This window comes from Paraburkholderia sp. (genome assembly GCF_024281035.1).
Taxonomy (GTDB): domain Bacteria; phylum Pseudomonadota; class Gammaproteobacteria; order Burkholderiales; family Burkholderiaceae; genus Paraburkholderia.
On sequence record NZ_JAMXLH010000048.1, the window covers coordinates 1 to 115343 of the forward strand.

Consider the following 115343-nt stretch of genomic DNA (forward strand, 5'->3'; position numbering starts at 1 on the left):
GCGGCGGGCGCGGTGCTGGTCGCCAACGGCTTCGATGCCGCGCGGCTGTTGCCGGGTCTGCCGTTGCAGCCGAAGAAGGGGCATCTGCTCATCACCGACCGCTATCCCGGCACCGTGCGTCACCAGATCCTCGAACTCGGCTATATCAAGAGCGCGCACAACGCGAGCGGCACCTCGGTCGCGTTCAACGTGCAACCGCGCCCGACCGGGCAGCTGCTGATCGGCTCGTCGCGCCAGTTCGACACGGTCGATCCGGCGATCGATTCCGCCGTGCTTGCGCGCATGCTGGCGCGCGCCGCGCACTTTCTGCCGGGGCTGCGTGACCTCAACGCGATTCGCGCGTGGACGGGTTTTCGCCCGGCTTCGAGCGACGGCCTGCCGCTGATCGGACCGGCTGGCCCGTTCGCCGCGGACCTACATCCTGCGACCTGGGTCGCGGCCGGGCACGAAGGGCTCGGTGTGACGACGGCTCTTGCTACGGCCAGGCTCATCGCCGCCCAGATGAGCTACGGCACGACGCCGATCGACGCTTCCCCGTATCTGCCCGCGCGCTGTGCGCCACAGGAGGCCGCCCATGGCTGAGGCGCTTTTGGCGGTGACGGTGGACGGGCAAACGGTGCAAGTTGCGCCGGGCAGTTCCGTGGTGGCCGCTGTCGCGCAGGCGGCGCGAGTCGCGAAGACGGGCGTGATCACGCGCCGTTCGGTGAGTGGCGAGTTGCGCGGTCCGCTGTGCGGCATGGGCGTGTGCCAGGAGTGCCGCGTGACGATCGACGGCGTGCGGCATCGCCTCGCGTGCCAGACGCTCTGCGCAGAAGGCATGACGGTGTGCACCGGAAGGACCGAATCATGAATTTCGACATCCTTGTCGTCGGCGCCGGACCGGCCGGACTGAACGCGGCGTTGACCGCGGCGCAGGCCGGTGCGCGTGTCGGTCTCGTCGACGATAACGCGCTCGCGGGCGGACAGGTCTGGCGTCAGGGCCCGCACCATCGCGCCAGCGCTCCCGCACGCACGGTGCTCGACCGCATCGACACGCTTGTGCGGCGCGGCGCGCTCACGCAGCTGGCGGGCACACGCATCGTGCAGGCGCTGCCTGAACGGAAACTGCTCGCCGAAGACGCGCACGATGCGCGCGTGCTCGGTTATGACCGGCTCATCATCGCAAGCGGGGCGCGCGAGCGCTTCCTGCCTTATCCCGGCTGGACGCTGCCCGGCGTGACCGGAGCGGGCGGCTTGCAGGCGCTCGTGAAGGGCGGCATGGATGTGCGCGGCGAGCGCATCGTGATCGCGGGCAGCGGGCCGCTGCTGCTGGCGGCTGCAATCACCGCGCGCGCGCAGGGCGCCAGCGTTGTCGCGCTGGTCGAGCAGGCGGGCGCGGCTTCCGTACGTCGCTTCGCGGCGCAACTGGTCCACACGCCAGCGAAGCTCGGCCAGGCGCTGCGCATGCGTTTCGATCTGCGTGCGACGCCGTACTGGTGCGGCTCGTACGTGATCGAGGCGTGCGGCGAAACCCGGCTCACGCACGTGCGCGTGCAGCGCGGCAACGAAGAGGTCAGCGTGGAGTGCGATCGTCTCGCATGCGCGTACGGGCTCGTGCCGAATACGTCGCTGGGGGCCGAACTCGGTTGCCGGATCGACGATCAGCCGCTCGCCGGTGTGCGCGATAGCGTGATCGTCGTCGATGACTGGCAGGCGACGTCGGTCGAGCACGTGTATGCGGCCGGCGAGTGCACGGGCGTCGGGGGCATGGAGCTGTCGGCCGTGGAAGGGTGTATCGCGGCGCATGCCGCACTGGGGGAGCGCGCGCGCGCGCAGGCGCGCTTTGCCGAGCGCGAGCGTTACCGGCGTTTCGCCGCGCGTCTGTCTGAGGCTTTTGCGCTCGACGCGCGTCTACGCGATCTCGCGTCCCCGCAGACGACGTTCTGCCGCTGCGAAGACGTGGCATTCGGCGACGTCGCGCAGCATCGCTCGTGGCGCGATGCAAAACTTCATACCCGTTGCGGCATGGGACCGTGCCAGGGCAAGATATGCGGCACCGCCGCATCGTTCTGTTTCGGCTGGACGCAGGGCATACCGCGTCCGCCGCTCGCGCCGGCCCGGATCGGCACGCTGCTGGCGGCCCAGACCGAGGACTGAGCGCGACGCGCGGCGTATGCGTCGGTGGGGAAATGCGGGCTCGGCTCGTTGAGGCAAGCGGCACAATAAACGGCCGGTGCGCCCGCGTTTCGCCATCCCTTTCCATTCGTCGCCGCGTTCCTCACCGCGTTCTTCACCGCGGTCTACACTCATGGCCGATCAGGCGTTGCTCGTCGTCGCTGAAAACACCACGCTCGCGCAGATGGTGGCGCACTATGCGCTGCTGGAGCCCGTGTTCGACACCATGCCCGACGTGGCGTTCTTTGTAAAAGACCGGGAAGCCCGCTACGTGTTCGCGAACACGACGCTCGCAGCGCGCTGCGGCTTCAGGGACAAGCGTTCGCTGCTCGGCAAGACGGCTGCAGAGGTGTTTCCCTTGCGTTTCGGCGCGCTCTACACGGCGCAGGACGAGGCCATCATGCGCCAGGACAGCAAGCTCATCGACCAGCTCGAACTGCATCTCTATCCGGGGCGCCAGCCCGGCTGGTGCCTGACCACGAAGGTTCCGCTGCACGACGCGCAAGGCAACGTGCTGGGCCTCGCGGGCATTTCGCGCGACCTGCAGGCCGCGAAGGGCACGCATCATGCGTATCAGCGCCTCGCCATCGCCGCGCGCCACATCCAGGACAACTACGCGCAACCGCTCAAGGTGTCCCATCTCGCCGCGCTCACGCATCTGTCCGTGGCGCAGATCGAGCGTTATTTCCACAAGGTGTTTCATCTCACGCCGCGCCAGATGCTGCTGAAGACGCGGCTCGACGTGGCCTCCGATCTGCTCGCGGGCGAACTGAGCATCACGGATATCGCCACACGTTGCGGCTACAACGATCACAGCGCGTTCACGCGCCAGTTCAAGGCCACGGTCGGCATCACGCCGAGCCAGTATCGCGCGTTGCGGCATCCACGGGCGCGAGGCGGCAAGCCCGCCGATATCGCCGACGCCTGAGTTTTTTCTTTTCGTTCCGTCCGGCGTGCCTATGCGCAAAGCGGCCCATGACGGGCCGCTTCACTTATGGTTCAACGGGACGAACTAGTCTTGCAGACCTTTGGACCACTCGCGATACCAGTTGCGGAACAGGGCATATTGGCTTTCTGCATAGTTGCGCTGCGCGTCGCTGAGCACGTCCGTTTCGTTGAAATGGAGCGTGTACTCCTTGTCGCCATTCAGCACCATCAGATACTTGTAGAACAGGACCAGGTCCGTGCCTTCGTCGAACGACGACAAGACCGCGAGCGCCGTATCCAGTTCCATCGCGAGGCGCCGGGCCGTGACATCGCCGGCAGCCGCCTTCTTGCTCAACTTCACCAGTTGCAGCACTTCGCGCGGCAGTGCGTTGCCGATGCCGGTAATCGCACCCGTCGCACCGCAGTTCACGAAGCCATGGACGACCTGGGTATCGACGCCCGCCATCAGAATCACGTTGTCGTCTTGCGACGTAATGTTCTCGGCCGCGTAGCGCATGTCCGCGGCTCCGCCGAATTCCTTGAAGCCAACCAGATTGGGGAACTGGCGACGGAGTTCGAAGAACAGATCCGCGCGCGTGGCAAAGCCGTAGTAGGGGCTGTTGTAAATGACGGCGGGCAGCGCCGGTGCGGCCGCGAGAATCGCGGAGAAATGCGCCTTCTGCGCAGCAGGCGATGAACCGCGCGAGAGCACGCGCGGGATGACCATCAAGCCTTGCGCGCCGACTTTCGCAGCATGGGCCGCGTGCGAAACCGCTTCCTTCGAGTTCACCGCACCGGTGCCGACGACCGTCGGCACGCCCGCCGCCACGAGGCGCGCGACGCCTTCCTGGCGCTCGGACTCGGTGAGGAGCGGCCAGTCGCCCATCGAACCGCAATACACAACCGCGCTCATGCCGAGATCCACGAGTTCCCGTCCTTTGGCCACGAGAGCGTCGAAGTCCGGCTTGCGCGCGGCGGTGCAGGGGGTCATGAGTGCCGGGATCGTACCTTCGAAGATATTGGAAGACATCACGCGTTCCTGAATAGTCTGAAGAATTGGGAATTAAGGCCAATCACAGGCGCATCGGTGCAGTGATGCAGGGGAAGCGGCCGCGATGTGCCGATACTAATCCTCGCGTATATTTTATACAATCTATTTTTTTGGGGACTGCCGGAGCGGGCCTTTGCGGCGGCCTGCCGGCAAACACGGCGGCGATTGTGGATTGTCTTCGGCAGACGCGAACGCCAGGGTCGCCCACGCTTCGCATGGGGCAGACCTCGTCGTGGCGTAGAGATAAGCGAGGGTGTGGCGGGGCGTTAGAAGAGGCCGATATGGCCTTGGAGTCTCACGCCGAAAGACGTCGCCGCGACGCGATGAACTGCTTGAGCTCTTCGCAGGCGTTGTCGATGTGACGTTTCAGTAGCGCGGCGGCGCCCCGAATGTCGCCTGTTTTGCACAGCCGTACCAGTTCGTCGTGTTCTTCTTCGGCGCGTCTGGTGCTTTGCGCACTGAGGGAGAGCTGGAGGCGCGTGTAGCGGTCCGTTTGCTGCAGAAGCGAGTTGACGATCGCCAACGTGCGGGGCTGATCCGCCTTCGACATCAGGATCGCATGCAGACGGGTGTTCAGTTCACCCCATCGCGCCTGGTGCTGGGCATGCAATTCGCGTCGATATTCGGCGATGATGCCGTCCATTTCATCGAAATCCGCTGGCGTGAGCTTTGGTACGGATTTCTTCAGAAGACGCGGTTCGAGCAAACCGCGCAACTCGAATAGCTCGGCGATTTCGGAAATCGAAAGTTCCGACACCACAGCGCCCTTGTGAGGCACGCTCTTGACGAGCCCTTCGCCTTCCAGCTGGACGAGCGCCTCACGAATCGGAATACGGCTGATGCCCATTTCCACTGCGAGCGCGTCCTGTTTGAGCTGAAATCCCTCCGGATACTCGCCGGACATGATCCTCCGGCGCAACTCGTCGGCAGCCGCATCGGCGACCGTGATACTCCGAAGTTTGGACGATCCGCCTGCCATCGACATAGGACACACTCAATTCGTGCTGTTGAGAATTTCGGGTCGGCCCGAAGCGATCGTTGCAAACGTCGATCGCGTTGGAAATGTATAAATTATATCCCGGCCGTTTGCGGATATCGGCGACCCTCCGCTCGACACTTTCATCGACAGGGTTGCAACCGCTTTGGCGGGGAAGACTGCGGGAAGACCGCGGCTTCAGTGCGGTGCGTCGCCCGCGGGAGGCACGTCGCCGCCGGATTTCCGTGATTTTTCGTTCGTGTCGTCGTCGTTGCTGCGGGCCCAGAAAAAGCGATCCGGCAACCAGGCGCCCATGCCGGGCCGAAACGCGCGGCGCACGGCCTGATACACATACTCCTGGGCCTCGCGCACGGCTTCGGGCGGCTCCTGGCCGTTTGCCAGCAGCGCGGCGATGGCCGCGCCGAGCGTGTCGGTCAGGCCCAGCATCGGCTGCGTCGCACGGTCCCACAGATCCTGGCGCAACTGGCCGTCCTCGCAGAACAGCGTGTTGACCAGGCGATGCGTGCCCGTCTCCATCGAAAGGATGTATTCGCAACCAGTTGAGAGCAGATGCGCGATTGCCGCATCGACGCTGGGCGCTTCGGCGTCGCCGTCGGGCTGCGCGAGCGCGAGCAGCGTCGCGGCATCAGCGACGAGCAGCGTGGTTTGCGGCGCGAGCAGATCGGCAATGGCTTCGCGCAGTTCGTCGGCGGCGAGCACGTGTTCGTCGTCGAGCGTGAAGTCGGGGGCGAGGATGAGCGGGATGTCGTCGTAGTCGGCCACCACTTCGGCGATGGCGCTCACCACTTCCGCGCGCGTAGCCGCGCCCACCTTGAAGGCCGCGACGGGCATGTCCTCCAGCAGCATGCGGGCCTGGGTCGCGACGACTTCGGGGTCGAGCCCGGTGACTTCGTCGCAGCCCGCCGAATCGCGCACGGTATAGCCGGTGAGCACGCTCACGCCGTGGCAGCCCATGCTGGCGAGCGTGAGCAGGTCGGCTTGCAGGCCGCCCCCGCCGGTCGGATCGGAAAGGCCGAAGGTGAGGACGATGGGAGGCGTGTCGCTGGGCATGTGCGTGACGAGTGTGGAGTAGCGTGGCGCGGGAGCGCGCCGCGTCTCCAATTATGCGCATTATCGGCGCGTCCGGGGACGGATGAAGTTAGCGGCATGCGGGTTTTTGTGCGGCGCGGCGCCGCGCGCCCCGCAACTGATGCAAGACGATTACAGCAACCGGGTTGCTAGGCACAAAATCGGCAACACGGTACCATCATGGCTCTTGTCTCCCGACCATTTCTTTTGGACTTTTCGACGCGGCATAAGAATGGAATATAGAAGCTGGATGTGCCTGATCTGCGGCTGGATCTACGACGAAGCAGCCGGTTTGCCAGAGGAAGGCATCGCGCCCGGCACGCGCTGGGAGGATGTTCCGATCAACTGGACCTGTCCTGAGTGCGGTGCGCGCAAGGAGGATTTCGAGATGGTCCAGATCTGACGACGTGTACATAGGGCGCGCTGCTGGCGCGCCCTATGTACACACGTCTTTTGAGATAGCCGCTCAGATAGCCTGATCGCCGGCTGTCGCGCTGGCGTAAAGCCTCTCTTCGTCCGATTGCGAGCCGGGCTGTCCGGCATCCGGCGTGCTGCGCCGGGAGGCGGCACGCAGGCCGCCCTGGCCATCCTGGCCGCCGCATCGGTCCGCAATCGCTTTCGGCGCTGTCCTATGAACCTTCGTTCAACGTCCGTCGCCCGTTTCGAAGCCTTGCCCAATCCGCGCGGTGCGCATGTGCCGCTCGCGCGTGCCGCGCTCGCCGAGGCGCAGCGCGCGTTCGACACGCACGGCGACGTCCGCGGTGACGTCACTACGCCGCTGCTCCATGCCGGGCGTGCGTTGCGTGAAGCCGGATGGCTCGCAGCGGCACGTTTCGCCGACACGCTCCTGCTCGCGTCGCCTTTCGCGCTTTCGGCGCTCGGCGGGACAGCCGCGCCGCATGGCCAGCCGTCGCGCCACGCGGCGGCAGACGAGGGAGATGAAGCGGTGCGCACGCTTTTTCACGACGCGATCGCCGACTTGATGAGCGCGCTCGAGCGTCACAATCTGCGCGAGCTGTCGTGCTCACCGGCGCTCTATGCGCGGCAGCAGGCGCTTTTCGAACTCGTTGCCGAGCATACGCCGGGTGTGTCGCTCGCTTACGACGATGTCGCGCTGCTTGGCCGGCCCATCGCGTCCGCAACGCTGCGCGCGCAGCCCGCGCACAAGCTCGCACAGATCCGCGCGCGTTACGAGGCGGCGCTGCTGCCCGCGCTCAAGATGCGGCTCGCCAATGGCGGCCGTGCGGTGGCGGCGCTGGCCAACGCGGCGTTCGACGAGATGGACGCCTGTTTCGCCGAACTCGCCAGCCCCGACCCCTACGATTACTGGCGTCTCGCGGCGGCATGCGCGCGCGCGTTGCGGCTCGGCGCGACCTTGTGGGGCGACGACGAAATGCGGCGCTTCTACGCGCGCTGCAATCTACTGCTCGCGGATCAGTCGCATGGGCTGCGCGTCGCGCCACAATCGCTCGTGCGCACGACGCTCGCGCTTTTGTGGCGCGACTACGCGCTTTTCGGCGCGGCGGCCGAAGACACCGTCGACGTCGAACTACTGCACGATTACGGCCTGACTGTGGACTGGCATGTTGCCGGTACGCAGGCATCCGAGGCGCTCTGGGAGGCGGAAACCGCGCAGGCCGACGCCACGGCGTCGCGTGTCGCGCACACGCGCGAACTCGGCGTGCTCGCGCTCAACGCGAATGCGTACGAGGATTTCCTGCAGACGGCCGACGCTTCGATGGTCGCGCTGGCGGACCATGCCCGTGCGTGGTCCGGGCACGCGCAAAGCGATGCCGCCGAAGCGCTGCTCGCTGGCGACGCGGCATACCAGCTTGGCGCGGCGGCCTGGGCGCTGGGTCTTGGGCATGTCGGGCTGCTTGCCGACGCGCTCGGCCTCGCGTGGCGGCGCACCGCGCACGCGGCGGCAAGCGGGGCTGCAACCGGGGCGGCAACCGGGGCGACAACCGGCGCTGCGAGCGGGACGGGCGAGCCGTCGCGGGCGGCCAGCGCGATTTCGGCACCGGATAGCGCGGTGCTCGAGCAGGCGAGCGAAACGTTGCGCGCGATGCTGCACAAGATCGCGGCAGGCATCGCGCAACCGGATGCGACAGCTGCTGTGCGCGCGCTCGGCGCGGCAATCACGGGCGCGCGGGCGGCAGCCGGCCCTGTTGCTGCACCAGGCAATCCGCAACACTAGCGGGCACATTCGCGCACATCCGGGCGCACGCGGGCATCGAGCTTGCAGACAAGACGCATTGCCCGCCGCCTTCTCGCGCCCTTTCATCGTAGATCCGACGAAATGCTCCGATCGGCGCCATCGCCGTCCCAGGCGATTCGGGCGCGGTGCGCCTGCGTGTTAGAGTGAGCACCCAGCGGTAAGCATTGTGGCGGCAGGGCGCAGGGCGCCGGCACCTTCCAGGCGCGCCGGGCGGTCCCGCACACGGCGGCTCGAGGCACCCCAAGACACCCCGGCACGCCACCGCCATTCCGCATCGTCTTTGCTAGAATTCAAACCATGTCCAAGAGTAACGATCGCATCAATTTGACCAACCAGTTCCTGATCGCCATGCCCAACATGGCGGACCCCACGTTTTCAGGAACGGTGGTCTATCTTTGCGATCATTCCGAGCGCGGCGCGCTCGGTCTCGTCATCAACCGTCCCACGGACATCGATCTGCAGGCCCTCTTTTCCCGCATCGACCTCAAGCTCGAAATCGAGCCGCTCCTGCACGTACCCGTCTATTTCGGCGGCCCCGTGCAGACCGAGCGCGGCTTCGTGCTGCACGCGCCCGAGGAGGGCACGAGCTACACATCGTCGATGTCGGTGCCGGGCGGCCTCGAAATGACCACGTCGAAGGATGTGCTCGAAGCCGTCGCGAACGGCAAGGGCCCGGAGCGTTTCTTGCTGACGCTCGGCCACGCCGGATGGGGCGCCGGTCAGCTCGAAGACGAAATCTCGCGCAACGGCTGGCTCACGGTCGAGGCCGATCCGAAGATCGTCTTCGACGTGCCCGCCGAAGAGCGCTTCGATGCGGCGCTCGCGCTGCTCGGCATCTCGTCGTCGATGCTTTCGGGCGAAGCGGGTCACGCATGAGCGTGGCTACCGGGCGTGGCGCTGCTGAAGCCACCCTGCTCGCATTCGACTACGGCGAAAAACGCATCGGCGTCGCGCTCGGCAACGCACTCACGCATAGCGCCCGTGCGCTCACCGTGATTCAAAACCGCAGCCGCGACTATCGTTTCGAAGCCGTCGGCGCGCTGCTGCGCGAGTGGCAGCCCGATCTGCTCGTCGTCGGCTTGCCGTCACACCCCGACGGCACGCCGCACGCCATGACGCAGCAGGCCAAACGCTTCGGCAATCAACTGAACGGACGCTTCAATCTGCCGGTGGTGTGGGTGGACGAGCGCTATTCGTCTGTCGATGCCGAGGCGCGTCTGCGCGAACGCGGCGAAGGCAAGAACCAGCTCGACGCCGAAGCGGCCTGCGTGATCCTCCAGCAATACCTCGACGAACTCTCCGCTCCCACGCCATGAGCTCCAGCGACACGCTTGACGCCGAGGCGCTCTATCGCGCCGTCCTCGACCAGATCCGCGCTGCGTATCCCGCGGATGCATTCAGCGCGCCCGATGGCGTCGCGCTCGCGGGCATTCATAGCGGCGGGGCGTGGATCGCGGCGCGGCTTGCACGCGATCTCGGCGCGAGCGGATGGGGCGTCGTCAACGTCGCGCTTCATCGCGACGACTACGCCAAAAAAGGCCTGCACAGCCAGGCGAGCCCGACTTCGTTGCCGTTCGAAGTGGAGGGCCGCCGCATCGTGCTGGTCGACGACGTGCTGTACACGGGCCGCACCGTGCGTGCGGCGCTCAACGAACTGTACGACTACGGCCGCCCCGCCTCGGTCGAGCTGGCGGTGCTGGCCGACCGCGGCGGCCGTGAACTGCCGGTGGCGGCGCGCTTCGCAGGCGGCGCCGCGGAGGTGGCCGCCGACGCGACGCTCGTGCTCGAACGCGACGCCGACGGCCGTTTCGCGTTTCACGTCACGCCGGCGGGCGGCGCCTGATGGTGCACGATGGTGACTGATGGTGTCAGTTCGATCCGCGCGTCGCGTGCGTGTTGCGACGGCATCGACGTCGCACGCATTCCGTTCGACCCCGGCCCTGCATGCAAAGGACCTTAGCGATGAATTCCCAGTCCACTCCAGAATCCGCCGATAACGAACCCTTTCGCTACGGCTTCCTGAAGGGCAATCCGCAACTCACGAAGAACGGCGAACTCAAGCATCTGCTGACGATCGAGGGCCTGCCGCGCAGGATCGTCACGCACATTCTCGATACCGCCGAGCAGTTCGTGAGCGTGACCGACCGCGATGTGAAGAAGGTGCCGCTTCTGCGCGGCAAGTCGGTGTTCAATCTGTTCTTCGAGAACTCGACGCGCACGCGCACGACCTTCGAAATCGCGGCTAAACGCCTTTCGGCGGACGTGCTGAACCTGAACATCAATGCATCGTCGACGAGCAAGGGCGAAACGCTGCTCGACACGATCGGCAATCTCTCCGCGATGCACGCCGACATGTTCGTCGTGCGCCATGCGTCGAGCGGCGCGCCGTATCTGATCGCCGAGCATTGCGCGCCGCATGTGCATGTGATCAACGCGGGCGACGGCCGTCACGCGCATCCCACGCAGGGGCTGCTCGACATGTACACGATCCGCCACTACAAACGCGATTTCACGAACCTGCGCGTGGCGATCGTCGGCGACATCCTGCACTCGCGCGTCGCGCGCTCGGACATTCATGCGCTCACGACGCTCGGCGTGCCCGAAGTGCGCGCGATCGGGCCGCGCACGCTGTTGCCCGGCGGGCTCGAACAAATGGGCGTACGTGTCTTTCACAACCTCGACGAGGGGCTGAAGGACGTCGACGTCATCATCATGCTGCGCCTGCAGAACGAACGCATGAGCGGTGCGCTTTTGCCTTCGGCGCAGGAGTATTTCAAAAGCTGGGGCCTCACGCCCGAGCGGCTCGCGCTGGCCCGTCCCGATGCGATCGTGATGCATCCGGGGCCGATGAACCGCGGCGTCGAGATCGACTCGCAGGTCGCGGACGGTCCGCAATCGGTGATCCTCGATCAGGTGAGCTTCGGCATTGCGGTGCGCATGGCCGTGATGAGCATCGTTGCGGGCACAAGCGAGTGAACCGGTCAATCAACAAGGGCAGCGCATGAAGATCCATATTCAGGGCGGGACGCTGATCGACCCCGCGGCCGGTACCGAAACGAAGCAGGACGTGTATATCGCGCACGGCAAGATCGTCGCGCTGGGTGCGGCTCCGGAAGGCTTTGAGGCGGACAGAACCCTCGATGCGAAAGGGCACTATGTTGCGCCTGGCTTCGTCGATCTGTGCGCGCGTCTGCGCGAGCCCGGCTACGAACACAAGGCGACACTCGAATCGGAAATGGCCGCGGCGCTCGCGGGCGGCGTGACGAGCCTCGTGTGCATGCCCGACACCGATCCCGTGCTCGACGAAGCGGGTCTGATCGAGATGCTCAAGTATCGCGCGGGCAAGCTCGAACGCGCGCGCGTCCATCCGCTTGGCGCGCTCACCGTGGGGCTGAAGGGCCAGGTGATCACGGAGATGGTGTCGCTTACCGAAGCCGGTTGCATCGGATTCACGCAAGCCGATCAGCCTATCGCCGACACGCAGGTTTTGTTGCGCGCGCTCCAGTATGCGAGCACGTATGGCTACGCGGCGTGGCTGCGTCCGCAGGATGCGTATCTCTCGAAGGGCGGCGTGGCGGCGAGCGGCGCGGTGGCGTCGCGGCTTGGCCTCGCAGGCGTGCCCGTCAGCGCGGAGACGATCGCGCTGCATACGCTCTTCGAACTGATGCGCGTGACGGGCGCGCGCGTGCATGTCATGCATCTCTCGTCGGCGGCGGGCGTCGAGCTCGTGCGTGCGGCGAAGGCCGAAGGACTGCCGGTGACCTGCGATGTGAGCGCGAACCACGTGCATCTGATCGACATGGACATCGGCTATTTCGATGCGCAGTTCCGGGTCGACCCGCCGCTGCGTCAGCAGCGCGACCGCGAAGCGATTCGCGCGGGACTTGCCGACGGCACAATCGATGCAATCTGTTCGGACCACACGCCCGTGGACGACGACGAAAAGCTCCTGCCGTTCGCCGAGGCGACGCCGGGCGCGACCGGCCTCGAACTCTTGCTTTCGCTTACGGTGAAGTGGGCGCAGGAGGCGCGCGTGCCGCTCGCGCAGGCGCTTGCGCGCATCACGTCGGCGCCCGCGGCAGCCATGAAGCTTGACGCCGGCCGTATTGAAGTGGGCGCGGATGCGGATCTCTGCGTATTCGATGCCCACGCGCACTGGCACGTCGCGCCGCGCGCGCTCAAGAGCCAGGGGCACAACACGCCGTTTCTCGGTTACGAACTGCCCGCTGTCGTGCGCGCTACGCTCGTCGCCGGGCGAATCGGTTTCGAGCGCACCTGAATCCGTCTGCGACACATCCCTCGACACGCACCTCAATCGATATCGTTTTCGTCTGATTCGCCATGAGTCTCTTCGTTCGCAAGGCCCGATTGCTCGTCCATCTGCTGCGTGGCGCGTTGACTGTCGCACTGCGCTTTCCGCGTGCAAGCGCCGACGAACGCCACGCCATGAACCGCGCGTGGTCGCTCAAGATGCTCGCGCTGTGCGGCATGAAGCTCGTCGTCCACAACGACGCGGCCCGCATCGATGCGGGCGCGCTCGTGGTGAGCAACCACATTTCGTGGATCGACATCTACGTCATCAACGCGTGGCGGCCGACGCCGTTCGTCTCGAAGGCCGAGATCCGCAACTGGCCGCTGATCGGCTGGTTTGCGAAGAATCTCGATACCGTGTTCGTCGAACGCGAGAAGCGCAGCGACGCGCGGCGCATCATGCACGAACTGGCGGCCCGGCTCGAACGCGGCGAACTGATGTGTGTGTTCCCCGAAGGCACGACATCGGACGGGGGCGCGCTCAAACCGTTTCATACGAACATGTTTCAGGCGGCGGTGTCGGCGGGCAGGCCGGTGCAGCCGCTCTGCATCTTTTACGAGGATGCGCAGGGGCGGCAGTCGCTCGCGCCTGCGTATATCGACGACGTATCGCTCAAGGCGTCGCTCGATGCGATCTTGAATGACGGGCCGCTGACCGCGCACGTCTATGTGGGCGAGGCGATTCCGCCGCAGGACGACCGGCGCAAGCTGGCTGCGCAGGCGGAGGCGGCGGTGGGGCTGGCGTTGGAGACAATGCGTGCGGAGCCGTCGGCGCATCCGCATAGCGCGGCGCAGGCGACTTGACGCCGGAAGGCGTGCGCCTGCGCGAATTCGGGTGATCTAGCCGTTCGTCGCGCGGCAACTCTCGCACGGGACCTGCGTGAGGATGCGCTCGTGCGGATCGTCGACGAGATGGATTGCCGAAAGCTGCTCACCCCAAACGCAGCCAGAGTCGAGACCGATCAGGTTCTTGCGCAAGGTGAGGCCAAGCGCGGCCCAATGGCCGAAGACTACCGTGATGTTTTCGGTTTTGCGCCCGGGCACGTCGAACCACGGCATGAAACCCGGCGGCGCGGAATCGATACCGCCGCTAGACGAGAAGTCCATTACGCCGTCGCGATCGCAAAAGCGCATGCGCGTGAGCGCACTGCACGTCACGCGCAGGCGATCGATGCCTTTCAGGTCCTTTGACCAGCGATTCGGCTCGTTGCCGTAGAGGCCTGCGAGCGTCTCGCGCCAGCTGTCGCGGCGTAACGCTTTTTCAAGTTCGCGCGCGAGTTCCATCGTGAGGTCGACGTCCCACTGCGGCAATACTCCCGCATGCACCATCAGCATGCCGTTCTCGTAGTGCGCGATTGGGCGGTGGCGCACCCAGTGCAGCAAGTCTTCCGCGTCGGGCGCGTTCAGGATGTCGTCGATGGTGTCGCCCTTTTTCGACTTGCGAATGCCCGCCGACACCGAAAGCAGATGCAGATCGTGATTGCCTAGCACGGCTACGCTACGCTCGCCTAGATCGATGACTTCGCGCAGCGTCTCAAGAGACGCAGGCCCGCGATTGATCAGGTCGCCCGCGAACCAGAGCGGCGTGTCGGGGGACGGTGCAGCTTTGGACAGCAGTTCGCGAAATGGTGAGAGGCAGCCCTGGAGGTCGCCGAAAGCGAGGGGGGGCGGAAGCGGATCGTGCTTGATCATTGAAGCGAAAACGGGTGCGAATTGGGCTTAGGGCGGTGTGGTGGAGCGCCAGAGGATCGGGTGACGGTATCACAGGAGAACGATGGGGGTGTGATGAACGTCGGGTGAATCGTTTGCGTAAGGCTATTTTGACATAATGTAGCCTCCGCCTGATTTCAGGTTGGGTGGGGTCGGGCGGAAATTATCAAGCTGTTTCTGGATGTTAGGGCTATGGCGTTCGCTCGACCGCCCCGTATAATTGCCGTTAATAAATCAGAGTCAGAGTATGCGGTTTGGATTAACCTCGGTATTGTCTCGCGAATAGTCCATTTTTCAGCATTCGTCTGAGCGTCCGGCGACGGGGGGAGCGCTGGACGTGTCCGCGTATTCGCGCCAACAAAGGGAGTTCCATGATCCTCATAACGGGAGGTGCCGGCTTTATCGGCGCCAATTTTGTGCTTGACTGGTTGCGTCAATCCGACGAAGCCGTTTTGAACGTGGACAAGTTGACCTACGCGGGCAATCTGGGAACGTTGCAATCGCTGCGGGGCAATCCGAAGCACGTGTTTGCGCGCCAGGATATTTGCGACACTGCGGCGCTGGACGCACTTTTTACGGAACACCGGCCGCGCGCTGTTCTGCATTTCGCGGCGGAAAGCCATGTCGATCGCTCAATTCATGGCCCGGCGGATTTTGTTCAGACCAATGTGGTTGGTACTTTTGCGCTGCTAGAAGCCGCGCGCAAGTACTGGAATGGCCTTCCTGAGGGTGAAAAGACCGCATTCCGTTTCCTGCACGTCTCGACGGACGAAGTTTTCGGCTCGCTTTCGCCGACGGACCCCCAATTCTCCGAAACGACTCCCTATGCGCCGAACAGTCCGTATTCGGCAACCAAGGCCGGTTCGGACCACCTCGTGCGCGCGTATCACCATACGTATGGGTTGCCGACGCTCACCACGAACTGTTCGAACAACTACGGTCCGTATCAGTTTCCAGAAAAGCTCATTCCGCTGATGATTGCCAACGCGCTTGCCGGCAAGCCGCTGCCCGTGTATGGCGATGGCCAGAACGTGCGTGACTGGCTCTATGTGGGGGACCATTGCAGCGCGATTCGCGAAGTCCTCGCGCGCGGAAAGGTGGGCGAGACGTACAACGTGGGCGGCTGGAACGAAAAGAAGAACCTCGAAGTCGTGCATACGCTGTGCGACCTGCTCGACGGACTGCGTCCGAAGGCTGAGGGCTCGTACCGAGAGCAGATTAGCTATGTGAAGGACCGCCCCGGCCACGATCGCCGCTACGCGATCGACGCGCGCAAGCTCGAGCGCGAACTGGGTTGGAAGCCGGCGGAGACGTTCGAAACGGGCATGGCGAAGACCGTGCGCTGGTATCTCGACAACCAGGCGTGGGTCGACGAAGTGGCTTCCGGCGATTACCGAAAGTGGGTTGAGACCAACTACGCGCAGCGCGCGTAAAGGTACCGTCATGGCGCGCAAGGGCATTATTCTCGCTGGCGGGTCCGGAACCCGTCTATATCCTATAACCCACGTCGTATCGAAGCAGTTGTTGCCGGTCTACGACAAGCCGATGATCTACTATCCGCTGTCCACGCTGATGGTGGCGGGTATTCGTGACGTCCTGATCATCTCCACGCCGCAAGACACGCCGCGCTTCGAGGCAATGCTCGGCGACGGCAGTCAGTGGGGCATGAACATCCAGTATGCGGTGCAGCCGTCGCCCGATGGTTTGGCACAAGCTTTCATCATTGGCCGCGATTTCGTGGGCAACGATACGTCGGCGCTGATTCTCGGCGACAACATTTTTTACGGACACGACCTCGCGAAATCACTTGAGCGCGCCAACGGGCAGAAAGATGGCGCAACCGTGTTCGCGTATCACGTGCACGATCCGGAACGCTACGGCGTGGTGGAGTTCGACAAGCAGTTCCGGGCCCTGTCGATTGAAGAAAAGCCGGCGAAACCGCGTTCCAACTACGCGGTCACAGGCCTGTACTTCTACGACAAGCAGGTCTGCGATATCGCGGCGGATATCAAGCCTTCGCCGCGCGGCGAACTCGAGATCACCGATGTCAATTCGCGCTATCTCGCGAACGGCGCGCTCAATGTGGAGATCATGGGGCGCGGTTATGCGTGGCTCGATACCGGCACCCACGATTCGCTGATCGAGGCGGCAACGTTCATTGCCACGCTGCAAAAGCGGCAGGGACTGGTGGTCGCGTGCCCCGAGGAGATTGCGTTCCGGCAGCGCTGGATCAGCCCGGGGCAGCTTGAGACGTTGGCCGCTCCGCTGTTGAAAAACGCCTATGGGCGCTATCTGCAAAATCTACTTTCGGACCCCTTGGCATGGCCATCAATGTAATTGCGACCGCTTTGCCGGACGTGAAGATCATCGAGCCCAAAGTGTTCGGTGACGAGCGAGGCTACTTTTACGAAAGCTTCAATGCGCGTGACTTTGCGAGCGAAACGGGCGCTCGTGCAGAGTTTGTCCAGGACAACCATTCGCGCTCAGTGAAGGGCGTGCTGCGCGGCTTGCATTACCAGATTCAGCACCCGCAGGGAAAGCTGGTGCGCGTGGTGAGCGGCGAAGTGTGGGACGTCGTGGTGGACATCCGCCGCAGTTCGCCGGGCTTCGGCAAGTGGGTGGGCGTGTACCTGTCCGCCGACAACAAGCGCCAACTGTGGGTGCCTCCCGGATTCGCACACGGTTTCTGCGTGACCTCGGAAAGCGCGGAGTTTCTTTACAAGACAACCGACTACTGGTTTCCCGAGCACGAGCGTAGCCTGCTGTGGAACGACCCGGCGCTCGGGATCGAATGGCCGCTCGACGGCGCGCCTCAGGTTGCCGCGAAAGATGCGGCAGGGCGGCCGCTCGCCGAAGCAGAGGTATTCGCGTGAGGATTATGCTGACTGGCCGCAACGGGCAGGTCGGATGGGAGCTTCGTCGTGCGCTGGCGCCGCTTGGCGAGGTGGTCGCGTTTGATCGCAACGAAGCCGATCTGGCGAAACCGGAGACGCTGGCGCAGCTGGTCGCTTCGGTGCGCCCGCACGTGATCGTCAATGCAGCGGCCTATACGTCCGTTGACAATGCGCAGACCGACGCGGCACTCGCACATCGGGTGAACGCTGAAGCGGTCGGCGTGCTGGCAGAGGCCGCACGCGAGCAGAACGCGCTGATGATCCACTACTCGACCGATTACGTGTTTGACGGATCGTCGAGCACGCCGTACGTCGAGACTGATCCGGTGGCGCCGTTGAACGTTTACGGTGCGAGCAAGCTGGCCGGTGAGCGGGCAATTGAAAACGCGGCCGGAGACTGGCTCACGCTGCGGACCACGTGGGTGTACGGGCCGCGCGGCCGCAACTTCTTGCGAACCATGTTGCGCGTGGCCGGCGAGCGCGAGAGCCTGCGCGTGGTGGCGGATCAGCATGGTGCACCGACCTCGGCGCGCATGATCGCGGATCTGACGGCCCATGTGGTGGCGCAGGCGCAGCGTGAGCGCAATGCCGGCGAATTCGAGTCTGGCTTGTTCCACATGACCGCCGCGGGTCAGACGACATGGCACGAATTCGCAAGGGCGATCATCGAGGGCGCGCGCGCGTCCGGGAAGATGGCGATCAAGGCGACCTCGATCGAGCCGATATCGTCGGACGAATATCCGACGCCGGCGCGCCGTCCGCTGTACTCCATCCTCGACAACGATAGGTTCGACCGGCGCTTCGGGCTCGGTCGCCTCGATTGGCGCGAAGGGCTCGCGCTGGCTCTGGGCGATCTTCTGGAGCAGTAAGCGCGTTCGGTATCGAAAATAGGAACAGGTATGGAATCACCAAATCGACTCCTGCATCCGCTAGCAGTCGTGTACTCGCTCACGGAGAACTGGCATCTCATCGTGGAGTTCGTCAAACGCGAGGTTGCTGGCCGCTACAAGGGTTCGTTTCTCGGACTCTTTTGGTCGTTCATTACGCCGTTGTTGATGTTGAGCATCTACACGTTTGTGTTTGGCTTCGTGTTCAAGTCGAGATGGCGGGCTGGCTCCACCGATCACATTGAATTTGCCGTTGTCATGTTCGTCGGCGTGCTTACGCACACCTTGCTCTCAGAGTGTTTGACTCGTGCGCCGATGCTTGTTGTCGGCAATCCGAACTACGTCAAGAAGGTGGTCTTTCCGCTGCAGACGCTGCCGTGGATTGCGATTGGAACAGCCCTGTTCCATATGCTGGTGGCGTCGGTGATCCTGTTAGTCGCGATCCTGCTTTGGCAAGGTCATATTCCCTGGACGGTGATTTTCGTGCCGGTGATCCTGCTGCCCTTTGTCGTCCTGACAGCGGGTCTCGTCTGGTTCCTGGCGTCCTTCGGGGTGTTCATGCGCGACCTGGGACAGGTGATGGGTATCGTGTCGTCCTTGCTCATGTTCATGGCCCCCGTCTTTTATCCGCTCTCGTCGGTGCCGCAGCGTCTGCAAGCGATCATCATGCTGAACCCGCTCACTTTCGTCATCGATCAGATTCGCACAGTTGCCATTTGGGGCGGTCAGGTCAACTGGGCCGGTTGGCTTTTGTACTCGGCGATTGCATACGTGGTCGCATCGCTCGGCCTTCTCTGGTTTGAAAAAACGCGCAAAGGGTTCGCCGATGTCCTCTAATGCTGCTCAGCCAACCGCAGTAGAGGTCAAGGGCCTCAGCAAGCGATACGAGATTTATTCGGACCCGCAAGATCGTCTCAAGCAGATGATCTTTCCGCGTGTGTCGCGATTGTTCGGCAGACAGCCGAAAGAGTATTTCCGTGAATTCTGGGCGCTTCGCAAGGTCGACCTGACGATCGAGCGCGGGGAGACCGTTGCGATCATCGGACAGAACGGTTCCGGCAAATCGACATTTCTCCAGCTTGTCTGCGGCACGCTTTTCCCGACAGAAGGGCAGGTGACGCGTAATGGTCGTGTCGCTGCACTACTTGAACTTGGCGCCGGTTTTAACCCCGAGTTCACCGGCGAAGAGAATGTTTATCTAAGCGGCATGCTTTATGGGCTCACCGAAAAGCAACTGAAAGAGCGCTACGACTCCATTATCGAGTTTGCGGAGATTGGCGATTTTGTGTCGCAGCCGGTGAAGACTTATTCGAGCGGCATGTACGTCCGACTGGCATTCGCCATTGCGGCACACGTCGACGCGGATGTCCTGGTGGTCGATGAAGCACTGTCGGTCGGCGACGTGCGTTTTACGCAGAAGTGCATGCGGTTCTTGCGCGGATTTCAGAAGACAGGAACGCTGCTGTTCGTGAGCCACGATGTCGGCGCGGTAACGAGCCTGTGCTCCCGCGCTGTCTGGCTCGATCATGGTTCGGTGCGCATGGATGGATCGGCCAAAGAAGTGGTCGAGGCTTATCTGGCCGAGCAGCATGTGCTCGATCGCAAGGCTCAGGGCGTAGCCGTGACCGCGGCGAAGTCCGAGCGGGCCCGGGCCAAAATGAAAGCACTTGATGTGGTCGATCCGCGGCTCGATCAATTGAGGCCAGCGAACTCGATCAAGGTGTTTGAATTCGATCCGGAGGCGCACGAGAGCGCATTCGGTGCAGGTGGTGCCTCGATCGTCGACGTTTCACTGATCGACGAAGACAGCCGGCAGACCCAACTCATGCAGGGTGGGGAACTGGTTACCCTGCAATTGAAAGTCGCTGTCCACAAGCAGATGGCGGGATTGATATTTGGTTTCTACGTGAAGGATAGGTTGGGACAACGCCTGTTCGGCGACAATTCGCACCTGAGTTACGAAGACGTCATTGAAGGAAGTGAGGGTGAAGTGTTCATTGCCTCATTCCGGTTCCGCATGCCGATTCTGCCGGTTGGCGCGTACTCCATTGACGCAGCCGTTGCATCCGGCACCCAGGACGATCACACACAACAGCATTGGCTACACGACGCGTTGCAGTTCCGTACAGTCGACAGCACAATGCGTCACGGCTTAATCGGCATCCCTATGCTGAGCATTAGCGTCGAAAAAGAGAGGTCACTGGCGTGATCGAGTTCACCGGCGAACGGTATGTCCCGACCGAAGAAGGGGACATGCGCTATGAACATTTGCACCGGTACGGTTGGGCCGCGCAGACCGTCAAGGGTTTGCATGTGCTGGACATTGCCTGTGGCGAAGGGTACGGCTCGGCAATTCTGGCCAAATACGCTAAGGATGTGACGGGCGTAGACATTTCGCATGAGGCGGTCGAGCATGCAGTCGCGCGCTACGGTGATGTCAGGAATCTCTCGTTCAGGCAGGGAAGCGCAACGGCGATTCCGCTGGCTGACGCGAGCGTGGATGCGGTCGTCTCGTTCGAGACGCTCGAACACCTGACGCAGCACGATGAAATGCTTGCGGAGATTCACCGCGTACTAAAGCCGGGTGGTTTTCTTATCCTGTCGTCGCCCAACAAGCAGGTGTACTCGGACGATCGTAACTTCAAGAACGAGTTTCACGTCCGGGAGCTGTATTTTGCCGAACTCGACGCGCTGGTGAAACGCTATTTCAGCGGCGTCACGTACTATGGCCAGCGCCTTGCTACGAGTTCGGTGATACTCCCGGAAGACCGCCAGGACGCAGCGTATTCCGCACTGACGCTCGATCAGGCCGGCGTAACGGTGCGGACACCGAAACTCGACGCGATCATGTATTTTCTGGCCGTCTGCTCGAAGGATGCTGAGCACGGACAGCCCAGGCTGGAGGCATCGGTCTTCTTTGAAGAGGGCAGCGATCTCTATAGCCGGCAAGAGGAACTCGCGGCGTGGGCGAATCGCCAGAACCGCGAAATCGACGCGCGCGACAAGGAAATCCGCCGGTTGCAAGCCGAATTTGATGACCGGACGGCTTGGGCCTTGTCGCTCGACGAGGAGCTTCAGCGGCTGAAATCGACCAGGAAAGGTGACAGCTCGGCTGTTCTTGAGCGGTATGACGCAATTCGCCACGTGCAAGACGAACTCCATGCGGAACTCGGCTATGTTCAGGGCGAACTGGCAAGGCTCCAGGCATCCACTTCATGGAAGATCACGCGCCCGTTGCGCGGCTTGATGCGGCTCGTCCGAGGCGATTTTTCGCCGATACTGCGGCCGCTTCGCCCCCATGCCAAACGCTGGGCGCGGGAGGCTTACAAGTCGCTGCCTCTCAATCACCGGCAAAAGAACACACTTGCAAGTGCGTTATTTCGCGTTGCCGGGCCGCTGTTCGAAGGCGTGGTGTTTTACGAAACATGGAAGCGCCAACGCGCGCCGTTGCCCCAGATTCTAGGGCGCCCGAAAATCAAGCCGGAAGAGTTCGACTCGATCCTCGCTGCCTTGAAGCTGCCGGTGGTGGAGAATCCACTGGTCTCGGTTGTCATACCGGCTTACGGTAATTTGCCGTACACGCTTGCGTGCGTTCGGTCAATCGTCGAGCATATGCCGGCGGTTCCGATCGAAGTTATCGTTGCGGAAGACGCGTCGGGAGACACGGACATTCTGCGCATGCAAGAGATCCCGGGTCTTCGCTTTGTGTCGAATCCGAAGAATCTGGGTTTCATCCGTTCGTGCAATTACGCCGCGACGCACGCTCGTGGCGATTTCGTCTACTTCCTGAACAACGATACGGAAGTTATGCCCGGCTGGCTCGACTCGATGGTCGCGCTGTTCGACACGCGTCCGGATTGCGGCATGGTCGGCTCCAAGCTTGTCTATCCCGATGGCCGTCTGCAGGAAGCGGGCGGAATCATGTGGAAGGACGGCTCCGCGTGGAATTTCGGACGTCTCGACGACCCGTCCAGGAGCGCCTACAACTACGTCAAGGAAATCGACTATTCATCGGGCGCGTCGTTGTTGCTTCGAAGGGAGCTATGGAACGAACTGGGAGGATTCGACGAGCACTATGTGCCGGCCTACTGCGAAGATTCCGATCTGGCATTCAAGGTCCGTCAGGCGGGTAAGAAGGTCTACTACCAGCCGGAATCGGTCATTGTCCACTACGAAGGGGTCTCGAACGGAACGGACACGGGCTCGGGCATCAAGGCCTACCAGGTCGAGAATCAGAAGAAGTTTCGCGAACGTTGGCACGAGGTACTCAACGCGCAGCACTTCGACAACGGCACGCACCTGAGCGCGGCGCGTGATCGCACGCGCAACCGCAAGACCGTTCTGATCGTCGACCACTATGTTCCGCAGCCCGATCGCGATGCGGGTTCGCGTTCGCTTATCTGCTTCATTCGCGTGTTCCTCGAGATGGGGCTCAACGTCAAGTTCTGGCCGCAGAATCTCTGGTACGACGAAGTCTATGTGAAGCCGCTGCAGCAAATGGGTGTCGAGATCTTTTACGGCCCGCAGTTCATCGACGGCTTTGAAGAATGGATCAAGAATACCGATCAGACCATCGACTTCGCATTTTTGAATCGTCCACATATCAGCGAGTCGTTCATCGAGCCGTTGCGCAAGTACGCACCGGCTGCCAGGTTGCTCTACTACGGCCACGACCTGCACTTCGAGCGTACCTTGAAGCAGGCGGAGGTATCGGGCGAGCAGAAATTGCTGCGCCAGGCTGAGCGCGAGCGTCAGCTCGAGCTGAAAGTCTGGAACGCGGTCGATCGGGTGTATTACCCGTCGGCAACGGAAGCCGATACCGTCAACAAGATGGCGCCCGACGTGGCGGCGCGTGTGTTGCCGCCTTACTTTTTCGAGCCGCGTCCGGATAGCGAGAACGAGGAAACGTTGCATGAGCGCAGCCAGATTGTGTTCGTTGCCGGATTTGGTCATCCGCCCAACGTTGACGCAGCGAAGTGGCTCGTGAACGAAATCATGCCGCGCATTAGTGCCGAACTGCCGCATATTCAGCTTTCGTTGGTCGGCTCCAATCCGACCGACGAGGTGAAGGCGCTGGCCGGACCTCAGGTGGTGGTGACCGGGTATGTGACCGACGAGCGGCTGGCCGAACTGTATGAGCTCGCCCGCGTGGCCGTGGTGCCGTTGCGCTTTGGCGCGGGCGTAAAGAACAAGGTTGTTGAGGCAATGAATTTTGGCACGCCGCTAGTGACGACTCCCGTCGGCATTCAGGGACTGGCGGGTCTCGAAGACATTCTGCCTGTGACCGACGACCCGTCTGTGTTTGCCTCCAGCGTGATCGAACTGGTGCGCAATGACGCGAACTGGTTCCGTGTTGCAGAGGCGGGGCGCGCTTACGTTGCCGCGAACTTCTCGAGCGCGGCAATTCGTGAGGTGTTTGCGCAGGATCTGGATTTCAACCATTGATTTATCGCTTATGACGACCTCTTACGTACCGGGAACGGTGCGCGCGCGCGCGCCGCTGCGACTTGGACTTGCTGGCGGCGGCACGGACGTTTCGCCGTATTCCGACGATTTCGGCGGGCTGGTGCTGAACGCCACCATTGACAAGTTCGCGTACGCGACGATTACGCCTCGCCAGGACGGCATCGTCGAGCTGGTGGCCGCGGACAACTCCGTGCACTGGTTGGGTGCGGCTGCGGCCTCGCTCGATCTGGTCAAGGGGCTGGAGCTGCACGTCGGCGTGTACAACCGTATCGTTCGTGACTACAACGCGGGAGTGCCACTGTCCGTCCATGTGACGACGCACTCCGAAGCGCCGCCTGGATCGGGGCTGGGCTCGTCGTCGACGATGGTGGTGGCGTTGGTCCACGCCTTCGTTGAGTACCTGCAGATTCCGCTCGGCGAATATGACATCGCGCAACTTGCTTACGATATCGAACGCGTGGATCTTGCGTTTGCCGGTGGCAAGCAGGACCAGTACGCGGCCACGTTTGGCGGCTTCAATTTCATGGAGTTCTACAAGGACCGGGTGATCGTCAACCCGCTGCGCGTGAAGCATTCGGTGCGCGCGGAACTGGAGTCCTCGTTGGTGTTGTTTTACACGGGTGTGTCCCGCGAGTCCGCGCGGATCATTCAGCAGCAAACAGATAGCGTGAGGAGCGGCAACTCGACGTCGCTCGACGCATTGCACCGTGTGAAGGAAGAAGCGGTAAAAATGAAAGAAGCCATCCTCAAGGGTGACTTCGACAGTTTCGCTGAGTCGATGCGTCTCTCGTGGATCTCGAAGAAGCTGATGGCGACCAGCATTAGCAACGCGAGCATTGACGCAATTTACGACGCGGCAATTGCGGCTGGCGCACGTGCGGGTAAAGTGTCCGGGGCCGGTGGCGGCGGTTTCATGATGTTCATCGTTGACCCGACAAAGCGACCCGACGTGATTCGCGCCCTTGCACAATTCAACGGTCAGGTATTTACCTGCAATTTCACAGAACACGGTACGTATTCCTGGAGGACCTAATGAAAGATACGATCCGGAATGAAATATCGAAGGCGATCGACCTCTTTACTGCGATACACGCCGACGAAGTCCTGCTGGATAAGGTTGCCGGTTTCGCACAGAAGATCGTCGACACGTTCAAATCCGGCAACAAGGTGTTGATCGCCGGCAATGGCGGTAGCGCCGCCGATGCGCAGCACATTGCGGGCGAATTTGTCAGCCGCTTTAACTTCGACCGCCCCGGTTTGCCCGCGTTTGCGTTGACCACCGACACTTCGGCATTGACCGCCATCGGCAACGACTACGGCTACGAGAAAGTGTTTGCGCGCCAGGTCCAGTCCGGCGGCGTCAAGGGCGACTTATTCTGGGGCATCTCGACGTCGGGTAAGTCGCCGAACGTCCTGCTCGCCATGGAAGAGGCCCGCAAGAAGGGTATGTACGTTGCAGGCTTCACCGGCGCAAGCGGGAATGCGATGCTCGAGTTGAGTGACGTGTGCATTGAAGTGCCGTCGCGGTCGACGCCGAAGATTCAGGAAGGTCATATCCTGCTGGCGCACATCATTTGTGGTCTGGTTGAATCGAGCATGTTTAGCCCGGCATGATTCCCGCAATTGTTCTCGCTGGCGGACTCGGTACGCGCCTTCGTTCCGTTGTGCCTGATCTGCCTAAGCCGATGGCTGCAGTGGCGGGTAAGCCGTTTCTGTGGTGGGTTCTGCGCCGTCTCGAGCAGCAGGGTATTGCGGATGTCTACTTGTCCGTTGGCTACAAGCGCGACGTGATTGAGGACTACTTCGGTGACACCTTCGGGGCACTGAAGGTGCACTACGTCATCGAAGATGAGCCGCTCGGTACGGGCGGAGCCATTGCTCGGGCGATCGCTCAGATTGGTGGCGACGAAGCGTTCGTGCTCAACGGCGACACGATGACCATTGTCGATTTCGACGACCTGCGCGCCGCGGGCGCATCGGGTGAGGCCGACGTCGTCATGGCGGTGGCGCAACTCGACGACGTGGCCCGCTACGGTGCGGTTGATTTCGAAGCCGCTGTGCCGCGTCGGGTTACCGCATTCCGCGAGAAGGGGCAGACTGGTGCGGGCTACATCAACGCTGGGGTCTATCTGGTCAAGCGCGCTTCGTTCATGGGCTATGTGAATCAGGAGCGTTTCTCGTTCGAGCAGGATTTTTTGCATGCTCATCTTGCCGAACTTCAGGTGCACGCGGTTCCGGCCGTTAGCCAGTTGATCGATATTGGTGTGCCGGAAGATTACGCGCTGGCGCAGACGCTCGTACCGCAGATGGTGGCTTGAGACGATGGCAGCACTGAAACGCGCGCTGTTTCTCGATCGCGATGGGGTTATCAATGTCGATATTGGTTACCTGCATCGCGCAGAGGACTGCGTGTTCGTACCGGGAATTTTCGAGCTTGTGCGGGAGGCGCGTAAGGCGGGCTACGACGTGTTCGTCGTGACCAACCAGGCTGGGATCGCGCGCGGCTACTATAGCGAAGAGACGTTTGCGGTTTTCACGAAGTGGATGCTTGAGCAGTTCGCTGCGCAGGGCGCGCCGATCACGCAGGTGTATTACTGTCCGCATCATCCTACCGCGGGGATTGGCGAGTATGGCGTCGTGTGTGAGTGCAGGAAGCCGGCGCCGGGGATGTTCTTGAGGGCGGCGCGCGAGCACGGGGTGAATCTATTCGAGTCGTTAATGGTTGGCGACTCGCTTACCGACATGGAAGCGGCTCGGGCTGCCGGCGTGGCGACCCGCTACCTCGTTTCAAATACGGTCGGTGGTGAAGTGGATGAATACTTTGTGCGTGGTGAAACTCTTCGGGAGATAGCAAAAAAGGTGACCTTTTTTCCGAAGGCACCGTGACTTGACCTTCTGTGCTGCTTGGCTCGCACAATTGGCAGTCGAATCTCGCATTCCCTTTTGCTACTTCGACCGGCCTGCGGTAACGTGGAGCGCGTGCTTTGAGCGTGCAAGAGGGTGCGGAACTCGTCGGTTGCCCTCATCGATGCACGTGTGCGTTTGATATCGGGGATGGAAGGTTGATGTTGGCATATAGGTGTGCTTTCGTGCGCCACACAACGAGTCGGAGGGGCTGCGGAGCATTGCCGCTGAAGTCAAGTTCTAGCGATCGGGTAGCTAGTGTAAGATTTTGGCCTGCGGCCAAAATCTTACCGAGGGAAAATGATTAGCAAGAGAACATCCTTTCGCTGAGCAAGGAGATTGCCACCCGTTTTCGGCCGACTAGACCCGTCAAGTTCTCGAGCATGCGTAAAGCATTTCCTCTCAGGATTCGACACCACACTTGACGGACGAAAAGCAGGTTATATAGCGATGGTTTTTTTGGCTCCACGATCCCTTAAGTTGCCATGTTTAAAACAGCGCTTTGTGTCCAAGTCAGATAAAAGCGCAGCACCCGTTTGCTCATCTGCGCAGCCCTCAACTCGCTGTACGCAACAATTTTTAGACTGCCAGGATCTTGCCGTCTACTCTCTGACTCATGATGACTGAAACTCGTCGCCCGCTGGCCAGCCTCGATGTAATTATCGTTGCCGTTGTTGGCCTTGTTTTCTTGGCAGGCTTCGTCGCCTATATGTGGAAGCTGCACCCGTTGGCAGCATTCATGGACACGCTGAGGTACCTCGGCTACTACGACGATTCAATCTCCGGCCGGCATTCGATTTGGTTGACGTGGAATCAAGGGCAGCACCGGGGCCTCTTAATGCAAGCCCTTGTCTACCTGAATGCGCGATTCTTTCATTTCAGCATTTTCGGCTGCACGATGCTCAGTGGCGCGTTCATAGGGCTGACGGGCTTCGCAATCTGCCTCGAAATGGCACGTAGCGACATGTCGCGCATGATGTTGACCGTACTGTCTGTGTTGACCTTTTCGGCCCTCTTCAGCCTGTCGAATTGGGAGCTTTACAGCCTGGACATCGGCGCAGCACTGTTCGCAAAAAATCTATCTTTTCTTCTGTACTGGATCGCGCTTGACCGGGCAATACGTATGCGATCACGCCATGCACTCGCACTATGCATCGTTACCGCGCCATTGATCGTGCTGCTCGTCGCGTATGGTTGGTCATATGCGTTCGTAGGCGCTTCAATCTTTGTCGCCTTGGCAGCGGCGTGGAAGACGGCGGAAATGCGCCGCGTTTCGCTGATATGCGCTGCACTAATTGCCTCCATGGTGCTTTACGTCTCGTTCGGTGCGAGCTTCCCAGCGACGCGCCTTGCTCCTGAGGCATCCGCAACAGCTACCAACTTATGGCATCTCGTCAGTGGCACGGTACTCGCGGTCGCATCGATCTTTATTAGTCGCGAGTCGATCACGGTCTACGGCATTCCATTCCCATTACTGACGCTCGCAGGCGTCACGATGCTTGCTGCCGCCTGTTACGTCCTGCTCGGTAATCTGGTAATACGACGTCGAGACTCAATCGTGCCTAGTAGTTTGATAGTCTACGGGTTGCTCGACGCAGCCTCGGTGGCGATCGCGCGCGGAATGCTCGACCCGCAGCAAGCAATGGCGTCGCGCTACTTCGAAGATCTGTCGTTGCTCATCGTCGGTGTTGCGTGGTCTGTGGCGCTGCTCGCCCGCGATGTGCCTGTGCAGCGTCCAGCCGCTGTCGTGACGGCTGCCTTGGCGGTCCTCTTCTTCGTCGGCCAAGGCGCTACGGTTGTTGACGAGTGGAACAAGGTCCCGTATCGACACGATTCGTTCGCCAGAATGGCGGCAGTCACAGTAATTGGCCCGAAGACGCTGGACGATGCAAGTCTGCTCCAGCAGCCGCTCGATTTAGCCGTGCGCGCCAGTGCAATCCAGAAGAAATACGATCTAGGCCCGTTTCGCCACATAGATTGTGAAACTGGACCAGTCATCGCTGGCGCAGGTTGGTATGCGAACGACGGCAGCGGTAGCAGCTGGATGGGCCAGTCTGCGTCCGTCGTACTTCGCAATTGCGGAAGCGCAGTGCATGTCCGTGCCTATCTCCCAGAGACGTTTCCGGGGCGCGCCGCGACGCTCGCGATCGATGGGAAGCGGGTGAGGTCGTTCGACATCATTCCTGGGCACGTGGAAGATTTGGTCGTCCCCGCTGCCAGCACCAATCGATATGTCACGATTGAAATCACTGTCGATCGCACCACTGTGCCTGCCAAAGCAATCCCGAACTCCCAGGACGGCCGCGAACTTGGACTGCTCGTGTCAAATGTGAGATCGACATCGCAGGTGCCATGAATGCGGCAATCACCTTTATGGGAGGCCGCGTGATCGGCTGGCCTCCCTAAGGGGCGCCCAGCCGGCCGTTGGCGTGGTGAAATCTGTTGCGACGGTAGGGCCAAACTACCTCGTTCGTCCTGAAAATGCGTGTTGCTGACCACCGGACTTACGACGATTACAGTCAAGCAACGCAGCAGTTGAGCAAGGCTGCCAGAAATGGCACAAAGAAGCCGCGGCTTCGTGATGACCATTCGTAAGCGATCTTTTAACCAAGCCTCTCAGAGATTGAGTGCAGCGTAGTCGTCAGCGGTTTCTGCCTGCGGTGGTGACCTGCCTGTCGATTTTTGGGCCATTTGAAACTCGAGAGAATGGCTTCCAACAGAGAGAAGGAAGTCATGAAGAATAGTCGGCTCACGGAAGGGCAGCTGGTCACGATGCTGTGCGAGGCGGACAAGACGTCGGTCGAGGAGATGTCAACGAAGTACGTGGTAAGCGATTAGACGATCTACAACGGGCGTCAGTACTTCGGCAGCATGGACGCCCGACGTCAAGTGCCTGAAGTAGTTGGAACAGGAGAATGCCCGGTTCAAGAAGATGCTGAGCCGAGCGTGATCTCGAACTGGACGGGATGAAGAACGGCGCCGACGAAAGCTTCAACGGCAAGTTCCGCGACGTATGTCTGAGCGTGGAACGGCTCCGCTCACGGGGCGAAGCCGAAGTCATGATTGAGCTGTCGCCGCGTCATTACAATGCGATTCGGCCGCACTCGAGCTTGGACTATCTGACGTCGAACCGGATCCAGAATGAACTGCGACTGCACGAGTAACGAGAACTATCTCTCGCGACCATTCACGAGATCTTGAGCAAAGCGGGTGTGAAGCCATTGATTCGATCCAGACGACCGTCATAGCCGAAACTGTATAAGCCGGCCGGTACCTGGAGACCGCGTCCAAATGGACACGATGAAGCTTGCTTGGGATGTAACAGTACACGGCGATCGACGAACGTATTGAGGAGTGGCAGTTCCACTACAACTGGCGGTGTCCACACGGCTCACTTGGCGCCAAGACGCCCGTCGATCGTATCGCGGAGTTAAGCGAAATCACGCCTCTTTCGAAGGAGGTGAGATAAGCCTGCGACGAAACGAAAGAGCGAATTCGGCATCGCGAATGGCGCATTGACAAAACCCTCGCTGAACATCGCCGGCGCGTGTTGGAACTCGCAGTTCCTAACGGAGCTTCGAACTCCAACACGCCGCGAACACATCGCTCGCAAAAGTGAAATGATGCCCGCGAATCGCACACGTCGAGCAATCGACTCTGCTCAAACATCACAGTCCATGTAGACCATCTATTTAAGACACGCGGTCGAACGGTTCTCGCCGCGACTGGACCGCCGCAAGGGCCTGAGCAGATCGATCGCTGTCTCTCGCCCCCGCCGCGCACGATTACTTATCATCCATGTGACCAATTGCTTCGTGCAGGAGCAACCGTCTCAAGCGAATCGTCGTCCGCCGCATTACCACCTGGCGCGATGCTTTCAGTTCAGGCACAAGTGGCCTCGACCGCCCACTAGGTGTAAAATCGGGCGCCCGTTAATGCCCACAAGCGTACCTACTGTGGATGCTTAAGGGTGGCAAACAGAAGCAATAGATATCGAATGGCACCGATAGCAAACGCTTAACCGAATTGATAATAAGTCAGAACTGCATCCTTCCAATATCGCATTATAAATTGTCGCGTGCCGCCGCGTCAGGATAATTGCCAACGTCGGGCCGGGGCCAAACAATTCTTTCACGCGAGGGCATTTTTTGGTCGGACAAGCGACAATCCGACGAATGACCGGTTTCGAACAGCTACGCACGTGGCCACGTCAAAATAGAGAGGGCACACCACATGTCGGACATCACACCCATCCCGTTGTTTTCCGCCGTTGCAGCGAATGCAGGACTAGACCTTATAACACCCTTAAAGCGCGTTCTTCAACGGCACTGGTACGTGCTAGGAGAAGAAGTAAGCCAGTTCGAACGTGAGTTCTCGGCATATTTGGGAGTCTCGCATTGCGTTACGGTCGCCAACGGAACGGATGCTCTAGAGTTGGCGTTGCGAGCGGCAGGTGTCAAGGCGGGTGATGTAGTTGCAACTGTCGCCAACGCCGGGTTCTATTCCAGCACTGCAATTCACGCGATCGGCGCATCCCCTTTGTACATCGATGTCGAAGAGCGCACCCTCACGCTCTCACCTAGTGCCTTTGAAAAAGCACTCGAGCACAAGCCAACAGCAGTGATCGTTACCCATTTATACGGGCAGCTAGCCGACGTTACGGCAATAACGGGCATGGCGCGTGCAGCAGGCGTAACTGTCATCGAGGATTGCGCGCAGTCACACGGCGCACAACGTAATGGCAAGCAGGCAGGAAGCTTTGGGGATGTCGCATGCTTTAGCTTTTATCCAACCAAGAACCTTGGTGCAGTGGGCGATGGCGGCGCAATTGCGACTAATAATGAGGCAATTGCAACAGCAGTCCGTACGCTTCGTCAATACGGCTGGTCAGCAAAATATCATGTCGGTTCGGCCGGCGGCCGGAATAGTCGGCTTGACGAAATGCAGGCGGCAATTCTTCGGGAAAAGTTGCCCAATCTCGACCGTTGGAATGCAGAGCGGCGCTCGATCGCGATCCGGTACAATGAGGCTTTTGCAGATCTTCCCTTGCGTTGTCCGCTGTCGACCGATAGCGACTATGTTGCGCACCTGTATGTCATTCGGCTTGAGAAAAGGGATGCACTGCGCGGGCACCTTCATCGGCTCAACATATCAACCGATGTTCACTATCCTGTCGCCGATCATCAGCAATCAGCCTATCGGACGGTAAGCTCACCTTCACTGCCGGTAACGGAGGCGGCCTGTCGGGAAATTGTAACGCTGCCCTGCTTTCCCGGCCTGACATCGCAAGAAGTCGAGAAGATAATCGCCGCGGTACGAGAATACTTTCTTGAATAGGATTCGTTCTTTGTTCTCATTAGTCATCCCCGTCTATCGCAATGAGGCATCGATCCCCGATTTACTGGATGTGGTCGACGGCCTTCGCTCGCAACTCGCTAGTGAGCTTGAGGTGATCTTTGTAGTCGACGGAAGTCCTGATCGGTCATACGAGATATTGCGCAACGCCTTGCCACACCGAACTTTTACGTCAAAATTGGCTTTGCTATCGCGTAACTTCGGTTCATTTGCTGCGATTCGGGTTGGCCTATCAATTGCAAGTGGCAACATTTTCGCCGTGATGGCGGCGGATTTGCAGGAACCTCCCGAGCTCGTACTGAAGATGGAAAAATATTTGCGCGAGGAGCCTGTTGATGTCGTCGTGGGAGCAAGAGATGGCCGCAGCGATCCGCTGACTAGCCGCATCCCGGCGCAAATTTTTTGGAGCCTCTACCGGCGCTATGTGATTTCTGATATTCCCCCAGGAGGCGTTGACGTTTTTGGATGCAATCAAGCCTTTCGAGACACGTTGCTTCAACTCGATGAGAGCCATAGTTCATTGATCGCACAGGTGTTCTGGCTAGGTTTTCGGCGTAAATGCATCACCTATGAGCGGCTTGAACGTCAGCATGGTAAGTCGGCTTGGACCCTCAGAAAGAAGGTCAACTATCTGATGGATAGCGTATTCGCATTTACTGATCTACCGATTCGATTATTAATAAGAATCGGTGGCATCGGCACTATTTTAGCGGGGCTGCTTAGCATGGTTATTTTCTTTGCAAAGATGAAGGGATTAATTCCCGTGCCCGGATATGCGATGATCATGCTGACTATTATGTTCCTTGGCGCCATTAATTTATTCGGCATCGGCGTGGTTGGCTCGTACGCTTGGCGAGCCTACGAAAATACAAAACAGCGGCCACTCGCAATTCCGATGAAGATAGAGTCTTTTGAGGTTTAAAAAATGTCAGTTCAATCTTATTCATTACATCCGAGTGCCATTTGTGAGAGTACCTCGATCGGCAAGGGAACCCGAATTTGGGCCTTTGCGCATATCCTTCCTGGCGCACGTGTCGGCGAAGATTGTAACGTCTGCGATGGCGTATTCATCGAAAATGACGTTGTTGTCGGCAATAGGGTAACCATTAAGTGTGGCGTGCAACTATGGGACGGTATTGAAATCCAGGATGATGTTTTCATTGGCCCGAATGTTACCTTCACCAACGACCGCTTCCCCAGAAGCAAGCAGTATCCAGAGTCGTTCGCACGTACCGTCGTGGCGCGCAATGCATCAATTGGCGGGAACGCGACGATCTTGCCTGGTATTACAATTGGCACCAATGCGATGATTGGGGCCGGCGCTGTAGTGACACGCTCTGTGCCTCCGAATGCTATTGTTGTCGGAAATCCGGCAAGGATAACCGGCTATGTTGAAGCGGACAGCCCAAGCACGACAGAAACATCTCGGCTGCCGTCCGATCAGTCTCGTGTGCTTGAAACGTCGGTCGCCGGTGTAACGCAGCATATATTTAAAGCCGTTTCCGACATGCGCGGAGGCTTATCCGTCGGAGAGTTTGAACGAGATATTCCGTTCAAGCCCGCAAGATATTTCTTCGTCCATGGTGTTCCAACTGCGGAAATTCGAGGTGAGCACGCTCATTTGCGATGCCATCAGTTCTTGGTCGCTGCGAGCGGAAGCGTTAGAGTCGTCGCCGACGATGGAAGCAGGCGTCAAGAATTCTTATTGAACAAGAACAACATTGGTATTTATCTGCCCCCTATGATCTGGGGGATCCAATACGATTATTCGCCGGACGCTGTACTTCTTGTTTTTGCGTCAGATTATTATGATGCAGACGATTATATCCGTGACTACGGCTTATTTAAATCGCTAGCGGAGGATAAAAAGGAGCGGCGCGAAAAAAATGAAGCCAACTAGGCTGGTCGGTGCAAAGAAATTGCAGTTTTTAAGATTCCTTATTTCCGGCTCAATAAACACTGTATCGACATACGCACTATATTTAATTTTTCTCGGAATTACAACTTATAAAATTAGTTATGCAATTTCATATATATCTGGAATTGCATTATCATTTGCATTGAATAAGAGATTCGTTTTCCGCTCGGATCGGGGGATGAAATCATTGATTCTATTCCCATTTATTTACGTGGCTCAGTACCTTGTGGGTCTATTTATTTTGTGGGCATGGGTAGACGTCGCCGGACTCAGCAAGTTAACCGGGCCGATCGCCGTAGTTTGCGTAACTATTCCGATTACGTTTTTTCTGTCACGTGCCGTTTTCTTAAAAGAAAGTGGCAAAAAAATCGTTAATGGTAATTAGTTGAGCGTATGCACCAGAAGGCAGTATACCAATGCTTTAGAATATAACGGACCGCGCACAGCGCGGCATTGGGCGACGGCAACCATCATTGCACAGACGTATTCAGCATCTGACGGAGATATATATGGCCGCGCAGATGAGGTAAATGTAAGCGCGGCATCAGCAACGTCCTGACTGGATCTCGTGATTTTCATACTGTCGTGCAGATCTGAGCGGCGACGTCCCACGGAGCTAGTTCGTCGATGCGGCCAGTTTGTCGAGCCTGAACAATTCGGAGAGCCTTGTGCGGCAGAGCTTTGAGGCTGAAACGGTGTTGTGAGATTTGCAGGAAACTGGCCACTGACGTGAAATTCCTGCATTTTTCGACGAGGTGCGGATGGGTTCAAAGATGCTTGTGACGGGGGGAGATTTCTTCCCCCAACCGCTGCGCGAACAGATCAACCTGAAGCAACTGTTGACGCGTTTGGCCAACCTGATCAACAGGGAGCGACTGGGCGCATCAATGAGCGAAAGACCGCAAGGGGCGACCGGCGACGTCGCCCAGGCTGGTAGCCGGGCTGCCGTCCTTGCGGCGCGCGGTTCGACCTGTCCGATGAAGAGGTTGTCTGGCAATAGGTGGAGAGCCCGTATTGGCAGGTGTTCCCCGGCGAGACCTTTTTGCAGAGCGAATCGCCGGTCGACCCGCCGTGCCTGACTCGGCGGCGTGAGCACGGCCTCGAGCGTCAAGCACGTGATTGTTAATACGACCGTCACGGAGAAAGTGATCGCCCACCTAGCCGATTCGCAATTGCTCGAACGGTGTCGCCCGTCTGGTGAAAGCCGCGGCACGGCAAGGTTTGAAACTGAAGCAGAACTACAACCGCGAGGTGCTGCAGATTGGCCGATACCCGAGCCTTCCAGCTCAATCTGGTGCCAAGTGATCACGTGCTTTCGAACCGCAAATCGACGCCGACAAACATCTCAGATCATTCAGACTGCGCTCCGTCAAGCTGATAGAGAGCCCTCCCAGGCCTTAAACGAAAGCCCCATGCCAGGCGCCTCACAATATTAACCACCACGTCTCGTGGGGTAACAAAAGGAAAGCCAGGTTGCCGAATACGCCCAGTTTGAGCAAAATTGAGGGCCCGTCGTGGGCCAAACCAGACAAGTGTCGCCAAGACGACACCCACCACTGCACATGACAGCTACAAACGCGCCGCATCCCGAGACCGAAAGCTTATCCGTGTCCGTCGTCGTCTACCGACCGGACCTTGCGCTTCTTACTCGTACGTTGTCGAGTCTGGAAGCCGCTTGCAATGCGTTACGCGTGAACGATCCTGCTTTTCCGGTTGCACTCTACCTGGTCGATAATGGTGAGATGCCGGATGTTTCTGCGCAGTTGGCCGAGCTACGTGATCGTGGCATCCCTTCCGTCGTGATCAGCGGCCACGGCAACGTAGGATACGGGCGTGGCCACAATCTCGCGATAGAACGGTCCGCGAGCGGTTACCACCTCGTCCTGAACCCCGATATCGATCTCGACGCCGCCGCCTTGGTGAACGCGCTCGATTTCTTTGCGAAGCATCCCGATGCAGGCCTTCTGACCCCGCAGATCGGCGACGATGAGGGGCGTATTCAGTACCTGTGCCGCCGTTATCCGACGCTGCTGGATTTATTTGTCAGAGGATTCGTGCCGGGTAGTATCAGACGTCTGTTCGCACGACGGCTTTCGCGCTACGAAATGCGCGACGTTATCAACGATCGCGACATCGTCTGGGATCCACCCATCGTGAGCGGTTGCTTCATGCTATTTCGCACGGCGTTGCTGAAAGGGCTCGCTGGCTTCGATCCGCGCTACTTCCTGTATTTCGAGGACTATGACCTGAGCTTGCGCACGCATGAGCGCGCACGGGTGGTCTATACGCCCGCTGTGCGGGTATTGCATCACGGCGGTGGCGCGTCGCGTAAAGGGTCGAAGCATATTCAAATGTTCGTCACGTCGGCGTTCAAGTTCTTTAATCGATTCGGCTGGAAGTGGCTATGAGTCACGTCCTTATCACCGGTGCCAACGGCTTCGTCGGGCGCGCCTTGTCCAGTGCGCTTTTGTGCGCCGGGCATTTGACGACCGGTCTGATCAGGCAGCCGGGGGGATGTGTGAACGGTACGCAGGAATGGATTCACACGGGGGCGAACTTCACGGGACTGGCCGAAGCATGGCCCGCCGCGCTTCAAGTTGACTGCGTCGTGCACCTCGCCGCGCGAGTCCACGTTATGCAGGACGTGGCTTCGGACCCGATTGCCGAATTTCGGGCGACGAATGTCGATGGGACCTTGCGGGTCGCTAAAGCCGCCCGCGCTAAAGGCGCTCGGCGCATGGTTTTTGTCAGTAGTATCAAGGCAATGGGTGAGGCAGATGCGGGTCACCCGCTTCGCGAGGACGCGCTGCCACTCCCGCTGGAGCCGTATGGACAGTCGAAATACGAGGCCGAGCAAGCCTTGATCCAATACGGCAACGAGTCTGGACTCGAAATCGTGATTGTCCGGCCGCCACTCGTTTACGGCCCCGGCGTGCGGGCCAACTTCCTTCGGCTGATGACTGCCATTTCCAAAGGCTTGCCGTTGCCGCTTGGTGCCATTCGCGCGAAGCGCAGTCTTGTCTACGTCGAGAATCTGGCCGACGCGCTGGTGCATTGCGTGACCGAGCCAAGAGCAGGGGGGCAGTGTTTCCACGTTGCCGATGGCGATGATCTGACGGTGACCGAACTGGCTCAGTCCCTGGCCAGGCACCTGCAGGCGCACGCTCGCCTTTTGCCGGTGCCATCAGGCTGGTTGCGCCTGGCGGGCCGGTTGACTGGCCGCTCGGCGCAGGTCGATCGTCTGATAGGCAGTTTGCAGGTGGATACGAACCACATTCGCACCGTTCTCGGTTGGTGTCCTCCGTATTCGACCGATCAGGGGCTGGCCGCTACTGCCCGCTGGTATCGAGCGACGCATTGAGGTCGTCCATGGTCATGCAAGCTTCTACGACGACACTCTGGGCAGGCCCCGCGCTGGCCGCTCTCGCGGCAGCCTGCGCATGCGCGCTGATTCTGCTGGTGTTACTGAAAACGGGCCTCGCCTGGCGCCTTGCCACCGATATTCCAAACGATCGCTCGCTTCACGTGCGTCCGACGCCACGCGTGGGCGGCTGGGGCATCGTGCCAGTCGCCGTGGTGGGCTTTCTGCTGGTCGCACCGAGCCTTTGGTGTGCGGCTGTGGCAACCACGTTCCTCGCCGCCCTGTCCCAGATCGATGACCGGCGCGGGCTGCCTGCTCGTGTCAGATTCGCGGCCCACCTGATAGCTGTCGTCGGCTTTGTCGCTTGCTATCCTGCGCCGGTGCCCTGGATGTTGCTCGCCGCCTTATCGCTTCTGATGATATGGCTGGTCAATCTTTACAACTTCATGGACGGCGCGGATGGTCTCGCCGGCGGTATGGCCATGTTTGGCTTCGGTGGTTACGCCGTGGCGGCGCTGACGGCCGCCCATCCCCAACCCGAACTGGCACTTGCGTGCGCGTTGGTGGCCGGCGCGGCGCTCGGTTTCCTGCTGTTCAATTTCCACCCTGCGCGGATTTTCCTGGGCGACGCCGGCTCGATTTCGTTGGGCTTCCTGGCTGGTGCGCTTGGCTATTGGGGATGGCTGCGCGGCGTCTGGCCTATCTGGTTTCCGGTTGGGGTGTTCGCGCCCTTCATCATCGATGCCTCGATGACCCTCGCGCGCCGTTTGCTACGTGGCGAAAAGTTCTGGCACGCTCACCGGGAGCACTACTATCAGCGCATGGTGCGTTCAGGGATGGGGCATGCCAGAACCGCCATGATCTGGTATGCGGTGATGTCGGTAGGGATCACACTTGCGTTATTTGCACTTGGGCGGCGTCCGGCTGTTCAATGGTGCGTTGTCGCTGCGTGGATCGTCGTTCTCCTGCTATTGGGAGCGGCAGTAGATCTGCGTTGGCGTCGTTTTCAATCAACACTGTCCGAGCAATCCTCTGAGGTATGACGCTGATGTTTAAAGGTAAAGCCTCGCTGCTATCCCTCAGTGCTTTTCTGTTCGATCTGCTCGCGGTCGCGGCAACATGGCTGAGCGCCTACGTTATCCGCTTCAACGGCTCCGTGCCGGCTGATTTCATGCGCGGCGGGTTGCATTCGTTATTCTGGGTTCTGCCGATCTACGGCTTGATGTTCCGTATTTTTGGCTTGTACCGCGGCATGTGGGTGTTCGCGAGCCTGCCGGACCTCGTACGGATCTCAAAGTCCATCATCGTGGGTGCGCTACTCACGATGGTGGTTTCGGTGCTGGTGCAACCTGTGCCGATCGTGCCGCGTTCTGTGCTGCTCGTCTCGCCGCTACTGTTGTTCCTCCTCATGGGCGGCTCCCGCGCGCTCTATCGCGCGACCAAGGAGTTTTATCTGTACGGCGGTCTCGTTGGCGAGGGCAAGCCCGTGGTCGTACTCGGCGCGGGCTCTGCGGGGGCGAGCCTCGCCCGCGAGCTGTCGCGCTCGAGCGAGTGGCGCCTCGTTGGCCTGCTGGATGACGATGTAGCCAAACATGGACGCGAAATCTACGGCTACAAGGTGCTGGGTTCGATCAGCGAACTACCGCAACTGGCGGCGTCGCTCAAGACCGAATACGCGATCATCGCAATTCCTTCTGCATCCGTGGACACGCAGCGCCGCGTAGCGACGCTGTGCGTGCGCGCTGGCGTGCGCGCCATGGTCCTGCCGGCCTTGACAACGCTGACGCAAGGTCAGGCATTCCTTTCGCGGGTCCGGCAGATCGACCTCGAAGACCTATTGGGCCGTGATCCGGTCAAGATCGATACGCCGCACGTCGAAGCCTTGCTGCGCAATCGCGTGGTCATGGTGACGGGAGCGGGCGGTTCGATCGGCTCGGAACTGTGTCGCCAGATCCTGCGCTTCGAGCCGGCACAGCTCATCGCCTTCGATCTGTCCGAATATGCGATCTACAAGCTCACGGAAGAGCTGCACGACCGCTTCCCTGGTCTGCCGGTGGTTGCCGTGATTGGCGACGCCAAGGATTCTTTATTACTTGATTCGGTGCTGTCGCGGTATGCGCCGCATATCCTCTTTCACGCGGCGGCCTACAAACATGTGCCGCTCATGGAAGGGCAGAACGCGTGGCAAGCGGTTCGCAACAACGTGCTTGGGACTTATCGTGTGGCGCGGGCTGCGATCCGTCACGATGTGAAGCACTTCGTTCTGATTTCGACCGACAAGGCCGTCAATCCCGCCAACGTGATGGGGGCGAGCAAGCGCCTCGCGGAGATGGCGTGTCAGGCCCTGCAGCAAACGAGCACGCGTATCCAGTTCGAAACGGTGCGCTTCGGCAATGTGCTGGGCAGCGCGGGCAGCGTGATTCCGAAGTTTCAGCAACAAATCGCGAAGGGCGGTCCGGTCACTGTGACGCATCCGGAGATCACGCGCTTCTTCATGACGATTCCCGAAGCCTCGCAACTGGTGCTGCAGGCGTCAAGCATGGGACGCGGCGGCGAGATCTTTATTCTTGATATGGGCGAGCCGGTTAAGATCGTCGATCTGGCCCGCGATCTGATCCGCCTCTATGGGTTCAGCGAGGAGCACATCGAGATCGAGTTCACGGGGTTACGGCCGGGCGAGAAGCTGTACGAGGAGTTGCTTGCCGACGATGAAACCACCACGCGTACGGCGCATCCCAAATTGCGGATCGCTCAGGCGCGTGGCGTGCCGGATCACCTGCTGGACGACCTGTTGCCATGGTTGATGCAGCACCGCGTGTTGTCCGATCAGGATGTTCGGCGTGACCTGCGTCGCTGGGTGCCGGAATATCAGCCGACATTGGCGCCGCCGCTGCGGAGCGTGCCTGATGTGGTGGGCGCTCGCGCGTCGTAGTAACGCGCTCGCCGTGGCATGCCGGTGCCAAGTCCTGGAATAGGTTGACAGTAATCGCGCACTAAGACGCCCGATGCACCGCATCGGGCGTTTTGTATTTGAGGGCGGTATGGGGGCGTTCGTATTTGTAGATGTGCACTGACTGTTCAACCATCCAGGTTGCCTGCTTGAGACCGGCGGGGCGTTGCAGCAGAAACTCGCCTTTGAGGATGCCATTGACCAGTTCGGCCAGCGGGTTCTGATAGCAGTCGTAGCTGACTGTCATCAAGTAGCGCAACCCGTGACGCCGATCGATGTCCTAGTAGACCGTTGAATAGTATTGGGTGAATTCAACCGGTCGTCGCAACACGTTCAACAAACGAGGAGTTGCGATGGGGAAACTCGAACATGGTCTTTGCCGTCGGGACATCCGTCCCGCCCTCGGATCGATTGGCCATCCGGGTGCTGGTCTTAAGGGAGCACTGCAGCGATTCTGGAAAGCAATTGCGCTGGGCATGCCGACGGACGATGCTGCGATCGGTGCCGGCGTGTCGTCCGCAGTCGGTGCACGCTCGTTCAGGCATGCTGGTTGCGTGCCTAATGTCAGCCTCGAAGCACCCTCGGAGCACTACCTGTCGTTTGCTGATATAGAAGAGATTGCGCTGCTGCGAGCGCAAGGTCATGGAGTCGGGGAGATTGCAGGAAGAGCCGGCAGGAGTGCGTCGACGATCTCACGTGAGTTATGTCCAAACGCGGTAACTCGAAGCGGCTCTAAATAGAGTACCGTACTACCACCGCACAGTGGCACGCGCAGCGCCGTGCGAAGAGCCCTGAGACTGTCAAGCTTGCTGACAACCCCACACTTCGCGATTACGTTCAACAGTGGCTCGCTGGTTCGATCACAACATCGCATGGACAGCGCACCAGGCCACAGGGGGCGTGGACTGGACGCCGCCGCGACCGACGCCAGAATCGGCCCTGGGCATGGTCGTGGAGTCCGGAGCAGATCGCCAACAGATTGCCAATCGACTTCCCGGATGATCACTCGATGAGAATCCCCCACGAGGCTATATCGCAGGTCGCGTAGTCTCGACAGGGACTCGATCGATCGCGTCCTTGTCGTTGGGTGCGTGAGTATTTGACGCAACAATACATCCAGACACATTTTCTGGTGACAATGGTCGGAGAGATTGTGTGAGTTTCGGAAAGGGACGCTATCAGGTCGATTCGACAATATGCTGCACTATGTGCATCAGGAGGAGATTATGATTCAATGCGTAATCTGTGAGTCGCACGCTGTAGACAACTACAAGAAGATAGACAACGTCGAGTTCTACACATGCCGCGGATGCGGCTCACTCTTTGCGGATCCTGGATTTTTGCATGCAATGGAGGAAGGCGCCGCATCAAACTACAACGACGCGTACTGGAAAACGGAGCTACGCGCCGCCAGGGAGAGGTCATACGGTTCGTCATTGCAGCGCGTCGCGGAGACTTTCTTCTACAGCCGGCTTCCGATCACCCGCTTTATTGATATCGGTTCCGGACCAGGATATTTGCTAGATTCACTTACCGCCGCATTACCCGACGCAGCCAATATGTTTTTCGGCGTGGAGCTCTTTCCGCCCGAGTCGGCCTTCCGGTCAAAACACCCGAACTACAAGCTGTGCCCTCTCGCGGATGTCGGTCAAAAGTTCGAGGCGGGGGTCTGTATCGAGGTCATCGAGCATTTAACGCCATCCATGCTCGATGCACTAGCAAAACAGATGGCGCAGATATCAGTACCCGGCGCGGTCTACTTGATTAATTCTGGACAACCCGAGTATGTACTAAATGAAGACCCCGGGTATCTGGACCCTCACGGCCGGGGACACATCATATCTTATTCGCTCGAGGGGGCCAGACTGATATTTGAGCCGTATGGTTTCACGGTAATCCCATTACCAGGACGTCATTGGGCTTTCCTTGTCGAATACCAATCGGATTTCATAACTAAGGAACCGATCGAGCAACTTGAGGCGCGGATCTGGTCTCCTCTTCCAGAGAACGTTGCGACCCTCCGGGACGGAGGTGGAGGCCCCTTAATGTACTGCACCGGGCTGGAGGCAGCACGTTGTTACCTGGAACATGCCACCGTAATACAGCGCACCGCGTGGGCGCGGTCACTCCAAGCGGAAATAGATCGATTGGAATTAGAACGTGTGAATGACGTCTCTCCCAATGACCCCCCTTTAGAGATGAAAAGTAGCATCGATCATGCAGGACTACTTGGGCGCGCGCGACGCTGGGTGCAGCGCCACACGAGTTGACGTCTTAGACGGGCACGCCCTGGCGTATCGTGCACGTGTGCGAAAAGTTCGCGCTGCGCAGCGAGTCCGGCAGCGGCGCCCGTGAGGCCCTTGTAGGCGACCAGAAAGTTATTGATCTCGTTGAGGCTGTCGATGGCCCCGATACTTCCAGGCACCGCGGTGTTCAACTTCACGGTATTCCCGATCGACTCCGCCAGGTCCTTGCCAGTCAGGAAATCGAATTTGATGCCGACTTGCGCGAGATAGACATAGCTCGAGAACCGTACGTCGGCGTGGCGATGTCGCCGGGTGTCGCCGGACGATTTCATAAGGCACGGGCTGGTTTAATGCCTGCTCGAAAGCCTTCACGATTTCGAGCACGCTGTATCCGCGACCGGTGCCCAGATTCACGATAAAGCGCGAATCGACGCAGCACTGAGCGCCTCGCAGAGCAGCCCGTTGACCCCAATTTCGACAACCTCGCGGCAAGACGGTACATCCGTCGCAACAATGGGGCGGCCCATTGCGCCTGCTTCCATCAACGTGCGCGGCCGCATCAGAACACGATACCTCCGCCGCGATCGAGATCGATCGCCACAAGCCGCGAACCGTAACCGGAGAGATGCGCGGAATCCCAGTACAGCGGGTGGTCATTCGATTCGACTTCGCAATAGCCGCCGTTTTCACACAGCGCAGAAGCCGTGTCCAGGTAGACGAAACCACGCGCATGCGCTTCGGCTTGCAGGAGCGCACTCACTGCTTCGTGGCTGTTCTCGTAATCGGCCGTGCGCTCGAGTTCGAACGGCACGTTATATGCGGCCTTCTTCGCGAGACCGATCGGCACATTCGCGCTTGCGCCTGGCGTATCGCCGATCAAATAGACGTGCACCTTTTGCGCAGCAAGCCAGTCAAGCGTTTTGGCGAGCGCGGCTTTGAACGCCTGAGGCGTCTCTTTATAGTACGCAGGCCATGCGGCGTGCAGGATCACCGTTTCAGGTTTTGTCGCGGCGACCAGGGCGGGCATCGCCGCCTGATTGTCGGCGCAGCGTTTGCGCGCGGGCGCATAACTCGATGGAAAGCCGAGAAACGGCGGGCAGCCGTCTGCCACCGCGAGCACACCGGCTTTGCCGTGTCGACTCGCAAGAACGGAGAGTCCTTCAGCGAGCGCGGCCGCGTGCGAATCGCCGAGCACAACGAACGTACGTCGCGCGTGAGACGCGCCGAGCCTGCACAACCCGCGAGCATCGCCGTCGGCAGGGGCCGTCCGCGTGAGGCAGGACCGGAACGCTCCCACGTCTGCGGAACCTTCGGAGAGGAGCGTTACCGCACCCGGAAACCGCTGCGGCAGGCCACTTGTAGCAGCGATGACGAACGCGGTCAGCAACGGCACGGTTGCGAACGTCGATATCGCAGCGAGCCGTTTGCCCCGGAGGCCGTCGGGGCGGCGGAACGGCAATTCGATGAAGCGCCACGAGGCGAGGCCGCACGCGAGCGAGAGCAGCACGATCGTCACTGCCCTGTAGACGAACGGATAATCAGAAAAGTGCACGAATCCGTAGTTGAGGAACACGATAATGGGCCAGTGCCACAGATAGATCGAATACGACGCCTGACCCAGGAGACGAACTGGCTTCCGGGTCAAAAGCGAATGCAGGATGCCGGGGCGGACGCCTTCGCGCACGAGGATCGCCGTCGCGATGCATGGCACGAGCGCCGCCGCGCCAGGAAAGAGCGTGGAGACATCGTAGTGCACGGTGCAAAACGCGATGGCGCCAACCGCGGCGGCCGCCAGGACGCGCGATACCGCAGGCGGCAATGTGCGGACCGGAGCGAGTGCAAGCAGACCGCCCACAGCGAACTCCCACATGCGCCCAGGCAGCAGATAAAACGCTGCTTCCAGTTTGTAGAAGGCGAGCAGTGCGACCGAGAGCGCAAATGACGTCACTGCCATGAGCGCGAGCGTCGTCAGGTCGCTGAGTTTCATCCGGCGGCACACGATGAACGCAAACGGGTAAAGCATATAAAACTGCCATTCGACGGCAAGCGACCACGTGTGCAGCAGTGGGTTGTACAGCAGGTCTGGGGAAAAGTAGCTGGTTGCCCGGTAGAACACGATGTTCGACACGAAGCCAATGCACGAGACGAGCCCGGGAAGCAGCATCTCCAGATGGATCGGCAGAAAGACGAAAGATGCAACGACTCCGATCGTGGCCACGGCAGCCAGGTAAGTCGGTCCGATACGGCGGAACCGGCTCGCGTAAAAGTGAAGGATCCCGCTGCGGTCCAGCTGCATCTTCGACAAGATGCGGGTGATCAGAAATCCGGAGATGACGAAAAATAGATCGACGCCGATGAAGCCGCCTGAAAATCCCGGCATACCGACGTGATAGAGGAGCACCAGCGTCACGGCGACACAGCGCAGGCCATCGATATGGTCGATGTAGTCGCGGTTGGTCGTTGACGAATGCAGATCGTACGTCATGCTTTTCCCCGACGTGTCACGGTCGAAAAGCGGGCCGAACGTTTGGCTGGTTTGCACCTTCACCAACGGAAGCGATCACCTCGACCCGGTGCGGTGAACAGCCCGGTGGCAAGCCGATCGGACCGATGCATTTTGCAATTGCTGCATCGTATCAATGGGCACGCCGGGAATCTGTTGCCGATCGAACAGAAGCGACGTCCCGTTTTTGGGGCAGTGAATAGACGCGAACCCAATCGATATCGAAGGTCGAACCGTCTCTAACATCGGCGATGGGCCAACCGCCGCCCAACGCATAGTCGAGCATGATGTAATACGGCCCGGTCATATAGTCCGAGGACTTTGCGGCTGAAATCCGATTCGTCTGAACGCCGTCGATATACCAGGTGATGTGATCCGGGTCGATCTGGCAGCCGTAGATATGGAAGTCCTCCCAGGGTTTCGCTCCGTTCGGCATCGGTGTGGCGGGTGAATAGAGTTGTGCACCCTCACCGGGATTGCCGTCGGCTTTCCAGTTGTGACTCGCCTCCTGAATAAATGCACCCTTTTCGGTGTATGCATTGCCGTACCACTCGAAAATATCGATCTCCGAATAATTTTTTTTCGACGTGTTGTTGATCGACGTAGAACTCAACAGCCAGAACGCCGGCCATGATCCGGTGCCGGAGCGGGGCATCCTCGCACGCACTTCAAAGTACCCGTAGCGCTGGGCAAATCCCTGGCCCGTTGCGTCCATGGACGAAATGTTGCCCGAATGCCAGGCGCCATTGGCGTCAGTGAAGGCCTTGATGGACAGCACGCCACGGGTGACGCCGAGTGCGCCGATGTCCCACGTGGATGCCGAGAAGTTTCCGGCCGGCCCGTACGGCGGAACGTAGTACCACGTAGCATTGCCCTTCGGCGAGCGCGTCGTTACGCTGAGATCGTCGAATTCGTCATTGAAGGTCAGTGTGTATCCCGTCAAATCGATGTCAGCCTTGCCGGGCGCAAGGGCGGGGTCCGGGACAGTTGCGCGTGCAACGTGAGGTTTAGCCGCGGCGGTCGGGGTTGCGTTCGCGAAGTAAGCCGCTATCGACAGGACGAGTATCGAAATCGGGATCAGGAACCTGCTCGAACGGCGCATCGCCTGTCCCTCGTTTCGCTGGGGTTGGTTTGCCGGTTTGCACCGCCGTCCCGATCGCCGACCTGTATTGCCTGATCAATGACGCACCGTTCTGCGCCGATTGTCCGACGAAAGGTGCGGGTTCAGCGCATGGCGCTCGAGCGCAGCCGACGGTGTCGGGTCCTCCGACGCATCATGCGGTCTTTTGAATTGCGCTTACGTGGGCTACCGCACGATTTGTCATTCAGCGTCGAGGTATTAATTGCAGGTGTTACAGGCAGCTAGCCTTGCGGTCACACGGAGGTTGCGGCGGCGAGTACCGTCGTCGGCGAGGCCAACGAAGGATTGGAAAACATGCAAATTCAGATCTTCGGCGTGATTGTGCTCGTGTTAGGTCTGCTGTCGCTGAACCTGAACTACCAGTGGGCAATTTACTTTCTCGTCCTCTGCTGTCTGTTCGCGTGTTCTTCCGCCATTGCGTTTCCGGCGATCGGCGGACTGACGATTCTTCCGGCCAATCTCTTCCTGCTCTTCTTCGCCCTGCGCGCCTTCAACATCGGCGGCGGTGCAGCGTTGTGGCGACCGGTGGCGCCGGGCAGTCCGGGATTTCCGCTGCTTTGCCTGTGTGTATTCGCCGTGGTGGGAGGCCTGTTCCTGCCGCGCGCCATGGCGGGCGCCACGTATGTGTACGCGATCAATCGCGGCGCCATCGACCCCAATGCACCCGATCTGCAGCCGCTCGGCCCCGTGTCCGGAAACCTGACGCAGTCGATTTATTTCATCGGGGAAGTCCTTGTCTACTGCTGCATGGCGGTTTTTCTCTCGAAGAAGGACAGCTACAAGCATTTCGCCAACGCCATTCTGCTGGTTGCCGCATTGAACGTGATCGCGGCCATCATCGATATCGGTTCTTCGTCGGTCGGCATAAACGTGCTGGGCGTGATCAAGACGGCCAGTTACACGTTGCACGATGGGGAGGAAGTGGGCGGTTTGCGGCGAATTGCGGGGACATTTGCAGAAGCGTCCGCATTTTCCGGTTTCACCCTGTTGCTCTTCGCCTTCTCAGCCAATCTATGGTTGTTCGGTTACCGGCCGCGCATCACCGGGATGCTCACGTTTGCGTCCGGCGTGTTGCTCGCGCTGTCGACTTCCGCGACGGCGTACGTCGGGTTTGCGGTCTATCTTGTCGTACTGCTTCTTGGCCGTTGCGGTCGCATCGCGCCGCGCAGCGAGTCGCGCAAGCTCCGTTTGTGCGCTGTCGTGATATGTGTCGGCATCATGGCGCTGCTGTACGCCATTGTCTTCAGGCCCAGTCTGCTGGAGTCACTGGGTGGTTTTTTCAACGATGCGGTCCTGAACAAGGTCGATAGCGCCTCCGGTATCGAGAGGGGGGCATGGAACAGGCAAGCTTTGGTCAATCTGGTTGAGACGTTCGGGTTCGGTGTGGGGATCGGCAGTTCGCGGACGTCGAGCTTTATCCTGGTCCTGCTGTCGAATCTCGGCATCGTCGGCACCATGCTGTTCGGTGTTTTTATCTGCAAATGCACGGTCTCGCCGATTCCCACGCATGGTCCGATGCTCGACCGTGTCGTCTGCTATGCGTCGAGGCAGACCATGCTGGCAATCCTGGTGAGTGCGTCGATATCCGGTACGGTGTTCGATCTGGGCCCGTGCTTCTACATGTTTGCCGCCGCTGCGGGCATGTTGTCATCGTCGGTTCGCAGAGTTGCCCCGGTTGGGGGCGTTGATCGCCCAGGAAACCGGTCTTCCCCCGAAAAGGCACAGCCTTCGCGCTCCGGTGTTTTCGTCGGCCATGCGCGTGCGCCTGCGACGCCACTGCTCGACTCGCACAAACACGAGAGCCGCATACCGGCCTGGCCACACCGGGGATGAGCGGTCTCCGGGCGGCGAATGCACACTGCGGACCGGCTATGGGCTGCCATAGCGAAAGATCGGAGGATTTCCCTGAACCAACGTCGGATCTAGGTGCGGTTGCGAACGATCGCAACATGAAGCAATCGTCAAGATAACGGGAGCGGGAAGCGGCTGCTTCCTGCTTCCTTGATCCCTTGCGCACGAAGGACCATGAATTCACGCCCCAGTCTGGCGAGAAACGCACTATTCAACTTCCTCGGCAGCGTGCTTCCGCTCGTCGTTTCGCTCGCAACGGTTCCGATGTATCTGGAGCACGTCGGCACAGCACGCTACGGCGTGCTGGCGATCGTCTGGATGCTCCAGGGCTATTTCGGCTTTTTCGATCTCGGACTCGCGGCGGCCACGTCGAACCGTGTGGCCCAGCTTTCCGATGCAGTTGAACGTGAATCGCTGATCTGGACGGCCCTCATATTGAACGCCGTGTTCGGCGCAATTGGCGGTCTCGTGTTGCTTGCGGCGGGTCGCTTCCTGCTGGCGCAGTTTCACATTGACGTGGCGCTCTTTGCGGAGGTCGTGGCGGCGCTACCGTGGCTCGCCTGCGCCGTTCCGCTCGCGACAGTCAGTGGGGTACTTTACGGCGCGCTGATCGGCCGCGAGCAGTTCGGCGCGCTCAACGCCGTGCAGGTACCCGCCGGCATGCTTTTCCAGATCGTACCTCTGGTGACGGCGGTCATCGTCGGGCCGGATCTGCGGCATCTCATTGCCGCTGCGATCCTTTCCGGTGCCGCCTCGCTTCTATTGCTGGTTGCGGTGGTCTGCCGGGCGGCGCCATTGCGCTTTTCCGGCGGACCACGATTGCGATTCATCCGGCCACTCTTTTCCTATGGCGCCTGGGTGACGGTGACGAATCTCCTGAGCCCGCTGCTCTCGACGGCCGACCGGCTCCTGATCGGCGGCACGCTAGGCGCTCAGGCGGTGGCCTATTACCAGGTTCCGTTGAACCTGGCCCTGCGCGCGCGCATCTTGCCTGGTGTGGTTACGCGCACGCTATTTCCGCGTCTGTCCGCAATCGAACCAGCGAGCGCGAACGAGCTGACCCTGGCCGCCGTGCGCGGACTGACGGCGGCCACCACACCGATGATCGTCTTCGGTATCTTTCTGATGCGGCCTTTTCTGTCGCTCTGGACCGGCCACGATTTTGCGTCGAGATCCGCTCCGGTCGGCGAGGCGATCCTGGTTGGCGTCTGGGTGAATTCACTGGCGTTCCTCCCTTCGAGCCACCTGCAGGCAATGGGACGACCCGGCATGATTGCGCGCCTTCATCTGATTGAGCTGGTCCCGTTCATCGCGTTGCTCTGGTGGGCGCTGCACGCGTTTGGCCTTGTCGGTGCGGCGCTGGCGTGGAGTGCGAGATGCGCCGTCGATGGCATGTTGCTCTTCAGGGCTGCGGGGTTCGGCAAACCGGCGGCACGATACCTGTGTGTACCCGCACTGCAGATTCTCGCCACCTACGCTGCGACCGAGGTACTGAATGTGTCGTCGTGGCTGCGCGCGGCGGTCTGGCTATTTTTTACGCTACTGGCTCTGGTGTGGGCCGCGCGGGCAGAGCCGAAAGCTTATGACCGTCTGATGCGTGTCACGTCGAATGCGGTACGGCAGACGTTGCGATGGCGAGCCGGATGATGTGTCGCTTGTGTCTGCGCTAAAACGACTTACAACCATGACCCGTTGAATGCCATGTTTGCCTGGATTCCTCACCTGTGCATCCAGAGCGACCCGCTGGTAGTCGCGAGAAAACTGTTGTGTGCGCTACATCCGCTCGCGATGCTCGTTTCGTGGACCGCGTCGAATGCGAATGTGCGTGCGAAGCCGCAAAAACTGGCCGATACCGATTTGATCATCCTGCATGAGTATGGCGAGCCATCCCACTACGCAGGCGCGGTGAGCGCCGCCGCGGCGCTCGATTACTCGACCGTCGAGCAGGTGGAATTCACGCCGCTGCGCAAGCTCAAACAAGGCCTTGAGCAAGGTGATGGCTACAAGGCCAGGAAAGCGCTTCGTGACGCCGGGTTACTCGCGCTCTGGACGCTATTTCCGCAAGCATTGAAGGGTAAGACAGTGATTCTGGGGATAGCGCCGCTCGACTGGCGGATCGCCATTCTGTCTCGCGCATTGCGGCACGCGCGAATTATCTACCATTCGTCCTGGACCGATTGGGAGGGCGCACGCTTTGCAAAGAATCCGGCGGTTCTCACGGGCGCAATTCGCAAGGCCTGGTCGAACTTCCTGACCCGAAGAGTCGATCGTTTTGCCCTTGTGACGCCGCGGGTGGCGGAGCAACTTCATCGATTTTTCAAGATCGACTGCGGGAGGCTCTTTGTTGTATTTCACGCCTATGACCCAACGATATTTCATCCGGCTCCGTATCGGCCGCCGGCGCCCTTGAAGGTCGTATTTGCCGGCCGATTCGAGGACTGCAAAGGGGTGGAATTCGTGATTGAACTCGCGAGGCGCCTGCCTTCGATCGAGTTCGGCCTGGCCGGCGATGGTCTGCTGAGGAAGAGCATTGAAAGCGCTGGTTTGCCGAACGTCACGCTGTTTGGACGCGTCAGCAGTCGCGCCGAAATTTCCTCGATCTTCATGCAGCACCACGTTGTCGTTCTTCCATCAAGACGCACGGTCGCCTGGGAAGAGCTGTTCGGTATGGTTCTCGTCGAAGCGATGGCGTGCGGATGTATTCCGATGGCGACGAATCACACCGGACCCAGCACCATCGTGCGCGATGCCGAGCTGCGGGACTTTATTTTCGCTGAGGAAGATTTTCTGGCAGGGGCCGCGTCGGCGCTTACGAGGCTTGAGCGCGACGTTGATCGGCTCCGGGCGCTCGAGCAGAAGTCGATTCAGGATGCGCGGCGATTCGCGCTGTCCGAGGTCGAGAAAATCTGGATGGACATCTTGCGGTAAACCCGCTTGCTCGTTCTTGTATTCGCGGCAGCAGCCTTGCCGCTCTGTGCAACGAGCGCCTCGTTGAGAAGAGCCAGGGCAATCCTCCGGATTCGTCTGCCTAAAGCCGAAGGCGCCCTTTCCCGGTCATGTGTTGAGGACCGCACACTTACCCACCGATAGCGGTAGTGCTGGTTACGGGCTCTACGATATAAATCAATCGAAGCCACAAGAGTGGCAATCGCTCAGCACCTGAGCTGCGCAAGTTTCTGCCCGCGACGTGTTGGCGCCAACGGGCAGAGGGTGTCAACGTTTTTCTGGATGCGCGATCGTGCACGCAACGACCCTGCCGATCTACGGGTTGCCTACGCCGCGTGAAGCATTCAAGGCTGCTGTTCGTCAGGTCGGTGTCGTTGTATGTGACGGTTTCTCGCTGCTTGATGTTTGAAGATGCGGCAGCGGAGGTGGCCATGAGCAGGCGCAATTTTTTGCGAATGTTCAAGCTGGAGATCGGCAGCACGCCTTCCGAGTACTTGCTGCAAACGCGTCCTGGAATGGCCGGTCGATTGCTCGTTCAAACGGGATTGCCGGTCGACAAGATTGCGCGGCGCTGTGCGTTGGGCAACGGAGATAACCTGGCGAAGATTTTTCGCAGGAAGTGGTCGATATCGCCGACTGAATATCGATCGCGTCAACGTCGTGAGAAGTGTGTGAGTGCAGTAGTGTCGGAGCATTGCGGCGGGACAGACGTAATCCCCGGAATGATGTCGGTTTAGCCAGTTGGCCCGACAATCTCTTTCGGGAATCGATGATTTCGTTGTCTCATTTTCATTCAATATAAATAGACATACTAAATTAATGACGAGTTGTTGGGGGTTCGTTACCTGATCAAATTTCGGCGGACGAACTTGCTGGTTTGGAGTTGAAGAAATGCCTGGACTAATTCATCGAGCTATCGACATTGCGTTGATAGTTCTCGGCGCCTTCGGTGCATTACATCTGCAGATTCCGGTTGCCGTTCATCCGCACGAGACAGAGCTGTCGCTGGTGGCGTTTGTTTCGGCGCTCGCGCTGTCTGTCTTTCCAGCATGCGGAACCTATCGTGCGGAGCAAAGCGGATCGATGGCCAGTGTTGCTGGCAGAACCGCTATTGCGTGGATGTTGGTTCAACTCTGCGGACTCGCGCTGCTTTATGCAATCAATCGGGTGCCGCTTGTTTCAATGCCGTGGTTTATTTACTGGACACTGGTGACGGGTGTCTCGCTGCTTGTTTTCCACGCCTTGACGTTTGTTTCGCTTCGGGTCGTATGGCCGGCTGTTCATCGCACGTGGCTGCTCAAGGCAGCGGTGGTGTCCTCTTTCGTGACCGTGACCAGGGCAGTGGTTGCACGGCAAATGGTGAAGCGGGTATTCGATCTGGTGCTGGGCATTGCACTGCTCGTCGTGCTGTCGCCGGTGCTGGGCGTTCTGGCGCTCGTGGTGAGGCGCGATGGCGGGCCCGCGTTCTTCGCACACCGGCGAGTCGGCCGCAACGGTCAAAAGTTCATGTGCCTGAAGTTTCGGACGATGGTCGTGAACGCCGATGTGGTTTTGAAAGAGGTGCTGGAGCGCGATCCTGAGGCCCGACTGGAATGGGAGCGGGATCTGAAGCTCAAGCATGACGTACGGGTGACGCGGGTTGGGCGATTTCTGCGGCGCACGAGTCTCGACGAATTGCCGCAGTTATGGAATGTGGTGCGTGGCGACATGAGCCTCGTCGGCCCCCGGCCGATCATCGATCAGGAGCTCGCACGCTATGGCGACGATGTGGACTACTACCTCATGGCGAAGCCGGGAATGACGGGTTTGTGGCAGGTCAGCGGGCGAAGCGACACGGATTACGCAACGAGAGTGTCCCTGGATGTTGCGTATGTGAAGACCTGGTCGTTGTCGCGCGATATCGCGATTCTGTTCAAGACGTTCAAGGTCGTATTCCACGGTAGCGGCGCGTACTGACCTGTGCGTCAGCAGTTTGCGGAATTGAGGCAGGACGGCGAGCCGGCGCTGACGTTGCTGATGTCGCTGATGTCGCGATAGCTAGCGCATGTGTTCCGGTGTTGCATCTGCCGGCGAACGCGTTGACCACGGGTCATTGAGCGCTGGACCGTCCAGCGACGGCGCCTGGTAGGTCCTGCCGTTCCAGCCGTCGTAGGAGTACGGGTCGGCGTCGCTTGCGGCGGCGTCGTTGGTCTGAAGCTGGCGCTGTGCGCGAGGGGCGGCGGCGTGTGGCCGCGATGGACGCGACAGCGGCGAAGCGGGGTAGGCGAACTGCGGGTACCCGCTGTAATGCGCACCGGAGCGCTGCGTTGTGCGCGCCGGACTGCTTGCCGGGTTGGGTTGTGCAGGGGTGAATTGTGCATGGGCGCCTGAAAACGCCAATGCCGCGCACGAACCCGAAACGATAAGGAGAAGCCTCTTGCCCATGAGCGTTGGCACCGTTGCTGAACGTCTTCAGGAAAGAACGAAAGATACGTGGGGTGGTGACAATGTTACACACAGGACCTTTTTTTGCACAGACTGCGTCGCGCAAAGCCCGGTGGTGGTGCGGCGCGAGCGCCGTCGCGGCCGTCGCCGCGCTGCTTTCCGGATGCGCCATGTCACCAGGCATGACGTACGCGACGATGGGGCGCAACCTCGACAGCACGCGCGCCGGTGCCAGCGGCGGCACTAGCGGCGGCACACCGGCGTCGGCGCAAGACGCAGACGCTCCGCCGCCAGACAAGCTCATCGAGATCAACAGCCAACTGGTCGAGCAGGAGCGGGAGCGACGTTCGACCGCGATTTCGCAGAGCGTTCAGTCGCTTTTTGCCGACGCGGGACCTTACACGCTCACGGTGGGCGATGTGCTGAACATCACCGTGTGGGATCACCCGGAGATGAACCAGACGACCATAACGGGTGGCAATGGAGCGGATCCGGGAACGAGTTCCGTTGTCTTCGGCTATACGGTCGATTCGAACGGAATCATCCAGATTCCCTACGTCGGCCCGGTCAAGGTGACGGGGCTGACTGAGCTGCAGGCTCGCGATCTTGTCGCGCAGAAGCTTTCGCGCTATCTGCGCGATCCCCAGGTCACCCTGCGCATCGCGGCCTATCGCGGCAAACGGATCTATCTCGACGGCGAGGTCCGCACCCCGGGCCTGCAGGTGCTCAACGACATGCCGATGACGTTGCCCGAGGCGATCAATCGCGCCGGCGGCTTCACGACCACGGCGGACCGCTCGGACGTCAGCATCACGCGCGGCAAGCAAACCGTGGTCGTGAACATCCCGGACATGATCAGGAAGGGCGTGAACCCCGACAACATTCTTCTCCGAAACGGCGACCTCGTGCGTGTTTATTCGCAGAACGACAGCAAGGCGTATGTGCTCGGCGAGGTCGGTCATCCTGGCAGCGTGATGTTCAATAACGGCCACTTGTCACTGAGCGACGCAATCGGCGGTGCTGGCGGGATCAGTCAGGCGTCGGGCGATCCTTCGCAGGTGTACGTCGTGCGCCGGCATGAGGGTGCAGATCCCACGCTGTTTCACCTCGATGCGACATCGCCGATTGCGATGGCCGTTGCGGATGGCTTCGACCTCAAGCCGAGCGACGTTGTATTCGTCGACGCGTCGGGCCTTGTCAAGTGGAGCCGTGTCATCAATCTGATCTTGCCAAGTACGCAGGCAGCCGCGACCAGCCGCATGGTGGGCTATTGAGCGGCGCGACGCTTGCGTGTGCGAGGCTCGATCGTCACACACGCAAGCGTCGCTGGACTTCCGGAAAACTGGCGGAACTGGAGAACTCGTATGAAATACTCAGCCGCGCCCGTGATCGACCTCGAAGCAGACCAGGGTGGACCGGCGCGCAACTCCCTCGAGGTGCTCTATCAGAGTCGTTATCTGGTAGGCGCGGTGACGGCAGTTTTTCTGCTGGCCGGATTGACGTATGCGATGCTTGCCGAGCCCGTCTACCAGTCCGATATTTTGATTCAGGTGGAGGAGAACCAGGGTTCGTCGAGAAATGCATTAACCGATCTCTCGTCGATGTTCGCAGTCAAGACGGCAGCGTCCGCCGAAATCGAAGTGCTTCGCTCGCGCGCGGTGATTGCGCGCGCGGTGGACAGCACGCGGCTTTACCTGAGCGCCGAACCGCGCTATTTCCCGGTCGTCGGGAAATGGATTGCGAGGCACGTGAATGGTCTCCTCTTTTCCGGGCTCGGCGGTTTCGCATGGGGATCGGAGAGCATCGACGTTGCTTCGATCGACGTTCCGGAGGCGCTCGAGGGGCTGCCGCTCACGCTCACCGCGTTAGGTGACGGAGCATTTGCACTCACGGAAGACACGCATGGCGTCAACCTGGTGGGGCACGTCGGGCAACCGTTGAACGCGCACGTCGCAGGGGGGGATATCTCTTTGCTGGTGACGGACCTGGTCGGCGCGCGCGGTGTGCGCTTCACGGTCATCAAGAATTCCCGGCTTGCGACGATCCAGCGGCTGCAAAACAATCTGCTGATTTCGGAAAAGGGACACGACTCCGACGTGATCGGCGTGGCGCTGGAAGGACGCGATCCGCTGCAGATCAGTCAGGTGCTCAATGCAATCGGCACCGAGTATGTGCGGCAGAACATCCGGCGCACAGTGGAGGAGGCAGAGAAATCGATTGCGTTCCTCGGTCAGCAACTGCCTGAGTTGAAATCGCAACTCGAGGTGTCGGAAAGCCGCTACAACCAGTTTCGTGCCCAGCATGGCACGGTCGACCTGAACGCCGAGGCAAGTTCGCTGCTTGCGCGCTCGGCCCAGGCGAAAGGTGTGGTCGCGGATCTCGAACAAAGACGTACGCAGTTGCTCGAGCGCTTTACGCCCCAACACCCGGCGGTTCGCAGTATCGAGGATCAACTGGCTGAAGCGAGGCGCCAGGTTGACAGTCTGGATACCGATACGCGGAAATTGCCGCCGCTCGAACAAGGTCTTCTGCGTCTGCAGCGCGACGTGCAGGTCAGCACCGATCTGTACACGAACCTGCTTAATACGCAGGAGCAGCTTCGGTTGCTGAAGGCGGGCAAGGTCGGCAACGTTCGGATGCTCGATCCGGCAGTCGTGCCGGAAAGCCCCATTCGTCCGAAGCGCGTGATGGCCGTGTTGGGGGCATTGCTGTCCGGCATCTTCGTCGGCGTTGCGCTTGCGCTTCTGAAGCGCGCAGTGATTGACCGCGTGGCTGCCGCACAGGAAATCGAGTTCGGCACGGGGCTCACCGTCTATGCGAAGGTGCCGCGCAGCAAGACCCAGGAACTGCTCACACGTGGTGTACCCGCGGGAGGCGGAGGGAGTCTCGTGCTGGCGCACGCTTCGGCCGATGACGCGGCGATCGAGAGCTTGCGCAGCTTTCACAGCGCATTGGACTTTGCCTTGATGAATGCGCCAAACCGCATTGTCCAGATTGCCGGACCGACGCCCGCCGTCGGCAAGTCATTTGTCTCCGTCAATCTGGCGGCCCTCGTTGGCGCGTCGGGCCAGCGTGTGCTGCTCGTCGATACCGACCTGCGCAGGGGCACGCTGCACGTTTCCCTGGGCGCCGAACAGGGACCGGGCCTTGCCGAAATCGTGATACACAACCTGGGCTTCGAGCAGGTCGTGCGGCGCGCGGTGCTGCCGGGCGTGGACTTTATATCGTGTGGCGCATACGGCGAAAACCCGAGCGGCATCCTCCTTCATCGCAACTTCCAGGCGTTCCTGCGTCAGGTGGAGGCCGAGTATGACCTCGTGCTGATTGATTCGCCGCCGATTCTGCCGGTCGCGGATTCGGGCATCGTCGCGAAGCTCTCGGGTACGGTATTCATGGTCGTGCGGCACGGTTTGTCGAGCCTCGAGGACATCCGCGAATCCGCGCGCCGACTGGCGCAGCTCGGCGTGCCCATTCACGGCGTCATCTTCAACGACATGTCGCAGCACACCCGGTACGGACGAGATTACGGAACGTATCGGTACGGCACCTCCGCGAACCAGCCGAAGCTCACGGACGGAGGGGGCGCGCTGTGAAAGACATCACGATCGTGATATGCAGCTACAACTATGAACGGTTCCTGCGCGAAGCGATTGATTCGGCGTTGGCTCAAGAACCGGACAGGACAGTCGTTGTGGTGATCGACGATGGTTCGACCGACGGGTCGCGGGCCATCATCGAAAGCTATGGAGACCGCATTGTGTCGGTCATCAAGGAAAACGGCGGCCAGGCGAGCGCATATAACCTTGGCCTCGAAATGGCCGACACGCCCTATCTGCTTTACCTCGACTCGGACGATGTTCTGTATGAGGGCGCTGTCGCACAGGTACTCCGTGCATTCGAAAGCGGCAACTACGCCAAGGTGCAGTTCCGGTTGAGCGTGATCGATGGCGAAGGTGTGCGCACGGGTGCGCGCGTACCGAATTCGACACCGCCCGCCGGGTGCGGCGAGCTGCTGCGGCGCGGGTGGCTCTATCCGTCTCCGCCGGCGTCGGGCAACGCCTATCGCGTGAGCGCGCTCAGGCAAATCCTGCCGGTGCCGAAGGCGAAAGGGCGTGGCATCGCCGCAGACTTCTTCGCGATCTATGGCATTGCCCTGCTCGGCGATGTGATGGCGATCGAAGAGGAACTCGGCGGCTATCGCGTTCATCGCAAGGAGTCCGGCGCGGCACCCGCAACGAATCGCGAGGTAGGGCTTTCGATTGCGAATTGCCAGGATATCAGCGAGGTGGTGCGTGCATTTCCACATCGATGGGCTGCGCTGCGTCAGCTCGTCAGTGAGCGGCTAGGCGAAGAACTTCCGGAGCATGCAATCGACTTTTCGTATGAAAAGGCGCATCTGTGCATGCGCGTCTACGACGCGACGCTCTGGAAGCGATGGCAATGGATTCTGTGCGAATCGAGGCAATACTTCCGCTCGATCGTCGCGAATCCTTTCTGGACAGTGGGCAAGAAGGTTTCCGCGATCGCCCTGACGCTCGTCTGTCTCGTGCCGTCGCGCAGGATCAGCGACCAGGCGGTGCTGTACATTGCGAATCCGCTCGCGCGCGGGGCGCAAGGCGCTCGCTCATGAGGTGGGGAGCACGGTCCATGAGCCCTTTGGCAACCAGACGACTGGTGATCAATGGCCGGTTTCTCGGGCGGACGGCCACGGGCGTGGATCGCTTCGCGTTCGAGACAGTGCGGGCCATCGACGCGCTGCTGGACGCGCAGGATCCGATCGTGACCGGACTGAGTGTGGAGCTTGTCGCGCCGGTGCACACCGGCTGCTCACAGAGTCCCTTTCGTCACATTCCAGTCAGGCCGGCCGGACGTGGACGCGGAACGTACTGGGAGCAGCTCAGTCTGCCGTTCGCCGCGAACGGTTCGCTGCTGCTGAATCTCTGCAATTCCGGGCCGCTCGTGTACCGCCGCCAGGTGACGGTGCTCCACGACGCTGCGCCCGTGCGCGTTCCGCAGAGCTATAGCAGCGCGTTTTCCGCCTGGTACCGCTGGATGGCGCCCACCATTGGCCGCGTTGCATGCCGCATCGTTACCGTATCGGAGTTTTCGCGCAGCGAACTCTACGAAGCGTACGGTATTCCGGCGAACAAGATTGGCGTCGTTCACGAGAGCGGAGAGCACATGCTCCGTGTGCAGCCCACGCAGCGTCATCCTTGCAGCGATGCGAAGCGCCCGTACGTGCTGGCGGTTGGCAGTTCGAACCTGCACAAGAATTTCAGGCTCATCGTCGAGTCCGCCCGGCTGATGTCGGGCGCGCCGTTTGACATCGTCGTGGCGGGCGGTACGGATCCACGGGTCTACGGCGGCGGCCAGGCTGCGCTGCCTTCGTTTGTCCGCCATCTTGGCTACGTGAGCGACGAGGATCTGGGCGCGCTATACCGCGACGCCGCGTGCTTCGTCTTCCCGTCACGCTACGAAGGCTTTGGACTGCCTCCCGTCGAAGCCATGGCGCTCGGCTGCCCGGTCGTTGCTTCGCGCCTGCCTTCGATTGTCGAGGCCTGTGGCGACGCCGCACTTTATTTTTCACCGGACGACCCGCACGAACTCGCTGACGTGCTGCATCGGGTGGCATCGGACGAAGCGTTGCGCGATCGCATGCGTAGAGAAGGGCGTGCCCGGTCGGCTCAATTAACCTGGCGTGCCACTGCCGTCGCGCTACTTGAAGAGATTTCGCCATGGCTGAACTAGCCAAAATCGGTGCGATAGCGGTTGAACGGCGGCGCTTTGGCCGCGTGGCGCTCGTGCATGACTGGCTCGCGAGCTATGCCGGCTCGGAGCGTGTGGTGGAGCAGATCCTGAAGCTGTGGCCCGACGCGGAGCTGTTTAGCGTTGTCGATTTCTTTCCGGAAGAACTGCGTGCCGACGTGCTTCGCGGCAAGCGCGCCACCACGTCGTTCATTCAGAAACTGCCGCGGGCGCGCACGGCGTTTCGCCTTTATTTGCCGCTGATGCCGCTTGCCGTCGAGCAGTTCGACCTGTCGGGCTTCGACCTGGTTATTTCTTCGAGCCATGCTGTTGCGAAGGGCGTGATTACCGGCCCGAACCAGGTCCATGTCAGCTACGTGCATTCACCGATCCGGTATGCCTGGGATCTCCAGCATCAGTATCTGGCGCAGGCGCGCAAGCTGCGCGGCCCGAAGAGCTGGGCTGCGCGCGCCGCTTTGCATTACATGCGGATCTGGGACATGCGCACCGCCAATGGCGTTGACGAATTTGTCGCCAACTCGGCATTTGTCGGGCGCCGCATCCGCAAGATCTACGGGCGTAGCGCACAGGTCGTCTATCCGCCGGTCGACGTGGAGCGATTTGCGCCGACCGGGCGAGCGCGGGAGGATTTCTATCTGACCGCGTCGAGGATGGTGCCGTACAAGCGCATCCCGCTCCTTGTCGAGGCCTTTTCGAAAATGCCGGACAGACATCTGGTCGTCATCGGCGACGGTCCGGACTTTGAAACAGTGCGTGAGCTGGCAGGTCCGAATATATCGGTGCTTGGCTATCAGCCGTCGAATGTGCTGATCGATTACATGCAACGCGCACGCGCTTTTGTGTTCGCTGCGGAAGAGGATTTCGGCATCTCGGTCGTCGAGGCGCAGGCGTGCGGCACGCCGGTGATCGCCTATGGGCGGGGCGGTGCGCTCGAAACGGTGATCGACTCCGGCGATCCGCGTTTTGGCACCGGACTGTTCTTTTACGAACAGAGCGTCGAGGCCATCGTCGATACGATCAAACGGTTCGAGGCCCGCGCGCCATTTGACGACGAAGTCTGCCGGCTGCATGCCGCGCGCTTTTCTGCCGCGCGGTTCCGGCAGGAGTTTCTCGGCGTCGTCGAGCGGGCAGTGGAACGATATCCGACGGCACTGCTCACGTTTGAACATCACGCAACTGCCGAAGCGAGGTAAACGAACCTTTCCGCCCAAGGGGAGCCATGCGAAGCTTTGTGATCGTTGCTACGCGAGGAAGGGCAGCAGAGACGGCGATTTTGTTCGACTACCTGCTCGTTCAGGTTCGTCGTCCCGACGCGGTCTACGTGGTGGGCGCGGCCGAGGCTGACACGGCGGGGCTCGCCACACACCCGTTGTGCGCCGCCTTGCCGGTGTTCCTGCTCCTGTCCGGGACAGCCGGGCTCACGGCGCAGCGCAATTACGGCTTGACTGCCATGTTGCGCGATGCGGACCGTCTCAACGCGGATGAGCGATGGTTCGTCACCTTCTTCGACGACGATTTCCGGCCAGACGATGCGTGGCTGTCGAACTGCGAGGCACTCTTGTTGCAGGAGCCGGGTGTGATCGGCATGACGGGGCAGATTCTCGCGGACGGCGTGAAAACGGCCGGGGTGTGCGAAGACGATGCACGCCGGTATCTGAGCGGGGCACTGGCGCCATGCGAGCATTGGGCGTCGGGTGCCGAACGCAGGGAAATCACGTCGGCCTACGGCTGCAACATGGCGTTCGTCGACCGGGTTGCACGCGCATGCCGGTTCGAAGAAGCCTTGCCGTTGTATGGCTGGCAGGAGGACCAGGATTACACGTCGCAGGCACTGCGTTTTGGCCGGTTTGTCTATGAGCCGGCATGCCGCGGTGTGCACCTCGGCACCAGGAGAGGACGGATTTCAGGGATCCGTCTTGGCTACTCGCAAATTGCCAATCCGGTATTTCTCGTCAAGAAGAACACCATGGCGCGCAAAACGGCCTTCCGGTTCATCAGCCGCCACATTCTGTCGAATCTTTTTCATAGCCTGCGTCGCGACCCGCTGTTCGATTACCGCGGGCGCCTGTGGGGAAACCTGCTGGCTTTTGCGCATCTTGTGGCTGGAAAAAGCCACCCGCAGCGCATCCTCAAATTGTGAACATCGTGCGGCGCGTAGCAGTTGTTGTGCGGCCGCGCACATATGAGATTTTCTGAACGGTGGAAAGTCGAGGAGAGCGGTTGCGTGCACGGAATCGATTGGGCAGTTGCGTGGCGGCCTTCAATCGTCTGTGGGATGAGCGTTGCCGGACGGACCTGAGACAGCGAGAAAAATCATGATGAACGATGTGAAGGCTACTGTGGTGCCCGTAACACAGCCGTACCTCCCGCCGCTTGTCGAGTTCATGCCGTATCTGGAGCAGATCTGGGCGAACCGCTGGGTGACCAACGGCGGTCCGTTTCATAGCCAGCTGGAGGCCGCGCTTTGCGAGTATCTGGGCGTTCAGCATGTGAGCCTGGTTTCGAATGGCACGATTGCGCTGATTCTCGCGCTGGAGGCGCTCGACATCACCGGAGAAGTGATTACCACCCCCTTCTCATTCGTCGCGACGACACATGCGATTCACTGGAACGGCATAAAGCCCGTCTTTGCCGACATCGACCCCGTGAGCATGAACCTCGATCCGTCCAGGATCGAAGCCGCGATCACACCGGAAACACGCGCGATCGTCCCCGTCCATGTGTACGGCAATCCGTGCGACGTCGAACAAATCCAGAAGATTGCCGACAAGCACGGTTTGCGGGTGATATACGATGCGGCTCATGCGTTCGGCGTGCGCCGGCACAACCAGTCGATTCTGAATTTCGGCGATATGTCCGTGCTCAGCTTCCACGGCACCAAGATATTCCATACGTTCGAGGGTGGCGCCATTGTTTTTAGCGACGCGGAAATGAAGCGTCGCGTCGACCGGCTGAAGAATTTCGGCATCGAAGACGAGGTGACAGTCACGGCCTGCGGCCTGAACGGCAAGATGAATGAAGTGCAGGCCGCATTCGGGCTGCTTCAGTTGCAGCACATGCCGCGCGCACAGGAGGCGCGTGCGCGCATCGATCGGCGATATCGTGAAGCGCTGGGCAACGTCCGCGGACTGCAATTGCTGGAGGTTGACGCGATCAATAGCCGCAACTATGCCTATTTTCCGGTACGCGTGACGCCGGAGTTTCCGGTCAGCCGGGATACCCTGTACGACGAACTTCGCGCGCGGCAGATTGCTGTGCGGCGATATTTCTATCCGTTGATCAGCCAGTTCGCCGATTATCGCGCACTGCCTTCCGCGAAACGGGAGAACCTTCCGGTGGCGAACGCCGTTGCCGAACAGGTCTTGTGTCTGCCGATCTTCTCGATGCTCGAAGAGCAGGTGCAGGCACGCATTATCGATATCGTTCTGGCCATGGCGGGTGTTGCGACGGTGTGAGCCACACGGACGGGGCACGTTGACCTTGAGCGCGGGACGGATTGCATGCGGCACCACGAAACGGACGGGAAGGGGATGCCTGCACATGAGCCGCGTATCCTGCTTTCGCCATTCACCAACACGACGAACGCCTATATCGATCTGCTGAAGGCGCTGCTGGCCGATATTGGCTACGATGTGCAGCCGCTGTCGATCAGGGGGTTGTTGCGGGGCGGCCTCGTCGACCTCTTTCGTCCCGGCACCGTCGTCATGTTTCACTGGATCGAATTGCGCGCGTTCACGAGCGGCGCCGGACGCGTGTCGTTCTCGCCGCGGGGCGCACTGATCTTCCTCTTCTATTGCACGCTCATGGTCGTCGGCCGGGCGAAGGTCGTTTATTTCGTCCACGATCACGCAGTCCACAATGCGCGCGGAAAAGTGCGGGAACTCTCGGTTCGTATGATGTCCCTCGTACGCCGGCTTGCGGATCATCGCGTCGTGCATGCACCGGATTTCGAGGCGAGATATAAAGCGCGCTATCTTCCTCACCCGCTGTACTGGGATGCGCCTGGCCGCAGCGCCGCCCCGGCGGCGCAAATGCATGCGTCACCAACCTTCGCGCTGCTCGGGACCATCGAGCCCTACAAGGATATCGCCGCGCTGCTTGAAGTGTGGCCGCAGGAGCAGACGCTGGAGATTGCCGGGCGGGGCGATGCCGCCTATATCCATTCTTTGCGCGCGATAGTGAGCAAGCGGGACATGGCGGGCACGGTGACGATCGACGCCAGGTTTCTGAGCGACAGCGAGTTTGAGGCGAGAATTTGCGCGGCCGATGTGATCATTCTTCCGCATGTCGCGGATTCGATGCTCGTGAGCGGTGCCTTTTTCGAGGCCATCGGCCGGGTACCGGTGTTGATCGCACGCTCGGTGCCGTTCATGGTCTGGGCGGCACAGCGATTCGACAATGTATTCCTGTTTGACACGATCGAGCAGCTGCCAGGCCTCATTCGGTCGATTGTGCAGGAATGGCCGAATCGCGTAGAGGGGCGAGCCGTGCAGGCGCGGGTGATCGATGAGTTCGGCTGGCAGGTGTGCAGGCAGCGCTACAGCGAGTTTCTCCAGGAGGTCGTCGGATCCCCGGCAACCAGGTAATGGCGTGCGGTTGCGGATGACGCTGCTGCGGGGCAGTCAATAGGGCCGTCAATATCCGCGCAGCCTGGTCCGCGCCGCAGCCGGAATCAGGTGGCTCAGGCGAAATACGCCGGCCAGCAGATCCTTTGCGGCGCTCTTCGGTCCCTTCGCCCACACGTTTGCGCTCCGGTAGCCGCCCGAGGCGATAATGCGCGCGAACAGCTTCATCCGATGCATGAGGGTGTTGCTGTTGTACAGTTCGACGCGCTTGCGATAGAGCCGCGCAAGCGCACGATATTTTTCCGCACCCGCCCGCGCGGCAGTCGCGTGTGAACATGCGGGCCGGCTCGCAATGTCCTCCAGAATCTCGGCTCGCCGCTCGAAGGCGAGCGCATGCATTTCCCAGCGCGGCAGACACTCAAAGAGAAAATGTACCGCCTGCGATACCTGGGACGCACCGGCCCACCCGGTCGATGTCGCGGTGGCAGCATGCCGGCGGTAATGCGCGAGCGGCGACTCGATGTAGACGACCGGGCCGAACACACTGCCGAGAAAGAAGAACCACTGGTCGTGGCCTTCATGGCTGCGGAAATCGTTGAGATCGGCAGAACGGTCCCACAGGTTGGAAAACTGGACGAACTGCCGGTCGAAGACCAGCGTGAACCCTAGTGCATGCCGCATCGGATCGATGCTGAGCGGCGGGTTGTAAGGCCTCGCGAGCGCGTCCCTCGCCAGCGTATCGATGGGATTCAGGACGCTGTCCGTGACGATCGCGTTATGGCACACCATGAGCGCGTCGGTGGATTCGAGCGCGTCTGCGCAGCGCCGGAGCTTGTCGCTCGACCACACATCGTCCTGATCGCAGAACGCGACGACGTCTGACTGGCACAGATCGGCCGCGTGCATGAAATTGGCTCGATAGCCAAGGCGCTGCAAATTGGTGTGAACGCGCACGGGAAAGGGGGCTGTGCGGGCGAATCCGGCAAGGATGGCCAATGTGTCATCGGTCGAACCGTCATCCGTTACAACCAGCTCCGCGGGCAAGCGTTGCTGATTTGCCAGACTTTCTAGTTGCGCCTGCAGATAAGCGGCACCGTTGTACGTGGCCATTGCGACGGATACCGACTTCATGACTTTAGCTCCTGTAGCAGCACGAATATGCCGTCGCGCGCGTCGTCGGCCGCGGCCTGCCGGTCGCAAAGCGAATACCGGTCCGGTGGCAAGCGACGAAAAAGGACGTCCTGGCTTTTCTATCACGAAGGACTGCCTCTGGTATGTGGCGTAGCCCGCATCAGCGGGGCGAACCGGTACGACGCGGGATCATCGGCGGTGTGAGGCGAGGGGGAGTGTGGGGATACGAACGGAGCGTCCCCGGCAGGTTTGTTCCAATGCGGTACCGGTTTGCATTCGGGACGGCGCGCGACGCACGCGCCGGGGCCGCACAGCCAGCCACCAGTCCTTCGTTCGTCACGAGGTTCCCTTGTCGGCAAGAAAAGACGCAATTGCGCTGTATGCGATACAGGGGTGCAACTTCCTCGTGCCCTTGCTGGCGCTGCCGTGGCTATCCCGCACGCTCGGGCCTGAAAAATTCGGCCAGCTCGGTTTCGCGCAGGCGTTCATCCAGTTCTTCATCATGATGACGGACTTTGGATTCGACTTGACCGCGGCCAGAAAAGTATCGATCAATCGCGACAACCCGGTTGAACTGGCCCGTCTCTACTGGACCGTCACGATAGCGAAAGGCGGGCTTGCGGCGCTGAGCATCCTGGTGGTCGTCGTGATGCTGCTAGGCGTTCCCTCCCTGTACCCGGACCGGTGGGTGATCGCGATTGGCTTGCTGTCCGTGGCGGGCGCCGTGCTCAACCCGCTATGGCTCTATCAGGGCCTCGAAAAAATGCCCGAAATGGCGCTGGTCAGCCTGCTCTCGCGCGTCGCGTGCCTTGTGCCGTTTTTCCTCTTCGTCAGATCTCCGCAGGACTATCTGATCGCCGCAGCGACGATCTTCCTGCCGCTCATGCTGTCCGGCCTGTGGCTGACGGGTGCGGCGCATGTGAACGGCATGGTGACGTCCTGGCAGCGCGTCACGTGGGCCGGTCTCAGGGAGCAGTCGGCAGACGCGTTTCAGATTTTTTCCGGATCGGCCCTGACGTTTCTCTATACGTATGCCAATACCGTGGTTCTGCGATTCATCGGCGGCAATGTCCAGGTGGGTTACTACGTGACAGCGGACAAGCTGACGAGCCCGATACGACAGTTGTTGTGGCCGCTCGTCCAGACCTTGTTTCCGCGTGTCTGCAAGCTCTATGCGCAAGGCGACACCGCTGCCGCCGAGGAAATCGTCAGGAAGTTGATTTCGGCTGTCGTGCTGGTCAACGCGCTTGCGATTCTGACTATTTACCTGGTCGGCGACCGGTTGGTGCTGCTGCTATTCGGCGCGCGTTTCATGCCCGCGTTGCCCGTACTGAAAGTGCTGATCTTTCTACCGTTTATCCTGGCGCTCGCCATTATCCTTCTGCAACTGCGGCTGGTCGCGCGGGGAGAACTGCGCTCTCTCAAGCGCATCTACGCGATTGGCGCGGGGTTTCACGCGATCCAGCTGATATGGCTGGTTACGTGGCTCGGGGCGCTCGGAACAGCCATCGCGGTGGTGTCGACCGAAACGCTCGTGACCGGGCTCGTCTACTACGAGTGCCGCAAGATGCGCCACCGCGGCCGGGCCGTCGAGCCCTCCCTTCGCATCGGAGACGGGCCTGCGTGATTGGCCGGCTTGATTGACCTGCTCAATTGGCGTGAATAAGCGGCCTGAATGAACGGTCCGGGCGAACGGTTGGCTAGCGAACAGATCGCGCGCACTTCTGATCTTAAGGTCGGAAGTCTGTACATGCCTGATCTAACCGCGGCGCTGCTTGTGTGAGCACCGCGTTGCGAATGCGAGGTAGCCGGATATCCAGCCAGACGTCGCGGGGCAAGGGTTGTCCGGATTGTTCGGGAAGGGAGCACGGAAATGACCAATCAGCACGACTTGACCGACCACCAGGCACCGGCCGACGGTCCAGTTTATGTACCGCCCGCGGAACGTATCGCTGCATCGCAGTTGACAGCGTTTGCGGCGGCGCTGCGCGCACATACGGGAGAGGCGCTGAAGGACTACCACGAGTTGCATGCATTTTCGGTGCGCGATTACCGGACTTTCTGGCGGTTTTTCATCGACTGGGTGCCAGCGCTGAATTACGCGGGCGATCCCGATCCGGTCTGCGTTGGCGATGCGTGCGAACAGGCGGTGTTTTTTCCGGACATCGCGCTGAATTACGCGGATAACCTTCTCGGCTTCGACGTTGCGCCCGCAACGGCGCCCGCGATTACCGCATGCCATGCGGACGGGAGCCGCACGCGCCTGACGCGCGGCGAATTGCGCGAACGCGTCGAGCGCCTCGCCGCCGCGCTGGAACGATTCGGCCTGCGCAGCGGCGATCGCGTCGTCGCGGTGATGCGCAACGACGAGAATGCTGTCATCACAGCGCTCGCCGTCACGGCGCTTGGTGCCATCCTCTCCACTGCGTCGCCCGAAATGGGTACCGAGGCGCTGCTCGAACGCTTTGGACAACTCTCGCCGCGCCTGCTGTTCGCCCATACCGCACCCCTGCCGTTCGACACCGGCGTTGCGCTGATCGACAAGGTTGCCGCCATCGCCGCATCGACTGCAACGATCGAGGCCGTCGTCAGCGTCGATGATGGCCCGCTTCCTCAGGGCCTCGAACAGGCCGCCTGGACATCCAGCCGTCTCGCCGCCGGCACCGATGCAGGCGGTTTTGTCTGGCGGCGCTTTCCGTTCAATCATCCGCTGTTCATCATGTTTTCATCGGGCACGACCGGCAAGCCGAAGTGCATCGTGCACGGCGCCGGCGGCGCGTTGCTCGAGCATCTGAAGGAACACCGCCTCCACAGCGACCTGGTACCCGGCGACAAGATGTACTTCCACACGTCCTGTGCATGGATGATGTGGAACTGGCAACTGTCGGCGCTAGCGTCCGGCGTGGAGATCGTCACCTACAATGGCCCGCTTGCGGGCGTCGACACATTGTGGCGCCTCGTCTCCGAAGAACGCGTAACCGTATTTGGCACGAGTCCCGCGTATCTGAAGATGTGCGCCGAATCGGGACTCGAACCGGGCGGCAAATTCGATTTGCGCGCGCTTCGCGCCATGATGTCGACCGGCGCCGTTTTGTTCGACTCGCAGTTCCGCTGGGTGCATGACCACGTCAAGCCGTTGCAGCTGCAATCGATCTCGGGCGGCACGGACATTCTGGGCTGCTTCGTGCTTGGCAATCCGAATCTGCCTGTCCATGCCGGCGAAGCGCAGTGCCGCTCTCTGGCGCTCGACGTGCAGGCGTGGGACGGTAGCGGACCCGCGCAAGGCCGGGGTGAACTAGTTTGCACGAATCCCTTCCCGTCGCGTCCCCTCGGTTTCTTTGGCGATGCGGACGGCACACGCTTTCATGCGGCGTATTTCGCGGCGAATCCGGGCATGTGGACGCACGGCGATCAGCTCGAATTTTCCTCGCAAGGCGGTGCGCGCATGCACGGCCGCTCGGACGGTGTGCTCAATGTACGGGGCATCAACGTAGGCCCGGGAGAAATCTATCGCGTCCTGAGCGACATCCCGGGCATCCTCGAATCCATGGTGGTCGAGCAGCGCGTTGCGCCCCGGCGGACGGCGGCGGCGTCATGCACGATGTCGGCGATGTCTGTTCAGGCAGACACGGCCGATGCCTTTGATAAACGCGTCGTCCTGCTGGTGGTGCTGGAGCGGGGCATCACCCTGAACAGCACGATGATCGCCGATATTCGCCGGCAACTCGGCAGACGCGCCTCGTCTGCGCATGTGCCCGATGTCGTCCTGCAGGTTGACGCGTTGCCCGTCACGCATAGCGGCAAACCCTCCGAGGCTGCCGTGCGCAATGCGGTGAACGGGCTGCCCGTCGGCAACACGGCCGCACTGCGCAACCCGGAATGCCTCGATGCGATCCGGCTACATCCGGCCTTCAACGTGACGAAGTGCGAACTTCCGCCCGTGGGCGAAACGCCGGAGCAGTTGGAGCGGTACCTGCAGGCGGTATGGGAGCATCTGTTCGATTTCGGGCCAATTAGCCGCGACGACAATTTCTTCGACATCGGCGGCGATTCGCTGATGGCCGCCGCCATGATCGCGCAAGTGCAGGACGCGACTCCGTGCTCGATTTCGCTTGCAACACTCATTGCTGCGCCGACCATCGCGCGCTTTGCCGCAACGATCCGCGAAAGCGCCAGTGCGCCGGACCGGTCAAACGACATCGTCGTGCCGATTCGAGCCGGCGTGGGTTCTCCGGTGTACTGGGTCCACAGCATGGCTGGTTCGGTGATGGAATGCCTGAAGGTGATCAACGAGCTGCGAAGCGAACGCCCGCTGTATGGATTGCACGCGCGTGGACTCGACGGCCGTGAGGCGCCGCAGAGCAGCGTGGTCGAGATGGCCTCGCATTATGTCGACGAAATCCGCCGCGTGCAGACGCACGGTCCGTACGCCATCATCGGATTTTCGTTTGGCGGACTCGTGGCGCTCGAGATGGCGCAGCAACTGCATCGTGCCGGCGAGCAAATCGAACTGCTCTGCATCCTCGACACCTACGTGCACGAGCGGTGCCTCCCGTTCCCGGACTGGCTGCGTTATCAGTCGGTATATATGCGGCGCCAATGGAAAGCGTGGTGCGATGTTCCTCCCGTCGAGCGCGCACAATTCATCTCGCGCAAGCTGTCGGGCGCGGTCGACAAGATCAGGCTGCGCCTGGGGCATATGGCTCGCACCCCGACGCCTGAGGTCTTGAGCTTGCCGCCCGCCGTGCAGCGCATGCGTGAGGCGATGCGCGTCGCGATGGCGACGTACCGGCCGAAAGCGTACGACGCCGGACCTATCCACTATGTTCGCGCGGCTCACCCGATCATCGACAGAGCGAGCCCGATGCCGCTATGGCAGCACATCGCGCGGCACGGTCTCAACGTGACCAGATTCGGTTCCGGTCACTATGACATGGTGCTGGAACCCTATGTCGAGCCGCTCGCGCGCACCCTCGACCAGATGCTGACCGGCAACAGCCTGTCGGCGACGACACGGCCTGAGCGTGGGGGTATGACGTCGGAAGGCCGGTACGCGCTGTAGACCAATGACCCGTGGAGGTGCTGCTGATGAGCCAGCCGCACCGCTCACGGTGTTAGTGGGGCGGCGGAGGTCACGTCCAGGCATCTATGCACGTTCATGGCGATGTGCCAGATGAATCCACGGGATATATTCCTTCAGGATCCGCGCGTGGCCACGGAAATTTTCGCGCCGCACCGACAAGCTGCCCTTTGCGCCGTAGAGGTAAAGCAACGGATTGCCTAACAGACCGCTTTCTAGCGTCTTTTTGTCATCGCGCATTCTGGCACGACGTACCTTTACCGATATCTTCAGCCCGAATGCGCCGAGCGTCCGATGCAGTTCGGTGACTGGCGTGACGGCTGCGGGTGCCGTTGCAGAGGCGCCCATGCCGTGCCCCGCCGACCCGATCGGGCGCGTATGGAACACGGCAAATCGGTCGACTATGCCAACCCGCCCGACACCGGCCAACTGATTGGGCCATAAATAATCGAGGCCCCATCCCGACTTCGTGTTCTCGAAGCCATCCTTTACCGTCCGCAGCGCCGCCGCGGAAAAACACGGCACCATGACTTCGACGAAATTGGTCTCACGGAAGCTGAACGATTTATTTTGCAAGGTAACCGGATGCGAAAAAAAGCTTCGCTCGTCGAGAGCGGGTTGAGCAAGCGCGAAGTTCTCCCGGTCGACGTACGCAAAGAACGCGTTGATCGTCGACACGTCGGTCAAAATGTCGTCATCCGGCAACCACACATAGCGGTATTGCGAAACCAGTTCGCTATTGTTGGCCAGGAAATCATTCAGGCCCTCCCACTTCGAGCCTTTGTACCGGTGTATCGACCTGGCAAATTTGTCGCGGTAGTTCTCCACGCTTCCAAAATAGCTCAGGACCAGATCGAAATCTGGAGAATCGCCGTGGTCAAACCATTGACTATGCAATGACTTGTCGCCGCATCGCAGGATGATCAAGTACTTGTGCATTTTGTCGTAATCGTTTCGGCAACCTATCGATCAATCAGGTTGCCAAATTAGTCGGAAACAACAAACGAGAGCGGAGGGGCGAACCAGGTTGCCCCGCAGCCCTGGCTCCCCATGCTCGAGATACCGAAAATTCAGGCCAGTTGCGGGTAACGCAGGATCGATTGATCCGAATCTATCCTCCGCTAGCGCAGCACGATGTGCGAGAACGAACATAGTTGTTCAGCAAGAGGCCCGACAATTTCAACTGAAGTGAACCCTGTCGTGCCGGGCATAGATGTTCATTCCCACAGCCCGCACGGCAGTTCCTCATCCCCATTTTTTACGTCGCAGCCCAGGCTGGCCGGGGTCCCCCAGGGTTTGCCGCTTCAGCCGGAACGCACTATTCCAGTTCAATCTGCAAGGACGCCGCGAGATGAAATATGACTTCGTTATCGTGGGCGCAGGTTTCGCCGGCGCCGTTTGTGCTGAACGTCTGGCGACGAATGGACAGCGCGTCCTTGTGATAGACAAGCGCAATCATATAGGCGGGAATGCGTTCGACTGCATGGACGAACATGGCGTGCTGATCCATCCGTACGGACCGCATATCTTTCACACCGGCAGCAAGCGGATATTCGAATATCTGTCGCGGTTTACCGACTGGCGCTTTTACGAGCATCGGGTTCAGGCTCATATCGACGGCAATCTCTATCCGATTCCCATCAATCGCACGACCATCAACAAGCTCTACCACCTTGATCTGAACGAACAGGAAACAGCCGATTACCTCGAGTCGGTACGTGAGCCACGGGAACGGCTCACCAGCAGCGAGGACGTCGTGCTAAGCAGTGTCGGTCGAGATCTGTGCAACCGTTTTTTTCGCGGCTACACGCTCAAGCAATGGGGACTCGATCTATCGGAGTTGTCCGCCGGCGTGGCCGCGCGAATTCCGACGCGAACGAACGATGACGACCGTTACTTTACCGACGCGTTCCAGTTCATGCCGGCGCAGGGATACACAGCCATGTTCGAGAAGATGCTCGAACATCCGAATATCGAGGTGCGCCTGTCCACGGATTTCCATGTGTTGAGGTCGATCATCGAATATGACCATGTTGTTTATACCGGTCCGATCGATGCGTACTTTGACTACCGCTTCGGCAAGCTTCCTTACCGCAGTCTGTCATTCCAGCATATACATTTAAGCGGTGTGGAGCGTTTTCAATCGAGCGGAACTGTGAACTACCCAAACGATCAGGAATACACAAGAATTACCGAATTTAAACACCTTACGGGCCAGCGGCACGCTGGAACATCAATCGTCAAGGAATATCCACGGTCCGAAGGCGAGCCCTATTATCCAATTCCACGTCCGGAAAACGAGGCGCTCTTTCAACGATACAACGAACTCGCTGAAGCAACCGCCAATGTCACCTTTGTCGGCAGGCTGGCGCAATACCGCTACTACAACATGGACCAGGTTGTGGGTGCGGCGCTCAAGGCAGTGGAAGCGCTGCTGTGACACAGCATGCAGCAGGTGCATCACCGGGTAGCACGATCGTCGCCTCTGAGGGTAGGCTGTGGACCGAGCCTATCCGCGTGCGCGCCATCTCGCAGCGTGAAGTGAGCGCAGACCCGGCTGGCGCTTGAATCCCGCCCCGAGATCCGGGCCGTACTGATCGACACGGGCAAGAACGCGACCTGTCACGACTATTTCAGGCGGCCTGGTTTTTCGGAAACAAGCGCGGGTTTGTACGCGCGCGCGGCAAATGAACCACCGTCCGGTATCGAGATCGAGAATCTGGGCGCGACCGGTTTTCTTCTCGTTCGCCTTTAGCGCCGCTAACGGGGCACGCGCAATTGCCGCTGCACGGGCCGCCATGCGGATTCGATCCGGCCCTTGCTGGCGAGATGCTCGATGATCTGCTGCACGCAGGCATCCACGCTAACGCCCTGGGTTCGAACGGTGAGGTCGGGATTCACCGGCGCGTGATAGGCCGCGTCTAGCCCGGTGAACTGCTCGATCTCGCCTTGCCGTGCGCGCTTGTAAAGACCCTTGGGATCACGCATTTCACAGACATGCAGCGGCGTGTCGACGAATACTTCGACGAACGATTCGTTGCCGATGATTTGCCGGGCGCTCGCGCGATGCCCGGGATGGGGGGAGATGGTTGCGGTGACAGCGATGTAGCCCTCTTTGCCGAAGAGCGCCGCTACATGCGCGACACGCCGGATGTTTTCCATGCGGTCTTCGGCACTGAAGCCGAGGTCGGCGTTCAAACCGGCGCGCAATGCGTCGCCGTCCAGCATGGTCGAGCGGATGGCGAACGTTTGCATTCGCGCGACAAAAGCGCGGGCAATCGTTGTTTTGCCCGCTCCGGGCATGCCGGTGAGCCAGATCACAGTACCGGCCAATGCTTCCTGTTCCACGCTTGTTCGCCCCCGCTCGCCCAAAGGCAAGCCTTATTTCAGAGGCCATTCTAGCGTTGAAGCGTGTGTCGTAAAGCCGTTGTAATAATCCGCAACAACCGCTGCGGGGGCGGGCGTCGCGCACATTGCTGCGCGCTCATTCAGCGCAGCATTGGTTGCGGCGGCCACGATTGAAAGGTGGCGGCTGGCCGTATTGGCCTCGCCGCCGCCACGGCTTGCTTACCGGAAACCCTTCGGATTGGCTTCCTGCCACCGCCAGTGGTCCTGGCACATGCGCTCGATGCCGAACTGCGCGCGCCAGCCGAGCAGCTTTTCGGCGTTCGCGGGGTTTGCGTAGCATTCGGCGATATCGCCGGGCCGCCGCGCAACAATCTCGTAGGGCACGCGCTGGCCCGACGCCTGCTCGAAAGCATTCACGACTTCGAGGACGCTATAGCCGCGCCCGGTGCCGAGATTCACGACAAATCCCGAATCGCGCCCATGCAGCGCGTCCAGTGCGGCAAGGTGTCCGCGTGCGAGATCCACGACGTGGATATAGTCGCGCACGCCCGTGCCGTCGGGTGTGAGGTAATCGTCGCCGAATACACGCAGTTTCTCCAGCTTGCCGACGGCAACCTGCGCGACGTACGGCATCAGGTTGTTAGGAATGCCCGCGGGATCCTCGCCGATCAGCCCGCTTTCGTGCGCGCCAACCGGATTGAAATAGCGCAGCACCGCGATTCGCCACGACGGGTCGGAAACCTCGATGTCGCGCAGTATCTGTTCGGCGATCAGCTTGGACTGGCCATACGGATTCGTTGCAGAGAGCGGGAACGACTCGTCGATCGGCGAGCGTTCGGGCACGCCGTACACCGTTGCCGAGGAGCTGAACACGAACTGCTTCACGTCGTGCTTGCGCATCACGTCGAGCACGACGAGCAGCCCGTCGATATTGTTGCGGTAGTACTCGATCGGTTTGGCGACCGATTCGCCCACTGCCTTGAGCGCAGCGAAGTGGATTACGCCAGTGATTGCATGTGCTTTGAAAATGCGTGCGAGCGCGGCTTCGTCGCGCACGTCGGCTTCGTAGAACGTGAGCGCCTTGCCGGTGATCTGCATGACGCGTGCGAGCGACTCGCGATGGCTGTTTACGAGGTTGTCGAGAGCGATCACATCGTAGCCGCCGTCAAGCAGCTCCAGACACGTGTGCGACCCGATATAGCCCGCACCGCCCGTGACGAGGATCGTGCCCCTGGAGTTCGTCCGTGTCATGCCGTTTTCCCGTTGATCGAATGAATGCGCCCGTTTAGAACGTCACGCCGGTAATCTGGTGAATGAGTTCGCGATATCGTTGTACCACACCTCGTTCATCGAATTCTTTTTCGATTTTTTTTCGGCCCAGATCGGACATTTTTTCGCGCCCGGCGCGATTTGTTTCCAGTATGTCCGCGAGCCGGGCGGTGAGGGATGCGGCGTTGCGCGCCTCGCAGAGCAGCCCATTGACGCCGTCTTCGACCACTTCGCGGCAGCCAGGCACGTCCGTCGCAACGATCGGGCGGCCCATCGCGCTCGCTTCCATCAGCGTGCGCGGCACGCCTTCGCGATAGGACGGCAGTACGACGCAGTCCGCGTCGGCGATGAACGGGCGCACGTCGGCGGTCTCGCCCAGGTACTCGATCACGCCTTCGCGCTCCCACGCCGCCACATCATCGCGCGAGATAGCGCTCGGGTTGTCGACGCCAACGGGGCCGAGCAAGCGAAAGCGCGCATGCGGATAGCGCACGCGCAACGCGCGGGCGGCTTCGACGTATTCGCCGACGCCCTTGTCCCACAGCAGCCGCCCGATCAGCACGAACGCGAAGGTGTCGCGCTCGGGCAGCGGCGTGAACGCGTACTCTTCGAGATCCACGCCTTCGCCGTGCAGCAATCGCGCACGCTCCGGGTGAACGAGCAGGTTCTGATCTTTGAATGCGGCTTCGTCGTCGCGATTGAGGAACCAGACCTCACGCGGGAAGCGGAATGCGAAACGATAGAGCAATTTCGCTACCTGAGCAGCGCGGCTCTTCTGGATGAATACGTACCCGAGCCCTGTCGTGACAGCGACCGACGGCACACGCGCGAGCCATGCGGCAACCGATCCATAGATATTGGGCTTGATCGTGTAGTGGAAGACGACATCGGGTTTGAGCGCGCGATAGTGGCGGTAGAGCGCGCGCAGCGTGCCAAGATCGGCTACGGGATTCGTGCCTTTCGAGGCGACGGGCAGTTCCACGCAACGGCAACCCATTGCGGCGAGAGGCTCGAAGGTGCGGTCGCGCGGCGCGATGATGGTAACTTGCGCGCCTGCGGCAGTAAGTGCGCGCAGCAGCCCTTGGCGGTAGGTGTAGATTGCCCAGGCGGTGTTGCAAACGAGGGCGATGCGCAATGAGGAAACCGGCCGGGGCGTGGGCCTGGATTGAGTGGCGATGGTGTTCACGAAGGCTGATCGTTATTGAAGCAACTCAGCTGCCAGCTAAGCTGGGTATAGCGTCGGGCGATCATTTTATCCGACTGGCGCCCCGGTCAGCGGCTCCGGCTCAAGCGCAGCAGCATACTTGCGCCATGCCGTTGTCGAAGACGACGTTCGCTACGTGGCGCTACGTGACGCCAAGGGCTCTAAAGATTGCCCCGCTCGCATCGCTGACTCGGCTTGCTTGAGCGCTGCTACGATCTGGCCTGTCGATTACCGGTTGCGTTTCATCGCCAACTCTCGTTCCGAATGGGAAAACAGGATTCCCAAAGCGGACCACTCCTGTGGGTTCAGTTCATGCGCGGCCGTATGTATCGTCGAAGCGAACGATGTCGTCTTCGCCCAGGTAGGCGCCGGATTGAACTTCTATCAGTTCCAGCGGAATGCGACCCGGATTGCGAAGGCGATGGGTGACGCCGAGCGGAATATACGTCGATTGATTCTCGGTCAGGATAATTTCCGCGCTGCCGTTGGTGACAACCGCCGTGCCTTTCACAACGATCCAGTGCTCCGCGCGATGATGATGCATCTGCAAGCTCAATTGCGCGCCGGGATTCACGACAATGCGCTTGACCTGGAAGCGCTCGCCCCGATCTATGCCTTCATAAGAGCCCCACGGACGTACGACGAATCGATGCGAGACGGACTCTTGACGACCCGAAGCGTTCAGGTGTTCGACGATCTGCTTGACGTTCTGCACTTTGTCACGATGTGCGACTAGCACGGCGTCCGCCGTTTCGATGATCACCACATGGTCCAGGCCAATTGCCGCTACCATGCGATGCTCGGCGCGCACGTACGAATTCGATATACCGTCGGCGACTACATCACCGATCAGTGCGTTGCCGCTGCCATCCTTTTGAGCGATCTCTGCGAGCGCGGACCACGAACCGATATCGTTCCAGCCAAGGCCGACCGTCGCGATGACTGCCGCACGGTCAGTCTTTTCCATCACCGCGTAATCGATGGACACGTTGGGACAACGCTTGAACGTATCGGCATCGAGGCGAATGAAATCATTGTCCTGCGTGGCGCGCTCAAGTGAAAGTGACGACGTCTGGGCGATGTCCGGCGCATGGCGGCTCAACTCGCTCAGATATGAGGATGCCCTGAGCATAAATATGCCGCTGTTCCAGTAATAGCCACCCTCCGAAAGAAAGCGCTCTGCAGTCTGTAAATCGGGCTTCTCTACGAAGGCTTCCACAGTGTGCGCGCATGATTGCGCAGCGAACCTGGGGCCCGCAAATATATAGCCATAACCGGTGTGGGGGCTGGTCGGCTCGATGCCGAACGTTACCAGGTGATCGTCGCACGCAATCGCGCTGGCCATCCGCACAGCCTGGACGAATGCGCTCTCGTTCTCGATCACGTGATCGGAGGGAAGCACGAGCAGCAGGGCATCTCCTGCCTCGCGGATCGCGAATTGCGCCGCGACCGCGATCGCCGGCGCGGTATTGCGCCCGACCGGTTCGAGGACGATGGCAGACGGCTGCACACCAATCTGACGCAATTGATCGGCCACCAGAAAGCGCTGCTCGTTGTTGGTGACAACGATCGGCGCCGCAATGCCTTCGACGCCATGCAGTCGCCTGGCCGTCTGCTGAGCGAGTGAGAGATCGCTCGTCAGCTTGAGGTACTGCTTCGGATAGCCACCACGGGACATGGGCCACAAACGCGTACCGTTGCCGCCGCAAAGAATGATCGGAACAATTTTCATTCGCTATTTTTCCCCGCTCGAAGAGAATGTGGACGATGCGAAATGCGCGGCGCATGTTGCACGCGCCAGAGCAGATGTCGAATGGCGTTGACGGACCAGCGGACCATTTTCAGCGCCATCCGCCGATGTCTCGCGTGCTTGAGAAGCGGACGCGAAGCCTGGGCTGCGAGCCGGCGAACGACTGCCTCCGGTGTGGTGTAAATACCGAGATGTCGATCCCAATAGACTGGATATCGAATCAGAGCGCCGGCAACCAGCATATCGAGAGACAGTTTGCGGTTGCGCCACGGAATCGCGGCGAGCGCATCGTGTGTGAGGCCCCACCCGGCGTAAAACGGCAGACCGTAGGTGAAGACAGGCTTGCCGCGCAGGAGGGCGTCGAAACCGGCGAGCGATGAGAGCGTGTGCACTTCATCGGCGCAATCAACGAGCGTGATCAGGTCAGTATCTATGTCGACGATGTCGGCGAGATGTTGCGCATCGACGAGTCCTGTCCGGTTTCCGGACAGCACATCGGGATGCGGCTTATATACGATGAAGGCATCTGGCAGCAGACGCCGCACCTCGCGAAGCAGATCCTCGGCGGTATTGATGGCGCGCGTGGCGAACCGGATGGATGCATCGTCGGCAACCTGACCGGGCACCAGAACGATGTGCTTACCGTGAGGCACACGCCATGTGAGCGCGCGACGGCCGAGGTTGTACTTGGTCAGTCCTGCATCGACGATCGAACGCCTCAGCGCGGAACTGCGTGCAAGTTCGGTTTCGTCAAAATGTGCCTCATTCAGCAACACGGACAAATCGCTTGGCTGGCTCGCATCGAAATAAATTCCACGTCGATCCACGACCTGGCTCATCGGTGCGACCATGTCAGAACCGAGTCCGCACGAATGCAGGAAGCCATCCTCGATGCGGACATGCTTTGCGCCAGTGGCCAGCCCCGACGTGTTTCGTGCACCCCAGAGTGCTGCGCACTCATTGCGCGTAACAAGCGCGGCATCGCCGGCCCAGCGAATTGCATTGCCGCCTGCTGTGAGGAATGGTGTCGCGAAAGGCCGCTTCCACCATTGAAAGCGTACGCCGACGATATCGGGAAGATCCGCGAATCGGTTACGCGTGCGATAGTGGGTTTCGATGGCGTCGAGCAATTGAACCAGTGAGCCCTCTTCGTGCGTCAAGGGATTGATGTAGCGAGCCCAGCGTATGAAAGTCAGTTCGAACAGCGCAAGCGTCGATGGACGCGCGCGGCGGTCCGGAAAAATGTCTGCGTCGTGGGTCAAGCCCCAACCCGCGTAATACGGTGCTCCGAACACGTGAACGGGTTTTCCCGAGAGAAGGGCATGCATGCCCTCCGCGGCGCCTAGCGTGTAGACGTGGTCGACATGCGGAAGCAGTTTGCATAATGCATGCGCACCGTCGATGAAGTTCATGGCGACTGGAGTCTTGTCGATCATCGACGACAGCCAACGGCCGCGTGCGACCTCGCCTGAATGCACAATCCAGAATTCTGAGTCGCGGTGGGCGTCGAAAGCCGATCCGAGCATGCGAGAGAAGGTGAGCGGATCGTTCCGGACGATGCCGATCATCGTGAGTGAGCGATGACGCTGATCGATTACGAGCACGCGAGTTCGCTTGCGCGGTATGAGCAACGTGGGCGGACAACGCAGCCATTGATCGCGCGCGGGGGTTGCATTTGATTCCAGCACGCGTTGTACGACGCGTTCTATGTCGGGCGATATGCCGAGCGTTGAATCGCGCAAGGCCGCGTCAAGTACTCTGCCACAAGGTTCAGACGACGCGATATACCATGACAGCATGGGCAGGCCACGTGATGCATTGGACCAGACCGGACCGGGCATCTTGCTATGCATGCGAACACCGAGTGCGCACGCGTGCCTCTGAACAATTCGCGTGAAGATGTCGGGTATGAGATGGTCGAGTGCGAACACTAACGGAGTTCCCCGACAAATTGATCAACGATTTCGAAATGACGTTTCCACGTCGGTGAGCGGAAACGCTGCAAGCGTTCGATTTGCGCATTGCGGGCTCCGTTCGAGGGATCTGCATATGCGCGAATCATGGCGAGCCATCCTGGACCGTCAAGCGGATCAAGATACTCAGGGATGTTGTTCGCGATTTCCTTAAACACACCAAGATCGCTTGCAATCACGGGTACACCCAGAGCAAGCGCTTCGGCGAGCGGCATTCCATAGCCCTCAACGAACGATGGAAATACGAGCGCCTGTGCATGTTGCAGCCACGCCTGCAGACGGGCGTCATCGCAATCGGCTTCTTCGATGACAGCACGCTTGAGCGGTGCGCTTCGCTCAAGCATGTCGATCACGTTTTCGCATTCCCAGCCACGTCTGCCAACGAGCACGAGCTTAGGTGCTGCACCGCCGAGCTCTTCGACGAGCCTGCGCCACACATGCAGCATGAGCCAGTGATTCTTGCGAGGCTCGATCGTGCCAAGCATAACGAAATATGGCGCATCGATGGGGCGCCGCGAGCGAGCCATCGGCTCGAGTCCAGGCGCGAGATGAGCGACGACGGCAGGCGGCACGGGCAATTGAGCAGCGCGTGCTTCGTCGACGAGAGAATTGAGTGTTGCCTGAGAATTTGCGATGATGCCGCTCGCATGCCGGAGCGCGGAATGCATGCGTTGACGATGAATATGGTTTATTGCGGGCCGGCAATATTCTGCATGCGTGAGTGGAATGAGATCGTGCACCATCACCACAGTGCGTACGCCGCGTTGTTTCATCGCGTACATGTAGCGATTGCTTTCAATGCCCGAGTGACTCGTGTGGAATAGTATAGAGCCCGAAAAGTTGTCGTTGCGCAACACGCGGCACGCTGCGTGGGCGATGATCTTTTGCGCCGCAAATGTCGAGGCGGGATCTTGCTGTAGCAGCAGATCGAATGCACTTTCAGATTGCGAGGCTGAAAGTACTGCGCATATGCCGGCTTCGCTTAGTACCGCACGTGTGCCCGTATCGGCGCCGTAATGGCGCACATATTCAAGACCGACGCGATCGACGCCGGTGGGAAATTTGCCGCCCACCAGACGGTTGAGCAAGCGCGATACGTCGAGGAGTGCGGTGGTCAATTTTTCAGTGCTGTTGAGCCGTGTTGCGACAGGATTTGTGTTGATCGATAGTCTGATGGGCCGATCGTACGATTATCTTCGAATTTATTTAACACGATTATATGTAATGCGAATTGGCAGGAACGTGTTAGGTACTTTGGGTGATGGGCGGAGCATGGACGAGCACGAGCATGGCAAAGATGACGAAGTGCAGCCTTGCCAGCGTTTTAGGCAAACGCCCATAGTCGCGTGCGATCTGCGCGAAAGCGGTTGAGCTATCCGAAGCTGCGCTCGGCCACCCAGCGACGCGGAAACAGCACGAAGCCATTTCTCGCCTCGGGCAGCTTGATGATCTGCAACATCATCTCTTTCGCGTGCGGTCCGCGCGGCCGCGTCACCTATATAGTTCTGGCCTGCGAAAGCGAACTGCACCGTCTGACCGGTGACGCCAGGCTTATTACTGCTCTCGCGCAGCACCTGTAGTGCTCGATGTATGCGAAACCGACTCCGTCAACGCCGGGTCAATGCACTTCTCGTACGAGCAAATCAAAAGGCGGCTAATATTCAAACAAGTTCGCGACACGAAAGTTTAGTGGTCGGATCTCGGGGCGGTGCCCCACTGCGATACGGGATGGGCTTAACCCGTCATCGATAGTATGAGTGTCGAATACTTGTAACGATGGCATCCCATTCGGGATAAGACTATGCGGGCAAATCTGTCGCTGTCTATTGGTTAGAACTCCATAGAGCTATGCTTAATAAGTCTAAGAGTTTACTGACGTGTGCAGGGCTCGCCGTGGTTTTGAGCGGCTGTTCGACAATTCCCGCTAGCGGTCCGACCCGGAACCAGGTGGCAGCCGCAAGTGCCAATGGTAGTGCGGCCGGAATTCAGGTGATCGACGTCACGGACGATGTTGCTCGTCGTCTGTTCGCCGAGCGCCGCAATTCGGATTTCGCGTCGACCTTCGGCGGGAGCTCGGCGTTCCAGCAGCAACTCGGCGTAGGCGATACCGTTGAGGTTGCGATATGGGAAGCGTCACCCGCGATTCTTTTCGCAAGCGAGCAGGTCAATTCAAAAAGAATCGCTGGCGGCTCGCATGTCACAGTTCTGCCGAATCAGGTTATCGATGGCAGCGGCCTCATCAGCGTTCCGTTCGTGGGCGCATTGAAAGCAGCTGGCAGAACGCCGATGCAGCTTCAGCAGGACATCGTGCGCGGTCTGCGCGGACAGGCACACCACCCGCAGGTCATCGTCAGTCTGGTACGTAATGAGACATCCTATGCGACGATCGTCGGCGATGTGGCCACTAGCTCGCGCATACCACTGACTGCGCGTGGAGAGCGGCTGCTCGATGCGCTTGCTAGTGCAGGCGGCGTGCGACAGCCGATCGGTAAGCTCACGCTGCAACTCACGCGTAGCAGAACCGTGGCGTCGCTACCGCTGGAGAGTGTCATCCGGGATCCGCGCCAGAACATTCCATTGCATTCCGGCGATGTCGTGACGGTACTATTTCAGCCGTACAGTTTCACGGCTCTCGGCGCCACAGGTAAGAACGAAGAGGTCAATTTCGAAACGCGTGGTATCACGCTTGCGCAAGCGCTTGCCCGCTCCGGAGGGTTGCAGGATTCGCGCTCGGACGCGCAAGGCGTTTTTATCTTTCGCCTGGAGGATGTTGGGGCGCTTGACTGGCCACAGTCGCCGGCGCGCACGACGGCTGACGGCAAGGTTCCAGTGGTGTATCGCGTCAATCTGCGCGATCCGAACTCGTTTTTCGTGGCACAAAGCTTCATGATCGACAACAAGGACTTGCTCTACGTGTCGAATGCACCGATTGCGGAGCTCCAGAAGTTTCTAAATGTAGTGTTTTCCGTCGCGTATCCGGTGATCACTGGCGTGCAGACATTCCGCTAGTCAATAGAGCCGCCCAGGTCCGGGAGCGTTCTGTCAACTTGAACTCAGACATGAAGGAGTGCGTAGTAAATATTAAAGCGTTGCAAGGAGTGCTAGTGGCTGTTGTGGCGCTGGCAAGGTCAATATAGGAAGGTGAAGACTTGGCAATCCGTCAGGGCAATTTGATCAAGAGCGCGTTTTTTCTCATCGTCGTGATTCCGACGCTGATCGCGATTATTTACTTCGGCATATTGGCCTCGGATATTTACGTCTCCGAGAGCAGCTTCGTTGTACGGTCGCAGGAGAAAAGCTCGCAGGTCGGGCTCGGCGCATTTCTTCAAGGTACCGGCTTGACTCGCTCGGCAGACAGTGTGTATGTCGTGCACGATTTCATTCAGTCGCGGGATGCGTTGGCTCAACTGGAGATCCGGGAGAACGTCTCGCGTATGTTCGGTGCCAGGAGCATCGACTTCGTGAGTCGTTTTGATTCGTTCGGAATCGACGATAGCTTCGAGAGTCTGTACAAGTACTTCGACCGCCGCGTCAACGTCAATGTGGATTCGACCTCCGGCATCACGACGCTTACTGTCAATGCGTTTTCTGCGCAGGATGCGCATACGATCAACGCGTCGCTGCTGGCGATGGCAGAGCGCCTTATCAACGAGATGAACGCACGCATGCAGTCGGACCTTATCGTATCGGCACAACGTGAAGTCGATGTCGCCAAGGAGGCGGCCGGGGTAGCCGAATCGAACCTTACGCAATTCCGCACGTCGCAGCAGGTGTTCGATCCGGAGCGCCAGTCTTCGCTGCAGCTGCAACAGTTGTCAAAGCTGCAGGAGGACATCGTCGAGACGAGAGTGCAAATTGCGCAACTCAGTTCCTTCGCGTCGGCCAATCCGCAGATGTCTGCGCTAAAGACGCGCCTTGCGTCCTTGCGGCAGCAGGCGGACGAACAGATGTCCCAAATTGCGGGCGGCAAGGTATCGCTGACCAGGAAAGCGGGTGAATACAGTCGCCTGAAGCTCGAACAGATCTTTGCCGAGAAGCAGCTCGCCTCCGCAATGGCCACGTTCGAGTCGGCGCGCAATGAAGCGCTGCGAAAGCAGATGTACGTTGAAGTCGTGGCAAATCCCAACATGCCCGACGTTCCAATTCGCCCGCGTCGGCTTAGAGACATCCTGATTACGATCATTGCATGCATGACCGTGTGGGGTATTGCGAGTCTGTTGATGGCTGGCATTCGGGAGCATCATGACTGACGCCGCGATCGCCAGACCGTCGTTTCGCCGTTCTGCGAAGCTGCAGGGGCGAGCTATCTATTCGCTTCTGATGCGGGAGATTCTCACGCGCTACGGGCGACACAACATCGGATTCCTGTGGCTGTTCCTCGAGCCGATGCTATTGACGCTCGGCGTCACGTTGCTTTGGCACTTTACGTTCAAATCGCACGCCGGCAATTTGTCGATCACGGCGTTCGCGGTTACGGGATACTCGTCGGTGCAACTTTGGCGAACGACAGCAAGCCGATGTGTTCATGCTCTGCAGCCGAATCTAAGCTTGCTCTATCACCGCAACGTCCGGCTCATTGACATCTATTTCGCGCGAATTCTACTGGAGCTTTCGGGAGCGACGGCGGCTTTCACGCTGATGATCGTAGTGTTTGCCGGTGTCGACCTGCTTCACGTACCCGCAGACCCCTTCTCGCTTATGCTGGGTTGGTTCCTGCTCGCCTGGTTTGGCGCCGGGCTGGCGCTAGTGCTGGGCGCGGGAAGTGAATTGTCGGAGTTGGTCGAGCGACTTTGGCACCCAATTGCCTATCTGCTGTTTCCGCTTTCCGGCGCGATGTTCATGGTCGAATGGTTGCCTTCGAGGGTGCAAGAGCTCGCGCTGTGGGTGCCGATGATCACGCCAATCGAGTTAATCCGCCTTGGCTATTTCGGGCGTGAAGTTACGGCGCATTATGACGTTCCCTACGTGATTGGCGTCAACGTGCTTCTGACGCTCGCCGGCCTTTATTTGTGTCGGCTTGCTGAAGCAAGGGTGGAGCACGAATGATCGAGCTCGAATCCGTGTCGAAATACTATCCGACGCGCAGCGGAGCGCGGCGAATTCTCAGCGATATAAGCACGCGCATCGCGGCGGGCGAACGAATTGGCATTCTGGGCCGCAACGGCTCTGGAAAGTCGACGTTGCTGCGCCTGCTGAGCGGTGTGGAGCGGCCCTCCCGCGGCGAAGTGCGCCGGTCGATGAGCGTGTCATGGCCACTCGCATTCGGCGGCGCTTTCCAAAGCAGTCTCACGGGCCTGGACAATCTGCGGTTCATTTGTCGGCTCTATGACGTTCCGTTTGACGAAAAAGTCGAGTTCGTCGAGCGCTTCACGGAACTGGGTGCCTATCTTCGCGAGCCGGTGAAGCGTTATTCCGCAGGAATGCGCGCGCGCCTTTCGTTCGCGCTGTCTCTCGCAGTCGACTTCGACTGCTATCTCATCGACGAGGTCATCGCGGTGGGTGATTCAACGTTTCACAAAAAGTGCGAATACGAGTTATTTGAGCGACGCGGTACGTGCGCCTTCGTGTTGGTTTCTCATGCCACGCACCTGATCGAACGGTACTGTTGGCGTGCGGCGGTTCTCGAAGACGGGCGATTCAGTGAGTTCGGTACGGTTACTGAAGCGTACGAACACTACAGGGGATGAGGCAGTGAGACCACCCGGAAACGAAACGAGAAGGCTTGCAGTCTTGTTGACTGGTGTGCCCCGCGGCGGATACGAACGGTGCGTCGACACGCTGAAGTTCTTGGTTGGCGAGTGGAACGTGTCGTACTTTGCGGTGATTCGCGAGGAATTCGCGAGCGAGGAGGCGCTCGAAAGTCTGGCGCAGGCATTTCCCGGTGTGAGGGTGATCATCGTACCGCGGCAGGCGTCGGCCGATGCGGTGTCGCGTTTCGAGGGTAAGCCGATCGCTTCGACGCAAGTCATGATGTGGCACGAGATCGCTTGCGGCGCCCGCTCGATTGAGCGCCTGGCCGATTACCGGGCCGTCCTTCGTGTCCGCTTCGACATCTATTTCCAGAAGCAATTCCTGCCAGAGGACATTCCTTCCGATGATCAAGTCTTGCTGCCGCCTCAAATGAGCTGGTCGGGCGCGAATGACATGCTCTGTCTTGCTGCACCGCAGGCGTTCCGGCGCTACGCCGAAACATACGAGAAGCTCGATGAAATTGTTGGCGAAGGAATCGGCGTTCCAGAGGCAATCATGGCCAGATCGCTAGCGATGGAGGGGCTAAAAGCGCGATCGCTGGACATTCGTTTCATTCTCTATCGACATGCACTGTTCCAGTCGTTCAACGATGAGGAACTGGGAATCCTCACAGATGTGCACCCCATCTTGTCGACGTACAAGATGGGCGATGTCGGCGACACGCCGGAGAATCGTGCCGAATGTATTTCCCTCGTCAGTCACGTCGTGAAACCGCACAAAGGTTTTCCGCTACAAACGGGCAGCTGCACGGATGCCAACTTCTACCCGGTAGAGATCGATGACCGCGATGGCCTCGCGTTTCGCTGGATGGCCCTCCACGCTTATATGAACGTCGCCGTGCCACGAAATGCGAAAACGCTAACGTTCCTGATTCATTTTCAGGTGCACGGCTGGCATCTGCCTCATTTGACTGTGCTCATTGATGGGTTCCCCATATGCTTGGCCGAACAATCGGTGGACGGATTCGGACGCACTCGGGTGAAAGGTTCTATCGCCGGGATCAACTTCCGAAGGCCCTTGAGTAAGCTAGGATTCTCCTCCGGATTCCTGGCAGTGCCTTCGCAGCAATCGCCGAATTCGCGCGACAGCCGAACGTTGTCGGTCGCGATCGGCAGTCTCATGATCGATGGGAAACGACCCATCGAACAATGCGTAACGCGCCGCTTGCCGATGCCGACTCAAGTCAGTGAAGGCCGGCGGAACATCATCGCCGATAGTCAGATCACCATCGTTTTTCAAGGCCCCTGGAACGAGGCGCTGCGGGACAACATCGCCCGAGCTCGCGAGTGCTTGCCTGGTGCGCCGGTCATCGTCAGCAGTAGCGATACGCGTCTACGCGAAGCATTTTCCGCGATGGATCACGTGACTCTTGCGGTGGTACCGGACCCAGGCCCGCTGCCTGCTTACATGCGTGGCAAGCATGCACCGCTCAACAACGTGAACCGACAGATCGTCTCTTCGCAAGCGGGACTGGCACTCGCGGCAACGCCCTACGCCGTAAAGATTCGTACGGACTGCACGCTCGAATCGCGGGCATTCGTCGAGCTCTACCAGCACGCCTCGGTCTGCGACGTGACCGCTGCGCCACTGCTCGCCAGCAGCGTCTATACACTGCACCCAGATGGAATTGAAGGATTTCCCTTCCATGTTTCTGACTGGTTCCTCTTCGGACCGAGCGAATCACTCCGAGCCTATTACGACGTACCGTTGATGACGGAACAGGATGCGCTCTGGTATGACCGCTTTCCGCACAAGCGCGACAGTCACCACTTCGCGCGGCAATACCGCAGCCGCTTTAGTCCGGAACAATATATTGCAGTCCAGAACGCGCGCAAGGACGGCTACATTATTCCCGGCTTCCTTGACGATGCACGCGTGGAAGTCGCCGAGAGCTATCGCGCCTATTTGGTGGATAAATTCATCGTCTGCAATCTGTCGCAGTTCGGGTTGGTTTTCGAAAAATATCGGCAGGTACCAGAATCGCATTACCAGTTCTTCAATTGCGTCTGGGGATCGGATTGGTTAGCCATGGCGGCGTCATCGCGTCGTGCGGCACTAACCGATGTCAACCTCGGGCGCAAAGGACCCTCATTAAGGCATCGCAAGAAAGCCGTCGCGGCGATTCGCCGTATTGATCACGTCTTGGGCTCCCTGAAGCGATACGGGCTGATGCCGTTCGTTGGCGACATATTGGGTGTCCTTCGCAGATTCGAACTTCGAGGAGGGGATTCATGTTGAACATTGTGGTGCCGATGGCCGGCGCCGGCAGCCGTTTCGCAAAAGCCGGATATCTCGATCCGAAGCCGTTGATTCCGGTACGTGGCGTACCGATGATCGAGGTGGTGATCCATAACCTCAAACCGTCCTGCGAACATCGATTTATCTTTGTTTGCCAGCGTTCGCATATTGAACGATATCGACTGATCCAGAGGTTGTCGGCGTGGGCGCCGGGTTGCGAGATCATCGGGCTCGACGGAGTTACGCAAGGCGCCGCCTGCACAGTCCTTGCCGCGCGGGAGCATATCAGGGAGAAGGACGCGTTGATGATCGCCAATAGTGACCAGTACGTCGATATCGACATGAATGACTATCTGGCTGAAATGGAGCGTGGGAACCTTGACGGCCTCATCATGACAATGACCGCGGACGATCCGAAGTGGTCGTTCGTGGGCCTGTCGGACGAAAACCTCGTGACCAACGTGGCTGAAAAACAAGTGATCTCCGACGAGGCGACGGTCGGTATCTACAACTTCAGGCGTGGTGGAGACTTCCTGCGCGCGGCCGACGCGATGATTCGCAAGGAATTGCTCGTGAACAGTGAGTATTACGTTGCGCCGGTCTACAACGAAATGATCGCTGAAAGCGCACGCATCGGCATTTCGAACGTGGGAAGAGAGGGCGCTGGGATGTACGGACTCGGCATACCTAATGATCTTGAAAGGTTCCTGACGCTACCAGTGTGCGAACGGGCGACTGGAGTCCCGGCATGAAAGTCCTTTCGCATCGCGGCTATTGGCGGCAACCCGAGGAAAAGAACACGCCGCTTGCTTTTCATCGTGGATTCGATCTCGGCTTCGGTACGGAAACCGATGTTCGTGACCGGCTTGGTGAACTCGTCATCTCGCACGATCCGGCCACCGTGCATTCCATCCCGCTGTCTGTGTTTCTCGACATCGTCGCGGGGCGCAACCTGCCTCTTGCAATAAATGTGAAGGCAGATGGTCTCGCGCCAGCTCTTGCGGAGGCATTCGATCGCAAGGGATTGGACTGGTTTGCGTTTGACATGTCGGTGCCGGATACGAAGATGCAACTCAAGGCAGGCAATCCGGTATTTGTGCGCATGAGTGACGTCGAACGCACACCTGCGTGGCTGAATCAGGCCAGGGGCGTCTGGCTCGACGCCTTTTCGCACACCTGGTACAACGCTGCGACGATCCACGATCTGCTTTCGCGTGGGCTGCGAGTGTGCGTGGTATCGGCGGAGTTGCACGGGCGTGAGCACGGGGGGCTGTGGTCGGAGCTCAAGAGCATGAGCGAGTTCGACGACCTGATGATCTGCACGGATTTACCGGAAGATTGTCAGCGCTATTTCCAGTCTTGAATACCAACCAGTGAGGCTTGCAATGATCAAGGCGGTTATTTTCGATATGGATGGTGTCTTAATTGAAGCCAGAGAATGGCACTATGACGCATTGAACCGTGCGCTTCAACTCTTTGGCTTCGAGATCAATCGAGTCGATCATCTGACGACCTACGACGGCTTGCCGACCAGGAAGAAGCTGGAGATGCTCTCGCTTCAGCACGATCTGCCACGAGGCTTGCACTCCTTTATCAACGAGATGAAGCAGCAATACACGACGGAACTCGTGCACGCGCTTTGTAAGCCGCGCTTCGTCAACGAGTTTGCGCTGTCGAAGCTGAAGTCAGAGGGCTACAAGCTGGCGGTCGCATCGAATTCGATCCGCATGACGGTCGAACTCATGATGAGCAAGGCTGGGCTGGCGAAGTATCTGGATCGCATGCTGTCGAACGAAGATGTCGTCGAGGCCAAGCCGAGCCCGGAGATCTATCTGAAGGCGATGAGCTTGCTCGGCTGCAAACCCGAGGAGTGCTTGATCGTCGAGGATAATGAAAACGGTATCCGTGCGGCGCGGGCGTCGGGCGCGCAGGTGCTGGTGGTGACTCATGTGCTCGATACGAACTACACAAACATTTCCGCAGCAATCAACAAGGCTCAGGAGGTGCGCGTCGCATGAACGTTCTGATTCTCGCGGCGGGGGCCGCTGCAATGGAGCCGCTCGACGGTGAATACCCGCTGATGCTGACTGAGATCGACGGTGTAACGCTAATCGAACGCGTAATCCGTTCAGTCGAGCCGATCATCGATGGGCGTTTGATTGTAGCGCTGCGTCGTTCGGAGATGTTGCACTTCCATTTGGGCGAAGTCGTGACCATCCTGCGTTCGGATGCCAAGGTTGTGCCCGTCTCCGACGCAGTGCGCGGCGCCGCATGTACTTCCCTGCTCGCGGCTGAGCACCTCGATGGGGAGTCGGAATTGCTGGTTGTTAATGCGAATCAGTTGCTCGACATTAACCTTGGTGAAGTCGTTTCCGATTTCCGCAAGCGCGGACTCGACGCGGGCCTCGTTACGTTTCAGTCGGTGCATCCGCGTTATTCCTACGTGCGTGTGGAGGATGACGGTCTGGTTTCAGAAGCCGCGGAGAAACGCCCGATCAGTAAATTTGCGTCGGCGGGTGTTTATTGGTTCGCCGACGGTCGCCGCTTTCTGGCGGGCATCCGCAATACGATTCGCAAAGACGTTCATGTTGGCGGCAGTTTCTACGTGACGCCGGTGCTCAACGAACTGATTCTGGATCAGGCACGCGTCGGCGTCTGGTGTGTCGAAGGCGGCAAATATCTTCCGATCAAGAGCGAGCGTCAGTTGCAGCACACGGAATCGCATTACGAGCACGGGATCTGACTATGCAGATGTTCAAGCTATCCGACATGACCAAAGGTTGGTTCGTGGGTGGGTTCGCGCCCACTGCGTTCTCGACTACCGCGTGTGAAGTCGCAGTTAAGCGTTATGGCGCGGGCGACAAGGAACGCCCACATTTCCATAAAGAAGCCACAGAGATCACACTGGTTTTGTCCGGGCGCGTGCGCATGTTCGGTAGGGAATGGGGTGAGGGCGACATCATCGTTGTCGAACCCAACGATGCAACCGACTTCGAAGCACTCACGGATGCAATTAACGTAGTCGTCAAGACGCCTGGCGCCATGAACGACAAGTATCTGGTTGAATAACGCGATGCCGATTTATAAGCTTGCGCATCTCAAGGCACTGGGTTACACGCCGGTTTCGAAAGTGACTGCGCCGATGCTGCCCGTCGAAGTCGCGGCCCGCGCCGCTGACGGCGCGACGGTCGTGACTTTCAGGCCGGTAGCGTCGCGTCATCGGCCGGAGAAGATTAAACGCGTCAACGCGTCGGAGCGCTTTTCCTGGATGAAGGGGAGAGACGTCATCATGTATGGCGTCGAAACCGACTCTCTGTTGGCGCCGCTCATTCTCTGGGATGTGGCGCACGCCATTGAGGTCGGTGCGACCATCACGATGCTTGGTGATGCATCCCCATCCAGATATCTGCAGCGCGATTACTTTGCGGCGTCGTTCGAGGCAGTTGGGAGCGCGGACGGCGGCATCGTCTTTAGAAAGCATTCACCGCTGCTGGCCGAACGGGATTCGGGGCTGGAAGCATGGACATTCGGGATCCCGGTTGGTCCAGAGGACGCGACGTTGCTCAATGTCGCTGTTGAGCGCATCCTCGACTTGAAGATCGAGAATAAAGAAATCCTTTTATGTGGCCGGCCAGGCTCGAACTTCAAATATTTTGATCGCGTTCGAATCGTCGGGGAAGACATCACCGCGCCGCCGGTCAGGATCAGCGCAAAGAAGAACCGGCTGGCACAGGAGGCGAAGCATCCGAATCTTTGCATTATTCACGACCGCGTCTTCCTTCCGGAGAATTTCGACGAAGTCGTCAAGCGTTTCGGAGACTGCTACCCGCTAACGACAACGCAATGCGTGTATTTCGAAGACAAGCTGAACATGGTTCCGCGTCGGTACTCAGACGTTGGGATATCGCATAAGGTTCGTGGTCAGAGCGAGCGTGGGGTAATGCGAAATGAACACGTAGAGCGCCCCAGTGAATTCGCTCCAGCCGTGCTTGCGTTGACCGAGCGCCGGGGCTTTTTCGCTCACAATGCGCTGCGTTACGATCAGACGAGCTATCTGACGGGCAGTATGTACATCTGCAAAAAATCGGTCTGGCTCGCTTGTCCACAGAACGAAAGCTTGCATTGGCTCGAATTCGAAGATCTCGAACATGGGTATCGAGCATCGGACATGGGCGTTCCGAGCCGCGTCAACACTTATGGCGTCACGCAGTCACTGGTATCCCGTCCGTTACTGATGTACGTCAGCGGAACGTTCAGCGAAAACGCGAAGGGCAAGGCGCGTCTCACGCGTGCATGGACCACGGTGCTGCCTATCAGACGCAAGCCTGCGATCAAGGTCAGTACGGTGAAGGCGCTCGAGGCGATGAACCGTTTTGCCGAAAAGTACATTCCTGCCGAGATCAGAAGGCAGTTGCCCGCGGCGTCGGTCGAGCATTCGGCGCATCGGCTCACGACGATTATCGACATGCTATCGCGTGTTCGGGTACCCATGAATGCTGAAAAACTTCGCGCATTCGTGGCCGACTTCGAAAAATGGGTCGTGTTCGATCAGCTACCGGTCTCGTGGACTGAACGCGTCGTGCATGAATTCCTTTCCGAACGCGCCGATACTGTGCGCACGCTCGTGATGGAGAACGATGTGCTGTTGAATCACATCGCAATGCGCCCGAAGGGGGCCGTGTTTCTTCGCTCGCCGGACGAGTACCTTCAACAGAAATCTCTCCGTCTCGTTCTCGGGACAATGTGTTCGGCGTTCTATCTGTTTCTGCGGCGTAGGGATGTGCTGCATCTGAAGGGCGGGCTTTTCTTCTACTATCGCGCGTTGATGAAGTCGACGCCATTCAAGCGGGCCTGACATGCATACCGTCTGTCTACCAAGTTCTGCGTGGCGTACCGATGAACGAGCCGTCCAATCATTTTTGCATTGTGTCGCCGGGCGTGATGCGACGCAACCGGCGTCGATTCTCGTGGACACTTCGGCCATCCTGCGGCACGCGCAGGTCGTCCACGCGGAGCACGAAGTCTGTGCGTTTGAATTTTCCGATTGGGTGCGGATCGGTTTTACCGCGGAAGGCGTACTCGACATCGAACGAATCCGCAACGATTGCGCCGTTTCCCCGGCAGGAAGTATCGTCGTCGTGAAGGCGAACGGATTCGAATCCGATCTGATCGTTCGAGCGCTCCATCAGATGCGGATAGGTTTGTTCACGGTGGCGAAATGGCCGTACGTTGTTGCCGTGGTCTGTGATGATTCGCAGGTGTTCCAGGTCGCGCCTCCGCTGTCGTCGACGTTCTATCTGCAGCCTGCAGTGCTTAACCCGGCGACGTCAAGGCGTGTCGCGAAGCAGATCGCCGACGAATGCAAATCGTTGAAATGGTTTGGAAGGAGCGTCGGTGCATTGCCGACGCTGCTCCGCCGCTGGGTAGCGATGAGGCGAAAGGCGCGCGATCGCAAGATGAATCGCGGATTCGGCTGGGTATGGGACGAGTGAGAGCGTATGAGCGGCGCTAACAACGCGTCGAACACCGGGCAAGCATAGTCATGCACCGCTCTATGCTGGCGTTGCAGGGGCCGGCCTCTCCATTTTTCGCCGAGCTGAGTTCGTCTCTTCGCACCCGGGGACATTCCGTCCTACGAGTGAATTTCTGCGGGGGGGATCTTGTGTACGGTCGTGGAAACAACTGCCTGAATTACGCACAGCCGCTTGCCGGTCTCGCGTCGTGGTACGACGACGTGATCGTGCGGGAAGGGGTGACTGATGTTGTGATGTTCGGTGACTGCCGCGAGGTTCATACGCCCATGCATAAGATCGCTCACGCGCGAGGCGCGCGCGTGCATGTATTCGAGGAAGGCTACGTGCGTCCGTATTGGCTCACACTTGAGCGTCACGGCGTGAACGGGCGATCGTTGTTGCCACGGGACCCGGAGTCGTACCTGGCGGCGCAAGCGACAACTCCGCCTTGTCCGCTGGGTATCGAAACCGGCTATAGCCTGTTCGAGCGTGCGGCGCACGATATTCGATATCGGTCGGCCAATTTTCTGCTCGCCGGATTCTTCCGGCACTACCGGAGTCACCGGCCGCGCAATGGAGTGACCGAGTATGCAGGGCTCGCACGGCGCGTGCTGGAAGGCCGGGGCCATCGGGCGAACGCGTTGGCAATCGCTCAGGAGCTGCGGGATTCCCGGCGCCCGTTCTTTCTCTTTCCGCTGCAATTGAATTCGGATTCGCAGATCGTTGTTCATTCGCCGTTTGATGGAATACGTGACGCGATTTCGAAGGTCGTCCGGTCGTTTGCATTTCACGCGCCGAAAGATGCATGGCTGGTTATCAAGAATCATCCGTTCGACACGGGGTTGATCGACTACCACCGATACGCGAAGACGCTTGCACAAGAGTGCGATATGGGTGAGCGTTTGCGCTTCATCGATGCGGGTCATCTGCCCACCTTGCTCGACCTCGCGCGGGGTGTGGTTGTCGTCAACAGCACCGTGGGCCTATCAGCGCTACATCACAAGAGACCACTCGTCACGTTGGGATCGGCGATCTATGGCATGGCAGGCCTTACGTGGCAGGGATCGCTCGATGCCTTTTGGACGTGTGGGCAAGCGCCGAACGAGCAGCTGTATCGTGCGTTCTTGAACTTTGTGGTTCATCGCACGCAAATCAACGGCGACTTCTATTCGCAAAGCGGTATCGGTATGGCGATTCCGGCTGCGATTCAGCGTATCGAGGCGGCGCATGCAGCATAGTTCCCTCAGCCACGTCGCCATCACCGGCGCCAGCGCCGGCCTCGGCCGTGCGCTGGCGCTCGCTTATGCGCATCCGGGCATGGTGCTGGGCCTGAGTGGGCGAGACGAGGCACGACTCGCAGCGAGCGCCGTCGATTGCCGCCTGCGTGGTGCAACGGTTGTTACGGCGACCATCGACGTGCGCGACGCCGTCGCAATGCAGCGCTGGATCGAGACGTTCGACGCCGTATATCCAATCGATCTCCTGATCGCTAATGCGGGCACTGCGAGCACGCTCGCACACGGGGGCGACTGGGAAGCGCGCGAGCGGACCGCAGTGATTGTCGACACCAACTTTTACGGCGCTATTCACGCGGCATTACCCGTCATCGACCGCATGCGCACCCGCCGCAGCGGCCACATCGTGTTGATCAGCTCGATCGCGGCGCTACGCGGCATGGCGATTTCGCCGGCGTACTGTGCAAGCAAGGCTGCGCTAAAAGCGTGGGGCGACTCAGTACGCCCGGTATTGGCCCGCGACGGTATTGGCCTGTCTGTCGTTCTGCCCGGTTTTGTGAAGACGGCGATGAGCGACGTATTCCCCGGTGACAAGCCGTTTCTGTGGTCGGCGGAAAAGGCGGCCAGGTTCATCCAGCACAGGCTGGCCAGCCGACGCGCCGAGATCGCCTTTCCTGGCCCTCTCGCGCTAGGCATGCGACTGCTTGCGTTGCTCCCGGCAGCGCTCGCCGACGCAATTCTCGGCCGCCTGTCCTATCTGCCGCGCGAGGAGCGATAGCGTGGCGTCTTCGTCAATAGCGATAACGCTCGTCGCCGCCATCGGGCTGTCACTCGGTGCGGACATCTTCGTCATTCCGCGCGCACCCTCGCGTCGCCACCCCATCGCCTTCGCCCTCCACGCCACGAGCGTGCTGTTCCTCGTCTGCGTGACCCTCGCACTCACGCGCCGTCCGCATTTCGCGGCGTTCGTTGCGCTCGCACTGGTCATACTCATCGGCGCTGTCAGTAATGCAAAATACGCTTCCTTGCGCGAGCCTTTCGTCTTCACGGACCTAAGCCTCTTCAGCCAGCTATTCGCCCATCCGCGCCTTTACCTGCCGTTTCTGAGCCCGGTGACGATCGCGGCCATCGCGACCGGCAGCGCGGTTTTGGTGGCCGGTTTCTTCCTCGATACGACGTTGCCCGCGTCCGCCGCAGTCGTTGGCGTAGCGGGTGCCGCCGCATGCCTCGCGCTCGGCTACCTGTGCGCGGCGCGCCTGCAACTCAGCCTCGACCCGCACGAAGACCAGCGCCATCACGGGTTCTTCGCAGTTTTCGTGGCCTACCTGCTGAACGGCATGCGTCCAGCCATTTTTCGGGCATTCGCGCGTACGGTCGCTGCCGGCCCGTTCGCCCAGACAAAGGCGCTACACAGTCATCCCGACGTGATCGTGATCCAGTGCGAGTCGTTCTTCGATCCGCGCACGTTGTCTGATGGGATTGATCCGTCGCTTCTCGCACACTTCGACCAGGCCTGCTGCGAATCGCTCGAACACGGCCGACTGACCGTTCCCGCATGGGGCGCCAACACGATGCGTTCGGAGTTTGCGTTGCTCACGGGTTTGCCGTCGTCGCAGCTTGGCTACGCGCGCTTTTATCCCTACGCATTTGTGCGCCGCACCTGCGCATCGCTTGCCGGCTGGTTTCGACACGCCGGTTATCGCACGGTGGCGGTTCACCCGTTTTTCGCGGATTTTTTTGGGCGAGACCGCGTTTTTCCGCTGCTCCAGTTCGACCGCTTTCTCGACATTCGCGCTTTCGCACGCGCGCCGCGCGCCGGCCCATATGTTTCCGATGCGGCGGTGCTCGACCGTATCGTCGCGCTGCTCGACGAAAACCGTTCGCAGCCCGCGTTCATCTTCGCGATGACGATGGAAAATCACGGGCCGCTCCATCTGGAATCAGTCGAAGCGGGTGCGGCCGGGCACTACCACAAGCTCGGCGAGGACCCCGCGTGGCGTGATCTCACCGCCTACCTGCGCCATCTTGCGAACGCCGATGCCATGATCGGCCGCCTCATCGCGCATCTGCGCGAACGCCGTCGCGACACGATCCTGTGCTTTTACGGCGATCACGTCCCGGCGTTATCCCACGTATTCGAACGGCTCGGCAACGTACCTGCCCTTAGCAACTACTTCATCTGGCGAAACTTTGGAGGCCGGCCCGCCAGGTTGCAAGACAGAGCCGTCGAGGATCTTGGCGCCGCGCTGCTCCACGCCATGGAGAAAGCGGGCCAGTGCAACGCATCGGTTAGCACGGTGGAGAAGGTACAGCGCCCATGAATAACAGCAAGATCGCAATCGTCGGCATGTCGTGCCGGTTTCCGGGGAGCGTACACGGGCCGGAGGCGTTCTGGAAACTGCTGGAAGGCGAGAAAGACGCCGTCACACAGATTCCGGCGGAGCGCTTCGGTACCGGGTTTTATCAACATCCGTCGAAGCGCGAGCCCGGCAAGAGCTATACGTTCGCTGCGGGCGTGCTCGATGATGTCGCCGGTTTCGATGCCGGGTTCTTCGGCATCTCGCCGCGCGAGGCGACGCAGATGGATCCCCAGCAGCGTCTCCTGCTCGAACTGACCTGGGAGGCGTTCGAAGATGCCGGTATGCGTGCGCAGGACATGCGCGGGCGCAATTGTGCAGTCTACGTCGGCGCCGCCAGTACCGACTATGCCAATCGAAGCATGGATGACCTCAATTCAGTCGATCCGTATTCGGCGACCGGCAATACGCTCAGCATCGCGTCGAACCGCATTTCGTATCTGTTCGATCTGCGCGGCCCGAGCATGACGATCGATACGGCGTGTTCGTCGTCGCTCGTCGCGCTTCATCAGGCCGTGAGCGCGCTGCAGTCGGGCGATGTCGAGATGGCGCTTGCGGGCGGCGTGAACCTGCTTTTGCATCCGTTCGGTTTCGTGGGCTTTTCGAAGGCGTCGATGCTTTCGCCGCGCGGTCGTTGTCGCGCGTTCGATGCTACCGGCGACGGTTACGTGCGTGCCGAAGGCGGCGCGGTCGTCGTGCTGAAGACGCTCGAACGCGCGCTCGCGGACGGTGACGCGATTCATGCGGTCATCGCCGGAACCGGCGTCAATTCGGATGGTTTCTCGCAGGGCGGCATCAGCGTGCCGGGTGCGGCGACGCAGGCCGCGCTGTTGCGCGAGGTCTATGCGTGCGCAGGCATCGATCCGCGCACGGTCGATTACGTGGAGGCGCACGGCACGGGGACGGCGGTCGGCGATCCGATCGAGGCACGCGCGCTGATCGAGGTCGCGGGTGCCGGCCGTCCTGCCGGCAAGCCGCTCCTGATCGGCTCGGTCAAGACCAACATCGGCCACCTGGAAACTGCGGCGGGCATGGCAGGGCTGTTCAAGGCGATCCTGTGCCTGAAGCATCGCGCCGTGCCGCGCACGCTGCATTTCAATGTGCCCAATCCGAACATCGATTTCGAGGCTGGCCGCCTTCGCGTCGTCGACCGCTTTACGCCCATCGGCGAGGACGGCCATGCGCTTGTCGCGGGCGTCAATTCGTTCGGTTTCGGCGGCACGAATGCGCACGTTGTGCTCACCCAGGCGCCTGCCGTCGAACGCAGTGCCGCGGTGCCCGCGTCGGCTTCACCCGGTCTTGCGCCGCTCGTGCTGTCCGCGCGCTCGAAGCCGACGCTTGCCGCCTTAGCTGCGCGCTATTCGGAGCAACTCGATGCAGGCGTGCCGTGGGACGTGCTTGCGAGCGCGGCCGCACATCGCCGCCAGTGGCTCGAACAGCGTGCGATCGTCGCGCCGTCGAGTCTCGACGAAGCGTGGGCGGCGCTCGCCGCGCTCGCTTCAGCCGATAGCGACGATGCGTGCGCGGCCGTCGTGCGTGGCGAGGTGATCCAGGATGACGCGCGCGTCGCGCTCGTGTTTTCGGGCAATGGTGCGCAGTGGGCGGGCATGGGTCAGCAACTGCTCACGCAAGATGCGGCGTTTGGCGCGGCTGTTGCGGAAGTCGACGCGCTCTGGTGCGCCGACGGCAGCCCATCGCTGATGGCGGCGCTCTCGGCGGGCGTCGAGGACGAGATGATTGCCGCAACCGAACACGCGCAACCGCTGCTCTTCGCGATCCAGGTGGGTATCGTGCGGGCGATCGAGGCGCGCGGCGTGGGGTTCTGCGCGAGCGTCGGTCACAGCGTCGGCGAAGTTGCCGCGGCGTGGGCCGCTGGCGCGCTCACGCTGCAGGACGCCGTGCGGGTCGTGAAGACGCGCAGCCGTGCGCAGGCGACGACGCGCGGCGCGGGCCGCATGGCTGCCGCCGGTATCGGCGAGGCGCAAGCATGCGAGCTGATCGAGCGCCTTCGATTGGCGGACGACATCGAGGTGGCCGGCATCAACAGCCCGCAGTCGGTGACACTGGCGGGTTCGCTCGCGGGCCTGGAGGTGATTCAGGAGGCGCTGGCCGCGAGCGGACAATTCTTCCAGCTGCTGGATCTCGATTACGCGTTCCACAGCCGTCACATGGACGCAATCGAGAAGACGGTGTACGAGCGCCTCGCGGACATCGCACCGCGTGCGGGCAAGTGCCGTTTCGTTTCGACCGTGACGGGCGCGCCGCTCGACGGCACGGCGCTTGATGCCGGCTATTGGTGGCGCAACATCCGCGAGCCGGTGCGTTTCGGCGAGGCAATCGCGCGGCTCGTGGACGAGGGCGTGCGGCTCTTTGTCGAAGTCGGCCCGCACACGATTCTGCGCATGTACGTGAAGCAGTCGCTCGATGCGCTGAAGGTGCAAGGCGTCACGCTCGCCACGCTCAAGCGCCATCACGACAGCGCGCTCACGCTGCATCGCGCGATCCTGTCCGCGGTGGCACACGGCGCTCAAGTTGACCGCGAGTGCCTCGTCGCGTATCGGCCGGCTTGCGCGGAAGTCGCATTGCCGCGCTATCCATGGCAGCACGAGCACTACTGGGTCACGCAGACTGCCGAAGGCTATGGGCTCGCCGACCGCCGCCGCGAGCATCCGCTGCTTGGCTACCGTCTGCGCGAACACGCGTTCGCATGGGAAAACCAGATCGATCCGGCGCGCGTGCCGTTCCTTGCGGATCATGTCGTCGACGGCGGCGTGACATTCCCCGGCGCGGGTTTTGTGGAGATGGCGCTCGCCGCCGCGTGCGAATTCTTCGGCACACCGTCGTGCGCGCTCGAAAATGTCGAAATTCGCCAGCCCGTCGTGTTCCAGCCGCAGCACGCAAAACTGTTCCGTCTGACGATCGATACCCGCACGGCCGCGTTCACGATCGAGACGCGCGAGCGCATGAGCGAGGACGCCTGGGCGACCAACGTGGTCGGCCGCCTGCTCGCGAGCGGCACGACGCTTGCTTCGCGCGACGCACTGCCCGAGGCCGTGCTGGATGCCTTCGCGGTCCGGCCCGCTCTCGACGCACACACGCTCTACGCGAACACGAAGAGGATCGGACTTTCGTATGGCCCTGCGTTCCGGCTGGTGCGCGAAGTGCGCGTGGCTAGTGAAATGGCGAATGGCATGGCGCTCGCCGCGCTCGACACGCCGGTGGCGGCGCCGTATCTGCTGCATCCCGCGTTGATGGATGCGGGTTTTCATCCGCTGTTCGCGCTGCTCGCCGACGAGGGCGGCGCTGCCAGCCGCGCCGCGTATGTGCCGGTGCAGTTTGTCCGCGTCGAGTATCTGCGCGGCGATACCGTCGAGCGCGTGCTTGCGACGATCGAGCGGCGCAGTCCGCATTCCGTCGTCGCGTCGTTCGATTTCCTCGATGGCGAAGGGCGTGTCGTCGCCCGCCTGGGCGAGTGCCGTTTCCGCCGCGTCGATCTGCAGGCGCGTCGCCACGCCGAGCCGGGCCGCTATGCCTGGCGTCTCGAAGCGCGTCCGCTTGCGGGCGGCTTCGATGCGTCGTCGCTGCCCGCATCGGCCACGCTGCTCGACGATGCGGTGAGCACGCTCGCCATGCGCGACGAGCGCGCGCGCCGTGCGATGCATCTGACCGAGGTGCTGCCGCTCATCGACGTGCTCGCGAGCGGTTACGCGCTGCGGGCGCTCGAAGCGAGCGGTGCGTTCGACGCCCCGGCGCTGCCCGGCGGCCCGTTTGCGGACCTCACGGCGCGTCTTGCGGCGATGCTCGTCGAGGATGGCCTTGCACGCTTCGACGGCCACCGTCTCATGCGCAACACCGAAGCCTGCGAGGCGTTGCCGCACGTTGACGAGCTGTGGTGCAGCCTGCTCGAACAGTCCCCCGCGCACGTCGCCGAACTGACCTTGCTCGCGCACTGCGGCGCGCTGCTGCCTGCGCTGCTCAAGGGCGAGCTGCAGCCGGAGCAGACGATGTCCGCGACGGGCAACAGTCTCGTCGAACACTTCTTCGAAGCCTCGCCGACGTGGTCGCATGTGCGCGCGCTGATCGGCGCCTTTACGGCGCGCGCGGTGGCGGCATGGCAGGCACCGCGCCGTCTGCGCGTGCTCGAGATCGGCCATCCGGACGTGGAAGTGCCTCGGCCTCTGGAGTTCGCGCTACCCGCCGGGCGCTGCGACTACGCAATTGCGTGCACGGGTCCGCAGCAGGCGGCGCTGCTAGCCGAAGGCACCTGCGCGGCTCGCCTCGTCACGCTTGTCACGGGCGAGCGCTTCACACTCAAGGCCGAGGATGACGCGCCCTACGACATCGTGATCGTGAACCGGCTGCTGGCAGGTCAGCGCGATCCGCTCGCGGTGCTGACCGCGCTGCGCGGCTGGCTCGCGCCGGGCGCCTTCGTCGTGATTGCAGAATCGCGCCACAGCCGTTTCGCCGACATCGTGTTCGGACCGTCCGGCGTGACAGCGGCAACGTCGCTCACTGCCGCCCAGATTGTGCATATGCTGGACGCAGCGGGTTTTGCCGATATCGTCTCGTTCGCGGAGCAGGGCATTGAGTACGAGGGGACGCCTGCGCTGATAGTTGCGCGCGCACCGTTTCACGAAGCGGCGGGCATGCCGTCGGTCGCCGCGGTGCCGTCCGTGCTGCCTATTGCGTCCGCTTCGTCCGATGCACCGTGGCTCGTCATCCATGCCGGTGCCAAAGCCGATGCGTGCGCCGAGGGGCTGGCATCGGTATTGCGCGAACGCGGCGCGGACGTCACGGTCATCACGCAAGCCGACGTGGAGCAGACGCTGCACGCGATCAGCATCTCGCCCGATCACGCGCCGTTGCATCTCGTGTTCATGGCACCCGATGCCACGTTGCCCGCCGACGCCGATGGCGCCGCCGTCATGCGCGCCCAGCGCGCGACATCGCTCGCGCTCGCGCGGCTCGTGCGCGAACTCGGTGCTGCGAGCGTGCCGGTGCAGTTGAGCGTCATTACGCAGGACGGCGCACCGTTCGCGAGCCTCGTGCCGAAGGGAGCCGCCGCCGCAGCAGCAGCACGTCGCCCGGAGCAGGCGACGCTCTGGGGGCTCGGCCGTGTGCTGGCGAACGAGCATCCGGAACTGGGCTGCCGTCTGATCGACGTGTCGTGCGCCTGCGACGGCGCATTTGCCACGCTCGCGAACGAACTGCTTGCTGCGGACGGGGAGGAGGAAGTGCTGCTCGGCGCGCACGGCCGCTTCGTGCCGCGCATGCTCGATGCGGCCGAAGCGCTGCGCCGCAGTACGCCGCACGACGACGGCAGCGCGCGTGCGGTGGCGCTGGCCTTCGAATCGCCGGGCTCGCTGCGCAACCTCGAATGGTTTGCGCAGCCCGAGCGCGTGCTCGACGGCGACGCGGTCGAGATCGAGCCGGTCGCGACCGGCCTGAACTTTCGCGACGTCATGTACGCGATGGGACTCCTGTCCGACGAGGCCGTCGAGACGGGATTCGCGGGCGCGACGGTGGGCATGGAACTGTCCGGGCACGTTACGCGTGCCGGTGCGGATGTGCGCGCATTCCAGCCGGGCGACGCCGTGCTCGGCTTCGCGCCCGCGTCGTTCGCCACGCGCGTTCAAACGCGTGCGGGCGCGCTCACGCACAAGCCGGACGCGATGACGTTCGAAGAAGCGGCGACGATTCCGACCACCTTTTTTACGGCCTGGTATGCGCTTGTCGAACTGGCGCGCCTGCGTCGCGGCGAGCGCGTGCTCGTGCATGGCGGCGCGGGCGGTGTCGGCATCGCCGCGATCCAGCTTGCACGCCATCTCGGCGCCGACGTGTTCGCGACGGCGGGCAGCCACGAAAAGCGTGAGTTCGTGCGCCTTATCGGCGCGAACCGAGTGTTCGACTCGCGCAGCCTCGCGTTCGCCGATCAGGTCCGCGACGCCACGCGCGGCGCGGGTGTGGACGTCGTCCTGAATTCGCTGGCGGGAGAGGCGATGGTGCGCAGCATCGATACGCTGCGCCCGTTTGGCCGTTTCCTCGAACTGGGCAAGCGTGATTTCTACGAGAACAGCCGCCTGGGCCTGCGGTCTTTGCGCAACAACATCAGCTATTTCGGCATCGACGCCGACCAGCTCATGGGCGCGCTGCCCGAACTGACGACGCGTCTGTTCCGCGACGTCATGCAGTGCTTCAAAGAAGGTGTGCTACATCCGCTGCCGTATCGCATGTTCCCGGCTGCGCGCGTCGAGGAGGCGTTCCGCTACATGCAGCAGGCGCGGCAGATCGGCAAGGTGCTCGTCGGCTATCCGGCTGGCACGCCCGCGCCGGCGCGCGGACCGATTCGCAGGGAGACGTTGCAGTTCGATGCCGATGGTGCGTATCTCGTGATCGGCGGCACGGGCGGCCTGGGCTTCGCGAGTGCGCGCTGGATGGTTGCGCGCGGCGCGCGCCACCTGACGCTCGCGAGCCGCGGCGGCGTCCTGAACGACGCGGCGCGCAAGGAGATCGCGCGCTGGCGCGAAGAAGCGCAAGTGAGTGTGGATGTGGTGTCGTGCGACGCGACCGATGCAGCGGCTGTCACGGCGCTCGTCGCGGCAATTGCCGCGCGCGGCACGCCGCTCAGGGGCGTACTGCATTCGGCCATGCACATCGACGACGGTCTCGTGCGCAATCTCGACGATGCGCGTTTCGAAGCGGTGCTCGCGCCGAAGGTTGCGGGCGCATGGAATCTGCATCGTGCGACGGCGGGCCATGATTTGCGCTTTTTTATTGTGTACTCCTCCGCGACGACAGTGCTCGGCAACCCGGGGCAGTCGAGCTACGTCGCCGCCAACAGTTTTCTCGAAGCGCTCGTTGAAACGCGCCGCGCAGCGGGACTGCCCGGCACCTGCATGGCGTGGGGGCCGCTCGAAGACGTTGGTTTTCTCGCGCGCAACGAAAAAACGCGTGAGGCGTTGCAGTCGCGCATCGGCGGCGCGTCGATCTCGTCGGAGGAAGCGCTTGCCGCGCTGGAACGCGTGCTGCTTGCGGGCGAAGCGGGCGAGGCCGTCGTGCGGCTCGACTGGCAGGCGCTTTCGCGCGGCATGCCCGCAGCGCTCGCGCGCCGTTACGCATCGATGCGCACGCCCGGCGCGCAGGAGCCCGTGCGCGAGGGCACGCAGCACTTGCGCGAGCGCATCCGCGTGATGCCGCGTGCCGACGCGCTTGCGCTCGTCGAAGAAACGTTGCGCGCGCAGATCGCGCACATTCTTCACCTCGCGCCCGAGCGCATCGAGCTCGAACGCGCCGTGTCCGACCTGGGCATGGACTCGCTCATGGGCATGGAACTGGGGCTCGCCGTCGAAGAGCTGTTCGAGGTCAAGCTCTCGGTGATGGCGATTGCGCAGGGCGCGACGATCCGCTCGCTCGCGGTGCGTATTGCGAATTCGGTCGATGCGGTCGATGCGGTCGAAGCGAACGAGGACCGTGCGGACGATGGCGTGTCTCAGGTCGATGCGCGCGGCGTCACGATTGCGCAACTGGCGAGCCAGCACGCCCTCGACGGCGAACCGGTCGCGCGCGCCGCCGGCGCGCCGGACGCCGCCCAGACCGTCGAAACGGAGGCGGTGCAATGAGCGTACCGGCAGGCTGGCTGACCAGTCAGGGTACGCTCGCGCGCGAACTGACGATGCGCGGCCACGGACTGCATACGGGCCGCGCCGTGAGCGTGCGCATCGTGCCGGTGCGTGATGCAAGGGCGGCGGATGCGTCGCCGGGCATCGTGTTTCGGCGCATCGAGGACAGGCGTGAAGTGGTGTGGCTGCGCGCGGAGCCCGCGCTGCGGCATGCGCAGCCGCTGTGCACGATGCTGCGCGCAGCGAACGGGCTTGGCGTGCGCACGGTTGAGCATTTGCTCGCATCGTTGCTGGCCTGCGAGATCGACCACGCGGTGGTCGAAATCGACGCCGAGGAAGTGCCGATTCTGGACGGCAGCGCATTGCCATGGATCGAGGCGATTCGCGCCTGCGGCCGCGAGGCGCTGCCGCAACCGAAGTGCTTCATTCGCGTGCTCAAGCCGGTTGTGGTCGTCGACGGAAGTGGCGCGCAGCGCCGCGAAATGCGCATCGAACCTGCGGCGCGCTACGAAATGTGTGTGTGCAACGATCTCAGGGGCTTCGGCGACATGCAATGGAGCGGCGCGCTCACGCCCGACGTTTTCGCTAGCGAGATCGCGCCGTCGCGCTCGTATGGGCGCGTGAAATGGGCGGTGCCCGCGATCGTCTCGGGCTACATGCGCGGCATGCCGATCCTGCGCGGGGCGCGCCCTTCGTGCACGGCGCCGATCGTCGGCAATCGCGTGCTGGGCGGCATGCGATTGCCCGACGAGTTCGTGCGTCATCGCGTGCTGGATCTCGTCGGCGACCTCGCGCTTGCCGGTGCGCCACTGCTTGGCCGCGTGAGTGCGCAGCGCCCGAGTCACGAAATGAACTTCCGGCTGCTTGCCGCGCTGCTCGCCGAGCGCGATGCGTGGGAGTGGACCGAATGCGCGATATAGCACCGCGCCGGCCTTCGATCAGGGGGGCAGCACTTTATGGGAATGGGTGAGCAGATCCGCAAGCAGCTTGCGGCGGCGGCGCTCAAGCGCCACCTTGAGCGCGTCTCGGGTGCGGTGCAGGTGCACGGCGAAGGCACGGCCGTGAACGCCACTGCGCGACCGGGTGCGGCGGCGGGTGGTGCCTGGGACGCACGCGCGCGCTTCGAGGCAATGCCGCTGTATCGGCAGGTGAGCCTCATGCGCCAGATGGGCGACGCGCTGCGCGTGTCGTCGCCGTTCTTTCGCGTGCACGAGGGCGCGGCAGGCGCCACGACCCGTATCGGCGGGCGCGAGTACATCAACTTCGCGAACTACAACTACCTCGGGCTGTCCGGCGACCCGTACGTGACGGCTCAGGCGAAAGACGCGATCGACCGCTACGGCACCTCGGCGTCCGCGAGCCGCATGGTCGCGGGTGAACGCCCGGTGCAGCGGGAACTCGAACAGGCGCTCGCGCGCCTGTATGGCACCGACGACTGCGTGGCATTCGTGAGCGGCCACGCGACGAACGTCACGGTGATCGGCGCCCTGTTCGGGCAAGGCGATCTGATTGTCCACGATGCGCTCGCGCATAACAGCATCGTGCAAGGCGCGCAGTTGAGCGGCGCAAAACGCCTCTCGTTCGCCCACAACGACTGGCGCGAACTCGATGCGCTGCTCGCGCGCGTGCGCCACGAATTCCGCAATGTGCTCGTCGTCATCGAAGGGCTCTATAGCATGGACGGTGATCTGCCCGATCTCGTGCGGTTCGTCGAGATCCGGCGGCGCCACGGCGTGTTCCTGATGGTCGACGAGGCGCACTCGCTCGGCGTGCTCGGTGCAGCGGGCAGGGGCATTCGCGAGCATAGCGGCGTGTCGAGCGGCGACGTCGATCTCTGGATGGGCACGATGAGCAAGACGCTCGCGGGCTGCGGCGGCTTTATCGCGGGCTGCCAGCCGCTGGTCGACATGCTGCGCCATCTTGCGCCAGGGTTTCTCTACAGCGTCGGTCTCGCACCGGCACTCGCGGCGGGCTCGCTCGCGGCGTTAAATCGCATGCTTGCCGAGCCCGAGCGGGTCGCGACGCTGCAGGCGCGCGGCCGGCAGTTCCTGCGCGAAGCGCGCGCAGCCGGTCTGGATACGGGCGCGAGCGCGGGCTACGCCGTCGTGCCCGTCATCGCACGCAGCTCGCTCAAGGCGGCACAGTGGGCCAACGCATTGTTCGAGGAAGGCATCAATGTGCAGCCGATTTTCTATCCGGCAGTCGAAGAACGGGCAGCCAGGCTGCGTTTTTTCATCTGCTCGACGCACAAGCCGGAGCAGATCACGCATACAGTCGATACGCTCGCGCGCATTGCGAAAAGGTAGCGGGACGACATCGTGGCGACCGGACCTGAAGCCACGCTCGTTTTCCCAGCCGACGCGCCCGGAGCGTCGGCGCCGCCGCCCGCACTGACCTTTCGCGCGGCGCGCGCGGAGGATGCGGCTGCTGTTGCGCCACTCGTCTACGCTTCCGGAGAGCGGGAATTCCGGTTTTTCCTGGGGGTTTCATCCGGCGAGTGCGTGGCGTTCCTGCGCGATGCATTCGCGCTTTCCGCCGGGCGATTTTCCTGGAGACGGCATCGTGTAGCACTCGATGCGAGCGGCGAGATCGTTGGTGTGCTCGCCGCGCATGACGGCAGAGACGTGCGCGCAGACGATCCGCACATCGCGTGGATACTGCTGCGGCATTTCGGACTGCGCCGCACGGTCCCGATGCTGCTGCGCGGGCTCGTACTCGAACAGGAACTGCCGAAGCCGAAACGCAGCCAGACGCGGGTTGCACACTGTGCCGTCGCGGCGGCAATGCGCGGCACGGGTGTTTTTAGCGCACTCTTCGGCGACGCGCGGCGCACGGGCATGCGCGGCCTCGCTGGCGAGCCGGATGAGCGCGAGATCGTACTCGACGTGCTCGTGAGCAACACGCGTGCGGCCGCGCTGTATCGGCGGCACGGTTTCGTCGAGGTTGCGCGGCCGCGCCCGCGCTCACGCCGGTCGCCTGACGATCTCGAATCGATTCGAATGCGTTTCAGTCCCCGTATGACTGATTGAGACGCAAGATGCTCGACATATCCGTCGAAGTCGGCTCAGGCTTTCACGTGAACAGCACGCGCTTCACGCGCTGCAACGTCCTGTACGGCGTCACAAAATGCAGCAAGCTCTTCGCGAGCCCCGCCCAGTCGCGCCAGTTGAGCACGTTCAAATAGCGCCATTGCAAACGCAGCGTAGAAACGATTTGCCGCCGCCGCTTTGTCGCGCTGATACCGCCTTCATTGAGCTCGTAATAGAGCCCGGGCTCCGGCAGGTTCGCGCATTCGTAGCGCTCCATCAGCCGCAGGAACAGATCGAGATCCTCGGCCGCCGGATATTTCACGCGATAGTTGCCCACGGCCTTCACAGCCTCCACGCGCAGCATCACCGAAGGGTGAACAAGTGGCGAGCGCAACAGGCGCTCGCGCCGCAAACGCGCGGGGTCGGCTGCCGGCCTCAGTACGAAGAGCGGCTCGCCTGCCCGATTCACGACTTGCGTCCACATGCCGAGCGCCGCGAGCGAGGGCGTTGCCTCCATGCACGCGCGCTGTTTCGCAAGCCGGTGCGCGAACGCGAGATCGCCCGCATCGATGCGGGCGGCATAACGAAAGCCTCGCGCGGCGAGTGCTTCGATACCCGCTTCGAGTGCGCGCTCGATGCCGCCGTTCCTGGGCATGCGCAGAATTTCCACGCACATGCCCGGCACGTCGGGCGCGACGATCGGCGGCGTGCTGCCGTCGTCCACGACAAGCGCGTAAATCGTTGCGTCCTCACTGAACGAAGCCAGCGAGCGTTCGACGTCGGCCTGGCCGTTATAGGCGGGCATCAGCACGGCGACGTCGGCGAGCGCACCGTTACGCGCGGCGCCTGCAATGGGGTTCGTCATGAAGCGAGCTTGAGGCGGATGTAATAGAAGTTCACGCTTGCAGCGGCGACATAGCCCGCCGCAAGTCCCACGAGCGCACCGTATGCGCCGAGGCGGTCAATGGCGATGAGGTTCACGGCGAACGCCACGGCGAGCGCGAGCAGCCACTTCGCGAGCAGCACGAATTTGGCCTGGTATTTAAGTACGACGAGGTTGCCGATTGCCTCGATTCCCGCGGGCACGGAAAGCCACACGGCCCAGCGGAAAATGCCGACTGCCTCCGTGTAATCCGGGCCGAACACGCGGCCGATGATGAAACCCGCGAGGGCGTCGAGCACGAGCGCGCCCGACACCATCAACGCCGCGGTCATGATGAAGAGCCGCAGCAGATTGCGGCGCAGCTGCGCGCTCTGCTGCACGCGGTAGACGAACGCGGGCGCGATGGTTTGCGCGAGCATCAGCGCGAGCGTGATCCAGTTTTCGTTCAACTGCTGCGCGGCCGAATAGCGGCCGAGGTCGGCGAACGAGATCGTGCGTTCGAGCATCAGGCGGTCGAGTTTCAGGAACAGGTACATGCAAATGAGCCCGATCCAGAACACGGTGCCTGCCGTGGCGAAGTGGCGAAAGAGCGTACGGTCGACGTGCCAGCCGAGCTTGCCGCCGTGGCGGCGCCGGAAGTAAAGCACGAGGGCCGCGCCGATTGCCGCCGATTCGATTGCCCACAGCCAGCCGAAGCTCGCGGGCCCGAATGCGGCGCGCGCGAGCAGCCAGACGAAGAGCGCCTTGAGGATGGCCGTCGTCATGCTCGCCAGCAACTGCGGCTTGCTGTACGTCATGCTTTGCAGCCAGGCGTTGATGACGCCGACGAACGGTTCGCGGAACAACATCGTGACCGCGAGGCCCGCGAGCATGGCGCCGACGAGCGGATCGGCCGCACCCGTCGCGATGCCGGCCCAGGTCACGAGCAGCGCCGCCGCGGACACGCCGATGCGCAAGGCAAATGCGCTGCCGAGCACCGTGCCCAGTTGCTCTGGCGGCCGGGTCACGATGGTCGGCACGAGGATTTCCGCGCCGCACACCCACGTGATGGGCGCGAGCACGAGCAGCAGCGTATTGGCGTATTGCCACTTGCCGAAGACATCGGGGCCGAAATAGCGCGCGAGTATGCCGCTGATCGCAATGGCGACTGCGATCTGCGTGACCCGCTCGAGGCCGAGCCACATGATGTTTGCGAATGCGCGGGCGACGTCGGGGTTCGCGTAGCGCTTCAGGCTCAGCATGGCCGCACGGCGCCCGGGGTGGCCGGGTGCTCACGCAGCATACGGGGCCGGCGCGGGACAGGCATTATCGATATTGTTATCGGAAGGAAAGGGCCAGGCATTAAAATGGGTGCCTAATTGTCAGGTAGCACAGGCGAAAGACGGCCATTATAGTTTGTAACGGATTCGACTTTTCGTAACGGGCTGCGCAAGTATGCAGCCGAACTGTGTTACCTATAGGCACGGTCATTCAAGGACGGTGAGTCTCATCATGGTTTCTCAATCGATTTTCAAGGCCTATGACATTCGCGGCGTGATCGGCAAGACGCTCGACGCCGAAACAGCGCACGCCATTGGCCGGGCATTCGGCAGCGAAGTGCGTGCGCAGGGCGGCGATGCAGTCGTGATCGCGCGTGACGGCCGGCTCTCCGGGCCGGAACTGAGCCGCGCGCTGGGCGACGGCCTGCGCGAAGCGGGCGTCGACGTCGTGGACGTGGGCATGGTGCCGACGCCGGTCGGCTACTTCGCGGCCAGCGTGCCGCTGAAGCTGGCGGGCGGCGAGCGCAGCGTGGATTCGTGCATCGTCGTGACCGGCAGCCATAATCCGCCCGATTACAACGGCTTCAAGATGGTGTTGCGCGGCAAGGCGATTTACGGCGCGCAGATCACCGCACTCTACGAGCGCATCGTTGCAGGCCGCTTCGACACCGGCGCGGGCAGCTACACGCAATACGACATCGCCGACGAGTACGTCGAGCGCATCGTGGGCGATGTGAAGCTTGCGCGTCCGATAAAGATCGTCGTCGACACCGGCAACGGCGTGGCCGGCAATCTCGCGCCGCGCCTCTTCAAGACGATGGGCTGCGAGCTGGTCGAACTCTTCACCGACGTGGACGGCACGTTCCCGAACCACCACCCGGATCCGGCGCACCCCGAAAACCTGCAGGACGTGATCCGCGCGCTCAAGGAAACCGACGCCGAGGTCGGCTTCGCGTTCGACGGCGACGGCGACCGCCTGGGCGTCGTCACGAAGGACGGCCAGATCATCTATCCGGACCGTCAACTGATGCTGTTCGCCGAGGACGTGCTGTCGCGCCATCCCGGCGAAGAGATCATTTACGACGTGAAGTGCACGCGTAATCTCGCGAAGTGGGTGAAGGCCAAGGGCGGCGTGCCGCTCATGTGGAAGACGGGCCATTCGCTCGTGAAGGCGAAGCTGCGCGAGACCGGCGCGCCGCTCGCGGGCGAGATGAGCGGCCACGTGTTCTTCAAGGACCGCTGGTACGGCTTCGACGACGGGCTCTATACCGGCGCGCGTCTGCTCGAACTGCTCTCGCGCGTCACGGATCCGAGCAAGCTGCTCAACGGCCTGCCGAACTCGCACGCCACGCCTGAACTGCAACTCAAGCTCGAAGAGGGCGAGAACTTCGCGCTGATCGCGAAGCTGCAAAAGAACGCGCAGTTCACGGGCGCGGACGAGGTCATCACGATCGACGGTTTGCGCGTGGAGTATCCGGACGGCTTCGGACTCGCGCGTTCGTCGAACACGACGCCGGTGGTCGTGATGCGCTTCGAGGCCGACAACGATGCGGCGCTCGCGCGTATCCAGGCCGATTTCAAGCGCGTGATTCTCGCCGAGAAGCCGGACGCGACGTTGCCGTTTTGATCATGCGTTGCGCGGTCCGGTGCGGTCCGGCGCACATTGGGCCGCGCACCGCATCGCGTGGCGCATACCGTCGCCTTGATGTCCGTACGTCAACTCACGAACAATTCCGCATGCTTTCTGGCTGACGGATGGCTTTCCGGTTCCTTTTGTTTTGCGAAACAATCGATCGCGAAGCAAAACCGGCACCAGGCGCGCCGCATTGGATGGTGAGTATCGGATGCTTCGCCATGCAACTATGGTTCGGGCGTCTCCAGCGGGCGCCGAACTTCTTTTGCCCACCCACATTCCTGCTGGTCGTACGGCCAGCTGCGTTGCTGTCATCCCGCGGCTTGTACCTTGTCTATCTTCGGGCGGGCATTCTCTTCGTATTCCATGTGTGCGCGCGCATCCTTGTGGATCACGTACGTAACACTGCTCCATGAATGTGGCTCTGTGCGTGCGAGCGCACAGAGCGCACGTCACCCGCAATCCTGCACGCCAAACGGTTCGACCGCCGCGCAAGCCCAAGCATGTAACCGATGAATCATTTGCGTAACAAAATGTGACGGCGCTATTTCGACCGGCTTTTTCAGACGCTCGTAAGCGACGTTATGCGTGTTTCTCCTGGTAGGCCGACGAATTCCCCTTCACAGCAACGCTCTCTTGCACCGCTACAAGACGTTCGCGACAGCAAACGTTCGTGCGTCCGGAACGCCCGTCGACAGGGCGATTCGGCTCGTCCGAACGCTTTGGTGGCCTGAAGGAAAATTACTTTTGAAAGCTCGACGACGGCTCCTGTTGTCGTGCCGCACAAGACCGCATCGCGCGTCCGATTCACCGTCCCGGACCGCGAAGCTGTATCAAAGGTGAAACAAAACAGAATCTGCAGCGGCAGGCTGGCAAGGTCCGCACGTGTCGCATGCGGTCTGTGTGTTTCTTCACACAGTGACCCTGATTCTCTTGTGCGTTGCAGGGATTTCGTCTGCATACGTGCGCTTGCCTACCCAACTATTCGCGTCGCCAAAATACCTGACGACTGGAGCGTCCCTGTTTGGTTTCAATGCTTTAGCCGCCCGAACTAACGTCTTCCGTGACGCGCGCCGGGCTCTTCCTGTCGTCAAGCCGTTCCGAAGCGCTTCCATGGCTTTTCTGGCGACGTCATGGGCCCGTGTTCAGCAGTGAAACATTCTGTGTGTGACCGGATTGCCGGGATCCTTTACTTCGCCAAACAATTCAATCCCACCAAGCATCCCGGGCGTGTTGGCACGCTTGTCGCTAAGTAGCAGGCGCAACGGTGACGTGCAGCCTGCGCAGCGATCAGGCGACGCGTCACGGCTTCCGGCCTCGCAGGATTGCTGACGGGGGAATCAATCCTCGATGCCGAAAGACTTCAGCCTCTGATCCGTCGGTCATGGAAAGCGGTGCTGAAGGGCAGGGAGCAGCGATTACGGCCTCGGCGGTTATCGACGTTCCCGCAGTGGTGGCTTAGGGGAAGGGAAGGTACGCGGCGCATCACACAGGGGCGATACGTCTCAGTGCCGATCCTCTTGGCCAGGCTAATCCGGGCTGTGCAGTGTGAGGCCCTTTAACCGATGCTCGGTCCCGCAGCGGGCATGTTTGAGTACTTGAGTTCAAAACTTCATTTTCAAGGAGCTTAAAAATGCAAAAGACTCTCGACCTGGTCCGCGCCTTTGGCCGTGAAGAAGATGGCGTGACGGCGATCGAATACGGCCTGCTGGCTGCGTTGATCGCAGTGGCGATCATCGCCACTGTCACCACCCTCGGCACCAATCTCCAGAAGGTGTTCGCCTACATCAGGGATCAGTTGGCAACCTCCATGACCGGGCTCTAAGCGAGACAACAGCCGAAGCGGAGCTGCCGGATTTTTACTTTCCGCAGCTTCGCGGTCGGCACTGCGAAGTGATGCCTGAAATCTGAAAGTCCCGGGGAAGGGATCGGCAGTTGGTACAGCAGCGGCATCGCGGTGCCTTAAAAAGAAAGAAGACCTGGATGACAAGGCGACCCGCAATGTATCGAGGGTCGAACTAATGAGCACAACGGGGGAACGCCATGGACGCTTTCGCTTTTCCTGTCGGAGCATGCCTGCTGGGGCTGCTCGCCGCGGCCGCAGGCACGGACCTGCATACGCGGCGCATTCCGAACGTTCTGGTGCTCACGGGTCTGGCGGTGGCGTTCGCCGTGCAGTGGGGACTGCATGGCGTGGGTGAGGGTAGCCAACGCTGGATATTGGGCCTGCTCACGGGCGGCGGCCTGTTCTTGCCGCTCTACCTGTTGCGCGGCATGGGTGCGGGAGACGTGAAGCTGATCGCGGCCGTGGGCGCTTTCGTCGGACCCGTGACGGCATTCGAAATCGCGCTGGCGACCTGCGTCATTGGCGGAGTCTGGTCGCTGGCGGTGGTTGTCTTCAGGGGTAACGCCAGGTCCGCAGGCGCCAACATGCTGGCAATCCTGCTCTCCAATGGCGGCCAGTGCAGCAGGCTGTCCGGGAAAGACAACGGCGCCGTACGGCCTTCCGTCGGGTCGCTGCCTTATGGCGTCGCCATTGCACTGGGCACGTTGAGCATCATGATCCTGCGCGCCGGACACAGCATCGTTTGATGGGCCGGGGCAGTCATGCAAAAAATTCATGCAAAAGATTCACGTAAAAACAGAGGCCACGTCGAAGGGCAATAAAGGCAGCAAAAAAACACTTCGCGCGATGCGCGGGGACATTCGGGGGTACAACGTGAAAGACCAACAGCACACGGTGCCGCAGGCATCGGCCGACGTGACGCGCCTTCATGATGCAAGCCGCGCACGTAGCGACGGGGACGGGGCGGGCAAGCTGGCCCGCGCGCCGCGCACCATCGAGGAAACCGGCCTCGACCAGAACTTCCTTCTCGAACTCGTTGCCAAGTCCGCATTCGTGATGGGCAAAGTGACCCTTTCCCAGCTCGTGCAGCGGCTAAAGCTCGGCGCCAGCGTGCTCGACAGTGTCGTGTCGTTCGGCGTGCGGGAGCGGATTCTCGAAATCGTCCGGCGCGGCGCCAGCGACCTCGATGTCGAACTTCAATTGACGGAAGGCGGGCGTCAGCGCGCGGCCGACTTCATGAGCCGGTGCCGCTACGTCGGCCCGGCGCCGGTATCGCTCGCGAGTTATGAGGCCGTCCTGGCGCGGCAATCCGTGCGGCAGATGCACGTGACACGCACGCAGGTGCGCGCGGCCTTTGCCGGGCTGACGGTCAGGGCGTCGCTGCTCGACGACATTGGCGGCGCGGTCAATAGCGGCAAGCCGGTGATCTTCTTCGGTCCGCCGGGAAGCGGAAAAACTTCGCTGGCCGAACGACTGGGCCACCTGCTGCCGGGGCGCGTCGCGGTGCCCTATGCGATTGCCGTCGAAAACGAAGTGATCCAGATTTTCGACCCGCTGATCCACGAACCCTTTAGCGTCGCTTCGCAGGATGGTGCGCAGGGCGCGCCCACCGACGCGCGCTGGCAACTCTGCCGGCGGCCCACGGTGCTGTCGGGCGGCGAGCTCACGCTCGAAATGCTCGAGCTGCACTATGACGAAGCGAGCGGATTCTATCAGGCCCCGCCGCACGTGAAGGCCAATGGCGGTCTTTACGTGGTCGACGACCTGGGACGTCAGCGTGTCGAGCCGGCTGAACTGCTCAACCGCTGGATCGTGCCGTTCGATCGCGGCCGCGACATGCTCACCTTGCATACGGGCTTGCGCTTCTCGCTGCCGTTCGATGTCTGGGTTGCATTCTCAAGCAACTTCTCGCCGGCGGATCTGGGCGATGAGGCGTTCTTCCGGCGTCTCGGCTGCAAGCTGTATGTCGGCGCGCTCGACGTCGCCGAGTACAGGGCCGTCTATGAGCGCCGCAGCGAAGAGCTGCGTGTCCCGTCCGACACCGATGCCTTCGAATACCTCGTTCATCACCTGCACATGACGTCCGGGCGTCCGCTGCTCGCCTGCTATCCGGGCGACATTCTGCGCATCGTCCTGGCCAACGCCAGGTATCTGGACGAGCCGCCCATCGCCAGTGCGCCGAACCTTCTGCGCGCGTGGAACAGCTATTTCGCGGTCGTCGGCGAGTACGAGGCGCCGCCGCCGCAACAGCAGGGCTCCTCGGAGCGGGCCGCAAAAAAATCAGCGGCCGGTTAATGGACCGGTTAAGCGGCCGGAAACCCTAGTCAGGAAACAGGTCAGGAATCAGGAGACGCATCATGAAGAACGTACGCGCCATAGTGATGTTGCTGGTTGCCGCGATAGCCGGGCTGGGTGCTGTCGCGATGGCATCGCGCTGGCTGTTCGACCGGTCATCCGGCATGACGGCCAAGGTCGCCGTCGCGGACATCGACATCAATCTTGGACAGCGGCTGAGCCCGGAATTCATCAAGATGGTCGACTGGCCGTCGGGCAGCGTGCCGGCCGGCACGTTCAACGACGTCCAGAAACTCGACGGGCGGGTCATGAAAAAC

At 60.9% G+C, this 115343-nt stretch carries 90 protein-coding genes and 10 pseudogenes (1 of these 100 running past the window's edge); 78 read left to right on the forward strand and 22 right to left on the reverse strand.

Going from position 1 to position 115343, the window contains the following annotated elements:
* The 4 genes from Q0L30_RS14735 to Q0L30_RS14750 form a co-directional block, all read left to right on the forward strand.
* Positions 1-582 (forward strand): FAD-binding oxidoreductase (locus Q0L30_RS14735; protein ID WP_296657611.1); only part of this gene is annotated, 582 nt, incomplete at its 5' end.
* Positions 575-850 (forward strand): 2Fe-2S iron-sulfur cluster-binding protein, encoded by a 276-nt coding sequence (locus Q0L30_RS14740; protein ID WP_296657613.1) that lies wholly within the window; start codon positions 575-577, stop codon positions 848-850. The genes Q0L30_RS14735 and Q0L30_RS14740, both read left to right, overlap by 8 nt.
* A complete protein-coding gene (locus Q0L30_RS14745) occupies positions 847-2136 on the forward strand; it encodes an FAD-dependent oxidoreductase (protein WP_296657616.1) in 1290 nt (429 codons plus the stop codon). The genes Q0L30_RS14740 and Q0L30_RS14745 overlap by 4 nt, the downstream gene beginning before the upstream one ends.
* Before the next feature lie 151 nt (positions 2137-2287).
* On the forward strand, positions 2288-3082 hold the full coding sequence (locus tag Q0L30_RS14750; RefSeq protein ID WP_296657618.1) for an AraC family transcriptional regulator: 795 nt from the start codon (positions 2288-2290) through the stop codon (positions 3080-3082).
* Between the two features lie 84 nt (positions 3083-3166).
* On the opposite strand, the gene Q0L30_RS14755 is transcribed toward Q0L30_RS14750, so the two are convergent.
* The 3 genes from Q0L30_RS14755 to Q0L30_RS14765 all read right to left on the reverse strand — a co-directional run bounded on the left by Q0L30_RS14755 (position 3167) and on the right by Q0L30_RS14765 (position 6179).
* Positions 3167-4111, reverse strand: coding sequence for a dihydrodipicolinate synthase family protein (locus Q0L30_RS14755; RefSeq protein WP_293040832.1), 945 nt, complete (start codon positions 4109-4111; stop codon positions 3167-3169).
* 316 nt (positions 4112-4427) lie between these two features.
* Positions 4428-5111: a GntR family transcriptional regulator gene (locus tag Q0L30_RS14760; RefSeq protein ID WP_296658029.1), complete on the reverse strand. Its 684-nt coding sequence runs from the start codon at positions 5109-5111 to the stop codon at positions 4428-4430.
* Between the two features lie 195 nt (positions 5112-5306).
* The gene (locus Q0L30_RS14765) at positions 5307-6179 is read right to left on the reverse strand and encodes a hydroxymethylpyrimidine/phosphomethylpyrimidine kinase (protein WP_296657621.1); all 873 of its coding nucleotides are present in this window, start codon (positions 6177-6179) and stop codon (positions 5307-5309) included.
* Positions 6180-6429: 250 nt separating this feature from the next.
* Here Q0L30_RS14765 and Q0L30_RS14770 point away from each other — a divergent pair, with 250 nt between their 5' ends.
* From Q0L30_RS14770 to Q0L30_RS14805, 8 genes are all read left to right on the forward strand, one after another.
* A complete protein-coding gene (locus tag Q0L30_RS14770; protein WP_293040836.1) occupies positions 6430-6600 on the forward strand; it encodes a rubredoxin in 171 nt (56 codons plus the stop codon).
* 228 nt (positions 6601-6828) lie between these two features.
* Positions 6829-8394 (forward strand): hypothetical protein, encoded by a 1566-nt coding sequence (locus tag Q0L30_RS14775; RefSeq protein WP_296657623.1) that lies wholly within the window; start codon positions 6829-6831, stop codon positions 8392-8394.
* A gap of 318 nt (positions 8395-8712) precedes the next feature.
* Entirely contained in the window at positions 8713-9291 is a 579-nt protein-coding gene (locus Q0L30_RS14780) for a YqgE/AlgH family protein (RefSeq protein ID WP_296657626.1), read from the forward strand.
* Positions 9288-9731 carry a Holliday junction resolvase RuvX gene (gene ruvX / locus Q0L30_RS14785; RefSeq protein ID WP_296657627.1) on the forward strand — a complete coding sequence of 148 codons (444 nt, stop codon included), beginning with the start codon at positions 9288-9290 and terminating at the stop codon, positions 9729-9731. Before Q0L30_RS14780 ends, ruvX begins: the two co-directional genes overlap by 4 nt.
* Positions 9728-10258 (forward strand): bifunctional pyr operon transcriptional regulator/uracil phosphoribosyltransferase PyrR, encoded by a 531-nt coding sequence (pyrR, locus tag Q0L30_RS14790; RefSeq protein WP_296657630.1) that lies wholly within the window; start codon positions 9728-9730, stop codon positions 10256-10258. The genes ruvX and pyrR overlap by 4 nt, the downstream gene beginning before the upstream one ends.
* Before the next feature lie 119 nt (positions 10259-10377).
* Positions 10378-11391 (forward strand): aspartate carbamoyltransferase catalytic subunit, encoded by a 1014-nt coding sequence (locus Q0L30_RS14795; RefSeq protein WP_296657632.1) that lies wholly within the window; start codon positions 10378-10380, stop codon positions 11389-11391.
* 25 nt (positions 11392-11416) lie between these two features.
* Positions 11417-12694: a dihydroorotase gene (locus tag Q0L30_RS14800; protein WP_296657635.1), complete on the forward strand. Its 1278-nt coding sequence runs from the start codon at positions 11417-11419 to the stop codon at positions 12692-12694.
* Between the two features lie 62 nt (positions 12695-12756).
* Positions 12757-13530, forward strand: coding sequence for a 1-acyl-sn-glycerol-3-phosphate acyltransferase (locus Q0L30_RS14805; protein WP_296657638.1), 774 nt, complete (start codon positions 12757-12759; stop codon positions 13528-13530).
* 36 nt (positions 13531-13566) lie between these two features.
* Here Q0L30_RS14805 and Q0L30_RS14810 read toward each other — a convergent pair whose 3' ends face one another.
* Positions 13567-14418, reverse strand: coding sequence for a symmetrical bis(5'-nucleosyl)-tetraphosphatase (locus Q0L30_RS14810; protein ID WP_296657642.1), 852 nt, complete (start codon positions 14416-14418; stop codon positions 13567-13569).
* A 389-nt stretch (positions 14419-14807) separates the two neighbouring features.
* On the opposite strand from Q0L30_RS14810, the gene rfbB reads away from it, so the two are divergent.
* The 24 genes and pseudogenes from rfbB to Q0L30_RS14925 all read left to right on the forward strand — a co-directional run bounded on the left by rfbB (position 14808) and on the right by Q0L30_RS14925 (position 40153).
* The gene (gene rfbB / locus Q0L30_RS14815) at positions 14808-15869 is read left to right on the forward strand and encodes a dTDP-glucose 4,6-dehydratase (RefSeq protein WP_296657644.1); all 1062 of its coding nucleotides are present in this window, start codon (positions 14808-14810) and stop codon (positions 15867-15869) included.
* 10 nt (positions 15870-15879) lie between these two features.
* A complete protein-coding gene (rfbA, locus tag Q0L30_RS14820) occupies positions 15880-16773 on the forward strand; it encodes a glucose-1-phosphate thymidylyltransferase RfbA (RefSeq protein WP_296657647.1) in 894 nt (297 codons plus the stop codon).
* A complete protein-coding gene (rfbC, locus tag Q0L30_RS14825; protein ID WP_296657649.1) occupies positions 16758-17309 on the forward strand; it encodes a dTDP-4-dehydrorhamnose 3,5-epimerase in 552 nt (183 codons plus the stop codon). Before rfbA ends, rfbC begins: the two co-directional genes overlap by 16 nt.
* Positions 17306-18199, forward strand: coding sequence for a dTDP-4-dehydrorhamnose reductase (gene rfbD / locus Q0L30_RS14830; protein WP_296658031.1), 894 nt, complete (start codon positions 17306-17308; stop codon positions 18197-18199). The genes rfbC and rfbD overlap by 4 nt, the downstream gene beginning before the upstream one ends.
* Positions 18200-18229: 30 nt before the next feature.
* The gene (locus Q0L30_RS14835) at positions 18230-19054 is read left to right on the forward strand and encodes an ABC transporter permease (protein WP_296657657.1); all 825 of its coding nucleotides are present in this window, start codon (positions 18230-18232) and stop codon (positions 19052-19054) included.
* Positions 19044-20426, forward strand: coding sequence for an ABC transporter ATP-binding protein (locus tag Q0L30_RS14840; protein ID WP_296657660.1), 1383 nt, complete (start codon positions 19044-19046; stop codon positions 20424-20426). Before Q0L30_RS14835 ends, Q0L30_RS14840 begins: the two co-directional genes overlap by 11 nt.
* Positions 20423-23662, forward strand: coding sequence for a methyltransferase domain-containing protein (locus Q0L30_RS14845; protein ID WP_296657663.1), 3240 nt, complete (start codon positions 20423-20425; stop codon positions 23660-23662). The genes Q0L30_RS14840 and Q0L30_RS14845 overlap by 4 nt, the downstream gene beginning before the upstream one ends.
* A 10-nt stretch (positions 23663-23672) precedes the next feature.
* Complete coding sequence (locus Q0L30_RS14850) at positions 23673-24716, forward strand: dehydrogenase (protein ID WP_296657666.1); 1044 nt, start codon at positions 23673-23675, stop codon at positions 24714-24716.
* On the forward strand, positions 24716-25297 hold the full coding sequence (locus Q0L30_RS14855; RefSeq protein ID WP_296657668.1) for an SIS domain-containing protein: 582 nt from the start codon (positions 24716-24718) through the stop codon (positions 25295-25297). Before Q0L30_RS14850 ends, Q0L30_RS14855 begins: the two co-directional genes overlap by 1 nt.
* Entirely contained in the window at positions 25294-26001 is a 708-nt protein-coding gene (locus tag Q0L30_RS14860) for a nucleotidyltransferase family protein (RefSeq protein ID WP_296657671.1), read from the forward strand. The genes Q0L30_RS14855 and Q0L30_RS14860 overlap by 4 nt, the downstream gene beginning before the upstream one ends.
* 4 nt (positions 26002-26005) lie before the next feature.
* Complete coding sequence (gene gmhB, locus Q0L30_RS14865) at positions 26006-26569, forward strand: D-glycero-beta-D-manno-heptose 1,7-bisphosphate 7-phosphatase (protein WP_296657674.1); 564 nt, start codon at positions 26006-26008, stop codon at positions 26567-26569.
* A 637-nt stretch (positions 26570-27206) separates the two neighbouring features.
* The gene (locus tag Q0L30_RS14870) at positions 27207-28943 is read left to right on the forward strand and encodes a hypothetical protein (protein ID WP_296657677.1); all 1737 of its coding nucleotides are present in this window, start codon (positions 27207-27209) and stop codon (positions 28941-28943) included.
* 377 nt (positions 28944-29320) lie between these two features.
* A pseudogene (locus Q0L30_RS14875) lies at positions 29321-29559 on the forward strand (IS3 family transposase); the annotation flags it as partial.
* Positions 29554-29652, forward strand: a pseudogene (locus Q0L30_RS14880) (hypothetical protein); the annotation flags it as partial. The pseudogenes Q0L30_RS14875 and Q0L30_RS14880, both read left to right, overlap by 6 nt.
* 60 nt (positions 29653-29712) lie before the next feature.
* Positions 29713-30206, forward strand: a pseudogene (locus Q0L30_RS14885) (IS481 family transposase); the annotation flags it as partial.
* 614 nt (positions 30207-30820) lie between these two features.
* Entirely contained in the window at positions 30821-31924 is a 1104-nt protein-coding gene (locus Q0L30_RS14890; protein WP_296657680.1) for a DegT/DnrJ/EryC1/StrS aminotransferase family protein, read from the forward strand.
* Positions 31917-32864 (forward strand): glycosyltransferase family 2 protein, encoded by a 948-nt coding sequence (locus tag Q0L30_RS14895; RefSeq protein WP_296657683.1) that lies wholly within the window; start codon positions 31917-31919, stop codon positions 32862-32864. The genes Q0L30_RS14890 and Q0L30_RS14895 overlap by 8 nt, the downstream gene beginning before the upstream one ends.
* A gap of 3 nt (positions 32865-32867) precedes the next feature.
* The gene (locus tag Q0L30_RS14900) at positions 32868-33842 is read left to right on the forward strand and encodes a WxcM-like domain-containing protein (RefSeq protein WP_296657685.1); all 975 of its coding nucleotides are present in this window, start codon (positions 32868-32870) and stop codon (positions 33840-33842) included.
* Positions 33829-34245: a GtrA family protein gene (locus Q0L30_RS25805; RefSeq protein ID WP_367277831.1), complete on the forward strand. Its 417-nt coding sequence runs from the start codon at positions 33829-33831 to the stop codon at positions 34243-34245. Before Q0L30_RS14900 ends, Q0L30_RS25805 begins: the two co-directional genes overlap by 14 nt.
* Before the next feature lie 376 nt (positions 34246-34621).
* Positions 34622-35111 (forward strand): annotated as a pseudogene (locus tag Q0L30_RS14905) (transposase); the annotation flags it as partial.
* A 311-nt stretch (positions 35112-35422) separates the two neighbouring features.
* On the forward strand, positions 35423-36268 hold the full coding sequence (locus Q0L30_RS14910; RefSeq protein WP_296657688.1) for a glycosyltransferase family 2 protein: 846 nt from the start codon (positions 35423-35425) through the stop codon (positions 36266-36268).
* On the forward strand, positions 36265-37221 hold the full coding sequence (locus tag Q0L30_RS14915; RefSeq protein WP_296657691.1) for an SDR family oxidoreductase: 957 nt from the start codon (positions 36265-36267) through the stop codon (positions 37219-37221). The genes Q0L30_RS14910 and Q0L30_RS14915 overlap by 4 nt, the downstream gene beginning before the upstream one ends.
* Positions 37222-37229: 8 nt before the next feature.
* Positions 37230-38264: a glycosyltransferase family 4 protein gene (locus tag Q0L30_RS14920; RefSeq protein ID WP_296657694.1), complete on the forward strand. Its 1035-nt coding sequence runs from the start codon at positions 37230-37232 to the stop codon at positions 38262-38264.
* A 5-nt stretch (positions 38265-38269) separates the two neighbouring features.
* Entirely contained in the window at positions 38270-40153 is a 1884-nt protein-coding gene (locus Q0L30_RS14925) for a nucleoside-diphosphate sugar epimerase/dehydratase (RefSeq protein ID WP_296658033.1), read from the forward strand.
* Positions 40154-40214: 61 nt separating this feature from the next.
* On the opposite strand, the pseudogene Q0L30_RS14930 reads toward Q0L30_RS14925, so the two are convergent.
* A pseudogene (locus Q0L30_RS14930) lies at positions 40215-40475 on the reverse strand (integrase core domain-containing protein); the annotation flags it as partial.
* Between the two features lie 250 nt (positions 40476-40725).
* Between Q0L30_RS14930 and Q0L30_RS14935 the strand changes: the two are divergent.
* Together Q0L30_RS14935 and Q0L30_RS14940 are read left to right on the forward strand one after the other, a co-directional pair.
* A pseudogene (locus tag Q0L30_RS14935) lies at positions 40726-41210 on the forward strand (transposase); the annotation flags it as partial.
* A gap of 157 nt (positions 41211-41367) precedes the next feature.
* The gene (locus tag Q0L30_RS14940) at positions 41368-42441 is read left to right on the forward strand and encodes a hypothetical protein (RefSeq protein WP_296657696.1); all 1074 of its coding nucleotides are present in this window, start codon (positions 41368-41370) and stop codon (positions 42439-42441) included.
* Here the strand turns inward: Q0L30_RS14940 and Q0L30_RS14945 are convergent.
* The 5 genes and pseudogenes from Q0L30_RS14945 to Q0L30_RS14965 form a co-directional block, all read right to left on the reverse strand.
* The gene (locus tag Q0L30_RS14945; RefSeq protein ID WP_296658056.1) at positions 42387-42749 is read right to left on the reverse strand and encodes a hypothetical protein; all 363 of its coding nucleotides are present in this window, start codon (positions 42747-42749) and stop codon (positions 42387-42389) included. The genes Q0L30_RS14940 and Q0L30_RS14945 overlap by 55 nt on opposite strands.
* Positions 42727-42846 (reverse strand): annotated as a pseudogene (locus tag Q0L30_RS14950) (UDP-glucose 4-epimerase); the annotation flags it as partial. The pseudogene Q0L30_RS14950 and the gene Q0L30_RS14945, both read right to left, overlap by 23 nt.
* Positions 42837-42971 (reverse strand): annotated as a pseudogene (locus Q0L30_RS14955) (glycosyltransferase); the annotation flags it as partial. The pseudogenes Q0L30_RS14950 and Q0L30_RS14955, both read right to left, overlap by 10 nt.
* 5 nt (positions 42972-42976) lie before the next feature.
* Positions 42977-44902 carry an acyltransferase family protein gene (locus Q0L30_RS14960; RefSeq protein WP_296657699.1) on the reverse strand — a complete coding sequence of 642 codons (1926 nt, stop codon included), beginning with the start codon at positions 44900-44902 and terminating at the stop codon, positions 42977-42979.
* Between the two features lie 151 nt (positions 44903-45053).
* Positions 45054-46022, reverse strand: coding sequence for a glycoside hydrolase family 16 protein (locus Q0L30_RS14965; protein ID WP_296657702.1), 969 nt, complete (start codon positions 46020-46022; stop codon positions 45054-45056).
* 333 nt (positions 46023-46355) lie between these two features.
* Between Q0L30_RS14965 and Q0L30_RS14970 the strand changes: the two genes are divergently transcribed.
* The 5 genes and pseudogenes from Q0L30_RS14970 to Q0L30_RS14990 all read left to right on the forward strand — a co-directional run bounded on the left by Q0L30_RS14970 (position 46356) and on the right by Q0L30_RS14990 (position 52814).
* A complete protein-coding gene (locus tag Q0L30_RS14970) occupies positions 46356-47894 on the forward strand; it encodes a hypothetical protein (protein WP_296657704.1) in 1539 nt (512 codons plus the stop codon).
* 192 nt (positions 47895-48086) lie between these two features.
* On the forward strand, positions 48087-49559 hold the full coding sequence (locus tag Q0L30_RS14975; protein WP_296657706.1) for a flippase: 1473 nt from the start codon (positions 48087-48089) through the stop codon (positions 49557-49559).
* A 54-nt stretch (positions 49560-49613) separates the two neighbouring features.
* Complete coding sequence (locus Q0L30_RS14980; protein WP_296657710.1) at positions 49614-50840, forward strand: glycosyltransferase family 4 protein; 1227 nt, start codon at positions 49614-49616, stop codon at positions 50838-50840.
* Between the two features lie 446 nt (positions 50841-51286).
* A pseudogene (locus Q0L30_RS14985) lies at positions 51287-51595 on the forward strand (helix-turn-helix domain-containing protein); the annotation flags it as partial.
* Between the two features lie 154 nt (positions 51596-51749).
* Complete coding sequence (locus tag Q0L30_RS14990) at positions 51750-52814, forward strand: sugar transferase (protein WP_296657713.1); 1065 nt, start codon at positions 51750-51752, stop codon at positions 52812-52814.
* Between the two features lie 81 nt (positions 52815-52895).
* On the opposite strand, the gene Q0L30_RS14995 is transcribed toward Q0L30_RS14990, so the two are convergent.
* Positions 52896-53282, reverse strand: coding sequence for a hypothetical protein (locus Q0L30_RS14995; protein WP_296657716.1), 387 nt, complete (start codon positions 53280-53282; stop codon positions 52896-52898).
* Between the two features lie 170 nt (positions 53283-53452).
* Here Q0L30_RS14995 and Q0L30_RS15000 point away from each other — a divergent pair, with 170 nt between their 5' ends.
* The 8 genes from Q0L30_RS15000 (at position 53453) to Q0L30_RS15035 (ending at position 63634) form a co-directional block, all read left to right on the forward strand.
* On the forward strand, positions 53453-54556 hold the full coding sequence (locus Q0L30_RS15000) for a polysaccharide biosynthesis/export family protein (RefSeq protein ID WP_296657718.1): 1104 nt from the start codon (positions 53453-53455) through the stop codon (positions 54554-54556).
* 90 nt (positions 54557-54646) lie between these two features.
* On the forward strand, positions 54647-56875 hold the full coding sequence (locus Q0L30_RS15005) for a GNVR domain-containing protein (protein ID WP_296657721.1): 2229 nt from the start codon (positions 54647-54649) through the stop codon (positions 56873-56875).
* Positions 56872-57912 (forward strand): glycosyltransferase family 2 protein, encoded by a 1041-nt coding sequence (locus tag Q0L30_RS15010; protein WP_296657723.1) that lies wholly within the window; start codon positions 56872-56874, stop codon positions 57910-57912. The genes Q0L30_RS15005 and Q0L30_RS15010 overlap by 4 nt, the downstream gene beginning before the upstream one ends.
* 17 nt (positions 57913-57929) lie before the next feature.
* Positions 57930-59030: a glycosyltransferase family 1 protein gene (locus Q0L30_RS15015; RefSeq protein ID WP_296657725.1), complete on the forward strand. Its 1101-nt coding sequence runs from the start codon at positions 57930-57932 to the stop codon at positions 59028-59030.
* On the forward strand, positions 59018-60241 hold the full coding sequence (locus Q0L30_RS15020; RefSeq protein WP_296657728.1) for a glycosyltransferase family 4 protein: 1224 nt from the start codon (positions 59018-59020) through the stop codon (positions 60239-60241). The genes Q0L30_RS15015 and Q0L30_RS15020 overlap by 13 nt, the downstream gene beginning before the upstream one ends.
* An 80-nt stretch (positions 60242-60321) precedes the next feature.
* Complete coding sequence (locus tag Q0L30_RS15025) at positions 60322-61188, forward strand: glycosyltransferase family 2 protein (protein WP_296657731.1); 867 nt, start codon at positions 60322-60324, stop codon at positions 61186-61188.
* A gap of 175 nt (positions 61189-61363) precedes the next feature.
* The gene (locus Q0L30_RS15030) at positions 61364-62503 is read left to right on the forward strand and encodes a DegT/DnrJ/EryC1/StrS aminotransferase family protein (protein ID WP_296657734.1); all 1140 of its coding nucleotides are present in this window, start codon (positions 61364-61366) and stop codon (positions 62501-62503) included.
* A 45-nt stretch (positions 62504-62548) separates the two neighbouring features.
* Entirely contained in the window at positions 62549-63634 is a 1086-nt protein-coding gene (locus Q0L30_RS15035) for a glycosyltransferase (RefSeq protein ID WP_296657736.1), read from the forward strand.
* Positions 63635-63682: 48 nt separating this feature from the next.
* Here the strand turns inward: Q0L30_RS15035 and Q0L30_RS15040 are convergent, their stop codons facing one another.
* Positions 63683-64744 (reverse strand): glycosyltransferase, encoded by a 1062-nt coding sequence (locus Q0L30_RS15040; protein ID WP_296657739.1) that lies wholly within the window; start codon positions 64742-64744, stop codon positions 63683-63685.
* Positions 64745-65093: 349 nt separating this feature from the next.
* Between Q0L30_RS15040 and Q0L30_RS15045 the strand changes: the two genes are divergently transcribed.
* Complete coding sequence (locus tag Q0L30_RS15045; RefSeq protein ID WP_296657741.1) at positions 65094-66371, forward strand: oligosaccharide flippase family protein; 1278 nt, start codon at positions 65094-65096, stop codon at positions 66369-66371.
* A 246-nt stretch (positions 66372-66617) separates the two neighbouring features.
* Positions 66618-69806 carry an acetoacetate--CoA ligase gene (locus Q0L30_RS15050; protein ID WP_296657744.1) on the forward strand — a complete coding sequence of 1063 codons (3189 nt, stop codon included), beginning with the start codon at positions 66618-66620 and terminating at the stop codon, positions 69804-69806.
* Between the two features lie 84 nt (positions 69807-69890).
* On the opposite strand, the gene Q0L30_RS15055 is transcribed toward Q0L30_RS15050, so the two are convergent.
* Entirely contained in the window at positions 69891-70763 is an 873-nt protein-coding gene (locus Q0L30_RS15055; RefSeq protein WP_296657746.1) for a DUF707 domain-containing protein, read from the reverse strand.
* A gap of 412 nt (positions 70764-71175) precedes the next feature.
* On the opposite strand from Q0L30_RS15055, the gene glf reads away from it, so the two are divergent.
* Positions 71176-72264 carry a UDP-galactopyranose mutase gene (glf, locus tag Q0L30_RS15060; protein ID WP_296657749.1) on the forward strand — a complete coding sequence of 363 codons (1089 nt, stop codon included), beginning with the start codon at positions 71176-71178 and terminating at the stop codon, positions 72262-72264.
* A 320-nt stretch (positions 72265-72584) separates the two neighbouring features.
* Here glf and cysC read toward each other — a convergent pair whose 3' ends face one another.
* From cysC to Q0L30_RS15095, 7 genes and pseudogenes are all read right to left on the reverse strand, one after another.
* Positions 72585-73172, reverse strand: coding sequence for an adenylyl-sulfate kinase (gene cysC / locus Q0L30_RS15065; RefSeq protein WP_296657751.1), 588 nt, complete (start codon positions 73170-73172; stop codon positions 72585-72587).
* Between the two features lie 219 nt (positions 73173-73391).
* Positions 73392-74423 (reverse strand): UDP-glucose 4-epimerase GalE, encoded by a 1032-nt coding sequence (gene galE / locus Q0L30_RS15070; RefSeq protein ID WP_296657754.1) that lies wholly within the window; start codon positions 74421-74423, stop codon positions 73392-73394.
* A gap of 34 nt (positions 74424-74457) precedes the next feature.
* The gene (locus Q0L30_RS15075; protein WP_296658036.1) at positions 74458-75618 is read right to left on the reverse strand and encodes a glycosyltransferase family 4 protein; all 1161 of its coding nucleotides are present in this window, start codon (positions 75616-75618) and stop codon (positions 74458-74460) included.
* Positions 75619-75955: 337 nt separating this feature from the next.
* A complete protein-coding gene (locus tag Q0L30_RS15080; RefSeq protein WP_296657756.1) occupies positions 75956-77377 on the reverse strand; it encodes a mannose-1-phosphate guanylyltransferase/mannose-6-phosphate isomerase in 1422 nt (473 codons plus the stop codon).
* The gene (locus Q0L30_RS15085) at positions 77374-78963 is read right to left on the reverse strand and encodes a capsular biosynthesis protein (RefSeq protein WP_296657759.1); all 1590 of its coding nucleotides are present in this window, start codon (positions 78961-78963) and stop codon (positions 77374-77376) included. The genes Q0L30_RS15080 and Q0L30_RS15085 overlap by 4 nt, the downstream gene beginning before the upstream one ends.
* Before the next feature lie 362 nt (positions 78964-79325).
* Positions 79326-80486, reverse strand: coding sequence for a glycosyltransferase family 1 protein (locus Q0L30_RS15090; RefSeq protein ID WP_296657762.1), 1161 nt, complete (start codon positions 80484-80486; stop codon positions 79326-79328).
* Between the two features lie 127 nt (positions 80487-80613).
* Positions 80614-80912: pseudogene (locus Q0L30_RS15095) on the reverse strand (transposase); the annotation flags it as partial.
* 304 nt (positions 80913-81216) lie between these two features.
* Here Q0L30_RS15095 and Q0L30_RS15100 point away from each other — a divergent pair.
* From Q0L30_RS15100 to Q0L30_RS15190, 19 genes are all read left to right on the forward strand, one after another.
* The gene (locus Q0L30_RS15100; protein WP_296657764.1) at positions 81217-82377 is read left to right on the forward strand and encodes a polysaccharide biosynthesis/export family protein; all 1161 of its coding nucleotides are present in this window, start codon (positions 81217-81219) and stop codon (positions 82375-82377) included.
* A gap of 140 nt (positions 82378-82517) precedes the next feature.
* Positions 82518-83618, forward strand: a complete 1101-nt coding sequence (locus tag Q0L30_RS15105; RefSeq protein ID WP_296657767.1) for a hypothetical protein — start codon at positions 82518-82520, stop codon at positions 83616-83618.
* Positions 83611-84414: an ABC transporter permease gene (locus Q0L30_RS15110; protein ID WP_296657770.1), complete on the forward strand. Its 804-nt coding sequence runs from the start codon at positions 83611-83613 to the stop codon at positions 84412-84414. The genes Q0L30_RS15105 and Q0L30_RS15110 overlap by 8 nt, the downstream gene beginning before the upstream one ends.
* On the forward strand, positions 84411-85055 hold the full coding sequence (locus Q0L30_RS15115) for an ABC transporter ATP-binding protein (RefSeq protein ID WP_296657772.1): 645 nt from the start codon (positions 84411-84413) through the stop codon (positions 85053-85055). Before Q0L30_RS15110 ends, Q0L30_RS15115 begins: the two co-directional genes overlap by 4 nt.
* 43 nt (positions 85056-85098) lie before the next feature.
* A complete protein-coding gene (locus Q0L30_RS15120; RefSeq protein ID WP_296657774.1) occupies positions 85099-87357 on the forward strand; it encodes a WavE lipopolysaccharide synthesis family protein in 2259 nt (752 codons plus the stop codon).
* Positions 87351-88109 (forward strand): glycosyltransferase family 2 protein, encoded by a 759-nt coding sequence (locus Q0L30_RS15125; protein ID WP_296657776.1) that lies wholly within the window; start codon positions 87351-87353, stop codon positions 88107-88109. Before Q0L30_RS15120 ends, Q0L30_RS15125 begins: the two co-directional genes overlap by 7 nt.
* Positions 88106-88720 carry a hypothetical protein gene (locus Q0L30_RS15130; RefSeq protein WP_296657778.1) on the forward strand — a complete coding sequence of 205 codons (615 nt, stop codon included), beginning with the start codon at positions 88106-88108 and terminating at the stop codon, positions 88718-88720. Before Q0L30_RS15125 ends, Q0L30_RS15130 begins: the two co-directional genes overlap by 4 nt.
* Positions 88721-88742: 22 nt before the next feature.
* Complete coding sequence (locus Q0L30_RS15135) at positions 88743-89375, forward strand: HAD family phosphatase (protein ID WP_296657781.1); 633 nt, start codon at positions 88743-88745, stop codon at positions 89373-89375.
* On the forward strand, positions 89372-90100 hold the full coding sequence (locus Q0L30_RS15140; RefSeq protein WP_296657783.1) for a glycosyltransferase family 2 protein: 729 nt from the start codon (positions 89372-89374) through the stop codon (positions 90098-90100). Before Q0L30_RS15135 ends, Q0L30_RS15140 begins: the two co-directional genes overlap by 4 nt.
* A gap of 2 nt (positions 90101-90102) precedes the next feature.
* Entirely contained in the window at positions 90103-90426 is a 324-nt protein-coding gene (locus Q0L30_RS15145) for a hypothetical protein (RefSeq protein WP_296657787.1), read from the forward strand.
* Positions 90427-90430: 4 nt separating this feature from the next.
* Positions 90431-92212: a hypothetical protein gene (locus tag Q0L30_RS15150; protein WP_296657790.1), complete on the forward strand. Its 1782-nt coding sequence runs from the start codon at positions 90431-90433 to the stop codon at positions 92210-92212.
* A gap of 1 nt (position 92213) precedes the next feature.
* Positions 92214-92849, forward strand: a complete 636-nt coding sequence (locus Q0L30_RS15155) for a hypothetical protein (RefSeq protein WP_296657793.1) — start codon at positions 92214-92216, stop codon at positions 92847-92849.
* Positions 92850-92899: 50 nt separating this feature from the next.
* Positions 92900-94108 carry a capsular biosynthesis protein gene (locus Q0L30_RS15160; protein ID WP_296657796.1) on the forward strand — a complete coding sequence of 403 codons (1209 nt, stop codon included), beginning with the start codon at positions 92900-92902 and terminating at the stop codon, positions 94106-94108.
* Positions 94098-94883: an SDR family oxidoreductase gene (locus tag Q0L30_RS15165; RefSeq protein ID WP_296657798.1), complete on the forward strand. Its 786-nt coding sequence runs from the start codon at positions 94098-94100 to the stop codon at positions 94881-94883. Before Q0L30_RS15160 ends, Q0L30_RS15165 begins: the two co-directional genes overlap by 11 nt.
* A gap of 16 nt (positions 94884-94899) precedes the next feature.
* A complete protein-coding gene (locus Q0L30_RS15170) occupies positions 94900-96426 on the forward strand; it encodes an LTA synthase family protein (protein WP_296658037.1) in 1527 nt (508 codons plus the stop codon).
* The gene (locus Q0L30_RS15175) at positions 96423-104081 is read left to right on the forward strand and encodes a type I polyketide synthase (protein ID WP_296657801.1); all 7659 of its coding nucleotides are present in this window, start codon (positions 96423-96425) and stop codon (positions 104079-104081) included. The genes Q0L30_RS15170 and Q0L30_RS15175 overlap by 4 nt, the downstream gene beginning before the upstream one ends.
* On the forward strand, positions 104078-105001 hold the full coding sequence (locus tag Q0L30_RS15180; RefSeq protein ID WP_296657804.1) for a UDP-3-O-acyl N-acetylglycosamine deacetylase: 924 nt from the start codon (positions 104078-104080) through the stop codon (positions 104999-105001). The genes Q0L30_RS15175 and Q0L30_RS15180 overlap by 4 nt, the downstream gene beginning before the upstream one ends.
* A 36-nt stretch (positions 105002-105037) precedes the next feature.
* Complete coding sequence (locus Q0L30_RS15185; RefSeq protein ID WP_296657807.1) at positions 105038-106387, forward strand: aminotransferase class I/II-fold pyridoxal phosphate-dependent enzyme; 1350 nt, start codon at positions 105038-105040, stop codon at positions 106385-106387.
* Between the two features lie 84 nt (positions 106388-106471).
* Positions 106472-107110 (forward strand): N-acetyltransferase, encoded by a 639-nt coding sequence (locus Q0L30_RS15190; RefSeq protein ID WP_296658040.1) that lies wholly within the window; start codon positions 106472-106474, stop codon positions 107108-107110.
* A 43-nt stretch (positions 107111-107153) separates the two neighbouring features.
* Here Q0L30_RS15190 and Q0L30_RS15195 read toward each other — a convergent pair whose 3' ends face one another.
* Complete coding sequence (locus Q0L30_RS15195; RefSeq protein ID WP_296657810.1) at positions 107154-107975, reverse strand: glycosyltransferase; 822 nt, start codon at positions 107973-107975, stop codon at positions 107154-107156.
* A complete protein-coding gene (locus Q0L30_RS15200) occupies positions 107972-109234 on the reverse strand; it encodes an oligosaccharide flippase family protein (protein WP_296657813.1) in 1263 nt (420 codons plus the stop codon). The genes Q0L30_RS15195 and Q0L30_RS15200 overlap by 4 nt, the downstream gene beginning before the upstream one ends.
* A gap of 250 nt (positions 109235-109484) precedes the next feature.
* Here Q0L30_RS15200 and Q0L30_RS15205 point away from each other — a divergent pair, with 250 nt between their 5' ends.
* From Q0L30_RS15205 to cpaB, 5 genes are all read left to right on the forward strand, one after another.
* On the forward strand, positions 109485-110879 hold the full coding sequence (locus Q0L30_RS15205; RefSeq protein ID WP_296657815.1) for a phosphomannomutase/phosphoglucomutase: 1395 nt from the start codon (positions 109485-109487) through the stop codon (positions 110877-110879).
* 1639 nt (positions 110880-112518) lie between these two features.
* Positions 112519-112710 carry a Flp family type IVb pilin gene (locus tag Q0L30_RS15210; protein ID WP_296657818.1) on the forward strand — a complete coding sequence of 64 codons (192 nt, stop codon included), beginning with the start codon at positions 112519-112521 and terminating at the stop codon, positions 112708-112710.
* 218 nt (positions 112711-112928) lie between these two features.
* Positions 112929-113477: a prepilin peptidase gene (locus Q0L30_RS15215; RefSeq protein ID WP_296657821.1), complete on the forward strand. Its 549-nt coding sequence runs from the start codon at positions 112929-112931 to the stop codon at positions 113475-113477.
* Positions 113478-113604: 127 nt separating this feature from the next.
* The gene (locus tag Q0L30_RS15220; protein WP_296657823.1) at positions 113605-115026 is read left to right on the forward strand and encodes an ATP-binding protein; all 1422 of its coding nucleotides are present in this window, start codon (positions 113605-113607) and stop codon (positions 115024-115026) included.
* Between the two features lie 62 nt (positions 115027-115088).
* Positions 115089-115343 carry the start of a Flp pilus assembly protein CpaB gene (gene cpaB / locus Q0L30_RS15225; protein WP_296657826.1) on the forward strand. Its footprint extends 582 nt past the window's final position, so 255 of the gene's 837 nt are visible here — the first part of the coding sequence; it begins with the start codon at positions 115089-115091; the stop codon falls past the right edge of the window.

Coding starts and splice junctions, on each gene's coding strand:
- Q0L30_RS14740 (WP_296657613.1), top strand. CDS start 575: ATGGCTGAGGCGCTTTTGGCGGTGACGGTGGACGGGCAAACGGTGCAA.
- Q0L30_RS14745 (WP_296657616.1), top strand. CDS start 847: ATGAATTTCGACATCCTTGTCGTCGGCGCCGGACCGGCCGGACTGAAC.
- Q0L30_RS14750 (WP_296657618.1), top strand. CDS start 2,288: ATGGCCGATCAGGCGTTGCTCGTCGTCGCTGAAAACACCACGCTCGCG.
- Q0L30_RS14755 (WP_293040832.1), bottom strand. CDS start 4,111: ATGTCTTCCAATATCTTCGAAGGTACGATCCCGGCACTCATGACCCCC.
- Q0L30_RS14760 (WP_296658029.1), bottom strand. CDS start 5,111: ATGGCAGGCGGATCGTCCAAACTTCGGAGTATCACGGTCGCCGATGCG.
- Q0L30_RS14765 (WP_296657621.1), bottom strand. CDS start 6,179: ATGCCCAGCGACACGCCTCCCATCGTCCTCACCTTCGGCCTTTCCGAT.
- Q0L30_RS14770 (WP_293040836.1), top strand. CDS start 6,430: ATGGAATATAGAAGCTGGATGTGCCTGATCTGCGGCTGGATCTACGAC.
- Q0L30_RS14775 (WP_296657623.1), top strand. CDS start 6,829: ATGAACCTTCGTTCAACGTCCGTCGCCCGTTTCGAAGCCTTGCCCAAT.
- Q0L30_RS14780 (WP_296657626.1), top strand. CDS start 8,713: ATGTCCAAGAGTAACGATCGCATCAATTTGACCAACCAGTTCCTGATC.
- ruvX (WP_296657627.1), top strand. CDS start 9,288: ATGAGCGTGGCTACCGGGCGTGGCGCTGCTGAAGCCACCCTGCTCGCA.
- pyrR (WP_296657630.1), top strand. CDS start 9,728: ATGAGCTCCAGCGACACGCTTGACGCCGAGGCGCTCTATCGCGCCGTC.
- Q0L30_RS14795 (WP_296657632.1), top strand. CDS start 10,378: ATGAATTCCCAGTCCACTCCAGAATCCGCCGATAACGAACCCTTTCGC.
- Q0L30_RS14800 (WP_296657635.1), top strand. CDS start 11,417: ATGAAGATCCATATTCAGGGCGGGACGCTGATCGACCCCGCGGCCGGT.
- Q0L30_RS14805 (WP_296657638.1), top strand. CDS start 12,757: ATGAGTCTCTTCGTTCGCAAGGCCCGATTGCTCGTCCATCTGCTGCGT.
- Q0L30_RS14810 (WP_296657642.1), bottom strand. CDS start 14,418: ATGATCAAGCACGATCCGCTTCCGCCCCCCCTCGCTTTCGGCGACCTC.
- rfbB (WP_296657644.1), top strand. CDS start 14,808: ATGATCCTCATAACGGGAGGTGCCGGCTTTATCGGCGCCAATTTTGTG.
- rfbA (WP_296657647.1), top strand. CDS start 15,880: ATGGCGCGCAAGGGCATTATTCTCGCTGGCGGGTCCGGAACCCGTCTA.
- rfbC (WP_296657649.1), top strand. CDS start 16,758: ATGGCCATCAATGTAATTGCGACCGCTTTGCCGGACGTGAAGATCATC.
- Q0L30_RS14835 (WP_296657657.1), top strand. CDS start 18,230: ATGGAATCACCAAATCGACTCCTGCATCCGCTAGCAGTCGTGTACTCG.
- Q0L30_RS14840 (WP_296657660.1), top strand. CDS start 19,044: ATGTCCTCTAATGCTGCTCAGCCAACCGCAGTAGAGGTCAAGGGCCTC.
- Q0L30_RS14850 (WP_296657666.1), top strand. CDS start 23,673: ATGACGACCTCTTACGTACCGGGAACGGTGCGCGCGCGCGCGCCGCTG.
- Q0L30_RS14855 (WP_296657668.1), top strand. CDS start 24,716: ATGAAAGATACGATCCGGAATGAAATATCGAAGGCGATCGACCTCTTT.
- Q0L30_RS14860 (WP_296657671.1), top strand. CDS start 25,294: ATGATTCCCGCAATTGTTCTCGCTGGCGGACTCGGTACGCGCCTTCGT.
- gmhB (WP_296657674.1), top strand. CDS start 26,006: ATGGCAGCACTGAAACGCGCGCTGTTTCTCGATCGCGATGGGGTTATC.
- Q0L30_RS14870 (WP_296657677.1), top strand. CDS start 27,207: ATGACTGAAACTCGTCGCCCGCTGGCCAGCCTCGATGTAATTATCGTT.
- Q0L30_RS14890 (WP_296657680.1), top strand. CDS start 30,821: ATGTCGGACATCACACCCATCCCGTTGTTTTCCGCCGTTGCAGCGAAT.
- Q0L30_RS14900 (WP_296657685.1), top strand. CDS start 32,868: ATGTCAGTTCAATCTTATTCATTACATCCGAGTGCCATTTGTGAGAGT.
- Q0L30_RS25805 (WP_367277831.1), top strand. CDS start 33,829: ATGAAGCCAACTAGGCTGGTCGGTGCAAAGAAATTGCAGTTTTTAAGA.
- Q0L30_RS14910 (WP_296657688.1), top strand. CDS start 35,423: ATGACAGCTACAAACGCGCCGCATCCCGAGACCGAAAGCTTATCCGTG.
- Q0L30_RS14915 (WP_296657691.1), top strand. CDS start 36,265: ATGAGTCACGTCCTTATCACCGGTGCCAACGGCTTCGTCGGGCGCGCC.
- Q0L30_RS14920 (WP_296657694.1), top strand. CDS start 37,230: ATGGTCATGCAAGCTTCTACGACGACACTCTGGGCAGGCCCCGCGCTG.
- Q0L30_RS14925 (WP_296658033.1), top strand. CDS start 38,270: ATGTTTAAAGGTAAAGCCTCGCTGCTATCCCTCAGTGCTTTTCTGTTC.
- Q0L30_RS14940 (WP_296657696.1), top strand. CDS start 41,368: ATGCTGCACTATGTGCATCAGGAGGAGATTATGATTCAATGCGTAATC.
- Q0L30_RS14945 (WP_296658056.1), bottom strand. CDS start 42,749: ATGAAATCGTCCGGCGACACCCGGCGACATCGCCACGCCGACGTACGG.
- Q0L30_RS14960 (WP_296657699.1), bottom strand. CDS start 44,902: ATGACGTACGATCTGCATTCGTCAACGACCAACCGCGACTACATCGAC.
- Q0L30_RS14965 (WP_296657702.1), bottom strand. CDS start 46,022: ATGCGCCGTTCGAGCAGGTTCCTGATCCCGATTTCGATACTCGTCCTG.
- Q0L30_RS14970 (WP_296657704.1), top strand. CDS start 46,356: ATGCAAATTCAGATCTTCGGCGTGATTGTGCTCGTGTTAGGTCTGCTG.
- Q0L30_RS14975 (WP_296657706.1), top strand. CDS start 48,087: ATGAATTCACGCCCCAGTCTGGCGAGAAACGCACTATTCAACTTCCTC.
- Q0L30_RS14980 (WP_296657710.1), top strand. CDS start 49,614: ATGTTTGCCTGGATTCCTCACCTGTGCATCCAGAGCGACCCGCTGGTA.
- Q0L30_RS14990 (WP_296657713.1), top strand. CDS start 51,750: ATGCCTGGACTAATTCATCGAGCTATCGACATTGCGTTGATAGTTCTC.
- Q0L30_RS14995 (WP_296657716.1), bottom strand. CDS start 53,282: ATGGGCAAGAGGCTTCTCCTTATCGTTTCGGGTTCGTGCGCGGCATTG.
- Q0L30_RS15000 (WP_296657718.1), top strand. CDS start 53,453: ATGTCACCAGGCATGACGTACGCGACGATGGGGCGCAACCTCGACAGC.
- Q0L30_RS15005 (WP_296657721.1), top strand. CDS start 54,647: ATGAAATACTCAGCCGCGCCCGTGATCGACCTCGAAGCAGACCAGGGT.
- Q0L30_RS15015 (WP_296657725.1), top strand. CDS start 57,930: ATGAGCCCTTTGGCAACCAGACGACTGGTGATCAATGGCCGGTTTCTC.
- Q0L30_RS15020 (WP_296657728.1), top strand. CDS start 59,018: ATGGCTGAACTAGCCAAAATCGGTGCGATAGCGGTTGAACGGCGGCGC.
- Q0L30_RS15030 (WP_296657734.1), top strand. CDS start 61,364: ATGATGAACGATGTGAAGGCTACTGTGGTGCCCGTAACACAGCCGTAC.
- Q0L30_RS15035 (WP_296657736.1), top strand. CDS start 62,549: ATGCGGCACCACGAAACGGACGGGAAGGGGATGCCTGCACATGAGCCG.
- Q0L30_RS15040 (WP_296657739.1), bottom strand. CDS start 64,744: ATGAAGTCGGTATCCGTCGCAATGGCCACGTACAACGGTGCCGCTTAT.
- Q0L30_RS15050 (WP_296657744.1), top strand. CDS start 66,618: ATGACCAATCAGCACGACTTGACCGACCACCAGGCACCGGCCGACGGT.
- Q0L30_RS15055 (WP_296657746.1), bottom strand. CDS start 70,763: ATGCACAAGTACTTGATCATCCTGCGATGCGGCGACAAGTCATTGCAT.
- glf (WP_296657749.1), top strand. CDS start 71,176: ATGAAATATGACTTCGTTATCGTGGGCGCAGGTTTCGCCGGCGCCGTT.
- galE (WP_296657754.1), bottom strand. CDS start 74,423: ATGACACGGACGAACTCCAGGGGCACGATCCTCGTCACGGGCGGTGCG.
- Q0L30_RS15080 (WP_296657756.1), bottom strand. CDS start 77,377: ATGAAAATTGTTCCGATCATTCTTTGCGGCGGCAACGGTACGCGTTTG.
- Q0L30_RS15085 (WP_296657759.1), bottom strand. CDS start 78,963: ATGATCGGCATCGTCCGGAACGATCCGCTCACCTTCTCTCGCATGCTC.
- Q0L30_RS15100 (WP_296657764.1), top strand. CDS start 81,217: ATGCTTAATAAGTCTAAGAGTTTACTGACGTGTGCAGGGCTCGCCGTG.
- Q0L30_RS15110 (WP_296657770.1), top strand. CDS start 83,611: ATGACTGACGCCGCGATCGCCAGACCGTCGTTTCGCCGTTCTGCGAAG.
- Q0L30_RS15115 (WP_296657772.1), top strand. CDS start 84,411: ATGATCGAGCTCGAATCCGTGTCGAAATACTATCCGACGCGCAGCGGA.
- Q0L30_RS15125 (WP_296657776.1), top strand. CDS start 87,351: ATGTTGAACATTGTGGTGCCGATGGCCGGCGCCGGCAGCCGTTTCGCA.
- Q0L30_RS15130 (WP_296657778.1), top strand. CDS start 88,106: ATGAAAGTCCTTTCGCATCGCGGCTATTGGCGGCAACCCGAGGAAAAG.
- Q0L30_RS15135 (WP_296657781.1), top strand. CDS start 88,743: ATGATCAAGGCGGTTATTTTCGATATGGATGGTGTCTTAATTGAAGCC.
- Q0L30_RS15140 (WP_296657783.1), top strand. CDS start 89,372: ATGAACGTTCTGATTCTCGCGGCGGGGGCCGCTGCAATGGAGCCGCTC.
- Q0L30_RS15145 (WP_296657787.1), top strand. CDS start 90,103: ATGCAGATGTTCAAGCTATCCGACATGACCAAAGGTTGGTTCGTGGGT.
- Q0L30_RS15150 (WP_296657790.1), top strand. CDS start 90,431: ATGCCGATTTATAAGCTTGCGCATCTCAAGGCACTGGGTTACACGCCG.
- Q0L30_RS15155 (WP_296657793.1), top strand. CDS start 92,214: ATGCATACCGTCTGTCTACCAAGTTCTGCGTGGCGTACCGATGAACGA.
- Q0L30_RS15160 (WP_296657796.1), top strand. CDS start 92,900: ATGCACCGCTCTATGCTGGCGTTGCAGGGGCCGGCCTCTCCATTTTTC.
- Q0L30_RS15165 (WP_296657798.1), top strand. CDS start 94,098: ATGCAGCATAGTTCCCTCAGCCACGTCGCCATCACCGGCGCCAGCGCC.
- Q0L30_RS15175 (WP_296657801.1), top strand. CDS start 96,423: ATGAATAACAGCAAGATCGCAATCGTCGGCATGTCGTGCCGGTTTCCG.
- Q0L30_RS15180 (WP_296657804.1), top strand. CDS start 104,078: ATGAGCGTACCGGCAGGCTGGCTGACCAGTCAGGGTACGCTCGCGCGC.
- Q0L30_RS15185 (WP_296657807.1), top strand. CDS start 105,038: ATGGGAATGGGTGAGCAGATCCGCAAGCAGCTTGCGGCGGCGGCGCTC.
- Q0L30_RS15195 (WP_296657810.1), bottom strand. CDS start 107,975: ATGACGAACCCCATTGCAGGCGCCGCGCGTAACGGTGCGCTCGCCGAC.
- Q0L30_RS15200 (WP_296657813.1), bottom strand. CDS start 109,234: ATGCTGAGCCTGAAGCGCTACGCGAACCCCGACGTCGCCCGCGCATTC.
- Q0L30_RS15205 (WP_296657815.1), top strand. CDS start 109,485: ATGGTTTCTCAATCGATTTTCAAGGCCTATGACATTCGCGGCGTGATC.
- Q0L30_RS15210 (WP_296657818.1), top strand. CDS start 112,519: ATGCAAAAGACTCTCGACCTGGTCCGCGCCTTTGGCCGTGAAGAAGAT.
- Q0L30_RS15215 (WP_296657821.1), top strand. CDS start 112,929: ATGGACGCTTTCGCTTTTCCTGTCGGAGCATGCCTGCTGGGGCTGCTC.